The organism is Rhizobacter terrae (genome assembly GCF_003852895.1).
In the GTDB taxonomy this organism is placed as follows: domain Bacteria; phylum Pseudomonadota; class Gammaproteobacteria; order Burkholderiales; family Burkholderiaceae_C; genus Albitalea; species Albitalea terrae.
In genome coordinates this window covers 1-110265 of the sequence record NZ_QUSW01000007.1, presented here as the reverse complement: position 1 = coordinate 110265, position 110265 = coordinate 1, and the positions used below count along the sequence as shown (strand labels likewise).

Sequence of the window (110265 nt, the reverse complement as noted above, 5' to 3'; positions counted from 1 at the left end):
GGCAACGTGCGCTCGATGAGAACGCACTGGTGCTGCTGCTCGGGCAAGGGCTGCCGGCGGACCTGCCCGCCGGCCTGCCGCTGCTGGATCAGCGCATGGTGGCCGACCTGCCCGCCGGCATCCCGTCAGAGGTGCTGGTGCGCCGGCCCGACGTGCGCGCCGCCGAGCAGGCACTCATCGCAGCCAACGCCAACATCGGCGCGGCACGGGCAGCGTTCTTCCCGCGCATCACGCTCACCGGCAGCGTGGGCACGGCAAGCTCCGAACTGAACGGCCTGTTCAAGAGCGGCTCGGCCGCGTGGACCTTCGCGCCCTCGCTCACCCTGCCGATCTTCGACGCCGGCCGCAACAGCGCCAATCTCGCATCGGCGAAGGTGGGCCGCGACATCGCGGTGGCCCAGTACGAACGCACCATCCAGACGGCGTTCCGAGAAGTCTCGGACGCCCTCGCCGGCCGGGCCACGTTCACCGAGCAGTTGCAGGCCCAGCAGGCCCAGACCGCCGCCGAGGAAGCCCGCTACCGCCTGGCCGACCTGCGCTACCGCAACGGCGCGTCGAGCTACCTCGACGTGCTGGATGCGCAGCGCGCACTCTTCACTGCCCAGCAGGCGCTGGTGCAGACGCAGGCGCAGCAGGTGCAGAACCTGGTGACGGTCTACAAGGTGCTGGGCGGTGGGTGGACGCCGCCTGCGGACACGGCCCGCTGACTGACCTGCCGAACGGCCAAGGCCAGAGGGCTACTGCCCTTCGGCCTTGTCGTACACCACCTTGTCGTCCACCGCGTAGAGGAAGCACTTGCCGGCGCCCAGCTTCTCGCACTCGGCCAAGGCGCGGGCGCCCGGGTCAGTGGGCGCGGCCGGGTCTTTCACCTTGGTGCCCCAGGCCTGGTACCACTTCCCGCCTTCGGAAATCACGAAGGCCCTGGGCAGCGGGCGCGTGAGGAACACGCGGTAGCGGTCGCGCATCTGCTCGGAGGCATAGGGCAGCCGGCTCACGTCCTCGATGCCGCCCTTGGCCGGTGCCGTGACAGCGGCAGCCACCACGTTGGGAGGCACGGCAGGAGGTGCTGCGGCGGCCACCGCGGTCGGTGCTGAAGCGGCCGCACTCGCCGCCTTCGCCGCGGCAGCGGCTGCGGCCTTGGCGTGGCGCTGCGGCAATTCCTTCACCCAATCCACCGGCACGGCGAAGTTCAGGTTCTGCGCATCGCCGGTGATGGAACCGATGGTCGTCAGCCCGATGAGCACGCCCTGGTCGTCGAACAGGCCGCCGCCGCTGGAGCCGCCTGAGATGGCGGCCGAGGTCTGCAGCAGGATGATCTGGTCCTTGTCGTTGCGGCGGATGGACGACAGCAGGCCCGCACTCATGGTGAGGTCCAGCCCCTTGGGATTGCCGATGGCGAAGACGTTCTGTCCCACCGACAAGGCCGAGGCATCGCCCAGCTTGACCGCGGGCGCATTCAGGTTGGGCGCCTTGATCTGGCACACGTCGCGCGGCGGGTCCCACAGGTCCAGCTTGGCATCGATGCTGATCTTGTCGTGCTTGACCGCCACGCGCTTGGCCTTGGCGAGCACGTGGCAATTGGTGACCAGCGTGTCCGGCGCGATGACCACACCGCTGCCGATGCCGATGGGCAGGCCGTCCACGTCGTAGGTCTGCACGCGCCACACGCTGGGAGAGACCTTGTCGTAGACCTGCGCGGGCTGCAACGCTGCGGCGTGCACGAGCGGGGCCGCGAGGCCCGCCAGCGCCGCACCCCACAGCGTCGTCCATCGAAGCGATGTCATGTCTTGCTCCTTGCGCTCACTTGCCGATCAGGCCTTGCAGCTCTTCGGAGCCCGCGCCCTGGCGCAGCACGGCATCGCCACTGTCGCCCGAGGTGGCGCTCGAAGCCGCACCCGCCACACCCAGCGCCTTGGACTGGCCGATGGGCACGCAGGCCGAGCCCTTGGGATTGCGCCGCAGCGCGGTGGGTTCAAACTTGATGTTCTCGGGATCGGTCATGTCGAACACGGCCGCCCCGCAGCCCGTGGGCGTGGACTGGCCGCGCACCAGGTAGCTGCGGCCGGCCACCGGCGTGAAGGTCCAGCGCATGACGCAGACCTGCCTGAGCGCCGGCTTGTCGACGCGGTACTCGACGGTGGTCACGGCGTTGGCCACCACGCTGCTGGACTTGGGCGTGACCGTGGAACTGCCCACGCCGACGAGCTTGGTGCCTTCGCACTTCTCCGCGTCCTCGAACACGTTGACCGAGAACAGTTCGCCGGCCGGAACCGTGCCGCGCATGACCAGCCGGGCGGTGGGGCCGCCGGTGGGCGGCACGTACTTGACCAGCGGCCTCGGCGGCGCGGTGGCCACGCAGCTGGCGAGCAAGGCCGCGGCGGCCATGGCCCCGGCGAGGCCGAGGAAGGCCTTCCCGGACGAGATGTGTGATTGCTGCACCGCAGCCCCTCCCCTTGAAGCAATGTCGTTCCCGCCGAGGAAGCGGGCGCTCGCCCCAAGTTTAGGTCCGGCGGCGCGGGGGCCGGCTGTTCACCCGGTGAGGCATTCGTGCAATTTGCAACGTGGCCTGTCCCGCCGCTTCAGGCTTCGTCCGGCGGCACCGGGTTCAGGTCAGGAAACTTCGCGTCCCGCTTGCCCTTCCACGCCCCGATGGCCTCGGCCATCTCGGCGGTGTCGAAGATGGCGCTTTGCAGCAGCGTCATCTGGTGCAGCGCCGCGGCCGTGCCATGGTCGCGCGCCTGGTTCAGCGCCAGCTTGCTGCCGGTGATGGCCAGCGGAGATTTGGCAGCGATGCTGCGGGCCAGCTTCATCGCGTGGGCCAGCAAGGCGGCGGCATCGGGCAGCACGGCGTTCACCAGACCCAGCTCCAGGGCCCGCGCCGACGGCAGCCGGTCGCCGGTATAGGCCAGCTCGCGCACCACGCCCTGAGGGATGAGCTTGGGCAGGCGCTGCAGCACGCCCAGGTCGGCGGCCATGCCGACGTTGATCTCCTGGATGCAGAAGAACGCGTCCTCGCTGCACACGCGGATGTCGCAGGCCGCGGCCAGGTCCAGCGCCCCGCCGATGCAGCCGCCCTGCACTGCGCAAACCACCGGCATGCGGGCGGTGTCCAGCACGTCGAAGCAGCCCATGAGGCGGCGCAGGCCTTCCTGGAAGCTCAGGCGGGCGCGCGGGCTGGACGTGTCCAGCATGCCGCCCTGGCCGCCGAAGGTCTCCAGCGCCATGCCGGCGCTGAAATGCTTGCCGGTGGAGGAGATGACCAGCACCCGGGCCTCGCCGCTGTCGCTGAGGGCCTGCACCGCGTCGCGGAACGCCGGGAAGAAGGCCGGGGCCATGGTGTTCATCCGCTCGGGCCGGTTGAACTGCAGGTGGGCAATGCCGGCTTCGGTGCCGAGCTGGAAGAAGTCGTTCATGGAGTCTCCGTGTGTCGTCATGGCCGGCATCGTGCGTCAATCCGCGGGACCCGGCGGCGCCAAAATGGTGGCCGCGCGTGCCTTTGGACGCAGTCACCCACCGGACAGTCCGGGCCGTGCCTACACTGCGCCACCATGAACACCTCGCTCACCACCTACGACGGCCTGTCCCTCTTCGTGCAGCACTGGCCCGCAGCGGCCGCTCCGGCGCGCGGCACGGTGCTCATCGCGCACGGGCTGGGCGAGCACATCATGCGCTACGCCCACGTGGCGAAGTTCCTCAACGCCCAGGGCTGGAACGTGGTGGGCTACGACCACCGCGGCCACGGCAGGAGCGGCGGTGACAAGGGCGTGCTCAACCAGCCGGACGACTTCGCCACCGACCTCGCCCTGGTGATGGACGCGGTGCGCCAGCAATACCCTGGCCCCCTGGTGCTGGCCGGCCACAGCCTGGGCGGCGTCATCGCGGCGCGCTTCGTGGCGGGTGCGCTGGAAGCCACGCCGCCCAAGTGGAGCCGGCCGGTGGACGCGCTGATCCTCAGCTCGCCGGCCATCGACATCGGCATGAATGCCGCGCAGAAGATGATGCTGTCCATCGCCGAGCCGCTCACGCCCAACCTCGCGGTGAACAACGGCCTCAACCCCTCGTGGGTGTCGCGCGACCCGGCCGTCGTCAAGGCCTACAAGGAAGACCCGCTGGTGCACGACCGCATCACGCCCAAGATCGTTCGCTTCATCCTCGACGGGGGCGCCAAGGTGCTGGAGCTCGCGCCCAAGTGGACGACGCCCACCTTGCTGACCTGGGCGGGCAGCGACAAGTGCGTGGTGCCCAAGGGCAGCGTGGACTTCAGCGCTGCCGCGCCGCGAAGCGTCGTGACCTCGCGCGAATGGCCCAAGCTGTACCACGAGATCTTCAACGAGCCGGAGCAGGCCGAGGTGCTGGCCTACGTGGGTGACTGGCTGGCCACGCGGCTGCGCTGAGACATCCTCCATGCCCTGCGGGGCATTGCCGGGCGCTTGCGGGCAAGCGAAGTCCTACACTCGACGCTTCCCCAAAAAGGAGCCCCCGAGATGAACGCACGCGACCCGCTGCTGCCCTTGCAACCCGATGAATCCGCCGCGCTGGCTGCGTTCGCCGAGCGCACCTGGGACGAGGAGATCGTCCCCGCGCTGACGCAGTACATCGCCATTCCCGCCAAGAGCCCGATGTTCGATGCCGACTGGCAGAAGAACGGCTACATCGAGCGGGTGGTGCGCGATGCCGCCACCTGGGTGGAGGGCAAGAAGGTCGCGGGCCTGAAGCTGGAGGTGATCCGCCTGGAAGGCCGCACGCCGGTCATCTACTTCGAGGTGCCCGCCACCAAGCCCGGCAGCACCGACACCATCTGCCTGTACGGCCACCTGGACAAGCAGCCCGAGTTCAACGGCTGGCGCAGCGACCTCGGGCCCTGGACGCCCAAGTACGAGAACGGGCTGCTGTACGGCCGCGGCGGCGCGGACGACGGCTACGCCATCTATGCCTCGCTCACCGCCATCCTGGCGCTGGACAAGCAGGGCATCCCGCGTCCGCGCTGCGTGGGCATCATCGAGGCCTGCGAGGAAAGCGGCTCATTCGACCTGCCCGCCTACATCGACCTGCTGCGCCCGCGGCTGGGCAACGTGGCGCTGGTGGTGTGCCTGGACAGCGGCGCGGGCAACTACGACCAGCTGTGGCTGACCACCAGCCTGCGCGGCAACGTGACGGGCACGCTGAAGGTGGAGATCCTCACCGAGGGTATCCACTCCGGCGACGCCAGCGGCCTGGTGCCGTCGAGCTTTCGCATCATGCGGCAGGTGCTGGACCGGCTGGAGGATTCCAAGACCGGCGAGCTGCTGCCGCAAAGCTTCCATTGCCAGATTCCCGGCGACCGGGTCGAACAGGCGAAGGCGACGGCAGCCATCCTCGGCGACGAGGTCTGGAAGCGGTTCCCCTGGGCCTGCGGCGCCGATGGCGGACCGTCCCTGCCGACGACCACCGACCCGGTGCAGTCGCTCATCAACCGCACCTGGAAGCCCACGCTGAGCGTGACGGGCGTGGACGGCTTCCCCGAGCTGAAGAACGCCGGCAACGTGCTGCGCCCCTACACCGCCTTCAAGCTGTCGCTGCGCCTGCCGCCGCTGGTCGACGGCAACGAGGCCGCGCAGAAACTCAAGACCCTGCTCGAAGACAACGCGCCCTACAACGCCAAGGTCACCTTCCATGCGGATGGCCGCGTGGGCGCGCAAGGCGCTTCAGGCTGGAACGCGCCCAGCCTGGCGACGTGGATGGAAGACGCGCTGCACGCCGCCTCGCAGGCCCACTACGGCGCGCCCTGCGGCTTCATCGGCCAGGGCGGCACGATCCCGCTGATGGGCATGCTGCAGCAGGGCTTCCCGCAGGCGCAGATGATGGTCTGCGGCGTGCTCGGGCCCAAGAGCAACGCGCACGGCCCGAACGAATTCCTGCACGTGCCCTACGGCAAGCGCCTCACGGCCGCGGTGGCTCAGGTGATGGCCGCCTGCCCCTGAAGCGGTTCGCTGCTCGCACATGAACAAGCGGGCCGCGGGCCCGCTTTTCGTTGGACTCGCGTGGCGTGTTCCACGGTCCAATGGCTCGGACATGGCTCGCCAATCCAGATTTCCCGTCGCCGAGGATCCGCCCACCAGCAACCTGGGGCGCAGCTTCGTCGTGCTGTTGTTCGTGGCGGCATTGGTCGGGGTGCCGCTGCTGGTGGTCTACGGCAGTTCGTGGTTCGGCATCGAGCGCGCCGTGCCTGGCGACGACCGCCCGCTGCCGCAATGGTTCACGCCCGGCGAGCTGCGCAGCACCACGCGTGACGGCGCCATCATGAAAGTGCGGGTGTCGATGGATGCCGGCAGCTGGTCCAACCAGCAGGCCATGCAGCATCGGCTGATGCCCATCACCGAGCTGCTGCAGGTGACGGCCGGCATGCGAAAGGCCGACGACCTCGTCGGTTCGGCCGGCATCGAGAAGCTGGGCGACGATCTCTTTGCCAGTGTCAACCAGTACATGGCCTCCGAAGGGCTCAAGCCCGTCACCAGCCTGGCCGTCCAGGACCTCTGGTACACGAGGCCCTGAACGCTCCCGCCGTCGGCTACTTCTTCGCCGAGGCCATCTTCACCGGCTGTCCACGGATGCCGATCGCGGCGGCTTCCAGCGCATCGCGCGGCGGCTTGGCGCTTTCCTGCATGTCCTTCAGCGCGGTGGTGAGGTTCTGCCAGAACAGCGTCATCTCGGTGTTGCTGGGCATGGCGCGGCCGGCGTAGATCGAGTCCATGGACGTGCGGATGCGCGGGTCGCTGTACAGCGTCCAGAACATCTTCTTGGACGCGGGCACGCCCAGCGGCTTGTCCTGGTTCATCGCCGCCAATCCGCTGGCTTGCAACAGGTGACTCTCCAGGAACTGCGCCGCCAGCTGTTTGTTGGGCGAGCTTTGCGTGACCATCGCGCCCAGCACGCCCACGAAGGGCCGCGCGGGCTTGCCGTTGAGCGTGGGCAGCACGGCCACGCCGTAGTTGATCTTCGCCTTGGCCAGCGTCTCCCAGGCCCAGGGGCCGGTGATCCACATCGCCTGCTTGCCCGAGGTCATGCCTTCCTCGGCTTCCTGGTAGGTCTGGCCGCCATCGGGCAGCAGGCCGTTCTTGATCATCGACATCAGGAACTCGGCGCCCTTGATCGCACCCGGGTGGTTGATGCCGGTGTCGCGGGCGTCGAAGCTGCCGTCGATCTTGCGCTGGAACACGTAGGCGCCGCCAGCCGCGAGCAGCGGCCAGGTGAAGTAGGCGCTTTCGGTTTCCCAGCCGATCGCGCGCACGCCCTTTGTCTTGAGCTTGTAGTGCAGCGGGATGATCTCTTCGAAGGTCTTGGGCGGCTCGGGCACCAGGTCCTTGTTGTAGAGCAATGCGATGGCTTCCACCGACAGCGGATAGCCCCAGGTCTTGCCGCCTTGCGTGAAGCCGTCCCAGGCGACCTGCACGATGTCCTGTCGCAGTGCGGCGTCAGGCGTCACGGGTGCGATGAACCCGCGCTTGATCCAGTCGCCCAACCGGTCGTGCGGCCAGATCCAGATGTCCGGCCCCTTGCCATTGGCCATGGCCTCCTCGAACTTGCCGACCGCGTTGTCGAAGTGCTCGACCTTGACCTTCACGCCGGTCTTCTTCGTGTACTCGTCAGCAACTTTCTGCAGGCCGTTGTAGCCCTTGTCGTTGTTGATCCAGATGGTGAGCTTGCCCTTCTCCGCCGCCTGCACGGCGAAGGCCGCGACCAGCAATGCCGCGCCTGCGATGCGTTTCGCGATGTGCCCCATTGACGTCTCCTTGGTACTGACTTGGTAACGTCATGTTGCGGGAACGGCGCGAGCGAAAGACCAGTGTCGACCCTGAAGAATCAGTCGACTACACGCTCGATTTTTTCTTGCAAGCGCTGCATGTAGTACACGCAGCGGGTCACTGACTACACAGCGTGAATATTCAACAGTGAGCGCGCGACGGCTTCGGCGACCTCGATGCCATCGACACCGGCAGACATGATGCCGCCCGCATAGCCCGCACCTTCACCGGCGGGATAGAGGCCGCGCACGTTGAGGCTCTGGTGGTCCTTGCCGCGCGTGATGCGCAGCGGCGACGAGGTACGCGTCTCCACGCCGGTGAGCACGGCGTCGTTCATCGCGAAGCCCTTGATCTGCCGGTCGAAAGCCGGCAGCGCTTCGCGGATGGCTTCGATGGCGTACATCGGCAGGCTGGGCGCGAGGTCGGTGAGATGCACGCCCGGCTTGTACGAAGGCTGCACGGTGCCCAACTCCGTGGACGCTCGGCCCTTGATGAAGTCGCCCACGAGCTGGCCCGGCGCGTCGTAGGTCGATCCGCCCAGCTCGTACGCGCGCGACTCCAGCACTCGCTGGAAGGCAATGCCGTCGAGCGGATTCACCGGGCCCGTGGCGTTCGGATCGCTGCTGTAGTCCGCAGGCGAGATGCCCACCACGATGCCCGCATTCGCGTTGCGCTCGTTGCGCGAGTACTGGCTCATGCCGTTGGTCACCACGCGGTTGGGCTCTGACGTGGCCGCCACCACCGTGCCGCCCGGGCACATGCAGAAGCTGTAGACCGAGCGCCCGTTCTTCGCATGGTGCACGAGCTTGTAGTCGGCCGCACCCAGCAGCGGGTTGCCTGCGTTCGGGCCGAAGCGTGCACGGTCGATGATGGACTGCGGATGCTCGATGCGGAATCCCACCGAGAAAGGCTTGGCTTCCATGAACACGCCGCGCCCGTGCAGCATGGCGAAGGTGTCGCGCGCACTGTGGCCAAGCGCCAGGATGACGTGGTCCGCGCGGATCTCCTCGCCCGAGGCGAGCGTCACGCCGCGCACCGCGCCGCCTTCGATGTGCAGGTCCGTCACGCGCTGCTGGAAGCGGATCTCGCCGCCCAGCGATTCGATCTCGGCACGCATCTTCTCGATCATGCTCACCAGACGGAAGGTGCCGATGTGCGGCTTGCTCACGAAGAGGATCTCGTCGGGCGCGCCGGCCTTGACGAACTCGGTGAGCACCTTGCGCGTGAGGAAGCGCGGGTCGCTGATCTGGCTGTAGAGCTTGCCGTCGGAGAAGGTGCCCGCGCCGCCTTCGCCGAACTGCACGTTCGATTCCGGCTCCAGCACGCGCTTGCGCCACAGGCCCCAGGTGTCCTTGGTGCGCTCGCGCACGGGCTTGCCGCGTTCGAGCACGATGGGACGCAGGCCCATCTGCGCGAGGATCAGCGCGGCGAAGAGACCGCAGGGGCCAAAGCCCACGACCAGCGGACGCAGTCTTCCTTGCGCGTGGAAATCGGCCGGCACCTGGCCGACGAACTTGTAGCGCGTGTCCGGCGAGGACGTGACGTGCCGGTCGCCCTGGTGTTTCGCCAGCACCTTCGCCTCGTCGCGCAGCGTGCAGTCCACCGTGTAGATGAACAGCATTGCGTGCTTCTTGCGGGCGTCGTAGCTGCGCTTGTAGACCTTGAAGTCGATGAGGTCCGCATCCTGGATGCGAAGGCGCTCGACGATGGCCGGGCGAAGTGCGTCGTCGGCGTGGTCCAGCGGCAGGCGGAGTTCGGTGAGTCGGAGCATGGCAGGCGGAAGGCGAAGCCTGCATTGTCCGATGAGTGCGGCCGGTCAGCGTTTTGGCCTCTGCGGTCAACGCCTGGAACGGTTTGTCAGCGGATGTGACTTCTACACTGGACCGCACTCCTGGACACGGCATGCACGCGCTTCGCCTTCTCTTCGGCTTCCTGCTGGCCATGTGCCTGTCCGCCTGCGGTGGCGGCGGGGATGCTGCGCCGTCGCCCGCCTTCACCATCACGGGCATGGTCGACGGTATCCGCGTGGCGGGATTGAGCGTCACGCCGGGGCAGACGGCGCCGCTGGTGGCGCAATCCGGGCATCAGGTGCGGCTCGACTCCACGGCCACCATGACCTGGTCGGCTGTCTCCAGCAGCGCGAGCGTGGGCGTCATCGTGGACAACGGCGCCACCTGGCTGAGCAGTGTGACGACCAGCAGCGGCGGCACGGTCACGCTCACCGCCACGCTGGTGGCCGACACGAGCAAGACGGCCACGGTGGTCATCGCGGTCCAGCCCTGAATGACGAAGGCCGCCCGAAGGCGGCCTCGTGACGCGAGATCCCAGGAGATGCAAACCGGCTGGATCAGCCGCCGATGTACAGCGGGTTCACCTTGTGCTCGCGGGCGGCCGTGCGGGCCTCGGCGCGGACTTCGGCGCGATCGCGCGTCTGCCGGGCCACGTCGACGAACTGGGTGGCTTCGCCACGGCTCACGACGATGGCGGTCGGCTCTTGCGTCTTGCCGGCCTGGATGGCGTGCACGCCGGCCGGGGTGATGACGGGATCCGTGAATTCGGTGGCTTCGAAAGCCATGGCGGCGGAGCCGGCCAGCGCGAGGGACAGGGCGGCGATGTGCTTGACGTTCATGGTGGCTTCCTTTCAGGAGGGAGTCGGTGTTGCGATGGGATGAACTTTAGGCATTGCCACTCGATCAATAAATGGCCTAAACTGAATCTCGCCATTCCGGTTTTTGAAAGAATAGAGGGGTTGCAATGGACAGACTCCACTCCATGCGTGTCTTCTGCCGGGTCATCGATTCCGGCAGCTTCGCCGCCGCGGCGCGCGAAATGAACCTCTCCCCGGCCGTCGTCACCCGACTCGTGGCCGACCTCGAAGAGCACCTGGGCGCACGGCTCATCAACCGCACCACGCGACGCCTGGCGCTGACGGACATCGGCGAGTCCTACCTCGAACGCGTGAGGCTCATCCTCACCGAGGTGGAGGAGGCCGAGGCGCTGGCCAGCACGGCCAGCTCCGAGCCGCGCGGGCACCTGCGCATCCTGTGCGCACCGGCCTTCGCGACACACCAGCTCGCCAAGCATCTGCCCAAGTTCCACGCGATGTACCCGAAGATCACCATCGAGCTGTCGGCACCAGGGCCGGTGGAGACGATGGACGAGAACTTCGACGTCACCATCATCAGCATGGGCCGCCGCCCGCTGGACGGCGACTTCGTGGCGCGCCGGCTGGCAAAGGCAGAGGTGATCGCCTGCGCCTCGCCCGAATACCTCGACCGCAACGGCCGGCCCGAGCATCCCACCGACCTCGTGCTGCACGAGGCCATGTTGCCCACCTTCCTGCGCGAGATCACCTTCGTGCAGGGCGCCTGGGGCGACGACGAACCCGGCGGCGAGTCGGTGACGCTCACGCCCAACCGTCCGGTGCTGGGCACGGTGCACACCGACACGCTCTACGCCGCGGCACTGCACGGACTGGGCATCGCGGGGCTGCCGTCCTTCGTGGTGGAAGACGCCCTGCTGGAGCACGCCCTGGAGCGCGTGCTGCCCGCCTGGCACCTGTTCACCGTGTCGCTCTACGCGGCCATGCCCACGCGCAAGCACGTGCCCGCGCGCACCCGTGCGTTCGTGGATTTCCTCGTGCAGGTCTTCGGTGGCGAGGACAAGGACCCGTGGCTGAGCGCTGCCGGCTGCGAGACACGCACCGCGAGCAAGCCCTGCCCCGTCGCCGAGGCCACGGCCAAGCCCGCCATCAGCGCCAAGGCCGAGGCCTGAGGCCAGCCCCGAATCCCCGGCGTCAGTAGAACGCGTCGGTCCGCGTCTCGCCCATCAGTGGCTCGATGAGGCGCGCCAGCGGCCCCAGTCCGTTGTAGCGGATCCCCACACGGTGGGCGTAGCGGAAGAAGCGCGGCAGGTCTTCGGCGTACTTGGGCTTGTGGTCGCGGTGCTTGAGGCGGCAGAAGATACCCAGCACCTTGAGGTGGCGCTGCAGGCCCATCCATTCGATCTGGCGCCAGAAGTCGCCGAAATCCTCCGGCACCGGCAGGCCCGCCTTCTTTGCCAGCTCCCAGTAGCGAACGGCCCAGTCGATCTCCTGCTCCTCGTCCCAGCTGATGAAGGCATCGCGCAGCATCGAGGCCACGTCGTAGGTGATGGGTCCGCGCACTGCATCCTGGAAGTCGAGGATGCCCGGGTTCACGTCGCACACCATCAGGTTGCGCGGCATGTAGTCGCGGTGCACGGCCACCGTGGGCTGGGCCAGCGCGCTCTTCACCAGCAGGTCGGTCACGCCTTGCCACTGCGACTTCTGCTCGTCCGTCCAGGTCTGGCCGAACTCGCGCTCCACCAGCCAGTCGGGAAAAAGCTGCATCTCGCGGCGCAGCAGGGCGTCGTCATAGGGAGGCAGGCCGCTGGCATCGCCCTTGAGCTGCCAGGTCACGAGCGCGGTCGTCGCGTCGTGCATGAGCGTGGCGATGGTCTTGCTGTCCCCGGCCTTCACCGCGGCCTGCAGTTCGCCGAGGTACAGGCGGTTGCCCAGATCGCTCAGCAGCAGGAAGCCGTGTTCGTCGTCCTGCTCCAGCACCTGCGGCGCATGCAGCCCGGCATCGAGCAGCAGGCCGGCGATCCGCACGAAGGGCCGCACGTCCTCGTGCGGCGGCGGCGCATCCATGATGATGAAGCTGCCGCCCTGGCCCGCGATGCGCAGGTAGCGCCGGAAGCTCGCATCGGCCGACGCCGGCTGCAGCGTGATGGCCTGCAGGCCATGCCGGGGCGCGATCTTCGCGAGCCAGGCATCGAACAACTGGTGGCGCGATTCGTCCGCCCAGTGGACGGCCGGCTCGGGGGCTTGGGGGGTTTGGGTGTTCATGGCGTGCGTGGGGGATTCGCCGCGCGTCGCGCGGACTTGGGACGTGTGCCTGTGCCGTCAAAGGGTGGGCGCCGCTCTCGGGCGGTGCCTCATGGATAATCGATTCTACAAACCAGCCCCGACAAGCTTGGCAACTTCGCACCGCTCGTCCTCGAGCAGCGTCACCGACCAAGGCGGGCGTCTTCCTCCCCGTTGTCTTTCATCCCGCCTTGCTGCGTCGCTCCGTCCACTCGCCTTGCCTGATGCCGCCTGACCGCCTCGCGCCGGTGGCGGCCGCCTTGGCGCTGATGGGCGCGGGCACGGCCGCCGCGCAGGACGCGGGCATCCAGCTGCAGATCTCGCCCACGCTGGCGGCGCCCTCGCGCGGCGACGCCTCCCGCAAGCTTCCCATCGTGCTGCAGGCCAAGGAGCTGCGCGGGCGGCCCGACCTGGAAACCGTGGCCGAAGGCGATGCCGAGTTCCGCCGCGGCGGCATGGTGATCCGCGCCGACCGCCTGGCCTACGACAACGCCGACGACCTCGCCACCGCCCGCGGCAACGTGCGGGTCAGCCGCGACGGCAACATCTACTCCGGCCCCGAATTGCAACTGCATGTGCAGCGCTTCGAGGGCTTTTTCCTCCAGCCGACCTACTTCTTCAGCCGCACCGGCGCAGGCGGGTCAGCCCAGCGCATCGACTTCCTGGACGACCAGCGGGCCGTGGCCACCGCCGCCACCTACACCAGCTGCCCGACGGACGGCAGCGGCGACCCGGCCTGGCTGCTCAGCACGTCCAAGGTGAAGATGGACTTCGAGGCGAACGAGGGCATCGCCGAGGGCGCGGTGCTGCGCTTCATGGGCGTGCCCATCCTGGGTGCGCCGGTGCTGAGCTTTCCGCTGACGGACGCGCGAAAGTCGGGCTGGCTGCCGCCCAACATCTACCCGCTGGACAGCAAGAGCGGCTTCGTGATGTCGGTGCCCTACTACTGGAACATCGCGCCCAACCGCGACGCCACCATCACGCCCGGCTTCGCCACCAAGCGCGGCGTGTCGCTGGGCACCGAGTTGCGGTACCTCGAGCCGCACTACAACGGCAACCTCAACCTCGACCTGATGCCCAACGACAAGCTCACGGGCAAGTCGCGGTACGCCGTCACGTTCTCGCACGACGCGGCGCTGATCGGCAACACCAACCTGGCGGTGCGGGCACTGCGCGTCTCGGACGACGACTACTGGAAAGACTTCCCGCGCAACCTCAACACCATCACCCCGCGCCTGCTGCTGTCGGATGTACAGGCCAGCAAGCCGTTGGGCGAGTGGACCACCTACGCCCGCGCGATGCAGTGGCAGGTGCTGCAAAACACCGATGCGCCCATCACCGAGGCACCGTACCAGCGGCTGCCACAGATCGGCGCGCGCACCTTGCAACGGCTGGGTGGTGGACTGGAGCTGGGCTTCGAGGGCGAGTTCAACCGTTTCGTCAATCCCGACGGCACGCTGGCGGCCGACCTGTCGCGCCCAACCGGCGTGCGTGCGCACACGCTGGCCAGCATCGCCCGGCCCTGGCTGACGCCCGGCTGGTCGTTCACGCCCAAGCTGTCGCTGAACGCAGCGGCCTATTCGCTGGACCAGCCGATGTCCGATGGCCGCAGGACGGCCTCGCGCATCATTCCCACCCTCAGCGTGGACAGCGCCTGGGTGTTCGAGCGCGACACCCGGTGGTTCGGCCGCGAGGTGCGCCAGACACTGGAACCGCGGCTGCTGTACGTCAACACGCCCTTCCGCGACCAGACGCTGCTGCCGAACTTCGATTCGGCGGGCAAGGACTTCAACTTCGAGACGATCTACACGGAGAACGCCTTCTCCGGCGTGGACCGCGTCTCCGACGCGCACCAGCTCACCGCCGGCGTCACCACCCGGCTGCTGGAACCCGACACTGGCGCCGAGGCGGTTCGCCTGGGCGTGGTGCAGCGCTTCCTGTTCCGCGACCAGCGCATCACGCCCGAGGGCACGCCGTTCACGCAGCGCTTCTCCGACATCCTCCTGCTGGGCTCCAGCAACCTCATCCCCCGCTGGCACCTGGACGGCACGGTCCAGTACAACCCCGACACCCACAGTGCCGTGCGCTCCATCGTCAGCGCCCGCTATTCGCCCGGCCCCTACCGCACCATCAACGCCACCTACCGCCTGGCCCGGGGTTTGAGCGAACAGGTTGAACTCGGCTGGCAATGGCCACTCTATGGACCACTGCCGGCCGGCGTCGACGATTCGCCCGCTCCGGCCAAGGAGCTGCGCGTCACCGGCGGCAGCGGCAGTTGCAAGGGCACGATGTATGCCGTGGGACGGGTGAACTACAGCACGCGCGACAGCCGTGTCACCGACGCGGTGGTGGGGCTGGAGTACGACGCCGGCTGCTGGATCGGTCGGCTGGTGGCCGAGCGCCTGTCCACCGGCCGCAGCGAAGCCACCACGCGGCTGCTGTGGCAGCTCGAACTCGTTGGCTTGTCACGGCTGGGTTCAAACCCCCTGCAGGTCTTGAAGGACAATATCCCGGGCTACCGCCTGCTGCGCGACGGCACTTCCGCCCCAGCGACCAATTCGTTCTATGACTGAAATCCACTTCGATGCAGCCGCCTTCGGGCGCAAGGCCCGCGCCGCCGCAGGCACCCTGGCCGCGGCCTTCGCCCTGTGTGCGCTGCCCGCCATGGCGCAACAGGCCACGGCCCCCAAGGCCCGCACCACGCCGCGCACGGCCGACTACATCCTGGCGATCGTGAACCAGGAGCTGGTGACCAACGGTGAGCTGGAGCAGCGCCTGGCGCGCATCCGCGACACGGCCCAGCGCAACGGCACCAAGCTGCCGCCTGCGGCCGAGCTGCGCCAGCAGGTGCTGGACGCCCTCATCGACGAGCGGGTGCAGGTCACCCATGCCCGCGAGAACGGCCAGCGCGTGGACGATGCCGAGCTGGACCGCGCCGTGGCCAACGTGGCGGCGCAGAACCAGATCACGCTGACCCAGCTGCGACAGCGGCTGACGGCCGAGGGCATGGACTTCACCCGCTTTCGCAACAACATCCGCGACCAGATCATGATCGAGCGCATCCGCGAGCGCGAGGTCCAGGGCCGCATCAAGGTCACCGAAGCCGAGATCGATGCGCTGCTCGACAAGCAGCGCGCACAGGCGGGCAACGCGACCGAGTACAACATCGCCCAGATCCTCGTCACCGTGCCCGAAGGCGCGAGCGATGCGGTCGTGGCTGAACGCAAGGCCAAGCTCGATGCCGCGCTGGCGCGCGTGCGCGGTGGCGAGGCCTTCGAGGCGGTGGCGAAGGAGGTCTCCGAGGATGCCAACCGGGCGAACGGCGGCGTCATCGGCCTGCGGGCGTCCACGCGGCTGCCGGACGTGTTCGTGGAGCAGGTGCGCGGCCTGAAGGCCGGCGAAATCGCCCCGCAGTACCTGCGCACCGCGGCAGGCTTCCACTCGCTCAAGCTGATCGAGCGCCGCGAAGCCGGCGCCTTCTCGATCACGCAGACGCATGCGCGGCACATCCTGCTGCGTCCGTCGGCGCAGCTGACGCAGGAAGCGGCCGTGCGCCGCCTGTCGGAATTCAAGCGCGTCATCGGCACGCGCGCCAACAGCTTCGAGCAACTCGCCAAGGACAATTCCGAGGACGGCAGCGCGCCGCAGGGCGGCGACCTGGGCTGGGCTTCGCCCGGCCAGTTCGTGCCGGAGTTCGAGGAAGCGATGAACGCGCTGCCCATCGGCGGCATCTCGGATCCGCTGGTGTCGCGCTTCGGCGTGCACCTGATCCAGGTCATCGACCGCCGCCAGACCACGCTGGATCCGAAGCAGCAACGCGAGCAGGCCAAGAATGTGCTGCGCGAGCAGAAGTTCGACCCGGCCTACCTCGATTGGCTGCGCGACCTGCGTGCCCGGGCCTACATCGAGATGCGCGAGCCGCCGGTCTGACCCGGGCCGCGAGCCTCGTGAAGCACATCCCGCGCAAACGCTTCGGACAGCACTTCCTGACCGACACGGCGGTCATCCACGGCATCGTGGATGCAATCGACCCGCGGCCGGGCGACCCGCTGGTGGAGATCGGTCCCGGGCTGGGCGCGATGACCAACCCGGTGGTGGAACGCAGCGGCCAACTCACGGTGATCGAGCTGGACCGCGACCTCGCCGCACGGCTTCGCAGGCGCCCTGAGCTCACGGTGGTGGAGTCCGACGTGCTGAACGTCGACTTCGCCGCGCTGGCGGCCGCGGCCGGCGCGAAGCTGCGGGTCATCGGCAACCTGCCCTACAACATCTCCACGCCCATCCTCTTCCATCTGCTGGGGGCGGTGGACCACATCGCCGACCAGCACTTCATGCTGCAAAAGGAAGTGGTGGACCGCATGGCGGCATCGCCCGGCGGCAAGGACTACGGCCGCCTGTCGGTGATGCTGCAGTGGCGCTACGACATCGAGAACGTGCTGGACGTCCCGCCGGAGGCCTTCGATCCGCCGCCCAGGGTGGATTCGGCGGTGGTCCGGATGCAGCCTTTTCCGCAGCCACCGCGGATCGATCCGGCGCTGCTGGGCGAGATGGTGACGGTGGCGTTCTCGCAGCGGCGCAAGATCCTGCGGCACACGCTCGGGCGGTGGCTGGAGGAGCACAACTTCCCTGGCGACTTCGACGTGCAACGCCGGGCGGAGGAAGTCCCGGTGGCGGAGTACGTGGCGTTGGCACAGGCCCTCTGATTTCGGACTCCCAAAACAAAAAGGCGACCCGAAGGTCGCCTTTTTGTTTTGGACATCGCCGAATGCAGATCAGGCTGCGTTCAGCCACATCGCCGTGTCAAAGGCACTGCTCATCATCGGCATGTTCATGCCGAAGCTCGCTGCCTGTGCTGCCTTCGAAGCCGCCTTGGCGGGCTTGTTGTCGGCGATCGTCTGGGCCACTTCCGTCGCCCGCTCCCATGACCCTTGTTCTTGGGAGCGGGCTACTGAAAAGAATAGAAACACCTGAATGGTATTTTTCGCTCCGCCCAGAAGTCGGCGGCATCGCGGAAGACATCGAGAAGCTGCTCGCGCGCTTCACGGTCGAAACGGGGGTTGTCGGGCAGTTGCTCCAGCACGACCACGAAGCCGGGCTGTTGGCCGGACTTGTGCACGAGGTCGGTCATGCAGTCGTACAGCGCATCCAGGTTCTTGCCGAAATGCACCGGGAAGAGGAAGGACTCGGCGATGCTGTCGAGAACGTCCTGCTTGGACTGGGCCGCCGTCAGGTTCGCATAGAGGAAATGCTGGCCCACGTCTTGCGCGGCCTGCTGCAGATCCTCCACGCGGTAAGCGCGGATCGATTGAACAATGTTCGGACGGACGGTCTGCAAAAGCATGTCGCGTTCCTCCTCAAGTCACTAACAAAAACTGCCAGACCTGCGCTCAATACACGATGCGTTGGAAGCTCGCGTAGTGATCGCCGGTATAAAAACATGCGTCGGGTCGGGTCACCTCACGCCCACCACAGACAATGCGGCGGGCGCCTCGGTTCCGTTCGCCCGGCGTCTTGACCGTGTATTCCCGGTAATAACCACGTGGTTGGGCCGGGAGCACACGTTCGCGATTGCCGAACACGATGCCGTCTTTCGGGTAGGGGAAGGGACCTCCGGCGCGGATCAAGCGATCGGTGGTCTGTGCCTCCTTGGGCAGCTCGGCAAACGCCACGCTGGCCATGTCCTGGACTTTGGAGCCCTTGGCCATCGCTACCGAAGGAGCGATGGTTCCGGCACCAACGGCGGCACCGGCCAGAAGGATCGCGAATCCAGCCCTGCGAAGGGCTTGCCACGGCGTTGCCTGGCTGGAGAGAGACACGGGTTTTCCCTGAAACCTGAAACCGTGATGGTACCGAAACGGACCGGAAAGCTCAAGCCTTTGCCTAAAATTGGTGCAACCTGACGGTGTAGTCAGCGTGCGCACACATCCTCAGAGAGTGTGCGTTTATCGAGGACTTGAGGGGAACTTTTAGCCTTGAAACTCATTCGCCGCCGGCGTAACCCGGGTGTCACATTCCCTGGGGGTCGCGGCGGCTTTTGAGCCTGTCTTGCGCCGGACAAGCAGGCGTGCTTGGGCCCCGCGGCGGACGCCGCGGGCCATCACGCAAGGTTTTCAGCGGGCCGCGTTGGCGTCCGCGACCGTCAGCGCCGTCATGTTCACGATGCGCCGGACCGTGGCCGACGGCGTCAGAACGTGCACCGGAAGCGCCGCCCCCAGCAGCACCGGTCCGATGGCGATGCCGCCGCCCGCAGCCGTCTTGAGCAGGTTGTAGGAGATGTTGGCCGCGTCGATGTTGGGCAGCACCAGCAGATTGGCCTCGCCGGTCAGGCTGCTGGTGGGCATCAGCTCATGGCGGTAGGCGGCGTCCAGCGCGGTGTCGCCGTGCATCTCGCCATCCACCTCCAGCCAGGGCGCCTCGCGCTGCAGGATGCCCAGCGCCTCGCGCATCTTGATGGCCGAGGGTTGGTTGCTGGAGCCGAAGTTGCTGTGCGAGAGCAGCGCGGCCTTCGGGCGCAGGCCGAAGCGCATCATCTCCTCGGCCGCCATCACGGTGATCTCGGCCAGCTGCGCAGCCGTCGGGTCGTAGTTGACGTGCGTGTCGACGAGCATCACCTGGCGGCCGGGCAGGATCAGCCCGTTCATGCAGGCGTAGGTCTTCACGCCTTCGCGCGTGCCGATCACCTGGTCGATGTAGTGCAGGTGCATCGAGGTCGTGCCCCAGGTGCCGCACAGCATGCCATCGACCTCGCCGCTCTTGAGCAGCATGGCCCCGATGAGCGTGAGCCGCCGGCGCATCTCGATCTTCGCCAGCTGCAGCGTCACGCCCTTGCGGGCGGTCAGCTCGTGGTAGGTCTGGCAGTACTGGCGGTAGCGGTGGTCGTTCTCGGTGTTGACGAGGTCGTAGTCCTTGCCAGCCTGCAGGCGCAGGCCGAACTTCTCGCAACGCTGGGCAATCACGTCAGGACGGCCGATCAGCGTGGGCCGCGCCAGGCCTTCGTCGACCACCACCTGCACTGCGCGCAGCACGCGCTCTTCCTCGCCTTCGGCATAGGCCACGCGCTTCTTGTCAGCCCGCTTGGCGAGCTGGAAGATGGGCTTCATGGTCGTGCCCGAGGCGTAGACGAAGGTCTGCAGCTTCTCGCGGTAGGCATCGAGGTCGGCGACCGGCCGCACCGCCACGCCGGAGTCCTGCGCCGCCTTGGCCACGGCCGGCGCGATCTTCATCATCAGCCGCGGGTCGAAAGGCTTGGGGATGAGGTACTCCGGACCGAAGCTCAGGTTCGCGCCCGCATAGGCCGCGGCCACCACTTCGCTTTGCTCGGCCTGCGCCAGCTCGGCGATGGCGTGCACCGCGGCGATCTCCATCTCGTCGGTGATCGTCGTCGCGCCGGAATCGAGCGCGCCGCGGAAGATGTAGGGGAAGCACAGGACGTTGTTGACCTGGTTCGGGTAGTCCGTGCGGCCAGTGGCGATGAGCGCGTCCGAGCGCACCTCCAGCACTTCCTCGGGCAGGATTTCCGGCGTCGGGTTGGCCAGCGCGAAGATGGTGGGATGGTCGGCCATCTTGGCCACCATGTCCTTCTTCAGCACCCCGGCTGCCGACAGGCCCAGGAACACGTCCGCACCGGCGATGACCTCTGCGAGCGTGCGGTGCGTCGTCTTCTGCGCGAAGACGGCCTTGTCCTCGTCCATCAACTCGGCGCGGCCTTCATAGACGACGCCGGCCAGGTCGGTCAGCCAGATGTTCTCTCGCGGCACGCCCAGCTTCACCAGCAGGCCCACGCAGGCCAGCGCCGCCGCGCCCGCGCCGGAGGTGACGAGCTTGATTTTCTTGATGTCCTTACCGCTGACCTTCAGCGCATTGAGCAGCGCCGCGCCCACCACGATGGCCGTGCCGTGCTGGTCGTCGTGGAAGACGGGGATCTTCATGCGCTCGCGCAGCCGGCGCTCGACGTAGAAGCAGTCGGGCGCCTTGATGTCTTCCAGGTTCACGCCGCCGAAGGTAGGCTCCAGCGCCGCGATGATGTCCACCAGCTTGTCCAGGTTCTTCTCCTGGATCTCGATGTCGAAGACGTCGATGCCGGCGAACTTCTTGAACAGCACGCCCTTGCCTTCCATCACCGGCTTGGACGCCAGCGGGCCGATGTCACCCAGGCCCAGCACCGCCGTGCCGTTGGTGATGACGGCCACCAGGTTGCCGCGCGAGGTGTAGCGAAAGGCGTTGGCCGGATCGGCCACGATCTCCTCGCAGGCCGCGGCCACGCCGGGCGAATAGGCCAGCGCCAGGTCGCGCTGGTTGAGCATCTGCTTGGTGGCCGCGATGGCCACTTTGCCGGGGGTGGGGAACTCGTGGTACTCGAGGGCGGCGCGTCGCAACTCGGCGCGTTTCTGCTCTTTGTCGGACATGGCCTGGTCTCGCGGGTGGTCTTGGTCGTTGGGTGCGGCCGGCTTGGGCCGCCAAGGCTCGGGGATTGTAGGAGCGGGCATCCCCTCGTGAGGGATGCCAAATGCAGCATGGCGCCATGCCATGCGGGCATCGGAAGGATGCCCGAAGTGTGCGTCTTCACGGCGAACAGCCCCATGCGCGAAACTGCGTACACCGCTGCAAGCTGGCCTCCGCAATACTGGGCGTCCATCGCCACCCAGCCCATGAGCGCACCAACCGCCGCCCCCGCGGTGCCCGACCTCCCGACCACCCCACGGTCGCGCACGCGCCGGGCCTTGCTGTGGGGCGCGCTGATGGCGCTGCTGGTCATCGCGCAGTCGATGCTCGTGTGGCTGACCGTCAACTACGAGAGCTCCCGGGCGCAGGAGCAGGTGGACGCGACCTCCAGCGGCGTGGCCACCGACGTGAAGCAGGCCTTGTCACGCGACCTGCAAAGCCTGCAGGCCCTGCTGTGGAACGACCCCAGCTCCCAGCAATGGCGCAGCGACACCGGTGTGCTGCTGCGCGCCCACCGCGAGATCGTGCGGGTGGAACGGCGCGACACGGTGCACAACATCACCGAGGCGGTGGACTCGCCCTACCAGGGGCCGCTGTTCACCCGCATCCGGCGCGAGGACATGGACCTGGACACCGAGGTTGCCTGCCAGACCGCCGTGCGCCAGGCCGGTCCGGTGTATTCGCGCAGCTACTTCGTGCCGCTGCCCGGTGGCCTGGGCATCGAGGTGATGGACGTGTGCCTGCCAGTGACGCACGAGGGCCGGCTGTCGGGCTTCATGGCGGCCACCTTCGCGTTGAGCGGCGTGCTGTCCGAGGCGGTGGGCCCGGAGGTGCTGCGCCGGCACGAGCTGTCCTTCGTCGAGGGCGACGGCACGCGCCTCGCACGCGTGGGCCTCATGCGTGGCGCCGGGGTGTACATCTCCGAGCGGCTGGTGGACCTGCCGGGCCTCACGCTGCAACTTCGCCTGGACAGCGCAGTGGGACGTCCGCAGTTCATTCCCAACCTCACGGTCGCCCTGGTGCTGGGGCTGTCGCTGGCCCTGGGCGCGGTGGTGGTGCTGCTGGTTCGCGACGTGCGCAAGCGCGCCAGCGCGGAACGGGCCCTGGCCGAATCGCTGGCCTTCCGCAAAGCGATGGAGGACTCGCTGGTCACGGGCCTGCGCGCACGCGACCTGCAAGGCCGCGTGACCTACGTGAACCCGGCCTTCTGCAAGATGGTGGGCTTCAGCGTCGCGGAGATGATCGGCCAGACCACGCCGCCCTACTGGCCGCCCGACCTGGTGGAGGAGTACAGCAAGCGCCAGGCCTTCCGCCTCAATGCCGACCAGCCCGGCGAGGAAGCCCGCCAGAGCGCCGCGCGCGAGGGCTACGAGACCACCTTCATGCGCAAGAACGGCGAGCGCTTCGCCGTTCTGATCTTCGAGGCGCCGCTGGTGGACGGCCAGGGCCGCCAGACCGGCTGGATGAGCGCCGTGCTGGACGTGAGCGACCAGCGCCGCATCGAGGAAATCTCGCGCCAGCAGCAGGAGCGCCTGCAAGCCACCGCGCGCCTGGCCACGGTGGGCGAGATGGCCTCGCTGCTCAGCCACGAGCTGAACCAGCCGCTGGCAGCCATCGCCAGCTACGCCACCGGTTCGCTCAACCTCATGCAGGACCCGCAGTGGGATGCCGACACCCCGGCCATGCTCAAGCAGGCGGCCGAACGCATCGCCGAACAGGCCGAGCGCGCGGGCCGCGTCATCAAGAGCGTGCACGACTTCGTGCGCCGCCGCGAGCAAAGCCACGAGGCGATGCGCAGCGACCTGCTCATCGACGCGGTGCTGCCGCTGGTGCGGCTGCAGGCGCGCAAGAGCGGCACGCGGGTGGAGGTGGACATGCCCATCCCGCCGCCAAGGGTCGTGTGCGACCGAACCATGGTCGAGCAGGTGCTGCTCAACCTCACGCGCAACGGCATCCAGGCGATGGAAGGCGCGACCGTGCCCGTTGCGAAGCGCGAACTCGTCATCCGCGTGCGGCAGAACCATCCGCGCTGGGTCACCTTCAGCGTGTGCGACCACGGCCCGGGCGTGTCCGCCGAGGCGGCCGAGCGGCTGTTCCAGCCCTTCTTCACCACCCGCCGCGAGGGCATGGGCCTGGGCCTGAGCCTGTGCCGCACGGTCATCGAGCAGCACGGCGGCGCGCTCGATTTCACGCGGCTGGGCAGCGATGCCGAAGGCGGGACTGGCGCAAGCACCGAGTTCCGGTTTACGCTACCCGCCGACACCCCCGACCGCCGCGGGCAGGCGGAACGCTCCGCGCATCCGGCCGATGCCGCCTCCACACCCACGCCATGACCATCACCACCGATCCGCGCCTGGGCCTGCCGACCGTCTACCTCGTGGACGACGAGGACGTGGTGCGCGAAGCCCTCGCCTGGCTGCTGCGCTCGCGACGGCTGCTCTCCGAAGGCTTTGCCAGCGCCGAGACCTTCGAGGCCATGCTCGACGGCCGCAGCACCGGCTGGCCCTCGGCGCCCAGCTGCCTGCTGCTGGACGTGCGCATGCCCGGCACCAGCGGGCTGGTGCTGTTCGAGCGGCTCATCGAGCGCAAGCTGCTCGAAGCCCTGCCGGTGATCTTCCTCACCGGGCATGGCGACGTGCCCACGGCGGTGGCCGCCGTCAAGCGCGGAGCCTTCGATTTCGTGGAGAAACCCTTCGCCGACAACGCCCTGGTCGACCGCATCGAGCAGGCGCTGAACAAGAGCGGCGAAGCGATCCTGAAGCGGCGCGACGCCCAGGCCGTGGCCAAGCGCCTGGCCGAGCTCACCGACCGCGAGCGCGACGTGATGCGGCTGGTGGTGGAAGGCCGGCCGAACAAGCTCATCGCCGACGAGCTGGACATCAGTGTGCGCACGGTGGAAGTCCACCGCGCGCGCGTCTTCGAGAAGATGGACGTGCGCTCCGCGGTGGAGCTGGCCAACGCCTTGCGCATGCACAACGAGTAGGCGGCCAATCACCTGCGCCACCCATGACATGAACGCACGCCGATAATCCCGGCGCATGGGTGAATTCGATCTCATTGAACGCTTCTTCACGCGGCCCGCGCGGCGCGCGGCCGTGGGGGTGGGCGACGACTGTGCGGTGTTCGAGGTCGGCGCGGGCATGCAGCTGGCCACCTCCACCGACATGCTGGTGGAAGGCCGGCATTTCCTGTCCACCGTGCTGCCCGAGCGGCTGGGGCACAAGGCGCTGGCGGTCAACCTGAGCGATCTCGCGGCCTGCGGCGCGGCACCGCTGGCCTTCACGCTGGCGCTCGCGCTGCCTCGGGCGGATGCCGCCTTCCTCGAGGGCTTCTCGCGCGGGCTGCTGGCCCTGGCGGATGCGCATGGCTGCGAGCTCATCGGCGGCGACACCACGCAGGGCCCGCTCAACATCTGCATCACCGTCTTCGGCGAAGTGCCGCGCGGCCAGGCGCTCCTGCGCAGAGGCGCGCGCGCGGGCGACGACATCTACGTCAGCGGCACGGTGGGCGATGCGCGCCTGGCGCTGGAGGTGTTCCGCGCCACGCATGCGCTGGACGGAGCGGGCTTCGAGCAGGTTCGCCGTGCGATGGAGCTGCCGCAACCGCGGGTGGCCCTGGGGCAGGCGCTGCGGGGCATTGCCACCAGCGCGATCGACGTGTCCGACGGGCTGCTCGGCGATCTCTCGCACATCCTTCGTCGCTCGGACGTGGGCGCCGTCATCGAGGCCGACCTCCTGCCGCGCAGCGACGTCATGAAGGCCCAGCCCCTGCCCTTGCAACGCCTGTGCACGCTGGCGGGCGGCGACGACTACGAGCTGGTGTTCACGGCGCCCGCTGATCGCGCCGCCGCTGTTCTCGATGCCGCGAAGACCGCCAAGGTGGCTGTCACACGCATCGGCCGGGCCCGCAGCAAGACGGGCCTCGAACTCATCGACCTCCAGGGCCGAACGCTGGAAAACAGCTTCGGATCCTTCGACCATTTCCGCTCATGAACGACGCGCTGCATCCCCCCGTGCGCACCGCGCCGCGCAAGCCCACGGTGCGGTTTCTCCTCTCGAATCCGGCGCACATCATCGCGCTGGGTTTCGGCAGCGGCCTGTCGCCTGTCGCGCCCGGCACGGCGGGCACGCTGTGGGCCTGGCTGGCCTTTGTGCTGCTGCATCCGCGCATGCCCGATTCGCAATGGGCGATCGTGATGGCACTGAGCCTGGTGGTGGGCTGGTGGGCCTGCACCGTCACCGCCCGCAACCTGGCCACGGCCGACCCATCGCCCGTGGTGTGGGACGAAGTCATCGCCTTCTGGCTCGTGCTCTGGCTGGTGATGCCGGTGGGGCTGTGGGGCCAGTTCGCGGCCTTCGCGCTCTTTCGCTTCTTCGATGCGGCCAAGCCCGGCCCGGTGGCCTGGGCGGACCAGCTTTTCAAGAGCCGGCGCGGGCAGCCCATCGGCTGGGCGCAGGGCTTCGGCATCATCTTCGACGACCTCGTGGCCGCCTTGTGCACGCTGCTGGTCATCGCCTTGTGGAGATGGCTGTGAGCGACATCGGCCTGCACGTGCCGTCGCTCGCGGCGGCCTTGAAGCAGCGTGGCTGGATGCTGGCGACCGCCGAGTCGTGCACCGGCGGCATGATCGCCGCGGCCTGCACCGACCTGGCCGGGTCCAGCGAATGGTTCGAGCGCGGCTTCGTGACCTACTCGAACGAGGCCAAGACCGAATTGCTGGGCGTGGATGCCGGCCTGATTGCGCGGCATGGTGCCGTCAGCGAAGAGGTGGCAAGAGCGATGGCCGAAGGCGCGCTGGCGCATTCGCGTGCACGGATCTCGGTGGCAGTGACCGGCATCGCCGGGCCAGGCGGCGGCAGCGCGGCCAAGCCGGTGGGCACGGTGTGGATGGGCATCGCCGTGCGCGAACAGGGCGTGCGCACGAGCCTGCTGCAACTGCAGGGTGATCGCGCCGGCATCCGCTCGCAGACGGTGTCGCAGGCGCTGCGTTCCCTGCTCGACACGCTGGCAGCGCACTGAGATGGCCATCCTCCTGGTGGCCGACCTGCCGGCCGATGAACACGATCTGTGGCTGCGCTGCCTGCGCGAGGCGATGCCGGGCGAAACCATCGTGGCCGATCGCAGCCTGGCCGATGCTGCCGCCATCGACGTCGCGGTGGTCGCCAAGCCGCCGCCCGGTTCGTTGACGGGCCTGCCCAACTTGCGTTTCATCCAGTCGCTGTGGGCCGGCGTCGACCGGCTCCTGCAGGACCACAGCATCGACCCCGCCGTGCCGCTGGCGCGCATGGTGGACCCGGCCATGAACATCGCCATGGCGGAAACCGCGCAATGGGCCGTGCTCGGACTGCACCGGCGCTTCTTCGACTACCAGGCGCAGCAGCGCGAGGCGCGTTGGCTGCAGCACGATCAGCTTCGTGCGGACGAAGTCCAAGTCGCCGTGCTCGGGCAGGGCCAGATGGGATCAACCGTGGCGGACCGGCTGCGCGCGCTCGGCTATGCGGTGGAGGGCTGGAGCCGCCGCTCAGGCATGCCCGCGCTGGCCGGCCTGCTGGCGCGCTCGGACATCGTCATCAACCTCATGCCCCTGACCGGCGAGACCCACCACTTCTTCAACCGCGACCGCTTCGCGCAGATGAAGCGCCGCAGCGCCCTCGTCAACCTCGGCCGCGGCGGGCATGTGGCGGACGGTGACCTGCTGCAGGCGCTGGCCGACGGGCAGCTGTCTCGCGCCGTGCTCGACGTGTTCCATGTGGAGCCCTTGGCAAGCGACCACGCGTTCTGGGCCCACCCGCACATCACCGTGCTGCCGCACATCGCGGCCTGGACCGATGCCCGCAGCGCGAGTGCGGCCGTGGCCTCGAACGTGGCCCGGCTGCGGGCCGGCCTCGCGCCAGAGCATCTGGTCGATCGGTCGCGCGGCTATTGAGCGCGCCGGAAGGGTTCAGGCCCCGAGCGCCAGCCGCGTCGTCGTGCTCTTGCCGCGCGGCGAACCCGCCGTCCATTGCATGGTCATCAGCGCCAGGCGCTTGAGGCCTTCCCAGGCCTCGCTCGGCCAATCGGGATGCCGCAGGCCTTTGACCAGCCCGTCGCACACCTGGGCCGCATGCAGCAGTTCGGACACGGCGTTGTCGGTCAGCAGGGGCACGGCGCGCTCGAACAGCCGCTCCTTCGCCCCCCACACCCGCGCCTCGCGCAGGGCCAGGGGCAAGGGCTTGCCGGTGCTGATCGCATCGCGCACACGCTTGAGGCCGCGGATGTCCTCGGCCAGCGTCCAGTGCACGAGCACCGCCGCCTCGCCCTCGGCGCGCAGGCCGTCGAGCATGCGCAGGGCACGCGCGACCTGGCCGGCCAACACCGCTTCGCCGAGCTTGAAGACGTCGTAGCGCGCGACGTTGAGCACGGCGGCTTCGATCTGCTCGAAGCTCAGTTCGCCCTGCGGGTACAGCAGCGCGAGCTTCTGGATTTCCTGGTGCGCCGCGAGCAGGTTGCCCTCGACCCGGTCGGCGAAGAAGCCCAGTGCCTGCTGCCCCGCATCGCCGCCCTGCACGCGCTGGCCCTGCATGGACAGCCGCTGGGCGATCCACTGCGGCAGCATCTTGCGGTCGATCGGGTCGAGGCGCACGGACACGCCCGCGCCATCGAGTGCCGTGAACCAGGCGCTCGCCTGCTGCTGCCGGTCGAGCTTGGGCAGGAAGACCAGCGTCACGACGTCATCCGACAGCGTCTCGCAGTAGCGCTGCAGGGCCTCGGAGCCTTCCTTGCCCGGCTTGCCCGAAGGGATGCGGATCTCGATGATCTGCTTGTCGGCGAACAGGCTCATGGCCTGCGAGGCGCCAAGCAGGCCGCTCCAGTTGAAGTGCGCGCCCTGCACGGTGTGCACCTGCCGCTCGGTGTAGCCGGCGGCGCGCGCCGCGGCCCGCACGGCGTCGCCCGCTTCCTGGGACAGCAAGGGCTCGTCGCCCCAGAGCGTGTAGATGGGGCGCAAGCCCTTCTTCAGATGAGCGTCGAGCTGTTCGAGGCGAACTTGCATCAGGGATTCTGGATAGCGGTCAGGCGCCGCATCACCTGGGACACGATATCGCTTTGCATGGCGCGGAACAACAGGGCTTCCTCCTGCTCCTTGGCCAGCGCCGCGCTTTCGCTATAGCTCAGGTCCCGGCTGAGCAGCAGCTCGGTGGACGGGATGAGTTCACGGCCGGAGACGGTGTGCAGCTTGAAGACGAAGCGGGTGCGCAAGGTCAGTTCACGCACCTGGCCGGCCGCAGTGCTCGCCACCACGCTGCGCTCGCGCGCGTCGGTGATGGACTCCAGCACCACCTGCGCCTGGGCCAGCGATTCGACGACCAGCGTCGTCTTGCTGGCGTTGATGTTCAGGCGCAACTCCTCGGCCAGCGGCGAGCGCGGCGCGAAGCCGCTGAGCGCGATGGAGCGGAAGTGCAACTCGGGCGCGCGGCGCAGCTCGAAGCCGCAGCCGGAGAGCGCGAGGGCGCCGGCTGCGGCGAGGAAGTGACGCCGGGTGGATGGCATGCGGTGTCAGACCACCACGTTGATCAAGTATCGGCCGGGCGGCATGACGATCTTCTTCACGGGCTTGCCCTCGGAGAACTTGATGAATTCGGGGCTCGCGACCGCAGCCGCCTCGATCGCCGACTTGTCTGCCGCGGCCGGCACCTTCACCGATCCGCGCAGCTTGCCGTTGACCTGCAGCACCCACTCGATCTCGTCCTGCACCAGCGCGGCCACATCCACCTTCGGCCATTCGGCGTCCAGCAGGTCGCCATGCACCTTGGCGTAACCGAGATCCGTCCACAGCGCATGGGCGATGTGGGGCGCGGCCGGGTACAGCCCGCGCAGCAGGACGCTCACGCCTTCGCGCAGCGCGGCATCGTCGGCCGGCGTGTCGGCCAGCTTCGCGCCTTCCAGCGCGTTGAGCAGCTTCATCGCGCCCGACACCACCGTGTTGTATTTCAGGCTGTCGTAATCGTGGCTGACCTGGCCCAGCAGGGTGTGCACCTCGCGGCGCAGGTCCTTCGCGCCGGCAGACAGGCCCTCGATGTGGTGGCCCGCGCGCTGGATGCGGTCGGCGTGCTTCACGCCGAAGTTCCACAGGCGGCGCAGGTAGCGGAAGGAGCCTTCGGCGCCGGAGTCCGACCAGGCAGCGCTCTGGTCCGGGGGGCCCGCGAACATCGTGAACAGCCGCGCGGTGTCGGCGCCGAAGCGCGCGATGATGTCGCGCGGCTCGACCACGTTGTTCTTGGACTTGGACATCTTCTCGATGCCGCCCAGGCTCACCGGCTGGCCGTCTTCCCTCGACACGGCGCCCACCGGGTGGCCCTTGTCGTCGTACTGCACCTCGACTTCGCTCGGGTAGAACCAGCGCTTCTTGCCCGCATCGTCTTCACGGAAGAACGACTCGTTCAGCAGCATGCCCTGCGTGAACAGCTTGGTGAACGGCTCGTCGAACTTCACGAGGCCGATGTCGCGCATGGCCTTGGTCCAGAAGCGCGCGTACAGCAGGTGCAGCACTGCGTGCTCGATGCCGCCGATGTACTGGTCCATCGGCATCCAGTAGTCGTTGCGCTCGTCGACCATGCGGTCGTGGCTGTCCGGGCAGCAGTAGCGCATGTAGTACCAGGCCGAGTCCACGAAGGTGTCCATCGTGTCGGTCTCGCGCCGGGCATCCGCGCCGCATGTCGGGCAGGCCACGTTCAGGAAGTTGGCGCTCTTGTTCAGCGGGTTGCCGCTGCCGTCGGGCACCAGGTCTTCGGGCAGCAGCACCGGCAGGTCCTTCTCGGGCACCGGCACATCGCCGCACTTCGGGCAATGGATGATGGGGATGGGCGTGCCCCAGTAGCGCTGGCGGCTGATGCCCCAGTCGCGCAGGCGCCAGGTCGTCTTCTTGTCGCCCAGCCCCTGCGCATGCAGCGCCTTGGCCACCGCATCCACGGCCACCTTGTAGGGCATGCCGCTGAAGTTGTCGGAATTGACGGTGATGCCGCGCTGCTTGTCGGCATACCACTCCTGCCAGTGGTCGTAGCTGTACTCGGACTCGTCGTCCACCGCGATGACCTGCAGGATGTCGATGCCGTACTTCTTGGCGAAGGCGAAGTCGCGCTCGTCGTGGCCGGGCACGCCCATCACGGCGCCGTCGCCATAGCCCATGAGCACGTAGTTGCCCACCCACACGTCCACCGGCTCGTTGGTCAGCGGATGCGTGACCTTCAGGCCCGTGGGCATGCCCTCTTTTTCCTTGAGGGCCAACTCGGCCTCGGTGGTGCCACCCAGCTTGCACTTCTCGATGAAGGCAGCCAGCGCGGGATTGTTCTTCGCGGCGTGCGTGGCCAGTGGATGCTCGGCCGCCACCGCGCAGAAGGTGACGCCCATGATGGTGTCGGCCCGCGTGGTGAAGACCCACAGCTTGCCGTCCTGGATGAGATGGCCGCTGTCGTCCTTGATCTGGTGCGGGAAGGCAAAGCGCACGCCCTCGCTCTTGCCGATCCAGTGCTCCTGCATCAGGCGCACGCGCTCGGGCCAGCCGCTCAGGTAGTTGGGTGCGGCCGGATCGGCCACGTTGGCCAGCAGCTCATCGGCGTACTGGGTGATGGCCAGGTAGTAGCCCGGGATCTCGCGGCGCTCCACCGGCGCGCCGCTGCGCCAGCCCTTGCCGTCCACCACCTGCTCGTTGGCGAGCACGGTCTGGTCCACCGGGTCCCAGTTGACGACCTGGGTCTTCTTGTAGGCCAGGCCCTTGTCGAGCATCTTCAGGAAGAACCACTGGTTCCACTTGTAGTACTCGGGGTCGCAGGTGGCGACCTCGCGCGACCAGTCGAAGGCCAGGCCCAGCGGCTGCATCTGCGACTTCATGTCGGCGATGTTGTCGCGCGTCCACTTCGCCGGCGCCACCTTCTTGTCGATGGCGGCGTTCTCCGCCGGCAGGCCGAAGGCGTCCCAGCCCATGGGCATGAGGACGTTGTACCCCTTCATGCGCAGGTAGCGGGCCATCATGTCGTTGATGGTGTAGTTGCGCACGTGCCCCATGTGCAGCTTGCCGCTGGGGTAGGGCAGCATCGAGCAGGCGTAGAACTTGGGGCGCGATGCGTCCTCGTTCACGCGGTAGGCGTCGCGGGCGTTCCAGGCGGCCTGCGCGGCACGTTCGATGTCGTCGGGTTTGAAGTCTGGGTTCATGCGGGTGGCGCCGCCCGAGCAATCCCGGGGGCGGAAAGGTCGTGGTGCGGCCTCGAAAAGAAGGGCAGATTATAGGAAGCCGCCCCCTGCGGCCATCCCTCCGGCGGACTGGAATGCAGCCGATTCCCAGGAAAACGCCGTTCGTCGCAAGGTCAGGCGCCCGACATGCCTGCGGGCGCATCATCCTGCTCCCACAAAAACCAGGAGGTTTCCCATGAAATTCGTTCGCCCCGCCGTGCTCGCCACGGCGGCGATCGCCGCAGCCACAAGCTGCGTGACTCCCGCGTTCGCCCAGGCCGAGCAGGCCGCCGCCCCCAAGGCCTACCCGGTCAAGGACTTCTTCCGCAACTCGCCCAAGGCCTATTTCCGGCTCTCGGAAGACGGCAAGACCCTCAGCTTCATGCAGCCCTCGGGCGAGGCCAACCGCCGCAACATCTTCGTGCAGCCGCTCAAGGGCAGCCAGCCGCAGGGCGAGCCCCGCCAGCTGACCCAGGAAACCGCCCGCGACATCAGCAACTACTTCTGGAAGGGCAGCCGCACCATCCTCTACACGAAGGACTTCGGCGGCGACGAGAACTTCCACGTGGTGGCGGTCGACACCGTCACCGGCAAGGTCACCGACCTCACGCCCTACCCCGGCGTGCGCGCGTCGCTGGAAAACGACCTGCCCGACGACCCCAACCACATCCTCGTGAGCCACAACAAGCGCGACCCGAAGGTGTTCGACATCTTCAAGGTCGACCTGCGCACCCACAAGGCGGAGCTGGTGGCGCAGAACCCCGGCAACATCGTCGGCTGGAGCATGGACCACGCCGGGCGCGTGCGCATCGGCACCACCAGCGACGGCGTGAACACCTCGGTGCTGTACCGCGACGGCAGCACGGGCGAGTTCAAGCCCATCATCACCACCGACTACAAGACCAGCGTCGACGTGCAGTTCTTCACCGCGGACAACAAGCGCTTCTATGCGCTGTCCAACCGCGGCCGCGACAAGCAGGCGCTGGTGCTGATCGACCCCGCCAAGCCCGATGCCGAGCAGGTGGTGTACGAGAACCCCGAGGTGGACCTGGACAACGCGGCCTGGTCGCGCCTGCGCAAGGTGCTGACGCTGGCCAACTACCAGACCGCCAAGGCCCAGCGCAAGTTCTTCACCGCGCAGGACGAGGCGCTGTACAAGAAGATCGAATCCAAGCTGGCGGGCTATGAGGTAAACCTGCAGTCGGCCACCCGTGCCGAGGACAAGTTCATCGTCGCTGCCTACAACGACAAGACGCCGGGCACGCGCTACGTGTACGACGCCAAGGCTGACACGCTGGCCAAGCTTGCGGACATCAACCCGTGGATCCCCGAGAAGGACATGGCGGTCATCACGCCCGTGAGCTACACGAGCCGCGACGGGCTGAAGATCAACGGCTACCTCACCCTGCCGGTGGCCCGCGGCGACAAGAACCTGCCGTGCATCGTGAACCCGCACGGCGGCCCCTGGGCGCGTGACGGCTGGGGCTACAACCCCGAGGTGCAGTTCCTGGCCAACCGCGGCTACTGCGTGCTGCAGATGAACTTCCGCGGATCCACCGGCTACGGCCGCCAGTTCTGGGAGGCCAGCTTCGGCCAATGGGGCCTGAAGATGCAGGACGACGTGTCCGACGGCGTGCAGTGGCTCATCAAGCAGGGCATCGCCGACCCGAAGCGCGTGGGCATCTACGGCGGCAGCTACGGCGGCTACACCACGCTCGCAGGCGTCACCTTCACGCCGGACCTGTACGCCGCGGCCGTCGACTACGTGGGCGTGAGCAACCTCTTCACCTTCATGAAGACGATCCCGCCGTACTGGAAGCCGATGCTGGAGAAGATGTACGCGATGGTGGGCGACCCCGAGAAGGACAAGGATCGCCTGGCAGCCACCTCACCGGCGCTGCATGCAGACCAGATCAAGACGCCGCTGTTCATCGCCCAGGGCGCACGTGACCCGCGTGTGAACAAGGCGGAGAGCGATCAGGTGGTGGAAGCGCTGAAGAAGCGCGGGGTGGATGTGCAGTACATGGTCAAGGACAACGAAGGCCATGGCTTCCACAACGAGGAGAACCAGTTCGAGTTCTATGGGGCGATGGAGGAGTTTTTTGCGAAACACCTCAAGGGAATGTGAGTCTCCAGCCGTTCTGAAGGATTGAATCAGCGGGCCTCTCGGGGCCCGTTTTTTTATTTCCGCGTGTGTGAGCGAGGCTCCATATTCCGCTTCACGGACGCCTCATTTCGACGTGCGCAATTCGCGCTAGCGACGCAGAGTCGACCCATCGTTCGACGGGTTCGTGCCTGTCATCGGTCTCCCGTCGTGGGAGCTTCTCTTTGCCCCGCTTTGCACATTCATCGTGAGTGTGTGGAGCGAATGTCCGGTTTTCGCACTGGCGGGCTTACGCGAATTTTTTAATTTTTTTGAAAGGAAGAGGCATGAGAACGCTTCTTGGCAACACTTTTCCCCCGGCATATGTTCGCCGGGAATGCAACATCACCATGATCTCTCTGGAGCAGGCGAGAGAGATCCTGGAAGGCGGGTTTGCCTCCTTTTGGGGGCACGAAAATACGGTCCGTGCAGTATCGGACTACTTGAAAATGGAAGTCCCTTACAACCGGGAGAGTGTTCGTCTAGATGACGAAAACTTCCCTAGTTTTGATGGGAAGAGCCATAAAGAAGTAGTTGTGATTTCTCCAACTTATAAGGATCCTGCATTTAGACCCAAAGTTGGAGTGGAGGTGACTCCAGAAGAGATTTGCAGCTGGCATTGCCAGCTCTGGACGTTCATCTAACTGGAACTTAAAAGGGACCGATCGAGAGATCCGTCCCTTTTATTTTTCGCATATCGCAGATATGGGATAATGCCGAGTGCACATCTGTTGTGCGGACAAGAACGACGGCAGTTGTCGGAGCAATATCGTGGCCAACGCGATGCCGCTGTACCAGTGGAAACTCCCCAATTGCGGCTGTAAAAACAGCCTTCTCTTTGCGTGATTTGCGGTGGCGACTGAAGGGGCAGAGCCTTAACCTGATTCAACCCTGCTCGATGTCCTGCAGGTGAAATCAACGGCCTCCGGCGCCTGCCGCCCAAGCGGTCAGCACCTCTCCGGGACACATACCCTACGACGCTGCGGCGCCCTGCCGCCTCCCAGTTGCACATCTGCGAGTGGAGACAAGTCGACCGACGAGCCTTCACGAGGCGAAACCTCACCCAATTCATCGAGGTCTCGATTGCCCTTTTGCTCCTTGCCCATCGCGGGTGATGAGTGGGCCTCCATCGCGGAGAAGCATCGACTCGGGCCTACGGCCTGGAATGTTGATTGAGGTAATTCAGAAAGATGTTCGCACATTCTTTCTGAGGTACTTTTAATTTTATTAATCTAGGAGACGAAAATGTTGCAATCAATTCTTGAGTTTATTGGAAATTGCAGTAATGTGTTTGGTATGGCAGCTGGAGTTTTTGCTATTTTGACTTGGATGCAGGTCAAAATTGGACAGAAGCGCGAGCTGGCAGAAATTAACCGCCTTGATCAAAAGATCAAGGTTTTTTGAAGAACGGGGACCGAATTATTGCGTTGCCTCTAGTTCTTCGCAGGAAGAACGCAACGCGGGCCGAGTTGCTCGGGATTCTAGGAATGGTTCCAATGAAGGAGAAAGGGAAACGTTTTTCCCTATCCTTTCTGGGAACATTAAAGTTCCTTGAAGCTATTGATCAGCTTCAAATGGGGGTGGAAACGGAATTCACCATTCCATGTTCCTCAGATGAGATTGAGCAGTTTGATCTCAACTGATCACCACATGAAGCCATGCAGCAATGCGCGGCTTCATGTACCTCCTTTTTTACTCAACTGAGACTTGGCCTATGCCGGTCTCTTCCTTTTTTGCATGGGAGAAGAAAATGAAAACTACCTTCAATGATGGAATTGGCAGCCGCGGGCTGCATCACATTAATCTGCTGGCAGCTAGGACCGGGGACGGCAAACAAGTAATTTTTAAGTTTGAGGGTCAGGCCCTTCCAGGTGTTGTCCAGATCATTAAATCCACGTACCAAAAGAATGGGAAGTGGTCCAAAACTGAGTGGGAGATCGAGACGCCTGACGGCGTGTTGCCTTTCACGCGGTCTCAATCCTGGGGGACCGGGAATTGGCTGGATGCCCAAACTTGGGTAGCGGCCATTGAAGAGTTCACTGGATCTCTGGACCTGGAACCAAATGCTGTGGAACGGTTCATTCGCGCAACTTGGCAAAAGACAACCGAACGGTTGGACAAGGCCGAGTTGGAATATGCCCAGCCGGCTGAGCCGATCCTGCAGGAGCTTCTGCGGGCTCAGGAAGAATTGGCAGCAGCTCAGCGCGAGCTTGCTGCCGTTGCAGTGGAAGTGTCAGCGCTTGAAAAAGCTGAAGCTTCCCGGATCGAAGCCCAGGAGGTACGTGATCGCGCCTCCAAAGCTCGAGACGCTCTAAGTGGCAAGAAAAAGATGTCACTTGACGAGTTGAAAGCTCTCGTCGCCTAGTGACTTCGAAGTCCAGTCCGATACAGTTCCCACAAGGGGCTGTGTCGGACTCGGGCGACATCACACTTCCATGCGCATATGCGCGCCATCCACGCATTTGCGACCAGCGCGTCCAATCGCAGGTGCAGCCACAGATGGTATTCACTCCCCGCACGCTAAGCCGGATCGCATCCATCGCAGAGTTTGCCCTTGAGCCAACTCTTGCCAGGCAGCCCGATGTGGTTACGGCATGCGGTAAGCACGCTCTCCAAGTTCCGCGAACACGTGAACTTGGCAAACCAGACCGCAACGCCCACAGACAACGGAAAGAAGCCGAGGCCTGACGGATGGTCCGTCAGGCACTCGACTTAAGACGCCAACCGCACAGCTGCGCGGTAGACGTGCGACGCTTTGAGCGTCGCGTCAGGCCTCGTCGCGAGGTCCAGGAGCCGGCGCAATGCCGGACTCTTGATCGCCAGGAAGGCCAGATCCTGGCGTCTTACCCCGCTCCAAGGGTGAGGCCAAACCCCCTCAGATTGGATCTGCCCGAAGGGATCGTGGAAACATGCCACCCCTACGCCTTCGGCGTGCAGGTAAAACACATTCCCATCCCAGCCGCTTTGGCAGTCCAAAGCGGCTGCAGAGTCCACCGCCGGCCCCTTGAGTTCGTAGAACTCTTCGGAGACCGACTTTGCGGCCCAGTTGCAGGCCTCGCAAAGGAGGACCGCATCTGCTGGGCGGTCTGGCTCAAGCATCGCAGCCTCGGCCAAACCAGCCTCGATAAGCCGGCCGCGAACCTCATACAGTGGCTCGCGACTGACGTCGATGGGTTCAACATTGCCCATCAAATCCAGCACTTCTACGCCCTTCAAAAAACGAGCTGCTTTCATTTTTATCTCCTTCAAGATTTTGATTATTGGACCGCTTCATGCCTGCCGGCGCGAGAACCGGTAAAACGCTTGATGCCCTGCAATGAGGGATCAGGTGAGGCTGGGAAACTCCCGCGATGGGAGATCGATGACGGGCATGATGTCCGTCGATCAATGCCACAGACTCTAGAGCGAACTCCAGCTTCATGCACGGCGAAAAGAGCTCCCGATCAGACGGAATTTGTTCCCCGGAGCCGCAGCGTTTGGACGCCGCTCCGGGCTTCTTGTCAACAAAGCCCGGGGCTTGGGCTACAAACGAAGAAGGCCGCATTGCGCGGCCTTCTCTGCTCATCGTTCCTAGTTTTTCCAGCTCCACTGGCCAGCTGGAATTTCGGCCGATTCGGTTGAATTGTCTTGGAAAATGAGTTCAACCTTCAGGGCCGAACCCGACGCAACCATGATTTGATTCATCATCTTGTTGGTCTTTCCGGCACGCTTGCGAGCCGCACAGATGGAGTCAATCTTGGTTTTTAGCCCTGACAATGCTGAGGTTGCGATTGAAACGCTGTTGCTGATGTCTCTTGACATATTCTGCTCCTAGTCTTGTTTTTGATTTTCCACACATTGTGGCCCTTCTCGGTACGCAGCCGGACGTGGTGGGGGTCCAAGACCCAACAGTCACATCCATCCGCTTCATCAGTTGATGCCACCTCTTCTTCTCATTCCCTGTTTCGCACAAGGCAAGGCCCGGACGCCTTCGCCGGCCACGGAAGGCCGACAGGGGATGCGCACCGCTTCCTGTGCGGAGGTGATTCGAATCACCGCGGTGCGCAACATCCAGGGACCAGCATCAGGTCGGACGCGGGTTTCGCCTTGTCAAGGCTCATCAGCCTGGATGGCTGGCGACTGTCTCTAGTCGCCACGAAGTGAGATGCGGTTGAATCGCCGGTGTCAGGGAAGTACCGGCTCGTGAAGTTGCAGCTTGTTCGATGGGAAGAAAGCCGCGGCGACCGCGAGGAAGACCGGGGGGTCGGTGTTCAGCCGCGAGACGGCTTCTCGCGTGCTGGTGTTAAGACTTTCTCACATGCCGCGGATGGGCGCTCGTCGAAACTCCGGGGATACGGGGCGCATTTCGTTTCACCCACGCGGGCGCAAGAGACTCACGGCAGCGACACCTGGTCGGCGCCGCGCTTCTCAGTCAATTCGTCGGCTGTGCAACGAACCCGATGCGGTTGAGCCCCGCCTTCTGCACCACCCCGATCAGCTCCGCCACCTGCCCGTATGGCACCGTCTTGTCGGCGCGCAGCTGCACCTCGGTCTGCGGGTTCTTGCGCGCCGTCTCGGCCATGCGCTTGGCGAAGGTGGCTGCATCCACCGCCTCATCGGCGATGTAAAGCTTGCCCTGCGGGTCGATGGCCACGGACACGTAGCTCGGCGTGTCGGCCGGCTGCGCCGCGTCGGTCTTAGGCAGGTCCAGCTTGAGGCTGGAGGTCATCAAGGGCGCGGTGATCATGAAGATCACCAGCAGCACCAGCATGACGTCGATCAGCGGCGTCATGTTGATGTCGCTCATCGGCTGCGGGCCGGTGGTGCGTTCCAGGCGTCCGAAGGCCATGGCGGCGTCCTCAGGCGGCCGAGGGCTGCTGCACCTCGGCGATCATCTCGCGCAGGTCGTGCGCGAAGCCTTCGAGGTCGGCTTCGCTGGCCGCCACGCGCTTGCCGAAGATGTTGTAGGCCAGCACGGCGGGAATCGCCACGGCCAGGCCAGCGGCAGTCATCACCAGCGCCTCGCCCACCGGGCCTGACACGCGCTCGATGGTGATGGCGCCTGCCGCAGAGATCGCGCCCAGCGCGTTGTAGATGCCCCAGACGGTGCCGAACAGGCCGATGAAGGGCGCCGTGCTGCCGATGGACGCCAGCAGCACCTGGCCGTACTGCAGCTGGGCCAGCACCGCATGCAGCGCATCGCGCAGGCGGCGGGTGAGCTGCGAGTCGACGTGGCCACGGGCTTCCAGGGTATTGGCGTTGGGCGCGGCCATTGCGGCGCTCAGCAAAGGCTCCAGGACACCCTCGCGGTCCAGCGCCACCAGGCGCTCGCGGCCGGCGTTCAGGTCCGACGCGGCCCAGAAGGCCGGCACGGCGCGCTCGATGTCCACGCGCACGCGGCGCAGCAGCCAGCCCTTCCAGAAGATCATCACCCAGGCGCTGATGGACATCAGCAGCAGGAGCACCGCCACGCTGCGGGTGATGGCATCGCCTTGTTGCCAAAAATGCTGCAAGCCGCTCATCGGTGGCCTTTCTTGTGGGGGCTGTGGGTCAGAAGCCGAGGACCTGGTCCATCCCGTAGATGCCCGCGGGTTGGCCGGCCAGGAAACGCGCGGCCCGCAGGGCGCCCTGCGCAAACACGGCACGGCTGGTGGCCTTGTGGCTGATCTCGATGCGCTCGCCGATGCCGGCGAAGAGCACGGTGTGGTCACCGATGATGTCGCCGCCGCGCACCGTGGCGAAACCGATGGTCGACGGGTCGCGCTCGCCGGTGATGCCTTCGCGGCCGTACACCGCGCATTCCTTGAGGTCGCGTCCCAGCGCGCCGGCCACGGCTTCGCCCATGGCGAGCGCGGTGCCGCTGGGCGCATCGACCTTGTGGCGGTGGTGTGCCTCGACGATTTCGATGTCGAAGCCCTGGTTGAGCGCGCGCGCTGCCGACTGCAGCAGCTTGAGCACCACGTTCACGCCCACACTCATGTTGGCCGCCATCATGATGGCCACGCGCTTGCCGTGCTCGGCAATCTGCGCCTTCTGCGCCTCGTTGAAGCCAGTCGTGCCGATGACCAGCTTCACGCCCAGTTCTTCGCAGGCGGCCAGGTGGGCCATCGTGCCGTCGGGACGGGTGAAGTCGATCAGCACCTGGGCGTTGGCCAGGCCGGCCTTCAGGTCGGAGGTGATGGCCACGCCGCTGGTCTTGCCGAGGAAGGCTTCGGCATCGTGGCCGATGGCGGACGAACCGGCCACATCCAGTGCGCCGGCCAGCACCAGGCCATCGGCAGCGCTCACCGCCTCGATGAGCATGCGGCCCATGCGGCCGGACGCCCCGGCGATGGCAATGCGGACCGGCTCCATCAGCGGGCCTCGAGCGGCGGGTAGCTGCGTGCGGGCGCAGATGCGGCCGCTGCCTGCGCAGGCGCATCCACCTTCTTGGGCACGGGCAAGGCCTTGACCTGCTCGTCGGTCAGCGCCAGCGGCGGGGCGTTGCGCTTGGTCTTGAAGGTGTCGATGGACTGCACGAAGTCGCGCTCGGCCGGCAGTTCGCCGCCCGTGTCGATGCTCTTCATGGTGTCGCCGTCGAACAGCACCACCACGCTGCGGCGCTGGGGTTCCGCGCCCTGGCGGCGGATGGTGAAGACGTAGTCCCACCGGTTCTGGTGGAAGGCGTCGGTGATGAGCGGCGCACCGAGGATGTCGCGGATCTGCGCGCGGTTCATGCCCGGCTTGATCGCCTGGGCCTGCTCCTTGGTGACCACGTTGCCTTGCACGACCTCGACCCGGTAGGGTGTGACCACACCCAGGAAGTTGTCGGAGGATTGCAGCGATTCACAGCCTGCAAGCAGCGCACAGAGCGCAGCGGCGGCCACGCCAAGGGAAAAGGGGAGCGAACGCATGGTCACGGATGGGGAACGCCGGCAGGGGGCGCCAACCTCGATATGATCGAGCGATTCTAGCGGGTGGCCCACGGGCGGCCGCCGCTTCGGAGCCACCTCCATGACACACGCCGACGAACTCAAGAGCAGCGGGCTGAAAGCCACCCTGCCGCGCATCAAGATCCTCGAGGTCTTCCAGAAGTCCACCCAACGGCACATGACCGCGGAAGACGTGTTCAAGGTGCTGCTGGCCGAAGGCTCCGACGTGGGACTGGCGACGGTCTACCGCGTGCTGATGCAGTTCGAACAGGCCGGGCTGCTGTCACGCAACCATTTCGAGACGGGCAAGTCGGTTTTCGAGCTGAACGAAGGCAAGCACCACGATCACCTGGTCTGCATGGACTGCGGCCGGGTGGAAGAGTTCTTCGACGCGGAGATCGAGAAGCGGCAGAAGGCGGTGGCGCAGACCCGTGGGTTCGAGCTGCAGGAGCATTCGCTGTCCCTCTACGCCGCCTGCACCAAGAAAAACTGCCCCCACCGCCCGGCGAACAAATAAACCCTATTCGGGTTTGTTCATGGCCTTCTGATGGCGCTCGATGAACTCGCGGTACGTGTCGATACCGCGCAGCTGCAAGATGGTGTTGCGCACCGCCGCCTCCACCAGCACGGCCAGATTGCGGCCCGCGTCCACGGCGATCACCACCTTGCGGACCGGCACATCGAGGATGTCCTCGTACAGCGGCTCGTAAGGCAGCCGCTCGAACTCGCGCTCCAGCGTCTCCTTGCGCACCAGGTGCACGATGAGCTTGAGCCGCATTTTCCGGCGCACCGCCGTCTCGCCGAAGATGGCCTTGATGTCCAGCAAGCCGATGCCGCGCACTTCAAGCAGATTCAGCAGCAGTTCGGGGCAGCGGCCGTCCAGCGAGGTCTGCGACACGCGGTACAGGTCCACCGCGTCGTCGGCGACGAGGCCGTGACCGCGCGAGATCAGTTCCAGGCCCAGTTCGCTCTTGCCCAACCCTGATTCACCCGTTAGCAGCACCCCCAGGCCGAGAATGTCCATGAACACGCCATGGCGGGTCGTGCGTTCGGCGAAGAGCTGGCCCAGGTAACCGCGCACCACGTCGATCACGTGGCCGGCGGATTCCTCCGTCACGAACAGCGGGATGTCCGCCCGGTCGCACATGGCCACCAGCTTGTCGGGGGGCGTCTGCGCATCGGCCACGATCAGCACCGGCGGCTCCAGCGTGACGATGCGCGAGATGCGCCGCTCGATCACGTCGGGCGTGGACTGGCTGAGGTAGGCCACCTCGCGGCGCCCCACGAGCTGTACACGGTACGGGTGGATGTAGTTGAGGTAGCCCACCAGGTCCGCCGCAGACTGTGCGTTGCGCACGGCCGCCTCGTCGAAGCGGCGCTCAGGGTGGGCATGACCGGCGATCCACTCCCAGCGCAGGGAGGGGCGGTGTTCTTCGAAGAGCGCTTCCGCGCTGATGCTTGTTGGTTTCACGCTGTCTCGGCTCCAGCCGGAACCTTACAGCATGAATGGATCAGGCGACCGACTTGAGCGGTTCCCAATTGGAGATCAGCTCGTGGACCTTGGCCGCATCGCCCTCGGTCTTCAGGCGCTCGCGCAGTTCGCGGTCGCTGAGCATCTCGGCGATTTCGGACAGGATTTCGAGGTGGCGCTGGGTGGCCGCTTCAGGCACCAGCAGGAAGATGAGCAGCGCGACAGACTCATCGTCGGGCGCATCGAAGGGAATGGGCTGCTGCACGCGCAATACGGCGGCCAGCGGGTTCTTCAGGCCCTTGATGCGTCCGTGGGGGATGGCCACGCCATGGCCGAGGCCCGTGGAACCCAGGCGCTCGCGGGCGAAGAGGTTGTCGGTGACGGTGGCACGCGCGATGGCGTGCTGGTTTTCGAACAGCAGCCCGGCATGCTCGAACACGCGTTTCTTGCTCGTGGATTCCACGTCGACGAGGACGTTGCTGACGGGCAGGATGGCGGCAAGACGATTCATGATGGGTCCGGGCGCCTGCTTCAACCTGTGGGGCCTCGCGGGGCGCTCGCGTTCGGCCGGGTCACCAAATTATAAAAATCAGTGGGGTTATTGCGTCGAAAGATTGTGCACCGGGCTGCTGCATCGCAGCAACGCCACCAGCCCCTGCGTTCATGGTGGTGTGCGATATGCAGCAAAAAGCGGCCCTCAGGCCGCTTTGGTTGACCACTGTTGCAATTGGGCATGACCGTCAGCTGGTCGTGGCGTCCATCCGCTTCGGTGCAACGTGGTGGTGATCGTTGATGCGGTCCTTGTGGCGGCACACCTGGCGATCCAGCTTGTCCATCAGCTGGTCGATGGCCGCGTAGAGGTCTTCGTGTGAATTTTCTACAAAGATGTCCTTGCCTTTCACGTGCAGCGTGACCTCGGCCTTCTGCCTGCGTTCCTTTTCCTTCAGCTTTTCGACTGACAACAGCACATTGATGTCCACCACCTGGTCGAAATGCCGCGTGACACGGTCTAGCTTGGTGAGCACGTACTCGCGCAGAGCCGGCGTCACTTCAAGGTGATGGCCGCTGATCGTCAGGTTCATGGGTACTCCTTTCACAGGGGGTGAGGAAACCGGGAGGAAACAGGAAGACGAGGGATGGGAAGAGGTAGCGGAGGTCTGGAATCGGTCTGATCGACGCAAGGTCGTTGAACCCAGTGTGCACGCGAACAGGGGGTGTGACAAGCGAATGACACCAGCGCTAACACCCGGCCACAGGAGGCGAATCGGATGCCATAATTTCGGTCTTTGCTACTCCTTGGAGTGCCCTCTTGGACGTGCCCCCTACTCGGTGACCGTCCACTCCAGCAGGCCCGGCGCGTTCTGACGCGGGCCCGGGCCGGGGTGAGACGGTCGGATGTGTACCCGAACCCGTATCCACCCAGGCCCCGAAGCCGCGAGACACGCGCCTTCGTCTTGCCGGAGTTTCCATGCTGAACGTTTTCACGCTGGCCAACGGCCGGCTCTTCCAGGAAGAAATCGAGAGCCTCGACGAACTGGCGCATGTGCAGCCGGTCTGGGTCGACCTGGAAGAACCCACGCCCGAGGAAAAAGGCTGGATCGCCCAGCATTTCGGCGTGACCATTCCCGAAGATGCGGTGGACGACGACCTGGAAGAGTCGGCCCGCTTCTACGAGGAAGACAGCGGCGAGTTGCACATCCGTTCCGACTTCCTCATCGATGACGGCGAGACGCCGCGCAACGTGCGCGTGGCCTTCATCCTCTTCAAGGGCGTGCTGTTCTCGGTGCACACCGAAGACCTGCCGGTGTTCCGGCTGCTGCGGCTGCGGGCGCGGCGCATCCCCGCCTTGATCGAGGACGCCAAGGACGTGCTGCTCAAGCTGTACGACGCCGACGCCGAGTACAGCGCCGATGCGCTGGAGGGCATCTACGACAGCCTGGAGGCGGTGAGCAACCGCGTGCTCAAGTCCGACGTGAACGACCAGACCGCCGGCGAGGCGCTGGCCGCCATCGCGCGCGAGGAAGACCTGAACGGGCGCATCCGCCGCAACGTGATGGACACGCGCCGCGCGGTGAGCTTCATGATGCGCGCGCGCATGCTCAACGCCGAGCAGTTCGAGGAAGCCCGCCAGATCCTTCGCGACATCGACTCGCTGGACAGCCACACCACGTTCCTCTTCGACAAGATCAACTTCCTGATGAACGCCACCGTCGGCTTCATCAACATCAACCAGAACAAGATCATCAAGATCTTCTCGGTCGCCAGCGTCGCACTGCTGCCGCCCACGTTGATCGCCAGCATCTACGGCATGAACTTCAAGGGCATGCCGGAACTGGACTGGTCGCTGGGCTACCCGTACGCGCTGGGGTTGATGGTGGCCTCGGTGGCGGCGCCCTTCCTTTATTTCAGGAACAAGGGCTGGCTGCGTTGACCAGGGTCAAGCCTCAATCACGCAGCGCGACCATCTGGTCGATCATCGGCCGGCGGTCAGGGTCCTGCTGGTCGGTGGGCAGGCGGTAGACGAAATCCTGCGAGTCGGTGGCCATCGACAGGCGCTCGGCGCTGTCGGGCACATAGGCCTCGTAGATGCTGTCGGAGAACCACTCGTCGGTGGGCGTCATCGCGGCGATCATCTCGCCTATCTTGTCCTCATCCGGCGCAGGCGTGTTCAGCGCCACCAGGCGGTCGTGCTCCTCATGCACGAAGGCTTCGCGCTGGGCCAGCACGCGGTCGCTCGCGCCGCCCTCGCCGGAGTCGTTGAGCAGGCCGTGCGCACGCGCGGTCTTCAGCTCTTCCTTCACCTGATGGCGCGAAGCCACGCTGTCGCGGGTGATGGCGTCATGGAACTGCGTGGCCTCGCCCAGGTCCGTGGCCCAGGCAGTGTGGGTGGCGGTGGTCGCCTCGCTGGATGCCGTCGTCCCCGCGGACTGCGGGTCCCACTGCGTCGCCTCGGTGGCGTGGGCGCTGAAGCCCACCAGCGCGGTCACGGCGGCAATGGCGGTCATGCGAAGGGTGGTGGATCGGGTCATGTCAGCCTCCTGTTTCGGCGCATTTGCGCCATGGACATGCAGGCTTGGACCGGACCGGTTGACTCGCGTTTCGCAACAAAACCGCTCAGCGGTTGGCGCTTCGAAACGCAGCGGCACACCCGCCCACACCGCGGCGCAGGCTTGTCCTACACGTGTTTCACGCGTTGGCGCGGCGCTTGAGCCAGCGCATCAGCCCGCCCAGCAGCGGCAGCTTCTCGTACAGCTCCTCGGCCGCATCCCAGTAGTCGCGGTGCAGGCACACCAGGCCTTCGGCATCGAAGCGCAGGTGCGAGCCGCCGCGCACCGTCTGCACGTCGCTGCGATAGCGCTGGAAGCGGAAGAGAAAGTCCCAGGTGAGGAAGCATTGGTCACCCTGGACGATGGCCTCGTGCACCACGAAACGCGGCTCGTGCAGCGACTCGAACATGTGCGCGAACACACCTTCAATCGCGGGCACGCCCTGCACGTCGTTGAACGGATCCTTGAAACGCGCGTTGGCGGCGTAGAAGTGGCCCAGGCGCTTCACGTCGGCCGGCGTCAGCGTCTCGAACAAGGTGACGATTCGCTGAACACGCGGGTCTTGCGCCTTCATCCTCACAGCCCCGTCGCGCGCTTCATGGCGCGGAAATACATCGCGTCGCTGACATGCCGCAAGGCCTTGAGCCACAGCGTGAAGCGCTTGGGAAAGTGGATCTCGAAGCGACCCGCCTCCCAGCCCGCGACGATCTGCCGCGCGGCCTCCTCGGGCGTGATGAGCGCGGGCATCTTGAACTCGTTGACCGCCGTCATCGGCGTCTCCACGAAACCCGGGTTCACCACCGACACGCCGATGCCCAGCGGCCGCAAGTCCATGTAGAGGATGTCGGCGAGGTTGATGAGCGCCGCCTTGGTCGGCCCGTAGGCCAGCGCCTGCGGCAGGCCGCGGTAGCCCGCCACGCTGGACACGAGGCTCAGGTGGCCGGATCTCTGCGCCATGAGCACCGGCAGCATTGCGTCCAGCAAGTGCAGCGCGCCCTCGTAATTCACGCGCTGGTGGTGCAGCACCTCGTCGAGCTTGAAAGACGTGGCGCGCATGGCCTGGTAGGTGCCGGCGCAGTACATCGCGAGGTCGATGCGCCCGAAACGGTTCCTCACCACCTCGCAGGCGGCATGCACCGCCTCCTTGTCGGTGGCATCCAGCGGCACGCCCAGGCTGCCGGGGCGCTCGGCCTCGAAGGCCGCGAGCGCCTTGGCGTGCCGCGCCGACACCACCACCTGTGCACCACGGGCGTGCAGCAGCGCTGCCGTCGCGCGGCCGATGCCGGTGGATGCTCCCACCAGCCAGACCACCTGGCCGTTCCAGTCCGTGATGCGTGGATTGAGTGCCATGGCAACGCAGTCTATGGCCGCCGCATGACCGTTGCGCAAAGCCCCTTCATGCCTTGCCCTGTCCGAGCAAGGCGTCGCGCAGCTTGGGCTCGGAGGTGTGGGTCGCCAACCAGATGCCGAAGAAGCGCTGCGCGAACTCGGCGTCGCGGTTCTCCGCCTTGAATTTGCCGTTGACGAAGAAGCGCGCGGCCGTGCCCGGCTGGAACACGCCGGTGATGCGATCGCCCTTGGTCACGTCGGGGAAGGTGCCGCGCATGAAGGCCAGCCAGCGTTCAGCCTTCTCATCGTCGATCTCGCCGCCGCGCTTCATCTCCTTGAGCGAGCGGTCGGCGATGAGCTTGCCGCTGAGCGAGCGGCCGTATTCGATCTCCAGCGCGAGCGAGCTCTTCGGGTAGTCGGTGAAGGCATCGTCCACCCACAGGCGGATGTCGTAGATGTGCAGCCCCAGCACGGTGGCCCGGCCGCTGCCGCGCAGCTTCGCGCCAGGCAGCTCGGCACCTACCTCGGGTGGCACGGCGGGTTGCGCCCATGCGGGCAGCGCCACGCCGGCCAGCAGGGCCAGCAAAGTCAGACATCGACGCCGCGTGAGGTGCGGCATCAATCGCGCCTCAGCGTGAACTGCATGACGCTGGTGTTGCCGGTGGCAAATGCCGCCTCGCAGTACGCGAGGTAGAACTCCCAGATGCGCATGAAGCGCGTGTCGAAGCCGATGCGGCGCACGCGTGCATCCTCGGCCAGGAAGCGCTCGCGCCAACGGCGCAGCGTCTCGGCGTAATCGCCGCCGAAGTCCAGTTCGTTCACCACCGCCAGCCCTGCGGCCGACGCAGCCTTGCGGAACTCGCCCGGACTGGGCAGCAAGCCGCCGGGAAAGATGTACTGCTGGATGAAGTCGGTGGACTTCACATAGCGCTCGAACAGGTCGTCGCGGATGACGATGCTCTGCACGCAGGCGCGGCCGCCGGGCTTGAGCTGGTCGTGCAGGGTCTGGAAGTAGCTGCGCCAGTATTCGCGGCCCACCGCCTCGAACATCTCGATGGAGGCGATCGCGTCGTAGGGGCCGTCGTCGATGTCGCGGTAGTCCTGGAAACGCAGTTCACCCGCCAGGCCCGCAGCGGCCAGGCGCTGTTGCCCCCATTCGAGCTGCTCGCGCGACAAGGTCACGCCCGTCACCGTCGCGCCGAAATCTCGCGCCGCGCTCTCGGCCAGCGCCCCCCAGCCGCAGCCGATCTCCAGCACCCGGTCCCCCGCCTTCACGCCGCATTCGCGCAAGGCGCGCCGCACCTTGGCCCATTGCGCGACCTCCATCGGCTGGTCCAGGTCGCCGTCGAACCATGCGCTGCTGTAGTTCATGGTGGGGTCCAGCCACAGCTTGTAGAACGAGTTGCCCAGGTCGTAGTGCGCGTGGATGTTGCGCTTGCTGCCCTGGCGGGAGTTGCGATTGAACAGGTGCTTCACGCGGTACAGCAGCGAGCCCCACCAGGTGCCGTAGATGACCTGCTCGACCTCGTCGCGGTTGGCGATGAACAGCCGCAGCAAGGCGGTAAGGTCAGGCGTGGACCAGTCGCCGGCGATGAAGGTCTCGGCGAATCCGATGTCGCCCGATTTCATCGCCGCCGCGCAGACGTTCCAGTTGCGCAGGCGGATGGCCGCTCGCAGGTCGCCCTCGCCGGGCGTGCCGAAGAGCACCGTGGTGCCGTCGGGAATCTGCACCGACAGCGTGCCGTGGCGCAGGTTCTTCATCAGCCGGAACACGGCGCGTGCGGAGGCAGGCGCCGTCTGCGGGAGAGCAAGGGGGGCGAAAGTGCTGGTGCTCATCTTTTCAGCGGGTCAGGAATGCCTTGGGGGCATCGGGCTTTCCAAAGAACGGGACACGTTTGATCCACAGCTTCAGCGCCTGCCAGTGGATGCGCGCGATGACGCCGAAGCTCATCAGGGGCATGCGCCAGAAGGCCGAACGCATCGTGCGGCGGGTCAGCGGCGTGAGGCGGCCCGACACGCTGGTCTGCAGCAGCGGGCCCTCGGCGTCGTCGTGGTCCACCCGCACGACCGTCCTTGGGGGCTGGATACGCGCATCCGCGCCGGCCGGATGCAGGTCGGTGCGCATGAAGCGGAAGCGGTAGCCGCCCTGGATGTCGCAGAACGGCGAGACATGGAAGACCTTGGCCGCGCGCAGCTCGCGGCCCCAGGCCAGACCCGGCCCTTCGAGCAGGTAGCAGTGGCGCTCGCCGAAGGTGTTGTTCACCTCGACCACGATGGCGGCCAGTGCGCCGTCGTGGCGATGGCAATACCAGAAGCTCACCGGCTTGAAGGCATAGCCCAGCACGCGCGGGTAGCAGTGCAGCCAAACCTCGCCATCGGCGTCGTGGATGCCTTCCAGGCGCAGCAGTTCCTCCAGCCACGCCAGCGCATCCTCGCGGCCGTCGCCGTGATCGCGGTCGAAGAAGCTGAGCAGGCCGAAGCGGTTGCGCGGCAGGTCGGCGCAGGGCTGCCCGCGCAGGGTGCGCATGGGCAGCAGCAGGAAGTAGGTGGGGTAGGTGAAGTGGTGGAAGACCGGTTTCAGGCGGGCGTGGCGCACCTGGCCCGTGCCGATCAGGGCCTGCCCCGCCATCAGGCAGCCTCCCGCGCGGTCGTGGTTTCCGCCAGCGTCCGCTTGATGCCCTCGACCACGGCCTGTCCCGACATCAGGCCATCCTCATGGAAGCCGTAGCGCGTCCAGGCGCCGCAATACCAGGTGCCGGACACGCCTTGCAGCGAGGGCACCCGCTTCTGTGCGTCGATGGCGTCGCGGTCGAACACCGGGTGTGCGTAGTCGAACTCGCCATGGATGTGCGAGTCCGCGATCCGGCGCACCGGGTTCAGCGACACCAGCACCGGCGCCTTGAACGGCAGCGGCTGCAGGCGGTTGAGCAGGTAGTGCAGGCAGACGTGGGCCTCTTCGCGCGAGCCCTCGACGGCGCGCTCGTAGTTCCAGGCCGCCCAGGCCAGCGGGCGTTTGGGCAGCACCGAGGTGTCGGTGTGCAGCACGGCGCGGTTGGCGTGGTAGCGGATGGCGCTCAGCACCTCCACCTCGGCCAGGCTCGGGTCGGCCAGCATGCCCAGGGACTGGTCGCTGTGGCAGGCCATCACCACGTGGTCGTAGCGGTCGGTGCCGGCGTCCGTTGTCACGAGCACGTCGCTGCGCCCGTTCGGACGCATCGCGCGGCGCACCCGACGTACCGGCGAATTCAACCGCGCATCGGGGATGGCGGCCAGCATCTTTTGCACGTACTGCCGTGCACCGCCGGCCACCGTGAACCAGCGCGGCCGGTTGGCCACCTGCAGCAGGCCGTGGTTGTGGCAGAAGCGGATCATGGTCGCGATGGGGAACTGCAGCATCTGGTCGGTGGGGCACGACCAGATGCAGCCGATCATCGGCAGGAAGTACCAGTCGCGGAACTCGCGGCTGAAGCGTCCCGTTTCCAGGAACTCGCCGATGGGCTGGCGCAACTCCTCCTGCGCGTCGCGCTGCGCGATGGCGGTGGTGATGCGGTTGAAGCGCACGATGTCGGCCAGCATGCGCAGGAAGCCCGGCCGCAGCAGGTTGCGCCGCTGCGCGAACACACTGTTCATGTCCGAGCCGCTCCACTCCAGCCCGATGTCGGGCACCTGCACGGAGAACGACATGTCCGAGTGCGTGGTGGGCACCTGGAGCTCGTCGAACAGTCGGATCAGGTTCGGGTAGGTGCGCTCGTTGTAGACGAGGAAGCCCGTGTCCACGCCGTGCGTGCGGCCCTCGAGCGTGATGTCCACCGTGTGTGTGTGGCCGCCGAAATAGTCGCCCGCTTCGAAGAGGGTGACGTCGGCCAGCCCCGCCAGGCCATGGGCGACCGACAGGCCCGAGATGCCCGAGCCGATGACTGCGACGCGCGCCATGGCTTACGCCGCCAGGCGCGCGGCGCCTGCATCAAGTCGGGTGTCCAGGGGATGAAGCCGGCCGCGCGTGGCGGCGGGCTCCGGTGGAAAGATGGCTGCACAGCGCCCCGCAGCGAAGGAGGGAGGGAGGAGGGAGGAGGAGAACCGCTCCGGGATTTCAGTCAGCAGAACCGACCGGCTGTGCAACACCAAAACTGGTTGCCGTCGCGACGCCATCATCGCGACATGCCCTCTTCGACGCGATGAGCAGGGGTGAGTTCCGTCAAAATTCGCAAATCGCACGTCCATGCGTGAAGGCTTTGTAAAGGCAAGGGGCGTGCAGTTCATGGTTCGGACAGCAGCCTTTCAACGGTCTGGACGAAGACCGGGCTGCCGGGCTCCACGTCGCTTGGGAAGCTCTTCACGGCCTGCCCGTCGCGGGCGATCAGGTATTTGTGGAAATTCCACTTCGGGGCCTGCCCGGTCTTGCCGGCCAGTTCCGCGAACAGTGGATTCAGGCCATCGCTGCCGGCGGCCACATGCGACTTCGCGAACATCGGGAACTTCACCCCGAAGGTGTTTTCGCAAAAGTCCGCGATGGACTGGTTGCTGCCCGGCTCCTGCTTGCCGAAATCGTTCGACGGGAAACCCAGCACCACGAGGCCGCGCGGGCTGTATTTGGCGTACAGCGCTTCAAGGCCCTTGTATTGCGGCGTGTAGCCACAAAAACTGGCGGTGTTGACCACCACCACGACCTTGCCGGCGTACTGGCACAGGTTCTGGGGTTTCTCGTCCTGCAGCCGCGGCATTTCGCGGTTCAGCAGCGAAGAGCAGGCCGCCTGCGCCGCCATCGGCAGCGCGAGTGCCGCACAAACTCCCGCCAAGTGCTTGGTCCAACGTCGTCTGTTCATTGGTTTTCTCTCCCAGGACCCGATATTGCGTCGAGATTCCCGAATAGGTAACTAAGGTTATCCGCCATTCGACCGCGCTCCAGCCTGTTCCGACTTGGTACGCGCGCAGAGCGAAACCGGATGCATTCGAAAACCTCGTCCTTGACAAAATTCAGCGAATGCATCCGCTGTCACGGTCCCACGACTAAAATTGCTCTCCCTCTGGAAGGCCACACCATGCTTTACCCCGAACTTTTCAAGCAACTCGAAGCCGTGCGCTGGAGCATGGACAAGGACATTCCCTGGGACCGCTTCGATGCGAGCATGCTCACCGACGAGCAGGCCCAGACCATCAAGATGAACGCGATCACCGAGTGGGCGGCCTTGCCCGCCACGGAGATGTTCCTGCGCGACAACCGCGATGACAGCGACTTCTCGGCGTTCATGAGCGTGTGGTTCTTCGAGGAGCAGAAGCACTCCCTGGTGCTGATGGAATACCTGCGCCGCTTCCGCCCCGACCTCGTGCCCACCGAGGCCGAGCTGCACGAGATCCGCTTCGAGTTCGACCCGGCACCGGCGCTTGAGACGCTGATGCTGCACTTCTGCGGCGAGATCCGCCTGAACCACTGGTACCGCCGCGCGGCAGAGTGGCACAGCGAGCCGGTCATCAAGGCCATCTACGAGACGCTGGCCCGCGACGAAGCCCGCCACGGCGGCGCCTACCTGCGCTACATGAAGCGTGCCATGCAGAAGTTCGGCGACGAGGCGAAGGCCGCCTTCGCCAAGGTGGGCGTTCTGATGGCCAGCGCCCGCCGCACCGCGCAGGCCCTGCACCCGACCAACCTGCACGTGAACGAGAAACTCTTCCCGCGCGACACCATCCAGAGCCGCCTGCCGGACCCGAGCTGGCTGGAAGCCTGGCTGGACAAGCAGATCCAGTTCGATGCCGTCTGGGAGAACAAGGTCGTCGAGCGCATCCTGCACAACATGAGCCTGCTGATGGAGCGCAGCTTCGCCAGCGTCCAGGAGCTGAACCGCTTCCGCAAGGAAATGGCCGCCGCCATCGCGGCCAAGGTCGGCCCGGCGCCCGGAGCGCAACCGGCCTGATCCGGCCTTTCTCCTGTCCAACCCCCTGTCGAACGGCCCGCCTCGCGCGGGCCGTTTGCTTTTGGACTTGCGCTGGTGGCGCGACCGGGTTAGCATGAAAAGAGACCGATCGGTATCTTTTATATGGCTGAGCACCCACCCACCAGTCCCCCAACGAAAGGCGAGCGCACCCGCGCCGAAATCGTCCGCAAGAGCGCCGAGCTGATGAACCGGCAGGGCTTCCTCGCCGCGCCGCTGTCGGCGGTGATCGAGGCGACGGGCATCCAAAAGGGCGGCCTGTACCGGCATTTCGACAGCCGGGAGGCACTGGCGCACGCCGCCTTCGACCATGCGGTGGGCCAGATCCGCGACCGCTTCCTTGCCGCCATCGACGGCAAGGCCGACGCCTGCGAGCGGCTGCTGGCGCTGCTGGCGAGCTACGACGGCGACACGGCGGAGCTGCCGCTGCCCGGCGGCTGCCCGATCATGAACAGCGCCATCGAGTCCGACCATGCGGACGAGGCGATGCGCCAGAAAGCACGCGAGGCGATGTCGGCCTGGCACGAGATGCTGCGGCGCATCGTGTCGGCCGGGCTGCGCGACAGGCAGATCCGCCCGGGCGTGTCCGCGCAGGAGGTCGCGACGGTCTTCATCGCGAGCATCGAAGGCGCGGTGATGCTCACCCACCTGCATGGCGACGCCTGGCCCTGGCGCGCCGTGCGCCGGCACCTCGCGTCCTACGTCGAGCACGAACTGCGTCCCCAGTGAAGGAGAACTCCGCATGATCTACCGCTACGTCGTCGAGAGAAAGCTTCGCAACGCCTTCGCCGCGCTCAACCGCGGCGACCACGGCCCCGTGCTCGCGTCCTTCGGGCCGCAGGTGGAGCATGTGTTCTTCGGTGACCACGCCCTGGCGGGCGCGCGCCATCACATGGACAGCATCGAGCCCTGGTATGCGCGGCTCAGGCGCGTGCTGCCGGACCTGCGCTTCGACATCGAATCCATCGTCGTGCGCGGCATGCCGTGGAACACGGTGGCCCTGGTGGAATGGCGCGACCAGTTCAGCCTGAAGAACGGCGCGCGGCGCGGCAACCAGGGCGTGCATGCACTGCGGCTGAAATGGGGCAAGGTGGTGTCGCTGCGCGTGTACTGCGACACGCAGGTGCTGGCCGGCGTGCTGCGCGAACAGCACGCACTGGGCGTGGCGGATGCGGGGCTGGCGCCGATCGTCGACGCCGCCTGAGCCTACTTGGCGGTCGCCGCCTTGCGGTCCGCCAGCACCCGCTGCGCGCTCGCCCGCTGGCCGATGAGCTGGCTGTACGGCTTCCAGTCGATGCCGGCCGCGGCGATGAGGTCTTCGCCATACACCGTCTTGCAGGCCAGCGACACCAGCGGAATGCTCGCGAAGGCGGCCACGTCGGCCATGGTGAAGGTGTCGCCCGCGATGTAGGGCGAGAACTTCAAGAGCCGCTTGAGCGCAGGAATGTTCTTGTCCAGCTTGCGGCGCACACGCGCTGCGGTGGGCTCGTCCTTCTCGCCGCCGAAGAAGGCCTGCGGGTACAGCTCGCGGGCCACGAGTTCGACGTGCAGGTCGATGTAGGTGACGAGCTCGCGCACCTTGCCCGCCTGCCACGGGTCGGCCGGGTACAGCGCCGGCGTCGGGTACACCGCTTCGAGGTAGTCGCAGATGGCTTGGCTCTCGCACATCGTGCCGTGCTCGGTGCGGATGAACGGGATCTTGCCCAGCGGCGAGCACGACAGCACGGCCTCGTCCTTGAGCCCGGTCTTCACGTACTCCTCGTTGAAGGGCACGCCCTTCTCGAGCAGCACCATCTTGACCTTGTTGTAGTAGTTGGAGATCGAAAAGCCGCACAGGGTGATCATGTCTGTCTCCGGGGTCGTCGGTATGCCCGGCAGTCTATGCGCCCCGTTGCCCCGGCGGTGTTGCCCACGCGACAATCCGCCAATGCCTCATCTCCTCGACAAGCTCTGCCCGCGTGCCGAACTGGCGCAGCGCATCGCGCAACTGCCCAAGCCCCTGGTGTTCACCAACGGCGTGTTCGACATCCTCCACCGCGGCCACGTGAGCTACCTGGAACAGGCGCGCAACCTGGGTGCCAGCCTCGTCATCGGCCTGAACAGCGATGCCTCGGCACGCACGCTGGGCAAGGGCCCGGACCGGCCGCTCAACCAGGAGGCCGACCGCGCCTGCGTGCTGGCCGCGCTGGAAAGCGTGAGCCTGGTGACGCTGTTCGAGGAGTCGACGCCGGTCGAACTGCTCAAGCTGGTGCGGCCGCAGGTCTACGTCAAGGGCGGCGACTACGACATCGAGACGCTGGAAGAGACGAAGTGGGTGCGCAGCTGGGGCGGGCAGGCACAGGCGCTGGCCTTCGTGGATGGCTACTCCACGACCTCGCTGGTCAGGAAGATCCGGGGCTGACTTCGGCCAGCCGCTCGCGCAGGCGGCGCGCCGGGAAGGCGATGTCTTTTTCCACCCAGTTCCTGAAGCGGATCGCCTCGGGCGACGACTGCTTCGCCAGGAACAGCAGCAAAGTCTCGTCGCTGAACCAGGTCACGTTCTCGAAGCGGCGGTAGCCCTGCGGATGGTTCTGTTCGAGGCTCGCATGGTTGAGCGTCACGCCGATGATGCGGGCCACGTCCAGCGCCTTGATCCAGCGGATGCACTGCTCGTCCTCGATGACCGTCAGGCGCCGGCCCTTGTACGACCAGAACTTGCCTTCGACGGGCCGGAACGCCTCCTCGCGCAGCTTGCCGCGCAATTCGCCAACCAGCTCCACCAGCGGATGCGCCAGCAGCACACCGTACAGGGCCAGGCTGCTGCCCAGGCCGTAGGGGCCGCCAAGGCGCCAGCCGATCCACGACACCACCAGGCAGATGCCGATGCGGATGGCGAAGCTGAGCGCGAGGTTCATGACGCCCTCATCGGCTGGTTGTCGGCCGGTTGACGATGACGATGCCAACGGCCACCGCGACGAGCGCGACCATCAGCCGCGTGGTGATGGGCTCGTGCAGCATCATCGAGCCCAGAAGCAGCCCGAACACCGGCGTGAGCAGCGTGAACGACGCCAGCCGGGTGGCCGGGTAGTGGCGCACCAGCCAGAACCACAGCAGGTAGCTCGCGAAGCTCACGATGACGATCTGGAAGGCGAGCGAGGACCACGCCACCAGCGACAGCGAACGCGGCAGCGCCGGGCCGGAGAGCAAGGCGGCGAGCGCGAGCATCACGCCGGAAATCGCCAGTTGATAGAGCAGGGTCTTCTCGGCGCCCGCGGCCGTGAGCCGGCTGCCGCGGATGGCCAGCGTGGTCGCGCCCCAGAGCACGCCGGCGGCCACGCCCAGGGCATCGCCGATCCATTGCCGGTCGCCCGCGGCCGGCTGGCTGAAACCTTCAGCGAAGGCCCAGGCCACCCCGGCAAAGGCACCGACGAGCCCGGCCATCTGCAGGCGCGACAGGCGCTCTGCATGGGCGATGAAGGGCATGCCCATCGCCACCACGAAAGGCGAGAGGTAGATGAACACCACCATGCGCGACGCGGTGGTGAACTGCAGGCCGAGGAAGATGCAGGCGAACTCGGTGGCGAACAGCAGGCCTGCCAGCAATCCGCCGGGCAGGGTGCCGTCGCGCTCGAACAGCGGCAGCCCGCGCCATGCCGCCCACAGCCACACCAGCAAGGCGCCACCCAGCGAGCGCACCGCGGCCTGCTGCAGCGCAGGCACTTCGGGCAGCGCGGCCTTGGCCGCCACCTGGTTCAAGCCCCACAGGAAGCAGCAGCCCACGAGGCTCACCACCGCCACGGCATCGAGATGCGCCTTGCGTTGAGTCATCGGCGGATGTTAGGAGCGCGCACGATGGCCCCACTCCGCGAGCGCTGCGCAGATCGCCCCGCCGAAGGCTCCCGTCGCATGGGCCAGCGGAGCGACGGCGATGTCCCAGCCTTCGCGCTGCTGCAAGGCGCCCTGCCAGGGCGCTTCATGCAGCACCTTGGCGGCCAGCACCGCGAGCATCACCGCCGCGATGCGCCGCTGGTTCACGGGGCCTGACACGAGCAGATGCACCGCCACCACCGCGACGCCCGCATGCAGCACGCCGGAGAGCCCGCCGTAGTGGATCAACTCGGGTTGAATCAACAGACCCAGCTGCGTGAGCGGCCACGCCACCAGCCACGCGACCACGCTGCGCACGGGAACCCGCGCCGCATGGCCCAGCGCGCTCACGAGCACGCCACCGGCCAGGTTGGCCGCGAGGTGCAGGGCGCTGTAGTGGACGAAGACCGCCGTGACCATGCGCCACGGTTGCCGCAGCCACAGTCCGGGTTGCCAGTCGATGAGTTCATGCGGCACCGGCCACAGCAGCACGGCGCCGAAGACCAGGGTCAGCGCCAGCGCAGTCCAGGCCCAGCCGCTCGCGATGGGCCGTTCAGCCAAACACCGCTTTCCACAGCGCCTTCACGGCCGCGCACTGGACGGCCATGGACGCCGGCTCCACCTGCGTGGGCTGCTCGTCCAGCCGTGCCCGGTGCTGCGAGCGGCGCAGCTCGCGGTAGGCATCTGCTGCCGCAATGCCCACGCCCTGCGGCAGCAGCCCGGCAGCTTCCGCACGTTGCAGCAGCGCGATGTTGCCCACGTTGTCCAACAGCTGCGGATGCGCGCCGCTGTGCGCCAGCACGAGCACCTGCACCGCGAACTCCACGTCCATCATGCCGCCGGCGCTGTGCTTCACGTCGAAAAGTTCGCCCTTCACTGGATGAGCCGCGCGCACCTTCTCGCGCATGGCCTGCACCTCGGCGCGCAAGGCCGCCGCATCGCGTCCGGCCGACAGCACAGCCCGGCGCACGGATTCGAAGCGCGGTCCGATCTCCGCGAAACCCGCGCACCAGCGCGCGCGGCTGAGCGCCTGGTGCTCCCAGGTCCACGCGGTGTTGCTGCCGCGGCCGGTCTGGTATTTCTCGTAGCTGTCCACGGTGGACACGAGCAGTCCGGAGTTGCCGTTGGGCCGCAACGCGGTGTCGATGTCGAACAGCTCGCCCGCCGCGGTGCGCAGCGTGAGCCAGTTGATGAGCTTGCGCACGAAGGCACCGTAGACCTCGGGGGCGCGCTCATCCTCGTCGTCGTAGAGGAAGACGACGTCCAGGTCGCTGCCGTAGCCCAGTTCCTTGCCGCCCAGCTTGCCGTAGGCCACGATGGCCAGGTGCGGCTCGTCGCGGTGCCGCTGCTTCAGGTGCGACCAGGCCCAGCGGATGCTGCACTGGAGCGTCGCATCGGCCAGCGCCGACAGGTCGTCGGCCACCTGCTCGACGGTGATGTGGCCCTCGACGTCGCGCACCAGGGTGCGGAAGACCTCCGCATGGTGGGCGCGGCGGATGGTGTCCAGCAGCGATTCCTCGTCCGCCTGGCCGGAGCGTTCCCAGGCCTTGTGCCGGGCATCGAGGTCGCCGATGTATTCGGCCGGGTCGAAGCGGCCGTGCAGCAGGCGCTCATCGGCCAGCTCGTCGATGACGCCCGGATGCAGCATCAGGTAGCGGATCGGCCAGCGCGCCAGGCCCAGCAGCCGCAGCAGGCGGTTGTGCACCTCGGGCCGCTCCACCAGCAAGGCGAGGTAGCTCTCGCGCCGCAGCAGCGGCTCCAGCCAGTCGACGAAGCGCACCGCCGCGTCCATGGTGCAGCGGCCGTCCTGCACCGCCATGGCCGCGCGGCCAATGAGCTTGGCCAGGCGCAGCTTGCTGTCATCGCGCAGGTTCTGGATGCGCGGCTGCTCGGCCCAGCGCTTGACCCGCTGGCCCAGCGTGGGCGGCAGGCGCTCGACGAAGCCTTCGCTGTCCACCGGCTGGGGCGCCGGGCCGCAGCTCTTGCAGCCGCCGTTGCCCGCCGGCTTGGGCGACTGGCCGTCGTGCAGCAGCGCATCGAATTCGGTGGCGACGTATTCGCGCGTCTCGCACAGGCCGTCCAGCAGCTCGCAGGCGTCGGCATTGCACGACAGGCCCATGCTGGCGGCGATCCAGGTCAGGTCGCCGTCCACCGTGGGCAGCAGGTGCGTCTGCTGGTCGTCCAGGAACTGGATGCGGTGCTCCACCCGGCGCAAGAAGGTGTAGGCGTCGGCCAGGCGCTTCGCGCTTTCGGGCTTCATCAGGCCGCCGGCGGCGAGCTTGTCCAGTGCCTTGAGCGTGGAGCGGGTGCGGATCTCGGGGAACTGCCCGCCGCGCACCACCAGCAGCAGCTGCACGATGAACTCGATCTCGCGGATGCCGCCGCGCGAGAGCTTCACGTCGTTGGCCCGCTCGGGGCGTCCCGCCGCACGGCGCTGGGCCTCGTCGCGCACCTTGCGGTGCAGCTGGCGCAGGCCCTCGAACACGCCGTAGTCGAGGTAGCGGCGGTACACGAAGGCGGTGACCATGGAGCGCAGCGCCAGCGCCCGGCCGTTGCGCACGCTGGCCAGCGGCGCGACCACCCGGCTCTTGAGCCAGGCAAAGCGTTCCCATTCGCGGCCCTGCACCTGGAAATACTCTTCCAGCATCGCCAGGCTCACCACCGGCGGGCCGGAGTTGCCGTTGGGGCGGAGCGCCAGGTCCACGCGGAAGACGAAGCCGTCTTCCGTCGTGTCGCCGATCAGGCTGTACAGGCCGCGCGCCAGCTGAGAGAAGTACTCGTGCGCCGACACCTGCTGCGGCCCGGTGGTCTGGCCGGCTTCCTCGTAGACGTAGATGAGGTCGATGTCGGAGGACACGTTGAGCTCGCGCGCGCCCAGCTTGCCCATGCCCACGACCCAGAAATCGATGCGCTGGCCCGCCTCGTTCAGCGGCTCGCCGTACTTCGCATCCAGCTCGATGCGGGCATGCGCCAGGGCCAGGTCCAGCGTGGCCTCGGCCAGCTCGGTCATGGCCAGGGTGATGTCTTCCATGCGCGCGCCCTGCTCGATGTCGAGCACGGCCAGGCGTTCGAGCACCAGCTGCCGGGCCACGCGCAGCGCGGTCTTCAGCGGGCGGCCGGTGGACAGCAGCAGCTCGACCAGCGCGGTGATGGTGCCGCGCCGCGGCAGGCCTTCGGGCAGCAGCGGCAGCTCCTGCGCATAGCGGCGGCGGATTCGCTGCACGAAGCGGCTGTGGTCGGCGCGGGCAGCCGCAGGGGCAGCGTCGGGTGGCGTGGAATCCACCGACAGCGGGGTGTCTTGTAGCGGAATGTCAGGCAGGGAACCCATGGAACATCCGGGGGTCTTTGCTAGGCCGGTCGCGGTTCAGGCGACGCGCCGGACGGGCGACAATGCCCATCGATTCCGGCGTTTCGCCGTCCACTGATCTGGCCGTTGCCGGCTTCCCAACTCGTTCATGTCCATCGTTGCGCCTGTCACTTCCGCCAGTTCAGCGCCGCTCAGCCGACGCGCCCTGGTGACGCGGCGTTTGCGCTGGCTGGCGCGGGTGCTGACGGGACTGGTCATTGCGGCGTGGAGCTTATTGCTAGTCGCCTGGCTGACACTTCACTGGGGGATTTTGCCGCACATCCAGCAGTGGCGACCCGAGATCGAGCAGAGGGCGAGCACCGCACTCGGGGTTCCGGTGCGAATTGGCAACATCAGCGTGCGATCGAGTGGGTGGATACCCTCACTCGAACTGCGCGGCGTGGTGCTGCAGGACAGGCAGGGCCGCGCCGCCCTGGAGTTGCCGCGGGTGGTCGCGTCGGTGTCGGCACGGTCCATGTTCGCGCTGGAGCTGCGCTTCGACCAGCTCTTCATCGACAGCCCGCACCTGGAGGTGCGGCGCGACGCGCAGGGCCACATCTTCGTGGCGGGCCTGGACATGAACGGCCCGGGCACCGGCGACAACGCCGCGGCCAACTGGTTCTTCAGCCAGCGCGAATTCGTCATCCGCAGCGGCTCGCTCACCTGGACGGACGAGCAGAGGAACGCACCGGCGCTCTCGCTGCGCGAGGTGGAGGTGGTCATCCGCAACGGCCTGCGCAGCCACGAGATGCGCATGGACGCCACGCCGCCGGCCGAATGGGGCGACCGCTTCTCGCTGCGCGGGCGCTTCACCCAGCCGCTGCTGACCGACAGCGGCGACTGGAACCGCTGGAGCGGCCTCCTCTTTGCCCAACTGCCACGCGCCGACGTGAGCCAGCTGCGTCAGCACGTGAAGCTGCCCTTCGAGCTGAGCGAGGGCGACGGTGCCCTGCGCGGCTGGATGGAGGTGCGCGACGGCAAGGTCGAAGGGGCCACCGTGGACGTGGCCCTGCGCGAGGTGACGCTGCGGCTGGCCTCGAACGTGGAGCCGCTGTCGGTGGAGCAGATCGAAGGCCGCCTGGCCGGCCACCGCGGCACGGACGGCTTCACGGTGACGGCACAACAGTTCGGCTTCGTCACCGGCGACGGCATCCGCTGGCCGCGCAGCGACCTGGCCCTGCGCTGGAACCAGCCCGAGGGCAAGCCTGCCAGCGGCGGCGAGTTCACCGCGCAGCGGCTGGACCTGGCCCTGATGGCGCAGATCGCCACGCGGGTGCCGCTGGGCGACGCCGTGCGCAAGCTGCTGGCCGAGCTGGACCCGAAAGGCGTGGCAAGCGACCTCTCCGCCCGCTGGACCGGCGCGCTCGATGCGCCGGCCACCTACCAGGTCAAGGGCCAGCTGGCGGGCCTCGCGCTCGCGGCCAAGGCGGCGTCCGAGCCCACCGCCGTCGGCCGGCCCGGCTTGCGCAACGCCACCATCTCGCTCAATGCCTCGGAAAAGGGCGGCGACGCCAGGCTCAGCATGAGCAGCGGCGAGATCGACCTTCCCGGCGTGTTCGAGCAGCCGACGGTGCCGCTCACGCAGATGAACGCCATGCTCAACTGGCACTTCGAGCCGCCCAAGGCGGCCGGCCAGCCCTCGCACGTCGCGCTCAGCGTGAAGGACCTGAAGTTCGTCAACGCCGACATGCAAGGCGACCTGAACGGCAGCTGGGCCACCGGCACGGGTGAGGGCTTCGGCCGCGGCGGACGCTACCCGGGTCTGCTCGAGATCAACGGCAAGGTCTCGCACGCCCAGGCCACCAGCGTGGCGCGCTACCTGCCGCTGGGCATCCCGGAAGACACGCGTCTGTACGTGACCCATGCCGTGAAGAGCGGCACCGTGAGCAACATGACGGTGCGGGTCAAGGGCGACCTCTGGGACTTCCCCTTCCACAGCGCACGCAACCTCAAGGACGGCGAGTTCCGCATTGCCGGCCACGTGGAGGACGTCAACTTCGCCTACGTGCCCAGCCTGCCGGCCAGCGGCACGCGGGCGGCCTACGAGTCGCCCTGGCCGCCCTTCAGCAAGATGAAGGGCGAGCTGATCTTCGACCGCGCGAGCATGGAGATCCGCAACGCGCAGGCCAGGGTCTTCGGCGTGGACCTGAACAAGGTGCAGGGCGGCATCCGCAGCCTGTCGGACAAATCCGTGCTCACGCTGGACGGCACGGCCCGCGGCCCCATGCAGGACATGCTGCGCTACGTGAACGCATCGCCCATCGGCGGCTGGACGAACAAGGCGCTGGCGCAGAGCACGGGCACAGGCCTGGCCGACCTGAAGCTGGCCTTGTCGATCCCGCTGTACGACGCCGACAAGACCACGGTCAAGGGCAGCATGACCCTGGCCGGCAACGACGTGCGCATCGCGCCGGACACGCCGCTGATGCAGAACGCCAAGGCCCGCGTGGACTTCACGCAAAAGGGCTTCGGCATCGCGGGTGGATCGGCTCGCGTGCTCGGCGGCGACGCGACCTTCGAAGGCGGGATGCAGCCCGACGGCTCGGTGCGCATCACCGGCCAGGGCGTGGCCACGGCCGACGGGCTGCGGCGTGCGGGCGAGCTGGGCGCGCTGTCACGCCTGGCCTCGTCGCTCAGCGGGCAGGCCGGCTACCGCATGACGCTCGCGGTGACGCGCGGCCACCCTGAGCTGAACATCAGCAGCAGCCTCGTGGGTCTGGCGTCAGACCTGCCTGCACCGCTGCGCAAGAGTGCCGAGTCAGCCATGGCGCTGCGCTACGTGAACGCGCTGGTGCCTGAGTCCCTGGCGCCCGGACAGGCCCTGCGCGACACCCTGCGCTTCGACCTGGGCAGCGTGGTCAATGCGAGCTACCTGCGCGATGTGTCGGGCGACCAGGTGCACGTGATCCGCGGCGGCATCGGCGTGATGGAAGCGGCGCCCGTGCCGGCCGCCGGCGTGGCCGCCAACATCAGCGTGAACGCGCTGAACCTCGATGCCTGGGAAGCGGTGGGCAACAAGATCGCGGGCGCCGCGCAGGCGGCCGCCGAGACGGCTGGCAGCAGCTACGCGCCCAGCAGCATCGCCGTGCGGGCGCAGGAGCTGACGACCGGCTCGCGCAAGCTCAACAAGGTCACGGCCGGCGCATCGCAGGAAGACGCCTTGTGGCGCGCCAACATCGACGCCGAGCAGCTCAACGGATACATGGAATACCGGCCTGCCCGACGCGGGCCGAACAGCGGCGGCGCCGGCCGCGTGTACGCCCGGCTGTCGCGGCTGTCACTGCCCAAGGGCGAGGCCGACAGCGTGGAGTCGCTGCTGGACCAGCAGGCCTCCAGCGTGCCGGCGCTGGACGTCGTCATCGACGACCTGGACCTGCGCGGCAAGCGCCTGGGCAAGGTCGAGATCGAGGCGCAGAACCGCATCAACGGCGAGGGCAAGGACGCCTTCCGCGAATGGCGGCTCACGCGTCTGGCGATGACCACGCCCGAGGCGAAGTTCGTGGCCAACGGGCAGTGGATTCCGTCCAGCAATGCCGCGCGACGCCGCGCCATCCTCAACTTCAAGCTGGACCTGTCCGACAGCGGCGCCTTCCTCGACCGCCTGGGCACGGCCAAGGCGGTGCGCGGCGGCAAGGGCAGCCTCGCAGGTCAGGTGTCGTGGCTCGGGTCGCCGCTGTCGCTGGACTACCCGAGCATGACCGGCCAGGTGAACGTGGCCATCGATGCCGGGCAGTTCCTCAAGGTGCAGCCGGGTGCGGCGCGCTTGTTGAGCGTGCTGAGCCTGCAGTCGCTGCCCCGGCGGCTGGCGCTGGACTTCCGCGACCTCTTCCAGGAAGGCTTCGCCTTCGACAACATCACCGGCGACGTGACCATCAAGGAAGGCGTGGCCCACACCAACAACCTGCGCATGCGCGGCGTGCAGGCCGCGGTGCTGATGGAAGGCAGTGCCGACGTGGAGCGCGAGACGCAGGACCTGCGGGTGGTGGTGGTGCCGGAGATCAACGCGGGCACGGCCTCGCTGGCCTATGCGGCCATCAACCCGGCCATCGGCCTGGGCACCTTCCTGGCCCAGGTCTTCCTGCGCAAGCCGCTCACACAGGCCGGTACGCGCGAGTTCCACGTGACCGGCCCCTGGTCGGATCCGAAGGTGGACCGCGTGGACCGCAAAACCGGCGCCGTGGTCCCGGACATCGAGGCTGCCGCCGGCAACGAGCAGGTGAAACGGTGATGATGGGCGGCATGAAGATCGCCGCCTTGCAGATGGTGTCCACCCCGCGCGTGGACGACAACCTCGCCACCGCGCGCCGCCTCATCGACCAGGCCGCTGCCGATGGCGCGAAGCTCGTCGGCCTGCCCGAGTACTTCTGCTTCATGGGCGCAACCGACCGCGACAAGCTCGCCATCGCCGAAGCGCCGGGCGACGGGCCCATCCAGCAGATGCTGTCGGACGCCGCGAAGCAGCACGGCGTGTGGGTGATGGGCGGCACGCTGCCCATCCGCAGCGGCGACCCCGACTACGTGATGAACGCCAACTGCGTCTACGCGCCCGACGGCAGCCTGGCCGCGCGCTACGACAAGATGCACCTGTTCCGCTACGACAACGGCCGCGAGTCCTACGATGAAGGCCGGGTGCTGCGCGCGGGCGATGCGCCGATGTCCTTCGAGGCCGGCTCCGTGCGCGTGGGGCTGAGCATCTGCTACGACCTGCGGTTTCCCGAGCTGTACCGGCGCATCACCTTCGGCGCAGAGAAACCCTGCGACCTCATCGCCGTGCCCGCCGCCTTCACCTACACCACCGGCCGCGCGCACTGGGAGCTGCTGCTGCGCGCGCGGGCCATCGAGAACCAGTGCTACGTGATCGCGCCGGCCCAAGGCGGCACGCACGAGAACGGCCGCCGCACCTGGGGCCACAGCATGGTGATCGACCCGTGGGGCGAGGTGCTGAACGTGCTGCCCGAAGGCGCGGGCGTGGTGATGGCGGAACTCGATCCGGCGCGAATCGCTTCGGTTCGCTCGCAGCTGCCCGCGCTCGCGCACCGGCGCTGCATCTGAGCCGCCGCGCCCCCTGGTTCAGGGCACTGGCGCACCGATCACGACAGGCATAGAGTCGCAGATGCAGGGGGTCCGATCCCGATGGGAGAAAGGACATCGCCATGTTCAAGCATCTGCTCCTGCCCACCGACGGCTCGGCCTTGTCGGAGAAGGCCGTGCTGCAAGGCCTGCGCCTGGCGCGCGGATTCCGCGGACGCGTCACGGGCATCCACGTGGTTCCCGAATTCCACGTGCTGACCTATCGCACCGACATGCTGGAGGACACGCGCGAGGAATTCCTGGCCGACTGCCGCAAGCAGGCCGAGAAGTTCCTGGCCTTCGTCGACAAGGCCGCACGCGAGGAAGGCGTGCTGTGCGACACCTTCGTGCGGGTCAGCGACCATCCGTACGAGGCCATCGTCGACACCGCGCAGGAACACGGCTGCGACCTCATCGTGATGGCATCGCACGGGCAGCGCGGGGCGCGGTCGAGGATGGTGGGCAGCGAGACCACGAAGGTGCTCACGCACACCACCCTTCCGGTCCTGGTGATCCGCTGACGGCTACGCCGTCTTCTTCGCCACGGCCTTCTTGGCGGGCGCCTTTGCCGCCCGCGGCTCGAACTCGAAGATCACCTTGCCTTCTTTCTTGTCGTAGGCCAGGCGCGCCTTGAACTTGCGGCGCGTCTTGTTGGACACGAAGTTCTCCAGGAGGTCGGTCTTGCCTTCGCTGAGCAGCTTGGTCATCTGCTCGCGCGCCACGGGCTGCTGCAGGATGATCTTGCCGCTCTTGAAGTCACAGGTGACGTGCGCGCCCACGCTGTGCTCGCACACGTACGAGGTGCCGTATTCGTAGACGTGCCCCTTGCACTTCGGGCAGGCGCCCAGGCTTTGCTGGTCGGAGAAGTCCACCGGCTCGCCGGATTCGCCGTCCTTCGTGTCCTCGCCAAAATCGAATTCCAGCTTCCAGTTGTTGATCTCTTCGTCAAAGCTCAGCTTGAGCTCGGCCGTGAACGGCCAGCCGGCCTTCGAGCGGAAGCCTTCCAGCGGTCCGATCTTCTTGTCGGCGAGGAAGCGTTCCACTTCGTCCAGCTCGAAGCTGCGGCCGCCGGGGATCTTGCTGATGGAAAAGCCGCAGCCTTCAGCATCGCCCGATTTGCCGGTGCAGGTGAAGCGGCGGTAGTTCTCCTTCACCACGCCGCCGCAGTTGGGGCACGGCGTCTTCAGCGTCGCGTAGTCGCCGGGGATGGTGTCGCGGTCGTACTCCTTGGCCTTGGCGACGATGCGCTCGGTCATGGCGGCGATCTCGCCCATGAACGTGTCGCGGCTCAACTTGCCCTTCTCCATCTCGGCGAGCTGGTACTCCCAGTTGCCGGTGAGTTCGGGCTTGGTGAGTTCCTCCACCTGCAGGCCGCGCAGCAGCGTCATCAGCTGGAAGGCCTTGGCGGTGGGAATCAGCTCGCGGCCGTCGCGGTGCATGTACTTCTCGAGCAGCAGGCCTTCGATGATGGCCGCGCGCGTGGCCGGCGTGCCCAGGCCCTTCTCCTGCATCGCCTCGCGCAGCTCGTCGTCGTCGATGAGCTTGCCCGCGCCTTCCATGGCCGACAGCAGCGTCGCCTCGGTGTAGCGCGCGGGCGGCTTGGTGCGCAGCGCGTTCACGTCCACCGCCTCGGTGCGCACCATCTCGCCGGCCTTGACCGCCACGAGATTGGCATCGTCTTCCTGCGCCTCGCGGCCGTACACGGCGAGCCAGCCGGGCTTGACCATCACCTTGCCGTTGGTCTGGAAGCTGTGGCTCACCGCACCGGCCTTCACCGTGCTGATGCGGGTGGTGACCATGAACTCCGCCGGCGGAAAGAACACCGCCAGGAAGCGCTTGACCACCATGTCGTAGAGCTTGGCCTCGATCTCGGTCAGGCTCTTGGGCGCCTGCAGCGTGGGAATGATGGCGAAGTGGTCCGACACCTTGGCGTTGTCGAAGATGCGCTTGTTGGGTTTGACGTAACCCTCGTCGGTCGCCTTCTTCGCGTGCACCGAGAGTGATGCCAGCGGGCCGGGCAGGTCCTCCTCCGACAGCATCTTCATCGTCTGCTTCACCACGCTGACATAGTCTTCAGGCAGGTGCTTGCTGTCGGTCCGCGGGTAGGTGAGCACCTTGTGCTTCTCGTACAGCGCCTGCGCGATGCTCAGCGTGGTCTTGGCCGAGAAGCCGAAGCGCGAGTTGGCCTCGCGCTGCAAGGTGGTGAGGTCGTACAGGCCCGGCGAACTTTGCGTGCTGGGCTTGGCCTCTTCGGTGACCGATGCGGGCTGGCCGCGGCAGGCCTGGGCGACGGCCTGCGCATCCTGCTCGTTCCAGACACGGTCGGCACGCTGCTCGGGGTCGTCAGGGTTCTTCTTCCACTTGGGGTCGAACCACTTGCCCTCGTACTCGCCGGCCTCGGCGGCGAAGTGGCCCTTGATTTCCCAGTAGTCGCGCGGCACGTGCTTGCGGATCTTCTCTTCTCGCTCGACCACGATGGACAGCGTGGGCGTCTGCACCCGGCCGACCGTGGTGAGGAAGAAGCCGCCATCGCGCGAATTGAAGGCGGTCATCGCACGCGTGCCGTTGATGCCCACCAGCCAGTCGGCCTCGCTGCGGCTGCGCGCGGCGTCCGACAGGCCCAGCATGTCCTTGTCGCTGCGCAGATGCTCGAAGCCGTCGCGGATGGCCTGCGGCGTCATGCTCTGCAGCCACAGCCGCTTGATGGGCTTGTTGACCGGCGTCTTCGCCGTGCCCGCGTACTGCACGATGAGGCGGAAGATCAGTTCCCCTTCGCGTCCCGCGTCACAGGCGTTGATGAGCGCGGTCACGTCCTTGCGCTTGACCAGCTTGACCACCGCATTCAGCCGGGTCTTGGCCTTGTCGATGGGCGAGAGGTCGAAATGCGGCGGGATGACGGGCAGGTTGGCAAAGCTCCACTTGCCGCGCTTGACGTCGTATTCCTCCGGCGCCTTGATCTCCACCAGGTGGCCCACCGCCGAAGTGACGATGTGCGTGTCGTTCTCGAAGTACTCGGTGGACTTGTCGAACTTGCCCACGACAGGCGTGAGCGCACGGACGATGTCCTGCGCCACCGAAGGCTTTTCCGCAATGATCAGTGTCTTGCTCATACGTTTTTTCTGGTGCTCCGCCGTGGCGGCTCACCAAGCATCAATACAATCCGGGCGTCTCGCGCGTGCACGCACGCGCGCGCGCCCACCAATTCAATGTACCCAAAGAAGTCGATGACGCAAGCGAAGGCCGCCAAGACCCCGAGTTCCAAGACTGCCCCCAAGCCCGCATCGGCGGCGGGCCGTCGCATCCAGGTGAGGCGCTCCGGCGTGCACGGCAAGGGGGTGTTCGCAGTGGCGGCCATCCCCAAGGGCGACGTGATCATCGAATACAAGGGCGAGGTCATCTCCTGGCCCGAGGCGCTGCGGCGGCATCCGCACGACCCGAAGGACCCGAACCACACCTTCTATTTCCACGTCGACGACAAGAACGTCATCGACGCGAAGTACGGCGGCAATGCGGCACGCTGGATCAACCACGCCTGCGAGCCGAACTGCGAGGCCGACGAGATCGACGGGCGCATCTTCATCAAGTCGCTGCGCACGCTCAAGCCGGGCGAAGAGCTGTTCTACGACTACGGGCTCATCATCGACGAGCGCTATACGCCCAAGCTGAAGAAGCAGTACGAATGTCGTTGCGGCAGCAAGAAGTGCCGTGGCACCATGTTGTCTCCCAAACGCTGATACCGATTCCACCGCTCATGCCAGACCACCCCCTTCGCTGGGGCGCCGAAGCCCTGTGGGAGCAGCTGACACCCCAGCTGCCGGGGCTGAGTGTCGAGGTGGTGGCGCGAATCTCGTCCACCAACACGGCGCTGCTGGAGCGCGCACGCATCGTCACGCCGCCATCCGAAGAAGGCGACGTGCAGGTGCGCCGCAGCGTGGAGAGCACCGCTTTCGGACGCCGCGCCGCCGACTTGCAGCCCTGCCTGCTGGTGGCCGAGCACCAGACCCACGGCCGCGGCCGCCAGGGCCGGGTGTGGCAGGCGGCGCCGGGTGCATCGCTCACCTTCTCGCTCGCCCTGCCGCTGTCGCCCAAGGACTGGTCGGGCCTGTCGCTGGCTGTGGGCGTGGCCCTCGCGCAGGCGCTGGATCCGGCCGGCGACGCCGCCGACCGGGCCGGCAAGCGCATCGGCGTGAAGTGGCCCAATGACCTGTGGCTGCTCGACGGCCAGGGCGGCGGGCGCAAGCTGGGCGGCATCCTCATCGAGACGGTGGCGGCCGGGTCGCGGCGGCTGGCGGTCATCGGCGTGGGGCTGAACATCATGCCCATGTCCACCACCGCCAGCGAGGTCACCACCGGCTACGCCTGCCTGCAGGAGATCGACCCTGCGGCCACGGCACCGGCCACGCTGGCACGCGTGGCCAAGCCACTGGTGGATGCCCTGCGCCGCTTCGAGCGCGAAGGGTTTGCCGGCTTCGCCGAAGCCTTCGCCGCGCGCGACATGCTGTTCGGCCGCGCGGTGATCACCACGCATCCCGAGGTGCCCGAAGGCATCGCCGCCGGACTGGGCCCGGACGGCTCGCTGCTCGTGCGCACCGAGCACGGCGTGCGCGAGGTCGGCAGCGGCGAAGTCAGCGTCCGCCTGGACCCGCAGCGGGGCGCGCAGTGCTGAGGCTGCTGGTCGGCTTGCTGCTGGTGGCGAACATCGGCTTCTACGTCTGGTCGCAAGGCTGGGTGGACGGGCTCGTGGGCATCAAGGCCCGCGGCGACCGCGAACCCGAGCGGCTGCTCAAGCAGGTCAAGGCCGAGACGGTGCACATCCTCACGCCGCAGGCGGTGGCGGCTGCGGCCAGCGCGGCCGAGTCCAGCCTGCTGTGCCTGGAGGCCGGCCCCTTCGACGACAACACCATCGCCGCGGCCGAATCGGTGCTCAAGCCGGCGCTGCCCGCTGGCAGCTGGGTGCGCACCACAAAGCAGACGCAGGGGCGCTGGATCATCTACATGGGCCGCTACGCCAACCGCGAGGCGCAGCAGAAGAAGGAACAGGAACTGACCCGGATGAAGGTGCCCTTCGAGGAAGTGACCAGCCCCGCCGTGCTGGAGCCCGGCTTGTCGCTGGGCAGCTTCCCCACGCGCGAGGCGGCCGATGCCGCCCTGCAGCGCCTGAGCGACCACGGCGTGCGCACCGGCCACCTTCAGGAGATGGTCAAGGCCAGCGTGCAGCACATGCTGCGCGTGACGCGCGCCGATGCAGACTTGTCGGCCAAGGTGTCGGCGCTGCATGGTGACGCGCTGGGCCGCGGGTTCGCAGCCTGCTCGCCGGGCAGCGAACGCTGAAAAAGAAAACCCCGGCGCGAAGCCGGGGTCTTGGGTCAGGTCATCTCACGTCACTGGGCAGACTGCCGGCGCGTGCGTGCCACGCCCACCACCGCGGCGGCCAGGGCCACCAGCCAGCCCAGGCCCAAGGCGCCGCCACCACCGCCGCCGCCACCACCCGATGATCCACCGCTCACGGTGATCGACGAAGTGGTGCTGGCCGTCGCGCCGCCGCTGTCGGTCACCGTCAGCTGCACGGTGACGGTTCCGCTGGCCGTGGGCGTGACCGTCACCGACGATCCGGTGGTCGGCGACAGCGTCGCCGCGGCCGAGCCCGCCACGAGGCTCCACTGGTAGCTCGTGATGGTGCGACCGCCGGCTGCCGTCGATGCCGTGGCATCCAGGGACACCGCCGTGCCTGCCGTGGTGCTGCTGGCCGACGCGGAGAACAGGGCCGTCGGCCCTGCCGCGATGGTGATGTTCTTGCTCGCCGTGCTGCTGGCGCCGATGCTGTCGGTCACCGTCAGCGTGACCGTCACCGTGCCGGCCGCGGTGGGCACCAGCGTCACTGACGAGCCAGTCAGAGGACCAGAGAGCGTGGCACCCGTGCCGCTGATCGCCCAGGCGTAGGCCGCCACGGTCCGCCCGGTGGGCGCCTGCGTGCCGCTGCCGTCCAGCGTCACGTTGGTCCCGGCCATCGTTTCATCGGCCGTGGACTGGAGAGTGACCGTCGGTGCCGCAGTGCCACGTGCCGCCACCGCCGCTGCCACCGCGGCAGACGCATCCAGCAGGCCCGCGCCGCAGGTGCTGGTCGTGCAGATGCACTCGCTGTTCTGCGGCGTGGCGCTGGGCGCCTGGCACTGCGTCACGCCGGGCGTGGTCGAGGTGGTCGGGAAGGCGCGCGCGGAGCTGCGCAACTCGCTGCGCACCTGTGCCGGTGTGAGCGCCGGGTTGACCGAGAGCATCAGCGCCGCCGTGCCCGCCACCAGCGGCGAGGAGAAGCTGGTGCCCAGCGACGTGTTGAAGCTGTCGCTGTAGGTGCTGAAGCGCGGCGTCGTCGTGCCGGTGTTGACGGTGGTCGCGAGGGGGTACAGGCAGGCGCCGGTGTCGTTCACGCAGTTGCCCGCAGGCGCGCTGAGGGCAACCTCCGGCCCGAGGCTGGAGTAGCCCACCTTGGTGCCCAGCTGGCGCACACCGGCGACGGCCACCACGCCGGAGCAGCCCGCCGGCGCCGCGACGGCCAGGCCCTCGTTGCCGGCAGAGGCCACGATGGTGACGCCGCGCGCGAGGACCTGGTCCACCACCGACTGGTAGGCGCCGGTGCAACCGGTGCCACCGCCCAGGCTCATATTGATGACCTTGGCCGGCGTGGTGTTGTCCGGCACCCCCGGCACTGAAATCCCCGCTGCCCACTGCATGCCGGCCTGGATGTCGGAGTCGTAGCCCTCGCACTTGCCCAGCACGCGCACGGGCAGGACCATCACGTTGCGGCCCACCGAGGCCATGCCGATCGAGTTGTTGGTGGCCGCGCCGATGATGCCGGCCACCTGCGTGCCGTGCCAGCTGCTGTTCTCGGCCGGGTAGTGGCCGGAGCTGTCGGGCGTCGTGCATTGGTAGAACGTGCCGGACGGATCGTTCGCCTCCGTCTCGGTGACCCAGTCGCCCGGGTCGGACGGGTCGGCGTCGCGGCCGTTGCCGTCGTTTGCATGCGCCAGGTTGTCGCCGTGGTCGGCGATCATGTCGTAGCCCGGCAGCAGCTTGCCGCGCAGGTCGGGATGCTCGAAGCGCACGCCGGTGTCCAGCACCGCCACCACCACGGTGGATGTGCCCATGGTGGTGTTCCAGGCACCGATGGCATTGATGCCTGCCGGGATCGTCGCATCCGGCGCACGCAGGTACCACTGGCCCACCGTCGGCGTGGTCACCGGCTGAGCGCCGGGGTACAACGGGTCATTCGGCGCCGACACGGCCTGGATGCGGCGCTTGTGGTCAGGCTCGGCGAACTCGACGTCCGGATCCTTGGACAGCAAAGCCGCGAGCTTCTCCGAACTCATGCCCTTGGCGAAGACGACCTGCGAGCGGGCCGACACCGGCGCGCCGTCGGTCATCGCCAGGCCGTGGCGGGCGGACAGCGCCGCCGCATGGCGCGGAATGCGCTGGTTGGCAGGCACGTCCGTCCTGGCCGACAAGGCGCGCATCACGCTGCTGCCTGTCTTGTATTGCACGATGACACGGGCGGTTTCCTGGGTGGCCGCGGTGGCTCCCACGGCGGAGGCCGCCTGGGCCTGCGGCATCTGCAGGGCCACCGGGGCCAGAGCCAGGCCGATAACCGCCAGGGCGGCGGACAAGTGATGGCGCATGAGCAGCGTTCTCCTTCGATTCGTCGTGATCGGGTCCACCGTCGCAACGAGGCACGGCGCCTCGCGGACGACCGCGTTTTCCACAGTGTAGAAGCGGCTTTGTCACCACACATTGCTGGGGCGACACACCGGGGGTAACTCAATGTTGCCTATCGCCCGGTTGTGACGGAAATCACAGCGGCCCGCCAATGAAAACGGCCCTCGCGAGAGGGCCGTTTGCGGGCATCGCGGAGCCGGTCAGGCCCCGGTCAGCGAAGTCACTTGGCCGAGGCCAGGGCGACGGTGGTGTCCAGCATGCGGTTGCTGAAGCCCCACTCGTTGTCGTACCAGCTCAGCACCTTGACCAGCTTGCCGTCCGGCGACACGCGGGTCTGGGTGCTGTCGAAGATGCTGGACAGCGGGTTGTGGTTGAAGTCCACCGACACCAGCGGGTCGGTGTTGTAGCCGAGGATGCCCTTGAGCTCGCCGTCGCTGGCGGCCTTGAGGATGGCGTTGACCTCGTCGGCGGTCGTGGCCTTCTTGGACACGAAGCTCAGGTCCACCACCGACACGTTGATGGTCGGCACGCGGATGGCGAAGCCGTCGAGCTTGCCGTTGAGTTCGGGCAGCACCAGGCCCACCGCGGCGGCAGCGCCGGTCTTGGTCGGGATCATCGAGTGCGTGGCCGAGCGGGCGCGGCGCAGGTCCTCGTGATAGACGTCGGTCAGCACCTGGTCATTGGTGTAGGCGTGGATGGTGGTCATCAGGCCGGATTCGACGCCCAGCTTGTCGTGCAGCGGCTTGACCAGCGGCGCGAGGCAGTTGGTGGTGCACGATGCATTGGAGATGACGGTGTCGCTCGCCTTGAGCACGCCGTGGTTCACGCCGAAGACGATGGTGGCGTCCACGTCCTTGCCGCCGGGCGCGGAAATGATGACCTTCTTGGCGCCACCCTTCAGGTGGGCGGACGCCTTTTCCTTCGTCGTGAAGAAGCCGGTGCACTCCATCACCACGTCCACGCCCAGCTCGCCCCAGGGCAGCTCGGCCGGGTTGCGGTTGGCCAGCACGCGGATCTTGTCGCCATTGACCACCATGTAGTCGCCGTCCACCGTCACGGTACCGGGGAAGGGACCATGCGCCGTGTCGTACTTGGTCAGGTGCGCGTTGGTCTTGGGGTCGCCCAGGTCGTTGATGGCAACGATCTGGATGTCATGCTTCTTGCCGCCTTCGTAGTGAGCGCGAAGGACGTTGCGGCCGATGCGGCCGTAGCCGTTGATGGCGACTTTGATGGTCATCGAGTATCTCCGTGGGTTGCGTTGAAATCTGTGGAGGCTGCGCTCGCGTTCACAGGCGAAGGCACCATTGTGGACCGAGGCGGATACGAAGCGGTTTCATCGTCCATTGTGCTCACTGGCGATTGCAGACCGCGAAAAGCGTCGTGTAGGGCACGGGTTCTGTCGGCTTGGGGCTGACGGCATCCATGTCGAACTGCACCGACAGTGCGCCCACTTCCATCGCCTGACTGACCTGTGCCTCGCCCACGCTCTTGAGCGTTCGCGGCGAGCCCGGCTGGATGCTGCCGTCGGGCTGGATCATCATCTGGACGACGGCGCCGCTGGATTGGTGCGGTGCAGAAGTACCCGGCGGGAAACTGAGCGGCGTCTTGACGCGAAAGCCTCGCGCCTGCAGGTCGGCCAGCGACTGGCCCGGCTCGACGGCCGTCTTGAGATCGTCCAGCAACGCCCGGCAGACGTCGTTGGGCGAGGGCGCCGGTGGCTGGGGCGCCGGCCGCGTGGCACACCCACCCAGCACGGCCACAAGCACAACACCCAGCCCCAGCTTCCTTCGCATCTCAGCAGCCCTCATTGCAAGAACAACCGCCCATCTTTTTCCAGGCACCTGAACTCGACCCAGTTGCCGGCGGGATTGGGAATCATGTAGTCGGTGCGAGGCACCAGGGTACCCAGCCATTCGAGCACGCGTGGATCCGTGATGCGGCCCGCATCGAGCACCGCGTTGGGTTCGCCGCGATGGCGCTTGAGCAGCAGCTTGGCCCGCACCGGGCATCCGCCGAAGGCCATCTGCTCAATGAATCCCAGTCGCGCTCCCGCACCAGACTCGAATGCATGCAGGCCGAAACCTTCTTGCAATGCCGGCGGCGGACTGTCCTCGATCCTGAAGACGAACTCCTGCCGGAAACGAATCTGCGGCTTCGCCTCCGTCGCGGCGCATTGGTAGCCGCGAACCGCCGCAATGGCAGCCGCCCCGAAGCCACGCCCTCCACGCTCGCGAAGCACGCGCACCTGCGTGATCCCGGTGCGATCCATCATGCCCTCGACCAGGACCCAGCCGCTGCGGCCTTCCCGCAAGGCGGCAGCGGGCATTTCGGGCGGCGGCATGCTTTGGCAGACGGTGTTCGGTTGCACCAGCGGGACGGTCATGACGGGGGACGGCGGCTCTTCGCCGTCCGTGCGGCTCGATGCCGGCGCGGCGGGCTGGGCCTGCGCCACAGAAAGCGCCCAACCCAGCAGACCCGCGGTGATGGCGCGGCCAGCGATGGGCAGGGCCCGCGCATGCATCAGGCTCATCAGCCCTGCAACACCGTCTGCACCGTGGCGGCCACGTTCTCCGCCGTGAAGTGGAAGTGCTTGAACAGCACGCCCGCCGGAGCGGATTCGCCGTAGGTGTCGATGCCGATTACTGCCGCGCAGCCGTACTTCCACCAGCCGGCAGTGACGCCCGCTTCCACTGCGACGCGCGGCAGGCCGGCGGGCAGCACGGCCTTCTTCCAGGCGGCGTCCTGGCGGTCGAACACCGTCGTCGACGGCATGGACACCACGCGCACCGCGATGCCCTGCACCGCGAGCTGCTGCTGGGCATGCAGCGCGAGCTGCACCTCCGAGCCGGTGGCGATGATGACCGCCTGGGCCTTCTTCTTCAGGCCGACCTCGGCCGGCTCGGCCAGCACGTAGCCGCCTCGGGAGACGTCGTCCAGGCTGGCCTTGGGCGCATACGGCAGGTTCTGGCGCGACAGCAGCAGCGCCGTCGGGCGGTCCTTGCTCTCGATGGCGCGCGCCCAGGCCACGGCCGTCTCGGCGGTGTCGGCCGGACGCCAGACATCCAGGCCCGGAATCAGGCGCAACGCCGCGGCATGTTCCACCGACTGGTGCGTCGGGCCATCTTCACCCAGGCCAATGCTGTCGTGCGTGAAGACGTGGATGACGCGCTGCTTCATCAGCGCGGCCATGCGGATGGCGTTGCGGCTGTAGTCGCTGAAGGTGAGGAAGGTGCCGCCGTAGGGGATGAAGCCGCCATGCAGCGCCAGGCCGTTCATGATGGCCGCCATGCCGAACTCGCGCACGCCGTAGTTGATGTGGCGCCCGCCGTTGGACGACCCGTCGGCTTCCAGGCGGAAGGCCGGCGTGGAGCTGGTGTTGGTGAGGTTCGAGCCGGTCAGGTCCGCGCTGCCGCCCAGCAGCTCGGGCAGGGCCTTGGTGAAGGCTTCCAGCGCGATCTGGCTGGCCTTGCGCGTGGCCACGGTCTCGGCCTTGGCGTTGGCCGCGGCAATGGCTTCAGCCGCCGTCTGCGCCCAGCTCGCGGGCAGCTCGCCCTTCGTGCGGCGGCTGAACTCGCCGGCCAGATCGGGGAAGGCCGCCTGGTAGGCGTCGAAGGCCGAATTCCACGAGGCTTCCAGCGCCGCGCCGCTGGCCTTGGCATCCCACTGCGAATACGCCTCCGCGGGAATCACGAAGGCCTCGTGCGTCCAGCCCAGGGCTGCACGCGTCAGCTTGATTTCCTCGGCGCCCAGCGCCTCGCCGTGCGCCTTGGCCGTGCCCGCGCGGTTGGGCGAGCCCTGGCCGATGTTGGTCTTGCAGCAAATGATGGTCGGCTTGTCGGACTTCTTCGCCTGCGCGATGGCGGCGTCCACCGCGTCCACGTCATGGCCGTCCACGCCGGGGATGACGTTCCAGCCGTAGGCCTCGAAGCGGCGGGGCGTGTCGTCGATGAACCAGGGCGCGACCTTGCCGTCGATGGAGATGCCGTTGTCGTCGTACAGCGCGATCAGCTTGTTCAGCTTCCAGGCGCCGGCCAGGGCGCAGGCTTCGTGGCTGATGCCTTCCATCAGGCAACCATCGCCCAGGAAGACATAGGTGAAGTGGTCGACGATGGCGTGGCCGTCGCGGTTGAATTCGCGGGCAAGCAGCTTCTCGGCCAGCGCCATGCCCACGGCATTGGTGACGCCCTGGCCCAGCGGTCCGGTGGTGGTCTCCACGCCCGGGGTGATGCCCACCTCCGGATGCCCTGGCGTCTTGCTGTGCAGCTGGCGGAAGTTGCGCAGCTCGCTCATCGGCAGGTCGTAGCCCGTGAGGTGCAGCAGCGCGTAGATCAGCATGGAGCCGTGCCCGTTGGACAGCACGAACCGGTCGCGGCCCGGCCAGTGCGGGTTGGCGGGGTTGTGGCGCAGGTGGCGGCCCCACAGCGCGACGGCGATCTCGGCCATGCCCATGGGCGCGCCGGGGTGGCCGGAATTGGCTTGCTGGACGGCATCCATCGCGAGGGCGCGGATGGCGTTGGCCATGAGGGTGGTGGAGGGCTGGGTTGCCATGTCGGCGAGTGCGGCGGCCATGCGGGTTCCCGGTGGGAGGGCGGGTGGAGGGGTAAACCCGGCATTTTAACGGCCGGGCTGCCGGCCTCCGGCGCGGGCGGGCAGGGCCCCCGCAGGACCCGGCGATGTGTCACGGCCGGGCCACATAATCCCCGGCCATGGATGGACTGCACCTCACTGCCGACCTGCGCGGCTGCGACCCCGGCCTCGCGGCCATGACCGATGCCGCCGCCTTGCGCGCGATGTGCGTGGGCGCCGTGGAAGCGGCCGGGCTCGGCGCGGTGGGCGAGTTGTTCCACGTGTTCCCGCCGCCCGGCGGCGTCACCGGCGTGGTGCTGCTGGCCGAATCGCACCTGGCGGTGCACACCTGGCCGGAGCTCGGCGCCGTCACGCTGGACGTCTACGTGTGCAACTACGGCGGCAACAACTCTGCACGTGCACAGGCCTTGCTGGAGGCGCTGGTCGTGGCCTTCGGTGCGCGGGAGGCCCACCGCCAATCGCTTCGGCGCGGCGCGTTGGCTGCACCGGTGGTGCGCGCCGCATGAAGGCCATCATCCTCGCGGCCGGCCGCGGCGAGCGCATGCGGCCGCTGACCGACCAAACGCCCAAGCCGCTGCTGGAAGTGCGCGGCAAGCGGCTCATCGAATGGCACATCGAGGCGCTGGCCCGCTCGGGTGTGCGCGAGCTGGTCATCAATACCGCCTGGCTGGAGGAGCAGTTCCCCGCCATGCTGGGCGACGGCTCGCGCTACGGCGTGTCCATCCACTACTCCTTCGAAGGCCGCGACCACGGCCGCGCGCTGGAGACGGCCGGCGGCATCGCCAAGGCCCTGCCCTGGCTGGGCGAGTGCTTCTGGGTGGTGTCCGGCGATGTGTTCCTGCCGGGCTTCAGCTTTACAGCCGAGGCCGCCCGCCGCTTCGAGACCGGCAGTGCCCTGGCACACCTGTGGCTGGTGCCGAATGCGCCGCATCACCCGCGCGGCGATTTCGCGATCGACCCCAACGGGCTGGCGGCGTCCGAGGGCGAGCCGCGCATGACCTGGGCCAGCGTCGGCCTGTTCCGCGCCGCCCTCGTGGCCGCGGTACCGCCTGGTACCCGTGCGCCGCTGCGGCCCAGCCTGGACGCCGCCATCGCAGCGCACCGCATCACCGCCGAACGCTGGGACGGCGGCTGGACGGACGTGGGCACGGTCGAGCGCTTGAATGCGCTCAACGAGACGACCTAGCACTCACCAGCTCGCCGCGAACGAATTCGGGCTGAAGCGCGAGTCGCGCGTGATGCTGCCCGTGTCCACGAACTCGAACTGGTTCATGCGCAGCGACTGGATCTGCGAGATCGTGGCCGAATCCCACTGCGTGCTCGGGTCGCCCTGCACGTACAGGTCGGACCCGATGTCGGCCACGTACAGGCCATAGCGCTGCATGGCCGCGGCGATGGCCTTGGCCTGAGTGGTCCAGTTCGACGGGATGGGCACGTCGCCGCGCAGGCGCAGCAAGGCGCCGAAAGGAATGCCGCCCGATGTCGCACCGCCGGCATCGTGGCGCGCCGGCCAGACGTGGCTGCGCGCAAGCACGCTGTCGCGGAAGGTGACGCGCAGGGCATGCGGGATCACGCCGCTGGAGGCCTCGCTGGCGCGCACGAGCAGCGGCGCGATCGGCAGGCCGGCCGCGTCGCCGGAGGTCCAGGTGTCCGTGCGCATGGCATTGGAATTGAGGTCCCACGCGGCGGTGGAATAGGCACTCCACTGGCCGCCCACTTTCACGCTGGTGACGCTGTAGTCCTCCCACAGCCTGCAGGCGCCCTGCTCCACGACGAGCACATGGCGGTCGCAGGTGTCGGGCGAGCAGTCATGGCCCTCGACCTTCACCACGGCATCGCGGGGGAACGGGAACCGCCGGTTTGACGACGGCGTCACGGCGAGGCAGTTGGGCGTGAGCGTGTAGCCGCCGGAGCCGTTGGGCACCGCACAGTCGCTCTCGTCCGGGGCGCTGTCGCTGGCGAAGGTGAGCAGCGGCCAATCGGTTTCCGGCGAGGTCGCGCTCAGCAGGTTCAGCGGGATGCCGTAGTACTCGCTCGATGCCTGGTCGACCGTCGTGCCCCAGTCGGCGTGGAAGGCGCGCGTGCCGCCGATGTTGCCGATCCAGGTGCCGCTCTGCGCATGCGCAGGGAACTTCGTGGTGTCGTCGATGCGGGTGTTGAAGACGGCGGTGGCCGGGAAGGAAGGGCAACTGCCCAGCATGGCGGCGGATGAAGGGGCGGGTGCAGGTGCAGGTGCAGGTGCAGGTGCAGGTGCAGGTGCAGGTGCAGGGGTCGGGGTCGGGGTCGGGGTCGGTGCGGGCGCAGGAGCGCTGGAGCCACCGCCGCAAGCCGTCAGCACAGCGACCGAAATCGTCAGTCCTGCAAGCAATCTGTAGCGGTCGTGGAAGGATTCGGACATGTGGGGGACTCGTTCACCGGAGTTCCCCCACCACCGCAATCGGCGTTCCCGCCCGCGCTCAGGGCGTCGGGCGATTGGCCTTCTTGTCCGGCGACGCGATCCAGGCCTGCAGTTGCGCCACCCGCGGATGCTTGGGCGACAGGCCCACGAAAGTGGCATAGGCCTGTTGTGCCTTCGCATCCTCGCTGGCCTGCAGGTAGGCATCGCCCAGGTTGAGGTACGCGAGCGCCCGGCTGCCATCCATCTCGATGGCCTTCTCGAACCAGCGCGCCGCCTCCACCGGCTTGCCGCGCTTGAAGTACACGAAGCCGAGGTTGTTCGCCGCGAGCGCGAACTTCGGGTTCCACTTCAGCGCCTCGGTGAAGGCCTGCTCCGCCTCGTCGTAGCGCTGTTCCTTGTAGAGCAGCAGTCCGCGGTCGTTGGCGCGTTGCGCCGCCACGCGCGGGGGCAGGTCGGCCGAGGCCGGCGTGGAGATCTTCGTCTCGCCGCCGTCGAGGTTCTTCACCGTGACCTGCACGGCGCTGGCGGACTTCGCCGCGGGAGCAGCCTGCAGCGCCGCGGTCTTGGCGTCGTCGATCTTCTTCGCCAGCTTGCTCGCGTCGGCATCGAGCTGGCGCGTCTCGCCGCTCAGGCCTTCGCGCTCGGCGGGCAGCTCGAACACGAACTCGCCACCCTGCGAGCCGGGCAGGCTGCCGAAGGCCGGCGTCTGGCGCGCAATCGCCGACACCGAAGGCGCCACATAAGCCGCCAGCTCGGTGCTGGTGATCACACCGTCTCCGTTGAGGTCTGCCTTGCCGCTGAGCGCCTGCAGCACGGTCCAGGTGAACACCGAGTTGCCGCCGGGGCCGTCGTCAGCCACCTGCTGGTCGGCACCGCCGGCGGTGATCATCTGGCGGCCCAGGCGCTTGGCGTTGTCGGCCAGGAAGTTGGCCGACTTCACCGCGCCGCCGCGGGTGAGGCCGAGCCCGGAATAACAGGCATCGACCATGAACAGCACGTGCTTGGCCGACATCGCCTCGGCCACCTCCTGCAGCTGCGGCATGGAGATCGCGTCGGACGAGAAGTCGTTGATCGAGGCATCCACCGGGATGATGTAGCCCACGTCGCGCCCGCTGGTGAGCTTGCGCGTGCCGCCGTGGCCCGCGAAGAACACCATCACGCGGTCGTCGCGCTTCACACGCTTGGCATCGGTGAGCTTGTCGTTGAGCGCGCGCAGGATGTTGGCGCGCGTCGCATCGCCATCGAACAGCGCGGTGACGTTCTCGGGCTTGAAGCCGAAGCGCGTGACCAGCGCGTCCTGGATGGACTTCGCATCCTTGACCGCATGGTGCAGGCCGGGCCACTTGGCGTACTGGTCGATGCCGATGATGAGCGCGTGGCTGTCGCGGTACAGGCTGTCGCCCGAGGCCGCGGCCAGCGCCGCATCGTTGCCGCCCTGGCGCGGTGTGCTCACCACGAAATGGCCGTCGCGCCAGGTGGCGAAGCGGTAGCCGTCGGCCACCAGCTGGTCGAGCACCACGGGCAGCGCCTGCACGGTGCGGCCCTGGATGTCGTGGAAGAGGATGATGCCGCGCTGCGCCTTGTCCACCTCGGCCAGCACCCGTTCGGCGATGGACTTGGGCACCGGGTCGGCCCAGTCGAGCGAGTCGACTGTCCACATCATCGAATGCAGCTTCAGCGCTTCGACGGTGGCCAGCGCCGACTCATTGCGCGCGCCGTACGGAAATCGGAACAAGGGCGTGGGGCCACGGCCTTCGGCATCGAGCAGCGCCTCGGTGTTGGTGGCCTCGGCGCGCACCTCCTCTTCGCCGAGCTTGGCCAGCACGCTGTGGGTGTAGCTGTGGTTGGCAATGAGGTGGCCCGCTGCCAGCACGCGCTTGGCGACCGCCGCATTCGCGCCGAGCTTCGCCTTGCCGTCGGCGCCCACCGTGCCGAGGTTGCGTCCGAGGTGGAAGAAGATGGCCGGCGCGTCGTAGCGCTTGAGGATGTCCAGGATGTCGTCGGTGTACTTCGCGTGCGGGCCGTCGTCGAAGGTGAGCACCACCGTCTTGGGCGGCAGCGAGGTGCCGAAGATCTCGCGCGCATCGGCCTCTTCGCCAGACTTGGCGCCAGGCGGCGGTGTGTACGGAACGATGGTCCCGTAGTCCTTCATGATCTGCTCGCGCGAGTAGATGGCCGAGAGCTTGGCGACGTAGTCGGCCCACTTCTCGCGCTTCAACTCGATGCCGCGCTGCGCGAAGCGGCCGAAGATGTCCTTGAGCTCCCGGTCGTAGGCCTGCTCCACTTCGGCGAGCACCGCCAGGTCTTCATTCGCGCGCTTGGCGATCTTCAGGCCCGCGATGGACTGGGCCTGCGCGTACTGCGCCGCGATGCGGTTGAGGAATTCCTTGAACGCGAGGCGGTCGGCATCGAACCAGCTCGGCTCGGACTCGATGCGGTCGAGCAGCGTGTCCAGCGCCTGCACGGTCTTTGCATCGGCGGTGTTCGCAGCCAGCGCCGCCAGCGCGTCGATGCGCTCTTGCATGTCATGGAACAGCATCTGCCCCACGGCACCCACCGCGCGGCGCTCGGCAGGCTTGAGGCTGCGCTCGTTGCTCATCAGCACGATCATCTGGCGGTGCGAAGCGAGCACCGCATCGGCACGCTCGCGCATCTGCGTGGCAAGCGAGGGTGCTGCCACCGGCGCGGAAGCCACCGCCGATGCAGCCGAGGCCGCAGCCTGCGGCGTGTTCGCCTTGTCCGCCTTTTGCTGGCATCCGGTCAGGGTCAGGACGAGCGCGGCTGCCAGTGAAGCGGCCAATGAATGGCGGGGAACGTGTAGATGTTTCATGTCGGGCGCGATTGTGCTTGCTTCCATGCACCGGCGTTACCAAAAGCGCGCCATGTCACGGACTTCTTACCGGCTTTCAGCGCACTCTTCGCGTCGGAGTCCGTTCAGTGTCGTGTGGACTCGAATCGTCGATTCACGACATCACTTCCCTGAAGGAGTTACGCATCATGAAGAAGACAACGATCCTCGGCCTGTCGCTGCTTGCAGCCGCCGGTGCCGCATTCGCTCAGACCAGCAGCGACACCATCAAGCGCGACAACGCGCAGGTGCAGCAGGACGCCGCGCAGCAGCGCGAGGCCGAGCACGACGTCAACGTGGACAAGACCAACGTCAGCAAGATCCAGCGCGGCATCGTGCACCAGAAGAACGACATCATCCATGCCGACGCGGAATCGCGGAAGCTGCATGAGCAGGCGCAGGCCGCTGCTGCGCGTGGCGACACCGCCGAGGCGCAGCGGCTGCAAGGCCTGGCCGATGCGCAGCACCAGCATTCGAAGGTGGAAGCGTGGAAGCTCGACAAGGACCGCCGCAACCTCGACAAGGCCAAGGTGCAGCGCCACGAAGACATCCAGGAACGCGACGAGGCGCATGCCAAGCGCAGGGCCGATGAGATCAAGCGCGACCAGGACGAGAAGAAGGTGAACTGACCCGCGCCAGCGCGTCCCACCACAGCGCCGGCCTTTGCCCGCGTCGCTTCAAGCGGCGTGAGCAAAGGCCGGTTTTCATTCTTTGACTGTCTCCTGGTACGTAATATCACGAACCGCGTCATCAGCCTCCAGTCAGGTTCGCCACGGGATCATGAATGCACCTTGCAACACCCTCGTTGCAAGGCCCGCACAAGGTGATTTCATGAACGACCGCAACCTGGTCCGAGGCCTGTTCCTCATGGCGATATCGCTGGCCTTCGGCCTGACGGCGCTGCGCTACCCCATTGGACAATTCAGCCGCGCCGGCGCCGGGCTGTTCCCGCTCATCGTGAGTTCCATGCTGCTGCTCGTGGGCATCGCCACGGTGGTGCGCTCGCGCTTCACGAAGCCCGAGCGCATGGAAATCCAGTTCAAGAACATCGCGATCATCCTCGCCAGCCTGTGCGGCTTCGCGCTGATCACGCATTACGTGAACATGATCCTGGGCATCATCTTCCTGGTCTTCTGCTCGACGCTGGCAGGCCGGAACTACTCCGTCGTGCGCAACCTCAAGGTGTGCGCCGGACTCATCCTCGTGGCCCTGGCCTTCCAGAAGCTGCTCGGCCTCAACCTGCCCCTGTACTGAAAGACCCCGATGGACGTCCTGCACAACCTTGCCTTCGGGTTCGAACACGCCCTGACCTGGCAGAACCTGATGTTCTGCGCCCTCGGCTGCACGGTGGGCACGCTGGTGGGCCTGCTGCCCGGCCTGGGCCCCCTGGCCACCATCAGCCTGCTGCTGCCGCTGACCTACTCCATTCCCACCACCGGCGCGCTCATCATGCTCGCGGGCATCTACTACGGGGCGCAGTACGGCGACAGCGTGAGCGCGATCACGATGAAGATTCCGCATGCGAGCAGCATCGTGGCCTGCATAGACGGCTACCAGATGACGCTCAAGGGCAAGACGGGGCTGGCGCTGTTCACCGCGGGCGTGTCGAGCTTCATCGGCGGCACGGTGGCCATCATCGTGCTGTCGTGGCTGGCGCCCGTGCTCGGTGAAGTGGCCTTCCTCTTCGGCCCGGCCGACTACTGCGCGCTGATGCTCGTGGGCTTCGTGTGCGTGAGCTTCGTGACCACCGGCAGCCTGCTCAACGGCCTGGCGATGTGCCTCATCGGCGTGCTGCTCGGGCAGATCGGCACGGACGTGACCAGCGGCCAGCAGCGCTTCACGATGGACCTGCCGTTCCTCGCCGACGGCGTGGGGCTGGTGAGCATCGCGCTGGGCTGCTTCGGCATCGCCGAGATCACCAAGAACCTGGACAACCGCGACGAGCGCACGCCCTTCAACGGGAAGATCAAGCTCATCCCGACCTGGCCGGAGTTCAAGCGCATCATCCCGAGCGCCTTGCGCGGCAGCGTGGTGGGTTCGTTCCTGGGCATCCTGCCCGGCGGCGGCCCGGTCATCGCGCAGTTCGCGGCCTATGCCGTGGACAAGAAACTGAGCAAGTACAAGGACGAGATCGGACACGGCGCCATCGAAGGCGTGGCTGGCCAGGCCGCAGCCGACGAAGCCGCGTCGCGCACCAGCTTCATCCCGCTCATGAGCATCGGCATTCCCGAGAACCCGGTGATGGCGCTGATGCTCGCGGCCTTCATCATCAAGGGCATCCAGCCCGGGCCGAACATGATCGGCAGTCACCCTGACCTCTTCTGGGGCCTGGTGGCCAGCATGTGGGTGGGCAACTGCTTCCTCATCGTCCTGAACGTGCCGCTGGTGCGCTACTGGCTGTCGGTCTTCAAGATCCCGTACAACGTGCTGTTCCCGTCCATCCTGTTCTTCTGCTGCGTGGGCACCTACAGCGTGAACAACAACGTGGACGAGATCTTCATCACCGCCGCCTTCGGCCTCATGGGCTACCTGGCGCTGCGGCTGGAACTGGATGCGGCACCGCTGATGCTCGGCTTCATCCTCGGGCCGATGCTGGAGGAATACTTCCGGCGCGCGCTGCTCATCAGCCGCGGCAGCTTCGTGCCCTTCTTCACGCGGGGCATCAGCGGCAGTCTGATGGCGCTGATCGGCATCTTCCTCGTGTGGCAGATGGTGGCGTTCTGGCGGGCGTCGAAGAAGCAGGCGCTGGAGGCTGCGGTGCCGCAGGCGGCGTAGCAGGCTCGCGCATGTACCTCGGATAGAAGCCAGGTGGCCTTGCGGCCCCTGGCTTCTTGTCCATTCCGGGACCTGAGAGAGCAGTTTTGACAATGCCGTGAACGGCGTCACGTCCGCCGGCGCATGGCCATGTCTGGGGCGAACCGCAGCGCAAGAAGCTGCAACAAGGGCTCAAGCCCGGGCACAGCGTGCCGACATCCAGGCCCAACCCGGCTGTCTCGAAGAACAACCGACCGGTGCACGAGCACCACGGCTCCTCCTGGCGCGGGGCGTCGAAGTCGCGCAGCACTGCCAACGCTGCGCCGAGCCGGCCACCCAAAACCTCTTCGCCAGAAACCACCATGACGTCCACCCGTGCAGTCCTGCGGGCCCTTGCCGTTGCCACCCTCGGCAACGTGATATTCCTGTCCGCCTGTGGCGGCGGTTCGGGCGGCACACAGTCCGCCGTTGCCGCCGTGACCGCCGGCGTGGAGCCCGCCGCACCCGCACCTGCCACACCCGTGGCACCGACCGCTCCTGCCACGCCGGCGTCCGCCGCACCGCAGGCTCCGTCACCGGCGCCTGCCCCGCCAGCGCCGTCCCCGCCGGAACCCGCGCCCACCGCGGAACTGCTTCTCAACGGCCAGTTCACCAACGCGCTGGCCGACTGGAGCTACAACTACGTCACGCTCATCCCCAGCGAACTTCGCGCCGGCGGGCAAGCCGTGAGCACGAGCTGGCAGGTCTCGCAGACGCTGGCCGCCAGCGTCCTGGTTCCCGGCCAGGCCTACACGCTGGTGGTGAAGGCGCGAAAGGACTCGACGGACTCGAAGGCGACGGTCACCATGCGCTTTCGCAAGCCGCGCTATTCGGAGAGCTTCCGGACCTATGCGGTGAACGTGACCGGCACGGACTGGCAGGACGTCCGCATCGACTTCACCGCGCCCGCGTACACCGGCATGGCCGACGTGATCCTCACGGCGCAAAGCGGCCGCCTCTTCATCGACGGCGCCTCGCTCAAGGCGCGCGAGCCCATCGACCAGACCGAACCCATCACCTCCTTCGTCGGCAGCCACGTTCCCTCGGGCTACACCCTCGCCTTCAACGACGAGTTCAACGGCACCACGCTCAACCGCAAGAAGTGGTTCACCCGCTACATCTACGGCGGCGAGACCTCGGACCATCTCAACGACGAGAAGCAGCACTACCGCGACAACGACAACCACCGCGTGGCCGACGGCGTACTGAGCCTGGTGGCGCGCAAGGTGAGCAGCACGGCCGAGTACGGCATGAACTACGAGTCGGGGATGATCCGCTCTGACTGGACCACCCGCTACGGCTACTTCGAAGCCCGCGTGAAGATGCCCGCCGGCGTGGGCCTGTGGCCTGCCTTCTGGCTCAATGCCGACGTGGACGAAGCCGGCCGCCTGGGTTGGCCGCCGGAAATCGACATCTTCGAGTTCGTGAACAACGGCGTGGAAGACCGCGCGAACATGATCCACCAAAGCGTCATCCGCCAGAACTCCACGACCGAGGCGGCCCTGACCTTCAACGACGCCGGCTTCAGCACGAGCAACAACGACTACTACGCGTCCTTCGACTTCACTGGCGGCTGGCACACCATTGGCTGCGAATGGACGCCGGAGCAAGTGACCTTCTACGTCGACGGCGTGAAGACCGCCACGCGCCGCTACACCTGGACCTATGACGACGGCGGCCTGGCCGGACCGGCGCACATCCTGTTGAATCTGGCCGTGGGCGGGTCGTGGGCCGGACGGCATGGCATTGACGACGCGGCATTCCCCCAGGCGCTGCAGGTGGATTGGGTGAGGGCGTACAAGAAGGGGTGACCGGGCCCACATGTCAAGCCAACGCAGGATCGAGCATGGCTCATCCACGAGGTTCGCAACCGATCACCCTGTGGCACAAGGGCAGCCCCACTCCACCATGAAGCGCTACGCCAACCTGAGCGGCGATTCGGGCGTGGTGGCCTATGAAGACCGCCCTGGAGCCATCGTGATCCAGTTCCAAGGCGGTGACACCTACGAGTACAGCACCCAGAGCGCAGGGGCTTCGGTCGTCGCCGAGATGCAGCGCCTGGCGCGCTCCGGCAGGGGCTTGAGCACGTTCATCGCCAAGCACAAGCCGGGGTTCGTTCGCCGGCGCTGATCCACACTCACGACTTCCGACAGATTCCTTCCTCGCCCCACTTCACATCCACCGCCCAGGACCCACGCCATGACAACCCTGCTGATCTGGTGCATCCTCTTCGTGCTGTGCTGGCCGCTGGCGCTGCTGGCCCTGGTTCTGTGGCCGGTCCTGTGGCTGCTGTCGCTTCCATTGCGCCTGCTCGGGATGACCTTCGACGCCGTGTTCGCACTGCTGCGGGCCGTGCTCTTCCTGCCTGCGCGCGTGCTGGGCCATCGTCAGCGCGACCACTGATCGGCCATCAAGGCGCGCGACACCCGTCACACCGGCCGGATGCAGCCAAGGGGCCTGCGCGGCCGCATCGCGCCCAAGCACCTAAAATCGCGGGTTGCCCCTGATCGACCCACAGACGGCCTCAGCGCCGCCCCCGCCATGAATCTCTCCGCCCTCACCGCCTTGTCCCCCCTGGACGGCCGCTACGCCGGCAAAGTCGCGCCCCTGCGCCCGCTGCTCAGCGAATACGGCCTCATGCACCGCCGCGTGCAGGTGGAGGTGGAATGGTTCATCGCGCTGTCGGATGCCGGCTTCGCGGAATTCAAGCCCCTGTCGCAGACCGCGCGCGGCCTGCTGCGCGGTCTGGTGGCGCGGTTCTCGGAAGCCGATGCCCAGGCCATCAAGGACATCGAGCGCACCACCAACCATGACGTGAAGGCCGTCGAGTACTGGCTCAAGGGCCGCTTCGACAGCAACGCCGAGCTCAAGGCGGCTGGCGAGTTCGTGCACTTCGCCTGCACCAGCGAGGACATCAACAACACCAGCCACGGCCTGATGCTCAAGGCCGCGCGGCAGGACGTGATCCTCCCGCAGCTGGACAAGATCATCGCCACGCTGACCACCATGGCCAAGTCGCTGGCCGACGTGCCCATGCTCAGCCGCACGCACGGCCAGACGGCCAGCCCCACCACCGTGGGCAAGGAAGTCGCGAACGTGGTGGCCCGCCTGGCCCATGCGCGCGAACGCATTGCCGGCGTGAAGCTGCTGGCCAAGATGAACGGCGCCGTGGGCAACTACAACGCGCACCTCGCGGCCTACCCGTCGTTCGACTGGGAAGGCTTCAGCAAGAAGGTGGTGGAAGAGCAGCTGGGCCTGAGCTTCAACCCCTACACCATCCAGATCGAGCCGCACGACTACATGGCCGAGCTGTTCGATGCGGTCACCCGCGCCAACACCATCCTCATCGACTGGGCGCGCGACGTGTGGGGCTACATCAGCCTGGGCTACTTCAAGCAGCGCACGGTGGAAGGCGAGATCGGCTCGTCGACCATGCCGCACAAGGTCAACCCCATCGACTTCGAGAATGCCGAAGGCAACTTCGGCCTGGCCAGCGCACTGCTCACGCACCTGAGCCAGAAGCTGCCCATCAGCCGCTGGCAACGCGACCTCACCGACAGCACGGTGCTGCGCAACGTGGGCGTGGCGCTGGGCTACTCGGTGCTGGGCTACGACAGCCTGCTGCGCGGACTGGGCAAGATGGAAGTCAACCGCGCCGCACTGGCCGAAGACCTGGACCGTGCCTGGGAAGTGATGGCCGAGCCCATCCAGACCGTGATGCGCCGCTACGCGCTGCCCAACCCGTACGAGCGCCTGAAGGAGCTCACCCGCGGCAAGGGCATCACGCGCGAGGCGATGCAGCAATTCATCGCGACGCTGGAGATTCCCGACAGCGAGAAGCAGCGACTGATGGCGATGTCGCCGGCCACGTACATCGGCCAGGCGACTGAGCTGGCCAAGCGGCTGCCTTGAGATCACACACCTCGTGGGTCCGCTTCGCTTGACCCACCCTACGAAGACGCAAGGCCCTCCATGAACTTCATCGACAAGCTGCTGCACGCCGAACGCCTGAACCAATCGATGCTGTGCGTGGGCCTGGATCCGGAACCGTCGAAGTTCCCAGGCGCATGGAAGGGCGATGCGAGCCGCATCCTCGAGTTCTGCCAGGCCATCGTCGATGCGACGCGCGACCAGGTCATCGCCTACAAGCCGCAGATCGCCTACTTTGCGGCGCACCGGGCAGAGGCAGCGCTGGAGCAGCTCATCGGGCACATCCGCCGCGTCGCGCCCGAGGTGCCGGTCATCCTCGACGCCAAGCGCGGGGACATCGGCAGCACGGCCGAGCAGTACGCCCGCGAGGCCTTCGTGCGCTACGGGGCCGACGCCGTCACGCTGTCGCCCTTCATGGGCTTCGATTCCATCGAGCCCTACCTGCGCTACGAGGACAAGGGCCTGATCCTGCTGTGCCGCACGTCCAACCCCGGCGGGTCCGATTTGCAGGCGCAGAAGCTGGCCTCGGGCGACATGCTGTACGAACACATCGCCCGCATGGCGCAGGGCCCGTGGAACAAGACCGGCCAGCTCGCGCTGGTGGTGGGCGCCACCTTCCCTGGCGAGATCGAGCGCGTGCGCGAACTGGCCCCCACCGTGCCGCTGCTCATCCCCGGCATCGGCGCGCAAGGCGGCGATGCGGCCGCCACCGTGCGTGCCGGCTGGCGCGCCGAGGGCGGCAAGACGGTCGCGCCCATCATCGTCAGCTCCTCTCGCGCCGTGCTCTACGCCGGCAGCGGCGACGACTTTGCCGCCCGGGCCCGCGAGGCCGCCATGGCCGCCCGCGACGAGCTGAACCGCGCCCGCCCGTGACTTTTGGCCGGCAGCGCCCCGCCCTGGGGCCGCTGCCGGGGCGCAATTGCGGATTAACACCGTGACCGGGAATTCCCCCTGGCCGTAGGATGGGCTCACCATCCCCGCGACGGGAGTCCGCCCCATGCCACGGGATTCGGCGCAACCGGCACGAGCCGCTGCGCGCTACGCCTCCATCGAGATCCCGCGCCTGGTCGTGCGGCTCATCGGCCGCTACTACTTCGGCGCGGCCGGGATGGTGGCCGCCGTCACCGCAATGGCTGTCGCCGTCCTGCCGGCCGGGCCGGCCGCACCCTGGCGCGCCCAGCTGACCATCGCCTTGCTGGCCTACGCCGCCGCCTGCGGCTGGGGGTTCGTCGCCAGCCGCCACCGCCTGCGCCGCATGCACCTGGCCACCTTCCTCGCAGGCCTGGGCGTGCTCGTGCTCACGCTGGCCGTGGCGCTGGCCTATGGCGACGGGTTGCGCAACCCGTCGCTCGGTTTCCTGGGGCTCGTGGTGTGCCTGGTCACCGGCGTGTCCACGCTGCGCTGGGGCGCGGCGCTCGCGGCGTGCAGCCTCGGGTTGATCGGCACGCTGGCCTGGGTGGGAAGCCGCACCCCCTCACCCGAGCACGCCATGCCCCTGGCCACGCTCGCCACCTTCCAGGGCCTGATCGTGCTCGGCGGGCTGGCCGGCGGCGTGCTGCTGTCGCGCGTGCTGGACCGCTACCTGGGCGAGGCGCTCACCCGCGAGCGGCGCTTTCGCGACCTGCTGAACCTGGCGGTGGACTGGTACTGGGAGCAGGACTCGCAGTTCCGCTTCACGCACGTTTCGTCCAAGCCCGGCACGGGCTCGCTCATCAACGACGATGAACGCATCGGGCAGACACCCTGGGACCTCGGCGACATGGGCCTGTCGCCCGAGGCGCTGGCCGCGCACCGTGCCGACCTGGAGGCGCACCGCCCGTTCTCCGGCCTCATCGCGCGCCGCGTGGACCGGCAGGGCCGCGAACACTTCCTGAGCGTGAGCGGCGAGCCGCGCTTCGATGGGCACGGCCGCTTCCTCGGCTACTGGGGCGTGGGCCTGGACATCACCGACGACGTGCAGGCGCAGCGCGCCATCGCGGTGAGCGAGGCGCGCTACCGGCAGCTCTTCCAGCGCTCGCCCACCGCCTTGCTGCTGCACCGCAACGGCATCGTGTGCGATGCGAACGATGCCGCCGCGCGCCTGTTCGGCTTCGAGCACATCGCCGACATGATGGGCTACGACCTGCGCGGCGCCTACCGCGACACCGATTCGCTGCGGCGTCTCGAAGAGCGCATCCGCCGCCTGGAGCACATGGCCGTGGGTGGCGGCCTGCCCATGGACGAGTTCCGGATGGTCTCGCGCCTGGGGCGCAAGCTGGTGGTGCAGGCCACGGCCGCGCGGGTGGACACCATCGAAGGGCCGGTGTCGCTGTCGCTGTACTTCGACGTGACCGAACGCGTGGCTGCCGAAGCGGCGCTGCGCCGCTCGCAGGACCTGATGAAGGCGCTCATCGACACCAGCCCCGACTGCATCACGCTGACCGAGCTGTCCACCGGCCGCTACGAGCTGGTCAACAAGAGCTTCGAGCGCATCACCGGCTACACGCTGGCGGAGATCAAGGGCCGCACCGCGCACGACATCGACATCTGGCACAACCCCGCCGAACGTGCGGCGCTGGTGGCGGCCATCCGCGCGCAGGGCCGTGCGGACGACCTGCCCGCGGTCATCCGCTGCAAGAACGGCCAGCTCGTGACGATGCGTGTCTCGTCGGCGCGCTTCGAGCATGGCGGCGACGAATACCTCGTGCTCAACGGCCACGACGTCACGGCCGCAGAACAGGCGCGGCTGGAGCACGACGCCATCTTGCAGAACGCATCCATCGGCATCGCCTTCACGCGCAATGGGCACTTCCAGCACACCAACGCCAGCTTCGACCGCATGTTCGGCTGGATGCCGGGGCAGCTGGCCGGCCGCAACACCTCGGAGATCTGGCCGCACCCGGACGACTACGACGCCATGCGCGCCGATGCCACGCCGGTGCTCTCGCGCGGCCAGCCCTACGAGATGGAACGGCAGATGCTGCGTGCCGACGGCAGCCTGTTCTGGTGCCGCATGCGCGGCCAGGCGCTGGATGGCGCGTCACCGCGCGAAGGCACGATCTGGATCGCCGAGGACGTGACCGAGCGCCGCCAGGTGGACCAGGCGCTGGCCGCCGCACGCGATGCGGCCGAAGCGGCCAGCCGCGCCAAGAGCGCCTTCCTGGCCAACACCAGCCACGAGATCCGCACGCCGCTGAACGGCCTGCTGGGCCTGGCGCGCCTGGCGATGCAGGAAGACCTGGACGAGACGCGCCGCCGACAGTACCTGGAGCAGATCTTCGACAGCGCGCACAGCCTGTCGGAAATCATCTCGGACATCCTGGACCTGTCCAAGATCGAGGCCGGCAAGATCACGCTGGAAAGCCTGCCCTTCGGGCTGCGCGACACGCTGGGCGCGGTGCACGACGCCTACCGCTCGCTCGCGGAGGCCAAGGGCCTGGAGCTGCTGCTGGTGATCGACCCGGCGGTGCCCGCGGTGGTGCTGGGCGACCCGGTGCGGGTGCGGCAGATCCTCACCAACTTCATCACCAACGCCATCAAGTTCACCGACCATGGCCGCGTGCGCGTGCATGCCGGCAAGGGCCCGGACGACCGCATCCGACTGTCGGTGTCCGACACCGGGCCCGGCGTGGACGCGCAGACGCAGGCGCGGCTGTTCCTGCCCTTCTCGCAGGCCGACGACTCCACCACGCGGCGCTACGGCGGCACGGGCCTGGGCCTGTCCATCTGCCGAGAGCTGGCACGGATGATGGATGGCGAAGTGGGCGTGGTCAGCATGGCGGGCACGGGCAGCACCTTCTGGGCCGAGCTGCCGCTGCCGGCCGCGGACGCGCCCGACTCCGAACACGGCGCGCTGAATGCGCCGTGGGAGCGGCTGCAAGGCGCCCGCGTGCTGATGGTGGAAGACAACCCAGTGAACATGCTGGTGGCGGTGGCGATGCTTGAGCAATGGGGCGTGCAGGTCACGCAGGCCAACGACGGCCGCCAGGCGATCGAGGCGGTGGATGACGCAGTGCGCCGCGGCCAGCCCTTCGACTGCGTGCTGATGGACGTGCAGATGCCCCACATGAGCGGACATGAAGCGGCCCGCGAGCTGCGCAAGCGCTTCGATGCGTCGCGTCTGCCCATCATCGCGCTGACGGCCGCGGCGCTGGTGTCGGAGCGCGAGCAGGCCATGGCCAGCGGGATGAACGAGTTCCTCACCAAGCCGATCGATGCGACGCGCTTGAAAGACACCTTGGCGCGTTGCATTGCCGGGTAGGGTGGGCCAAGCGCAGCGGACCCGCCTACGAACCCAGCAGCACAACGGCCTTCTGCTGGAAGCCACGCTGCAGCGCATCCATCACCACGCGGATGCGCGCCATGTCGCGCAAGTCCGCATGCGTGAGCAGCCAAGCCTCGGTGTCCAGCTCCGCCAGGCGCGGGCCGACGCGCCGCAGCGATGGGAGCGCATCGCCCACCATGCACGGCAGCACCGCCAGGCCCAGCCCGCCGGCGCAGGCATGCGCGATGGACATGAAGCTGCTGCAGCGCATCGACAGGTCCGCCACGTTCACGTGCTTCGACAACCAGCGCAGCGAGCGGTGCTGGCCGAGGCTGTCGTCCACCGCGATCCATGGCGCGGTGGACCAGGCCGGCCAGTCGCTGCGCTGCCCGCGCCAGGCGCCCAGCGCGTTGGCCTGGCCGTACACGCCATAGCCGATGGTGCCGATGCGCCGGCCCAGCAGATGCTCCGGCGGCTGCGATGAGGGACGGATGGCGATGTCAGCGTCGCGCTTGCTCAAGCTCTGCAGTTCGTTGGTAGCAATGACCTGCAGGCTGATGTCTGGGCACTGCGAGCGCAGCGGCATGAGCAGGCCGGGCAGCACCGTCTGCGCGATGGTGTCGGTGGTGGTGATGCGCACGAGGCCGCTGGGGCGCAGGTCCTTGCCAGCGACCTTTCGCAGCGCTTCGGCAGCCGTCTCTTCCACCAGCGAGCCTGCCTTCGCCAGCGCCTCGCCCTCGGGCGTCGGCGTGTAGCGCCCGCCGCCTCGCTCGAAAAGGCGCACGCCCAGGCGCGACTCCATCGCTTCCAGCCGCCGGAAGGCCGTGGCGTGGTTGACGCGCAGCTGCCGGGCCGCGCCGGCCAGCGTGCCCGAGCGGGCAATGGCGCTGATGAAGCGCAGGTCGTTGAGGTCGCCGAGGGTGTCCATCGCTGCCTTGCATGATTGCAAACAGGGTTTGCCAATTCTGTTGATTGTCTTGCATGGGTGCAATGCCTAGATTCACGGCATCCATTCACGCAAGGACTGTTCATGGCCACCCTCCTCCACATCGAAGCCTCGCCCCGCGCTGCCCGGTCGCATTCGTCCCAGGCCGCTTCGGCTTTCCTCGACGCCTACGCGCAGTCGCATCCGCACGACCACATCGTCAGGCTGGACCTCTGGGCGCTGGACCTGCCCACCTACGACGGTGCCGTGCTGGACGCCAAGTACAGCGCCCTGGCCGGCGCTGCCATGCCGCCCGAGCAGGCAGCCGCCTGGGCCGCGACCCGCGTGCTGGTGGACCAGTTCAAGCAGGCCGACAAGCTGGTGATCTCCTCGCCGATGTGGAACTTCAGCCTGCCCTACCGGCTGAAGCACTACATCGACGTGATCACGCAGCCCGGCATGCTGTGGAGCTTCGACCCGGCCACCGGCTACAGCGGGCTGGCGGGCGACCGGCCGACGCTGCTCATCCAGTCCGCGGCGGGCAGCTACGACGCGGCCAGCGGCGCGCAGTCGCTGGACCACCTCAGCAGCTACCTCGCCACCTGGCTGGACTTCATCGGCATCAAGAACCGGCGCACGCTGTGGGTCGCACCGACCTTCGCGGACGAGGCGGCGCTGGCGCAGACCAAGGCGCATGCGCTGGAGACCGCCATCGGCCTGGCGCGGCAGTTCTGAGGGCTCCCGCCATGCAACCACACCTCACCCTCGTCAGCCATGCGCTGTGCCCCTACGTGCAGCGCGCTGCCATCGCGCTCATCGAGAAGGACGTGGACTTCGAGCGCATCACCATCGATCTCGCCGACAAGCCCGCCTGGTTCAAGACCATCTCGCCGCTGGGCCGCGTGCCGCTGCTCAAGGTGGACGGCGAGGCCGTGCTGTTCGAGTCCGCCGCCATCTGCGAATACCTGGAGGACACGACCGACCGGCCGCTGCATCCGCCGCATCCCGCGGTGCGCGCACGGCACCGGGCGTGGATGGAGTTCGGCTCCAACGTGCTCACCCTCATCGCCGGCTTCTACAACGCGGCGGATGCCGACGCGCTGCAGCGCAAGCGCCACGAGATCCGCGAGCGCTTCGCCACGCTGGAGGCGGAGTTGTCGACCCGTGCGGGCCCGTACTTCGGCGGCGAGCGCTTCAGCCTTGTCGACGCTGTGTTCGCGCCGGTGTTCCGCTACTTCGAGCGATTCGAGGCCATCGAGGACTTCGGCTTCTTCGACGGGCTGCCGCGCGTGCTGGCGTGGCGGCAGTCACTTGCGCAACGGCCCTCGGTGCAGGCCGCCGCGCATCCAGACTACGCCCGGCTGCTCGACGCCTTCCTCAGGGCGCGGCGCTCCGAGCTCTCGCGCCGCATGGCCGCCTGATTCAAGCCAGGGTGAGCGGCAGGTCCCGCAGCCGCTTGCCCGTCAGCGCGAACAGGGCGTTGGCCAGCGCAGGTGCCACCGGCGGCACGCCCGGCTCGCCCACGCCACCGGGCGCCCGCGTGCTGCGCACGAGGTGCGTCTCGATGACCGGCGTCTGCGCGAGCTTGAGCATCGGGTAGTTCGGGAAGTTGGTCTGCTGCACCGCGCCGTTGACGATGTCGATGCGGCCGTAAAGCGCGGCGGTGAGACCGAAGACGATGCAGCTTTCCATCTGCTGCGCGACGATGCCGGGGTTCACCACCGTGCCGATGTCCGCCGCGCACACCACCCGGTGCACGCGCGGCGCACCGTTGGCGAGCGACACCTCCATCACCTCGGCCACGATGCTGCCGAAGGCTTCGTGCAGTGCCACGCCGCGCGCATGGCCCGCGGGCAAGGGTGTGCCCCAGCTGGCCTTCTCGGCCGCGAGCTTGAGCACGGCCGCATGGCGCGGCATGTCCTTGAGCAGCGCGAGGCGGAAGGCCACCGGGTCCTGCTTGCTCTCGTGCGCGATCTCGTCGATGAAGCTCTCGGAGAAGAACGCGTTGTGCGAATGACCCACCGAGCGCCAGAAGCCGATCGGCACGTTGCTCTTCGTGGCAATGTGCGCGATGCGCTCATTGGCAATGCCGTATGGCAGGTCGAAGAGCCCGTCGCTGGTGCTGCGGTCCGGCAGGTCCACCGGGCCGGTGAGCTGGGGCAGGGTGCGCTCCATCCAGCGCGGCGTGATGGCATCGCCCGCGCTCGTGATCTGCAGCGAGTTCACCGCGCCTTGCGCATCGAAGCCGGCCTTCATCACCGCCACGCCGGCCGGGCGGTAGAAATCGTGGGTGATGTCTTCTTCGCGCGGCCACAGCAGCTGCACCGGGCGGCCGTTGGCTTCGACGGCCACGCGCACGGCCTGGCCGACGAAGTCCACGTCCAGCCGCCGGCCGAAGCCGCCGCCGAGGTAGGTGACGTGCACGGTGACGGCATCGGCGGGCACCTGCGCCACCTCGGCCGCAAGGGCGCGCGCCATGCCCGGCGCCTGCGTGGAGGCCCAGACGGTGACACGACCATCCTTCACCTGCGCGGTGCAGTTGATGGGCTCCATCGGCGCGTGCGCAAGGTAGGGCGCGCGATACACCGCCTCGATGCTGCGCGCCGCGCCCTGCTGCGCGGCCTTCAGGTCGCCGCGGCTGTAGAAGCCGAAGCCGCCGTGCGTCTTCGCGGCCTCGCGGGCCGAGGCCTCCAGCGTCGCCATGATGGCCTTGGTGTCCGGCACCATCGCGGTGGGCAGGCGCCATTCGATGTCCAGCGCCTGTGCTCCCTTCTTTGCATGCCAGCTCGACCGCCCGATGACCGCCACGCCCTCGGTGGAGCCGGCATAGCTGGGCAAGCGCACCACGCGTTCGACGCCGGGGATGCGCATGGCCGCATCCACGTTCATGCGGCCGATGCCGCCGCCCAGCACCGGGCAGTGCCGCACCACCGCGTAGACCTGGCCCGGCTCGCGCACGTCGATGCCGAAGCGTGCGCTGCCGTTCACCTTCGCCGGCAGGTCGGTGCGCGGCGCGGGCGTGCCGATGAGCTTCCACTGGCCGGGATCCTTGGTCTTCACGTCGCCCGGCGGCGTGGCCGCGGCCATCTTCGCGAGCTGGCCGTAGTGCCCGTTCGGGCCGGAGGGGTGGCTGACCACGCCGTCATTGACCGCCAGTTCCGCCGCGGGCAGCTTCCATTGCAACGAGGCCGCGTTCACCAGCTGCGCGCGCGCGGTGGCGGCGGCCAGGCGCACCACCTCCCACGCATCGCTCACGCTGGACGAGCCGCCGGTGATGTTGACGCCCAGCTCGCGCACGGCCTTGCTCACCACCCACTGCGCCGCCCGCACCGTGCGCGTCTCGGCACCCGGTTCGCGTTCGGTGGGGTGGAACGGCAGCATTGAATCAGTCAGGGTCGCCACGTTGCCATACAGCGATTCATGGCCTGCCTGCACCAGCGTCACCTTGGACATCGGCACGTCCAGCTCTTCGGCCGCCAGCATGGCCAGCGCCGTGTGCACGCCCTGGCCCATTTCGCTGCGCGGCATGGCGAGCATGACGGTGCCGTCGGGTGCGATCTTGATCCAGCCGTTGAGACCCACCTGGCCGTCGTTCACCGGCATCGTGTCCACGCCGCCCATGCGGCTGCGCATGGGCATCACGCCCCAGCCCACCAGCAGCGCGCCCGTGGCGCCCAGTCCGCTCAGGACGAAACTGCGGCGCTTCACAGGGCCTTCCCTTCGGCGCCGGTGGCGGCCTTCTTCGCGGGCTGGCCATGCAGCTCGCGCGCCGCCGTCTTGATGGCTTCGCGGATGCGCGGGTAGGTGCCGCATCGGCAGATGTTGGTGATGGCCGCGTCGATGTCCTCGTCGCTCGGGTTCGCGTTCTTGGCCAGCAGTGCGGCGGCGGCCATCAGCATGCCGCTCTGGCAGTAGCCGCACTGCGGCACCTGGTGAGCGATCCAGGCCTTCTGCAGCGCGTGCGGCTGTTCGGGCGTGCCCAGCGCCTCGATGGTGCGCACCGGCTTGCCCTCTGCGGCCGACAGCGGCGTGACGCACGAACGCACCGCCTGGCCGTCCACATGCACCGTGCAGGCGCCACAGGCCGACACGCCGCACCCGAACTTGGTGCCTGTCAGGTTCAGCACATCGCGCAGCACCCACAGCAAGGGCATGTCGGGCTCGGTCGCGCCCTCAGGCAGGGAGCGGGTCTGGCCGTTGATGGAAAGGTCCATGGCGCGCAGCGGGAAGCTCTTCGTGGGAGAGCGCCCATTCTGCGAGAAACCGTAGGGAGCACACCTTCGACAAATGTGGCGCGCGCGGAACACCCCGGGCGATCCCGCACGGTTTTCCGCGGGTTTGTACGGAGAGGCGAGAAGTCTTGTCACAGAATCGCTGCATCGCTCCGGAGCAACCCTCATGACCCGACCCTTCTTCCGCCTCGCCGCGGGCGCGTTGGCCGTTGCCGCGACGGCCGGCGCCCACGCCCAGAACGTCACCCTCACCGGCTTGCTGGACATGTCCGCCGGCCAGTTCCAGAACGCCGGCGCCGCCAAGGTGTCGCGTGCCGAGAGCGGTGGGATGTCCACCAGCTTCATCGGCTTTCGCGGCACGGAAGACCTGGGCGGCGGCCTGAAGGCCAAGTTCGCACTGGACCACTTCCTGCGCCTGGACACCGGCAGCCCCGGCCGCTTCAACGGCGATGCCTTCTGGGCGCGCGATGCCTACGTCGGCCTGTCAGGCGCCTTCGGCACCACGGTCCTGGGCCGCACCACCACGCCGCTGTTCGTCTCCACGCTGCTGTTCAATGCCTTCGGCGATTCCTTCGGCTTCTCGCCCAGCATCCGCCAGCTCTTCACGCCGGCGGCCGGCATGCCGGCGTTCCTGGGCGACACCGGCTGGAACAACTCGGTGGCCTATGCCAGCACCGACTACGACGGACTGAGCTGGAACCTCGCTGCCAACCTGAGCGAAGGCGCGGTCGGCTCGAAAGGCAAGAACTACGGCGCCAACGCGCTGTACTTCAACGGCCCCTTCGCAGCGACGGCCGCCTGGCAGCACGTGCGCAATGGCGCCTTCGGTGCACCGGCAGGCTTCAGCGGGCAGGCGGCGTGGCAGCTGGGCATGTCCTACCAGTTGCCGGTGGCCAAGCTGTACGGGCAGTACAGCGACGTGCGCACCGCAGCCACGGTGAACGATAAGACCCGCATCTGGAACTTCGGCGCTTCGGTGCCGATGGGACCGGGACGCGTGCTGGCGCAATACGGCTTCGCGCGGGCGCGAGTGTCGGGGGTGGACACGGAGAACAAGACCCTCACGCTGGGCTACGACTACACGCTGTCGAAGCTGAGCGATGTGTATGCGGTGTACATGAACGACAAGGTCACCGGGCTGAGCGCGGGCAACACGTTTGCGGGCGGGTTGCGCGTGCGGTTCTGAACCCTCAGAACCGCAATTCGAGCCGCGTGCGCCAACCCAGCCTGTCGTCGGCATCCCCCAACGGCAAGCCGCCGTTCAATGCCGGGTCGATGGGGCGCCCCTGAAACCGCCGCGGCACGACCAGGGACAGCCTGGCCCTGTCACGCACCATCGAGCCGGACAGCTTGAGCCGCATGAGCTTGCCCTGGCTGGTGATGAGCGAATCGCCACCCAGCAGCCATCGGTCATCGAGCGGTGCGCTCAGCGCGAGCGACGCGGCGTGCAGCCATTGGGGCTGCACGGCCTCGTTCACGAGTTGCGAAGCCAGCCGCACCTGCACCCGCAGGATGCTGGCCTCCTGTTCCGTCTGCAGGTCCATGCCCAGGAATCGTTGGCCTCGCAGGCCATCGGCTGCGGGCGACGCCGGCCGGAGCACGGCGTCGGTGAGCCGCAATGTCCAGTCGCTGGCCGGCTGCCATGCCAACGAAAGCCGGCGGTGCAATGCCGCGCCGCCCGGCATGCCGACCAGCCGCGCGCCGCCGGTCACGCGGACTTGCGGCGACCAGCGCCAGCTGTCTTCGAGGAAGACCGTTGGCCTGTCGTCATCGAAAGGCTGCCACGCCTGAACGGCCTCGGACGGCGCAGGCGAGAAAGCCATGGCCGCACCGGCCTGCAGCTCGTGTGCATCCAGCCGCTCGGTGAGGACGCGGACATCGATGCCGGCTCGGGCTCCGGCATCCGTCCCGAGCGCCGGGTCGGCCTGGAGCTTCAGTGTCCAGCGGCTCCAGGGGTCGATCCGATGTTCGAAGCTGGCCTCGGGCTTGATGCCTTCGCCTTCCAGCCGCGAACGCTCGACCAGGCCGGTCTGGGCGTGCGCGGCGGCGCCGCTTGCAATGAGCAACGCGGCAGCCAGGCAACGCCATGCGCAGGACAAACGGTGGAAGCGGTTCACGACAAGACAATCATGCGGAGACGGAAATGCGCCGGGTGGTGCTCTTCACATCAAGCTTAGTCATCGCCGTGTGATCCGTGTGCGAAGCCCATGAGAAGGACATGCGCGCTAGCATCGCGAGCGGGTCGCCGAGTTCGCTCGCGACACAAGAACAGCGCCGGGAGGATCCATGCCATCGCTTTGCCGACTTGCCGCTCCACGACCAGGCCCGGTCCTCCTCGGCCTGCTGATCGCCCTCGGTACGTGCACATCCAGCTTCGGCGCGCCGGACTGCCGGCTCAAGGCCGTGGAGCTGCCGGTGACCATGACCGGCTTGCGAGCCGTCGCCACCGTGGGCATCAATGGCAAGGACGTACCGCTGACCGTGGACAGCGGCGCGTTCTTCAGCTTCCTGACCGACGCCGCCGTGGAGCAGTTGGGCTTGCCGGTGACTCGACCGAATCGCGAGATACAGGTTGAAGGACTGACAGGCCGTGTCGACACGCGCCTGACCACCGTCAAGCGCCTGCGGCTTCAGAAGGGCGAGATTCCGGACGTGGAGTTCGTCGTGGGTGGCAATGAGCCCGGCAGCGGGACCATGGGCCTGCTCGGCCGCAACTTCCTGGCGTTCACCGACACGGAGTACGACCTGGCCCACGGGATGATCCGCCTGATGTTCCCCGAAGGCGACTGCCAGGAGGTCAACCTCGCGTACTGGGCCGGCGACAAGGCGGTGTCGGAGCTGGCACTGCCGCGCGATCCGAGGTACCGGACACCGGCCATCATCGCCGCGGTGCAGGTGAACGGCGAGGAAGTGCGCGCCCTGTTCGACACAGGCGCCCGGTCGGCACTCTCCCTGGCGGCGGCCCGCCGGGCGGGGTTGAAGGACGCTGACATGAAGCCCCATGGACTCATCTACGGCGCAGGACGGGGCGAAGCGAAGGCATGGACCGCCCCGGTGCGCGAGGTGACCATCGGCGACGAGACGATCAAGAACAGCATCCTGAAGATCGGGGACTTCCACATGGATGACGCCGACATGCTGATCGGCATCGACTTCTTCCTGTCGCACCGCGTCTACGTGTCCAAGAGCCGACGGCGCATGTTCTTCACCTATGCAGGCGGTCCCGTGTTTTCGCTCGACACGGCGACGCCCGGGCAGGCCGCCGCACCCGCCGCAGAGGAAGGCGCAGCCGTCGAACAGCCGAAAGACGCGGCCGGCTATGCACGCCGTGGTGCCGCTTTCGCCGCTCGCAAGGCATTGGCCCCTGCCCTCGCGGACCTTGATCGCGCCTGCGAACTGGCGCCTGACGTGGCCGACTACTTCCTGCGCCGGGCCGAGGTGCACATTGCATTGAAGCAGTCGTCCGAAGCCCTGCGGGATGTGAACACCGCCTTGCGGCTCGATCCCACGCATGCGCAGGCGCGCCTCCTGCGTGCTGGCTACCGTGCCAACACGGATGACCGGGACGGCGCCCTCGACGATCTGCAGGCCCTGGACAAGGCCGTCGCGCCGCAGGACCACGTGCGGCGCGACATGGGACGCCTGTACCGCATCCTCGACCGGCAGGACCTCGCCGTGCTGCAGTGGAACCACTGGATCGCCGCCCACCGCAACCAGGTGGATCTGCACGAAGTCCTGAACGAGCGATGCTGGGCCAAGGCGTTGCTCGGCATCGAGCTGGACCAGGCGCTCAAGGATTGCGACGAGGCGCTGGAGCGAAAGCCGCAGACCGCCGCATACCTCGACAGCCGAGCGTGGGTGCACTTGCGCCGGGGCGAGCTGCGCGATGCGCTGTCGGACTTCGATCGCTCGCTGCGCATTCGTCCGAAGCAAGCGTGGACGCTGTATGGCCGGGGCATCGTCCGGATCCGGCTGGGTCAGGCCGAGGAAGGTCGAATCGACCTCGATTCCGCTCGTGCGCTGCTGCCGTCCATCGATGCCGCCACCGCTCGCCACGGGGTATCGCAAGCCGACTGGGCCGAGCGCCCGGCCGTCACGAAGTGAACCGCGCCGCGTGATGCGCTACCGGTTCGGCGCGGCGTTGTCGGCACGAAGCGTCTGCGCGAAGAGAGTGGCCGCCTCGCGCCACTGGCTTTCAGTGGCATCCTTGCCCGAAGCGATGACCATCACCGGACGTCCGCGGAGCACGAAGACTTCCTGGTAGGCCTTGAACCCGTCAGCGCTTTGCCGGATCGCACACAAGCGCTGCGGCTCGTCGCAGCGGATCGTGAGCTCGCGATCCTTCTTCGCGTCGCTTCGCAAGGTGCCGAAGTCCGCCGGCTGCAAGGGACCCGAGTCCGAGAGGAGCAGGTCAGCCACCGTCACGACGACGGGGTGCTGGCTGTCATTGGTGAACAGTCCCACGAGCATCCCTGGTGCAGCGGGGATTTGTGCCTCCGGCCGTGCGGTCCAGCCCTTGGGCGCGTGGAGTGCCAGCGAACTCGTTGGCCCCTTTCCGGAGCGAAGGTGCTGGTCGCCGCGCGGCATGCACGCCGGACCTTCTCGCACCGCAATGCGCTCCGCGCGCACCGGCCGGGGCTGGCTTCCCGCGGGCGCCGCAGGGGTGTCCTGCGAGCTCACGAGCCAATCGCCCTCGATGCGGTAGTGCACGTCTGGCATCGACACGTCCGTCAGGTGGATCACACCCGGCTTGGCCAGCGTCCAGGTGTGCTCCGTCGTGGTGTCTTGTCCGGCGCCGAAATGACATCGTCCGGTGATGCGACCGGGAGAGTATTCGACGACGCAGTCGTTGTTGCCCCGTCCCGCATGCCCATCAGCGAACACGTACCGCTGCTCCTGCAGCCGCCAACAGCCCAGCAGCTGCGGGTCATCGTCGGCCGCGATGGCCGGCTGCAAGCAGACCAGCAATGCGGCGCCAACGCCGGCCATGAAGGTGCTCTTGAGGGATGTGGTGTTCTGCATGCGCCGGATGGTAGGCGTGGCGATCAGGCCGGGCCGGTCACGTCCGCCGGGCGCCTGCGTCAGAGTTCACGGGGAAGGCCGCCTTGAAGCGATCCGCGACACCGGCACCCTGACCTCGCGCGCCCGCAACTGTCCACAGCCCGCATCCACATCCTGCCCGGCTGATTGCCGCAGCTTCGTGAGGATGCCGCGCCGATGCAGCGTGCGCGCGATCTCGGCCGCACGCTCCCAGCTCGGGCGCCTGAATTCGAGATCGGCCACGGTGTTGTAGGGGATCATGTTCATCAGCGCGTACTTGCCCTTGAGCAGGCGCACGATGCCTTCGATCTCTTCCTCGTTGTCGTTCACGCCTTCGATGAGCGTCCACTGGTACTGGATCGGGTAGCCCGTCGCGCGGGCATAGCGCTCACCGGCTTCCACCAGGTCCTGCGGATCGATGCGCGGCGCGCGCGGCAGCAGCTTCACCCGCAGGTCGGGCCGCGTGGTGTGCAGTGACAAGGCCAGCGCCGGCTTCACCGGGCCCAGCGGCAAGCGCTCGAACACGCGCTCGTCGCCCACGGTGGAGAACACGATGTTCTTGTGCCCCAGGGCCCCCGCCGTGCCCAGCAGCTCGATGGCCTCCATCGCGTTGTCCAGGTTGTGGGCCGGCTCGCCCATGCCCATGAACACCACCTTCTTCACCACGCGCTTGGTGCGTGCCAGTGCCACCTGCGCGACGATCTCGGCGCTGCCCAGCTGGCGCAGCAGGCCGTCGCGGCCGGTCATGCAGAACACGCAGCCGACCGCGCAGCCCACCTGCGTGGACACGCACAGGCCGTCGCGCGGCAGCAGCACGCTTTCCACGGTCTGGCCATCGTTGAGTTCCACGAGCAATCGTGCAGAGCCGTCTTCGCCGGGATGCTCCGAGCGCAAACGCGCCAGCCCTTTGAGCTCCTCGGTCAACGCCGGCAAGGCCTCGCGCACGGGCAAGGGCAGAAAGTCTTCGGGCTTGCGCCGCCCGCTGTCTTGCGGCAGGGCCTGCGACCACAGGCGCAGCACGCGCTGCTCGTGCACGGGCTTGGCACCCAGGGCACGCAGCCTTTCGCGGATGTGTTCGATGCGCATGGCCATCATTCGGCAGCGAGGTTGATCTTCACGCGTTGCAGCAGCGAGCGCAACTGGTCGCGCTCTTCGCCGCTCAAACCCGCCACCGCCTTGGCGCTCACCTTCTTGGCCTGCTGCGACAGCGCGCGCTGCACCGCCACCCCGTCGTCGGTGAGGAAGAGATTCGTGTTGCGCCGGTCCGCCTCATCGGCCCGCGCCTCCAGCAGCCCGCGCTCGCGCAGGCCCTTGATGAGCCGCGCCATCTGCGCCTTGTCGCGCCCGCTGTGCGCCACGATGTCGCTTTGCGTCGAGCCCGGGTGCCGGCCAAAGAACCACAGCACCTTGCTTTCCATGTGGGTGATGTCGTGTGGGCCGTCGCGCAGCACCTGGTACTGCTGCGAGCGGTACAGGTGCATGACGGTGTGCACGAGATCGAGCACGTCGTCTTCGCCATGCTTGCCCGCATGGTTGACTTTATCAACTGATTTGAACATGATAGGGGATATTGTCAACCATTTGCCCAGGGACCCATTTGCATGAGCACCGACACCCTTGCCCCAGCCGTCTCCCGCGTGCAGCGCATCCGCCACGAGATCAAGCGCCGCGAACTCACCGTGCTGCGCGTGGAATCGCCCACGCCGCACACCCGCCGCATCACGCTGGGCGGGGAGAGCCTGTCCGATTTCATCAGCGCCTCCTTCGACGACCACATCAAGCTGATTCTCGGCGACGCCGCGGGCGAGCCGGTGCGGCGCGACTACACGCCCCGGCATTTCGACACGCAGCGCCGCGAGCTGAGCATCGAATTCGCCCTGCACGGCGACGGGCCGGCAGCGCAATGGTCGGCGAACGCCCAGCCGGGCGACACCGCAGTGGTGGCCGGGCCGCGCGGCTCGCTGGTCATTCCCACCGACTTCGACTGGCACCTGCTGATCGGCGACGAGACGGCACTGCCGGCCATTGCCCGCAGGCTGGAAGAGCTGCCGCGCGGCACCCGGGCGATCGTGATCGGGCTGACGGACGACGTGGCCGATCGGCGCGAGTTCCGCACTGCGGCCGCGTTGACCCTGCACTGGGTGGACAGCGCCGATGCGCTCGTCAATGCGGTGCACGCGCTCGTGCTGCCCGAAGGCGAGGGCTACGCCTGGTGCGCCGGCGAGGCGTCGACCATGGCCACCCTGCGCCGCATCCTGGTGGAAGACAAGGGCGTGCCGCGCCAGGCCATCCGCGCGGCGGCGTACTGGAAACGCGGTGCGAGTGCGCATCACGAACACATCGAAGACTGAGGATTTGGCCGCGGGCCTATGATGTTTTGGCCGCCGGCTTCGGCTTGCGGCAGCGTTCTCAGGGCGGGGTGAAATTCCCCACCGGCGGTGATGGCGACTTGATCGCACAAGCCCGCGAGCGCCTGGCTTCCCCGTGAAGCCAGGGTCAGCAGACCTCGGTGAGACTCCGGGGCCGACGGTCACAGTCCGGATGAAAGAGAGCGCGATTGTCCTCACGTCCTCTCTTGCGGGCCACCGCCGGGGAGGCCGCGGCCTTCGTGCGCCCTGATTCTGGCCAACCCTTCCATCAAGGAAACACCATGAATCAGTTCGAGTTCCAGCAGCATCTGTCCCGCGACTCCAGCGGCAACCTCCGCATCCCCGAGCCCACGCGCTTCGCCTTCGTGCATTCGCGATGGCACGAGGACATCGTCCACCAGGGGCGCGACGCCTTCCTCGATGAACTGGCGCGGCATCGAATACAGCGCGATGAAGTCGACGTGATCGAGGTGCCCGGCGCCTTCGAGATCCCGCTGCATGCGCGGCGCCTCGCGCAAACCGGCCGCTACGCCGCGGTGGTGGCCTGCGGCTTCGTGGTCGATGGCGGCATCTACCGGCATGAGTTCGTGGCCGATGCGGTCATCTCCGGCCTCATGCGCGTGCAGCTGGACACCGACGTGCCGGTGCTCTCGGCCGTGCTCACGCCCAAGAACTTCCATGAGCACGACGTGCACAAGACCTTCTTCGCCGAGCACTTCGTGGTCAAAGGCCGCGAAGCGGCCAGGGCTTGTGTGGAGACGGTGGCGAGCTTGAGGAAACTGGCGGCGTAACCCCAGGCTTCCCTCTTCCCCCGGCGGGAGAGGGAAGCCCTTCATCCAGAGGACCCGCCCACCATGCACCTCGAAGGTTCCTGCCATTGCGGCCGCATCCGCTTCAGCGTTCACAGCGCGCAGCCCGTGCCGTTCATGCGCTGCTACTGCTCCATCTGCCGCAAGACGGCGGGATCGGGCGGCTATGCCATCAACCTGGGCGCCGACTACGACACGCTCAAGGTCACCGGCAAGCGCTACCTGCGCGTCTACCAGGCCGAGATCACGAAGAAGGACGGCAGCACCGAGACCAGCACCGCACAGCGCCACTTCTGCGGGCAATGCGGCAGTCCGCTGTGGCTGTACGACCCGACCTGGCCGGAGCTGGTGCATCCGCATGCCGGCGCCATCGACACGCCGCTGCCGGCCGCGCCGGAGCATGTGCATCTGATGCTCGGTTCGCGCGCCCCTTGGGCCGTGCCGGAAGGGCTGTCCACCGATCCGCACTTCGATGAGTATCCCGACATGTCACTCGCGCAATGGCACGAGCAGCATGGGCTCACGTCGAAGGACTAGTTCAAACGAAGGGTCAGGTGGCGCGACTACCGAGGCCATGTGCAGACGCAAGAAGCCGCAACTGAGCCACCTGCCAGGCGAACTCCGGCTCGAACGATGCAGGATCGTTGACCGCATAGCCACCATACGCGTAGACACAAGCGTATGCCGCATAGCTGGCTGCCTCGAGCGGGCGGCCGTTGATGGCATTGGCGACAGCGTAGGTGGCAGAGACAGCAGCGTGTGCTGCGCCGTCAATGGAGTTGGACCCTCGGTGTTGATTGGCGACCTGCTGAAGCTCGACGGCAAGCCCTCGCACAGTCGCAGCGTCAACGTTGCCGGCGACAAACGATCGAAGCATTTGCACCGCAGCCAATGCCCGTGCATCTTCGAGCAGGTGCTCGACACGCGATGCACACGCCAGACAGAAGGCCCAACGCAGCGGCTCTTGCGCCGCTGCGTTGAGCTGGATTTCCTCGGCAAGTGAAGCAAGCATGTGATTCATGGGCAGCCTGACGTTCGACATGAGGGGTTCAGTCTCGCTCTCACACCAGCAGCCTCTTGGCCAGCGGTGAATGAATTGCTAGGAACCCGGCGACGTTAACGATGACCGTCGCCCAGAAGCGGGCAACGAACGACGTCTTGGATGATTTGTGGCGAAGAAGTTGCTGAGCCAGAAGCGCACCCGGCCAACCGCAGGCGAGACTGAGGAAGTGAAGGCTTGATTCAGAAGTGCGCCGTCGGCCATGGCGCGCTGCGGACTTGTCGAGCGCGTAGGCAAAGAAGGCCAGGAGGCTTGCCGCCGCATACGCAGCGGCGACCCATGGACTGACTGACCAGCGGGAAGCTACGGCCGCATACAGAAGGAAGAAGCACGGCAGCGCAAGCCGGCGAGGAACTGTCCAGCGGGCAGGTGATTCGTGGCGAGGTGTGGACACCAGCCGGCTCGAACGAACAAACTGTACGGACTTCGCTCGCTTCTTGCCTTGAGGCCCCAGTTCGACCTCGAACGTTAGAGCCAATCCAACCGTCGGGCGGCCCGTCCCGGGTGGGAGCGACTTGATGTGGACGAAGATCTCCTGCCCGCCCTGCAATGGCTCGATGAAGCCGAAGCCGCGCACATCGTTCCAGGATTTGAGCTTGCCGTCGAATCGCATGAGGGTGTTTGCGGGGCCTAGCGGTTGACATGAGAGGCGACCGTAGGCGGGCCCAGCCTGCCCGAAGGAGCCCTCTCGATGGAAGCCCCAGGCTTCAACGCGCACGCCTCTTTGAAAACAGGAGGCGAACGACGAGCATCCCGATTCCCAGGAAAAGCATGATCCGACCTATTCCACTCTGGGCCTCAGACGGATCATCCTTGTTGACGTCCTCAATGGTGCTTGGCGACTCGGGCAGGTAGCGCACATTCATTGTTGCGGCAGTGGCGTTGCCCCGCAAAGAGCGTCCAAGCTCCGCCGGCACGCCAACTTCAGCTTGGACCTCCCGGCCGTCCTCCGTATGGAAGCGGACATGCGCTGTGTAGAGGCTGTCGGAATGAGTCATCTTCTTCTCCTTCCACTCCAGCTTCACCACCTCGGCCCTGGCCATCTTGCCGTGATCACGAAGTGCGGCGAACTTCACCGCACTCCTGTGGCCCGTATAGATCATGAAGATCCCAATGACTGCCAGACAGATGGCGAACAGTCGGCTACCAAGAAGGCGAAACATGGAGGTCCTTTGAGGCCTAAAGTTTGAGACGAGCGGCGGTTGGAGGCGGGCGTAGCCTGATTGTGCTCGGATTCGATACGGCCTCAATCACAACAAGAAGGCCGTCTATGTTGTCGTGGTCCTGTACCTCGACGTAAAGACCGGCGCCCGCAACCAGTTCGGAAGTGCCCAGCCGAACCGCTTCCTCCAGGGGCATCCGAGCCAGATGGCGTTTGCGCTGACGACTCATTGGTGCGAGGCCTAACGTTTGAGGTGAGGTGCGCGTGACGCGCAGCAATCAATCCATGTGGTCAATGCCAGCAGGCATGCTTACCCATGAGTGCATTCGTTCCTCATACACCGACGTGGAAGGCTTGGGGAATGATGGGTCTGCGAACGCGCCGACCGGGATGGAGATTGAGTTCTCATGGCCTGAGGCGGTGTGAAAGACGGCAGCGCCACAGCGAGGACAGAATCGAAATGTGATTTTCGTTCCCTCGTCACCGATGCGAACGAACTCCGTGCTTTCGCCCTCCACCTGACCCGCGCTTGCAGCAAACACCGCTTGTGTTGTCGGCTGCAGACTCTGCCACTGCGGCAATTCGCTCGCGAACAGATGCTGCGTTGATCATGGGGGCGAGGCGCCTAACGCCTCTCGATTGAAGAGTTAAGGCGCATTGCGCTCAGCACCCAACCGACCAGAAGCTGACTGCTTACCGCCAGTTGCCGGCTGCAAGACGCCAGCTTTGCCCAAGCCAAATGGCGGCATGTTGACGTAGACGCTCTCGTAGCTGCCAGGCGAAGCCTTGTAGGTTTCGTGCCAGATGCCCACTGAGCCGTCGGTTCCAACTGCTTTGTTGAACGAGCGCCAAGCCGGCAGATGCTCGGCCTCCTTGTTCTTTGCGTAAGCCAGAAGCTGCTCCATTGAGCGCCAGTACTGCACCAAAATGATGGTGCGAGAGAACCACATTTCGGCGTGAATGAAGCCTAGATCTGGTTGGCGGCTCAACTCTTTGAGCATGCGAGGCATGGCCTGAACGACAGGAAACCACTTGTGGATCAACAAAGGCTTGTTGATTCGCACCCCGATGAGAAAGACAACGAAGTCTCCCTCCAATGTTGCTGTCACTCGTTCTCTTTGGATCATAAGGTGGGCCCTAACGTTTGACATGAGGGGCGGCTGGAAGCAAGCGAAGCTTGCTGGAATATGTCTGCTCGATGGAAGGGTTAGACCCCGGATTGTCCGGCGGCGCGCAGGTTTTCATTGACGCGCCTCGACGCCGATTGAGCGCTCCGTGCTACACATGGCGCAGTATTTGGCTTGAGGTGTACGTAGCGGCTTGCCACATACATGGCAAGGAGGCCCATAGATACTCAGGCGATGATGGAACAGCGCGTTCGCGTTCGTTTCCTTGAACCCTGTGATGCCCGCATATAGCGCAAGCGCCTCTTGCCCGAACCCATTTGTTTGGGCCTCGGCCAGTGAGCATTGATGCTCTTCGCGATAGCGCTTGATTTGCTCGACTCCATTCGCCAAGTGTGGAGCAACGATCGACCATTCTTCCTCTGTAAGCATCGGAAGGTTCATTCGACAGCGCCAGCAATAGATTGTGCGTGGCATAGGGGTCTAACGTTTGACATGAGCGGCAGGCGAAAGACGGCGAAGCCGGCTGTTGACTGGGAACTTGCACCGCTTTAGTTGACACATGCTTGCAGGCCCTGCCGCTGTTCAAAGGCAGCCGGAGGGAGGTATCGCAGCGACGAGTGAAGTCGCTGCTGGTTGTAGAACGTGATGTAGCTGC

The 110265-nt window shown here is 67.0% G+C and carries 106 protein-coding genes and 1 riboswitch (1 of these 107 only partly in view); of the genes, 49 read left to right on the top strand and 57 right to left on the bottom strand.

Translation table 11 applies throughout. The features are described from left to right. Window positions 1–707 carry the 3' portion of an efflux transporter outer membrane subunit gene (locus DZC73_RS22340; RefSeq protein WP_161974700.1) on the top strand. Its footprint begins 703 nt before the window's first position, so 707 of the gene's 1410 nt are visible here — the last part of the coding sequence; its start codon lies beyond the left edge, outside the window; the stop codon is at window positions 705–707. A gap of 30 nt (window positions 708–737) precedes the next feature. On the opposite strand, the gene DZC73_RS22335 is transcribed toward DZC73_RS22340, so the two are convergent. The 3 genes from DZC73_RS22335 to DZC73_RS22325 all read right to left on the bottom strand — a co-directional run bounded on the left by DZC73_RS22335 (window position 738) and on the right by DZC73_RS22325 (window position 3413). Continuing rightward, window positions 738–1784: a S1C family serine protease gene (locus DZC73_RS22335; protein ID WP_124542601.1), complete on the bottom strand. Its 1047-nt coding sequence runs from the start codon at window positions 1782–1784 to the stop codon at window positions 738–740. 16 nt (window positions 1785–1800) lie between these two features. Beyond that, window positions 1801–2439 carry a hypothetical protein gene (locus tag DZC73_RS22330; protein ID WP_124542600.1) on the bottom strand — a complete coding sequence of 213 codons (639 nt, stop codon included), beginning with the start codon at window positions 2437–2439 and terminating at the stop codon, window positions 1801–1803. 140 nt (window positions 2440–2579) lie between these two features. Continuing rightward, the gene (locus DZC73_RS22325; protein WP_124542599.1) at window positions 2580–3413 is read right to left on the bottom strand and encodes an enoyl-CoA hydratase-related protein; all 834 of its coding nucleotides are present in this window, start codon (window positions 3411–3413) and stop codon (window positions 2580–2582) included. 135 nt (window positions 3414–3548) lie between these two features. Here DZC73_RS22325 and DZC73_RS22320 point away from each other — a divergent pair, with 135 nt between their 5' ends. The 3 genes from DZC73_RS22320 to DZC73_RS22310 all read left to right on the top strand — a co-directional run bounded on the left by DZC73_RS22320 (window position 3549) and on the right by DZC73_RS22310 (window position 6531). After that, window positions 3549–4394: an alpha/beta hydrolase gene (locus DZC73_RS22320; RefSeq protein WP_124542598.1), complete on the top strand. Its 846-nt coding sequence runs from the start codon at window positions 3549–3551 to the stop codon at window positions 4392–4394. Between the two features lie 90 nt (window positions 4395–4484). Next, window positions 4485–5960 carry a M20 family metallopeptidase gene (locus tag DZC73_RS22315; RefSeq protein WP_124542597.1) on the top strand — a complete coding sequence of 492 codons (1476 nt, stop codon included), beginning with the start codon at window positions 4485–4487 and terminating at the stop codon, window positions 5958–5960. Window positions 5961–6051: 91 nt separating this feature from the next. After that, a complete protein-coding gene (locus tag DZC73_RS22310) occupies window positions 6052–6531 on the top strand; it encodes a flagellar basal body-associated FliL family protein (RefSeq protein WP_124542596.1) in 480 nt (159 codons plus the stop codon). A gap of 16 nt (window positions 6532–6547) precedes the next feature. Here the strand turns inward: DZC73_RS22310 and malE are convergent, their stop codons facing one another. Further along, complete coding sequence (gene malE / locus DZC73_RS22305; RefSeq protein ID WP_124542595.1) at window positions 6548–7759, bottom strand: maltose/maltodextrin ABC transporter substrate-binding protein MalE; 1212 nt, start codon at window positions 7757–7759, stop codon at window positions 6548–6550. A 146-nt stretch (window positions 7760–7905) separates the two neighbouring features. Then, the gene (locus DZC73_RS22300) at window positions 7906–9552 is read right to left on the bottom strand and encodes an NAD(P)/FAD-dependent oxidoreductase (RefSeq protein ID WP_124542594.1); all 1647 of its coding nucleotides are present in this window, start codon (window positions 9550–9552) and stop codon (window positions 7906–7908) included. Window positions 9553–9683: 131 nt separating this feature from the next. Between DZC73_RS22300 and DZC73_RS22295 the strand changes: the two genes are divergently transcribed. Further along, complete coding sequence (locus DZC73_RS22295) at window positions 9684–10064, top strand: hypothetical protein (protein ID WP_124542593.1); 381 nt, start codon at window positions 9684–9686, stop codon at window positions 10062–10064. A gap of 64 nt (window positions 10065–10128) precedes the next feature. Here DZC73_RS22295 and DZC73_RS22290 read toward each other — a convergent pair whose 3' ends face one another. Beyond that, window positions 10129–10410, bottom strand: coding sequence for a hypothetical protein (locus DZC73_RS22290; protein WP_124542592.1), 282 nt, complete (start codon window positions 10408–10410; stop codon window positions 10129–10131). A 125-nt stretch (window positions 10411–10535) separates the two neighbouring features. Between DZC73_RS22290 and DZC73_RS22285 the strand changes: the two genes are divergently transcribed. Further along, window positions 10536–11555: a LysR family transcriptional regulator gene (locus tag DZC73_RS22285; RefSeq protein ID WP_124542591.1), complete on the top strand. Its 1020-nt coding sequence runs from the start codon at window positions 10536–10538 to the stop codon at window positions 11553–11555. Window positions 11556–11577: 22 nt separating this feature from the next. Here the strand turns inward: DZC73_RS22285 and DZC73_RS22280 are convergent, their stop codons facing one another. After that, complete coding sequence (locus DZC73_RS22280; protein ID WP_124542590.1) at window positions 11578–12648, bottom strand: aminoglycoside phosphotransferase family protein; 1071 nt, start codon at window positions 12646–12648, stop codon at window positions 11578–11580. A gap of 242 nt (window positions 12649–12890) precedes the next feature. Here DZC73_RS22280 and DZC73_RS22275 point away from each other — a divergent pair, with 242 nt between their 5' ends. From DZC73_RS22275 to rsmA, 3 genes are read left to right on the top strand one after another with little or no spacing between them, the layout of a single operon-like run. Beyond that, window positions 12891–15239 (top strand): LPS-assembly protein LptD, encoded by a 2349-nt coding sequence (locus DZC73_RS22275; protein ID WP_124542589.1) that lies wholly within the window; start codon window positions 12891–12893, stop codon window positions 15237–15239. Continuing rightward, entirely contained in the window at window positions 15232–16596 is a 1365-nt protein-coding gene (locus tag DZC73_RS22270) for a peptidylprolyl isomerase (protein WP_124542588.1), read from the top strand. The genes DZC73_RS22275 and DZC73_RS22270 overlap by 8 nt, the downstream gene beginning before the upstream one ends. A 17-nt stretch (window positions 16597–16613) precedes the next feature. Further along, window positions 16614–17369, top strand: a complete 756-nt coding sequence (gene rsmA, locus DZC73_RS22265; RefSeq protein ID WP_124542587.1) for a 16S rRNA (adenine(1518)-N(6)/adenine(1519)-N(6))-dimethyltransferase RsmA — start codon at window positions 16614–16616, stop codon at window positions 17367–17369. A 69-nt stretch (window positions 17370–17438) separates the two neighbouring features. Here rsmA and DZC73_RS30520 read toward each other — a convergent pair whose 3' ends face one another. The 4 genes from DZC73_RS30520 to DZC73_RS22250 form a co-directional block, all read right to left on the bottom strand. After that, a complete protein-coding gene (locus DZC73_RS30520) occupies window positions 17439–17570 on the bottom strand; it encodes a hypothetical protein (protein ID WP_268879060.1) in 132 nt (43 codons plus the stop codon). A gap of 41 nt (window positions 17571–17611) precedes the next feature. After that, entirely contained in the window at window positions 17612–18007 is a 396-nt protein-coding gene (locus DZC73_RS22260) for a barstar family protein (RefSeq protein WP_124542586.1), read from the bottom strand. A gap of 46 nt (window positions 18008–18053) precedes the next feature. Next, on the bottom strand, window positions 18054–18371 hold the full coding sequence (locus DZC73_RS22255) for a ribonuclease (protein ID WP_235835253.1): 318 nt from the start codon (window positions 18369–18371) through the stop codon (window positions 18054–18056). A gap of 405 nt (window positions 18372–18776) precedes the next feature. Beyond that, window positions 18777–21071, bottom strand: coding sequence for an NADP-dependent malic enzyme (locus DZC73_RS22250; RefSeq protein WP_124542585.1), 2295 nt, complete (start codon window positions 21069–21071; stop codon window positions 18777–18779). Window positions 21072–21314: 243 nt separating this feature from the next. Here DZC73_RS22250 and DZC73_RS22245 point away from each other — a divergent pair, with 243 nt between their 5' ends. From DZC73_RS22245 to DZC73_RS22220, 6 genes are read left to right on the top strand one after another with little or no spacing between them, the layout of a single operon-like run. Further along, window positions 21315–23441 (top strand): ATP-binding protein, encoded by a 2127-nt coding sequence (locus DZC73_RS22245; protein ID WP_124542817.1) that lies wholly within the window; start codon window positions 21315–21317, stop codon window positions 23439–23441. Then, complete coding sequence (locus DZC73_RS22240; protein WP_124542584.1) at window positions 23438–24091, top strand: response regulator transcription factor; 654 nt, start codon at window positions 23438–23440, stop codon at window positions 24089–24091. Before DZC73_RS22245 ends, DZC73_RS22240 begins: the two co-directional genes overlap by 4 nt. Before the next feature lie 55 nt (window positions 24092–24146). After that, complete coding sequence (thiL, locus tag DZC73_RS22235) at window positions 24147–25100, top strand: thiamine-phosphate kinase (RefSeq protein ID WP_124542583.1); 954 nt, start codon at window positions 24147–24149, stop codon at window positions 25098–25100. Continuing rightward, window positions 25097–25642 (top strand): phosphatidylglycerophosphatase A family protein, encoded by a 546-nt coding sequence (locus tag DZC73_RS22230; protein ID WP_124542582.1) that lies wholly within the window; start codon window positions 25097–25099, stop codon window positions 25640–25642. The genes thiL and DZC73_RS22230 overlap by 4 nt, the downstream gene beginning before the upstream one ends. Beyond that, window positions 25633–26127 carry a CinA family protein gene (locus tag DZC73_RS22225; protein WP_124542581.1) on the top strand — a complete coding sequence of 165 codons (495 nt, stop codon included), beginning with the start codon at window positions 25633–25635 and terminating at the stop codon, window positions 26125–26127. The genes DZC73_RS22230 and DZC73_RS22225 overlap by 10 nt, the downstream gene beginning before the upstream one ends. A 1-nt stretch (window position 26128) precedes the next feature. Beyond that, window positions 26129–27034 (top strand): 2-hydroxyacid dehydrogenase, encoded by a 906-nt coding sequence (locus DZC73_RS22220; protein ID WP_124542580.1) that lies wholly within the window; start codon window positions 26129–26131, stop codon window positions 27032–27034. A 15-nt stretch (window positions 27035–27049) separates the two neighbouring features. On the opposite strand, the gene holA is transcribed toward DZC73_RS22220, so the two are convergent. The 3 genes from holA to leuS are packed head-to-tail and all read right to left on the bottom strand — an operon-like array spanning window position 27050 to window position 31293. Further along, on the bottom strand, window positions 27050–28138 hold the full coding sequence (holA, locus tag DZC73_RS22215) for a DNA polymerase III subunit delta (protein WP_124542579.1): 1089 nt from the start codon (window positions 28136–28138) through the stop codon (window positions 27050–27052). Then, the gene (locus DZC73_RS22210) at window positions 28138–28635 is read right to left on the bottom strand and encodes an LPS-assembly lipoprotein LptE (RefSeq protein WP_124542578.1); all 498 of its coding nucleotides are present in this window, start codon (window positions 28633–28635) and stop codon (window positions 28138–28140) included. The genes holA and DZC73_RS22210 overlap by 1 nt, the downstream gene beginning before the upstream one ends. A 6-nt stretch (window positions 28636–28641) precedes the next feature. Further along, on the bottom strand, window positions 28642–31293 hold the full coding sequence (gene leuS, locus DZC73_RS22205; RefSeq protein WP_124542577.1) for a leucine--tRNA ligase: 2652 nt from the start codon (window positions 31291–31293) through the stop codon (window positions 28642–28644). A 214-nt stretch (window positions 31294–31507) separates the two neighbouring features. On the opposite strand from leuS, the gene DZC73_RS22200 reads away from it, so the two are divergent. From DZC73_RS22200 to DZC73_RS22190, 4 genes are all read left to right on the top strand, one after another. Beyond that, window positions 31508–33439, top strand: a complete 1932-nt coding sequence (locus tag DZC73_RS22200) for a S9 family peptidase (RefSeq protein ID WP_124542576.1) — start codon at window positions 31508–31510, stop codon at window positions 33437–33439. 302 nt (window positions 33440–33741) lie between these two features. Then, window positions 33742–34098 (top strand): STIV orfB116 family protein, encoded by a 357-nt coding sequence (locus DZC73_RS22195; protein WP_124542575.1) that lies wholly within the window; start codon window positions 33742–33744, stop codon window positions 34096–34098. Between the two features lie 601 nt (window positions 34099–34699). Beyond that, entirely contained in the window at window positions 34700–34858 is a 159-nt protein-coding gene (locus DZC73_RS29795; RefSeq protein WP_161974699.1) for a hypothetical protein, read from the top strand. 346 nt (window positions 34859–35204) lie between these two features. After that, the gene (locus tag DZC73_RS22190) at window positions 35205–35819 is read left to right on the top strand and encodes a hypothetical protein (RefSeq protein WP_124542574.1); all 615 of its coding nucleotides are present in this window, start codon (window positions 35205–35207) and stop codon (window positions 35817–35819) included. Window positions 35820–36166: 347 nt separating this feature from the next. On the opposite strand, the gene DZC73_RS22185 is transcribed toward DZC73_RS22190, so the two are convergent. From DZC73_RS22185 to DZC73_RS22160, 6 genes are all read right to left on the bottom strand, one after another. Continuing rightward, window positions 36167–36688, bottom strand: coding sequence for a hypothetical protein (locus tag DZC73_RS22185; protein ID WP_124542573.1), 522 nt, complete (start codon window positions 36686–36688; stop codon window positions 36167–36169). Window positions 36689–37024: 336 nt separating this feature from the next. Continuing rightward, window positions 37025–37255, bottom strand: a complete 231-nt coding sequence (locus DZC73_RS22180) for a hypothetical protein (protein ID WP_124542572.1) — start codon at window positions 37253–37255, stop codon at window positions 37025–37027. Window positions 37256–37865: 610 nt separating this feature from the next. Then, window positions 37866–38282 carry an ExbD/TolR family protein gene (locus DZC73_RS22175; protein WP_124542571.1) on the bottom strand — a complete coding sequence of 139 codons (417 nt, stop codon included), beginning with the start codon at window positions 38280–38282 and terminating at the stop codon, window positions 37866–37868. A 10-nt stretch (window positions 38283–38292) separates the two neighbouring features. Continuing rightward, window positions 38293–38955: a MotA/TolQ/ExbB proton channel family protein gene (locus DZC73_RS22170; RefSeq protein WP_124542570.1), complete on the bottom strand. Its 663-nt coding sequence runs from the start codon at window positions 38953–38955 to the stop codon at window positions 38293–38295. A gap of 28 nt (window positions 38956–38983) precedes the next feature. Continuing rightward, window positions 38984–39787: a 4-hydroxy-tetrahydrodipicolinate reductase gene (gene dapB / locus DZC73_RS22165; protein WP_124542569.1), complete on the bottom strand. Its 804-nt coding sequence runs from the start codon at window positions 39785–39787 to the stop codon at window positions 38984–38986. Next, window positions 39787–40326, bottom strand: coding sequence for an outer membrane protein assembly factor BamE (locus DZC73_RS22160; protein ID WP_124542568.1), 540 nt, complete (start codon window positions 40324–40326; stop codon window positions 39787–39789). The genes dapB and DZC73_RS22160 overlap by 1 nt, the downstream gene beginning before the upstream one ends. Window positions 40327–40426: 100 nt before the next feature. Here DZC73_RS22160 and fur point away from each other — a divergent pair, with 100 nt between their 5' ends. Beyond that, entirely contained in the window at window positions 40427–40861 is a 435-nt protein-coding gene (fur, locus tag DZC73_RS22155; RefSeq protein ID WP_124542567.1) for a ferric iron uptake transcriptional regulator, read from the top strand. A gap of 3 nt (window positions 40862–40864) precedes the next feature. On the opposite strand, the gene hprK is transcribed toward fur, so the two are convergent. The 3 genes from hprK to hpf form a co-directional block, all read right to left on the bottom strand. Further along, complete coding sequence (hprK, locus tag DZC73_RS22150) at window positions 40865–41815, bottom strand: HPr(Ser) kinase/phosphatase (protein WP_124542566.1); 951 nt, start codon at window positions 41813–41815, stop codon at window positions 40865–40867. A gap of 40 nt (window positions 41816–41855) precedes the next feature. Then, window positions 41856–42326 carry a PTS sugar transporter subunit IIA gene (locus tag DZC73_RS22145; RefSeq protein ID WP_124542565.1) on the bottom strand — a complete coding sequence of 157 codons (471 nt, stop codon included), beginning with the start codon at window positions 42324–42326 and terminating at the stop codon, window positions 41856–41858. 229 nt (window positions 42327–42555) lie between these two features. After that, entirely contained in the window at window positions 42556–42897 is a 342-nt protein-coding gene (gene hpf / locus DZC73_RS22140; RefSeq protein WP_124542564.1) for a ribosome hibernation-promoting factor, HPF/YfiA family, read from the bottom strand. A 386-nt stretch (window positions 42898–43283) separates the two neighbouring features. Here hpf and corA point away from each other — a divergent pair, with 386 nt between their 5' ends. Further along, window positions 43284–44246 (top strand): magnesium/cobalt transporter CorA, encoded by a 963-nt coding sequence (gene corA / locus DZC73_RS22135; RefSeq protein WP_124542563.1) that lies wholly within the window; start codon window positions 43284–43286, stop codon window positions 44244–44246. Between the two features lie 13 nt (window positions 44247–44259). Here the strand turns inward: corA and DZC73_RS22130 are convergent, their stop codons facing one another. The 8 genes from DZC73_RS22130 to DZC73_RS22095 form a co-directional block, all read right to left on the bottom strand. After that, complete coding sequence (locus DZC73_RS22130) at window positions 44260–44844, bottom strand: hypothetical protein (RefSeq protein WP_124542562.1); 585 nt, start codon at window positions 44842–44844, stop codon at window positions 44260–44262. 157 nt (window positions 44845–45001) lie between these two features. Then, window positions 45002–45436 carry a nuclear transport factor 2 family protein gene (locus DZC73_RS22125; RefSeq protein WP_124542561.1) on the bottom strand — a complete coding sequence of 145 codons (435 nt, stop codon included), beginning with the start codon at window positions 45434–45436 and terminating at the stop codon, window positions 45002–45004. A gap of 2 nt (window positions 45437–45438) precedes the next feature. Further along, entirely contained in the window at window positions 45439–46212 is a 774-nt protein-coding gene (locus tag DZC73_RS22120; protein ID WP_124542560.1) for an SDR family NAD(P)-dependent oxidoreductase, read from the bottom strand. A 46-nt stretch (window positions 46213–46258) separates the two neighbouring features. After that, window positions 46259–46810 (bottom strand): chalcone isomerase family protein, encoded by a 552-nt coding sequence (locus DZC73_RS22115; protein ID WP_124542559.1) that lies wholly within the window; start codon window positions 46808–46810, stop codon window positions 46259–46261. Beyond that, window positions 46810–48027 carry an SAM-dependent methyltransferase gene (locus DZC73_RS22110; RefSeq protein ID WP_124542558.1) on the bottom strand — a complete coding sequence of 406 codons (1218 nt, stop codon included), beginning with the start codon at window positions 48025–48027 and terminating at the stop codon, window positions 46810–46812. Before DZC73_RS22110 ends, DZC73_RS22115 begins: the two co-directional genes overlap by 1 nt. 4 nt (window positions 48028–48031) lie before the next feature. After that, entirely contained in the window at window positions 48032–48820 is a 789-nt protein-coding gene (locus DZC73_RS22105) for a DUF1365 domain-containing protein (protein WP_124542557.1), read from the bottom strand. Continuing rightward, window positions 48820–50124 carry an NAD(P)/FAD-dependent oxidoreductase gene (locus DZC73_RS22100; RefSeq protein ID WP_124542556.1) on the bottom strand — a complete coding sequence of 435 codons (1305 nt, stop codon included), beginning with the start codon at window positions 50122–50124 and terminating at the stop codon, window positions 48820–48822. Before DZC73_RS22100 ends, DZC73_RS22105 begins: the two co-directional genes overlap by 1 nt. Window positions 50125–50447: 323 nt before the next feature. Continuing rightward, window positions 50448–51014, bottom strand: a complete 567-nt coding sequence (locus DZC73_RS22095) for a glutathione peroxidase (RefSeq protein WP_124542555.1) — start codon at window positions 51012–51014, stop codon at window positions 50448–50450. A 216-nt stretch (window positions 51015–51230) separates the two neighbouring features. Between DZC73_RS22095 and DZC73_RS22090 the strand changes: the two genes are divergently transcribed. The 3 genes from DZC73_RS22090 (at window position 51231) to DZC73_RS22080 (ending at window position 53322) form a co-directional block, all read left to right on the top strand. Next, window positions 51231–52100, top strand: a complete 870-nt coding sequence (locus DZC73_RS22090; RefSeq protein WP_124542554.1) for a ferritin family protein — start codon at window positions 51231–51233, stop codon at window positions 52098–52100. Window positions 52101–52223: 123 nt separating this feature from the next. Further along, window positions 52224–52847 (top strand): TetR/AcrR family transcriptional regulator, encoded by a 624-nt coding sequence (locus DZC73_RS22085; protein WP_124542553.1) that lies wholly within the window; start codon window positions 52224–52226, stop codon window positions 52845–52847. A gap of 13 nt (window positions 52848–52860) precedes the next feature. Continuing rightward, complete coding sequence (locus DZC73_RS22080) at window positions 52861–53322, top strand: nuclear transport factor 2 family protein (RefSeq protein ID WP_161974698.1); 462 nt, start codon at window positions 52861–52863, stop codon at window positions 53320–53322. A 2-nt stretch (window positions 53323–53324) separates the two neighbouring features. On the opposite strand, the gene DZC73_RS22075 is transcribed toward DZC73_RS22080, so the two are convergent. Further along, window positions 53325–53963: a glutathione S-transferase family protein gene (locus DZC73_RS22075; RefSeq protein WP_124542551.1), complete on the bottom strand. Its 639-nt coding sequence runs from the start codon at window positions 53961–53963 to the stop codon at window positions 53325–53327. 82 nt (window positions 53964–54045) lie between these two features. Between DZC73_RS22075 and rfaE2 the strand changes: the two genes are divergently transcribed. After that, a complete protein-coding gene (gene rfaE2 / locus DZC73_RS22070; RefSeq protein ID WP_124542550.1) occupies window positions 54046–54519 on the top strand; it encodes a D-glycero-beta-D-manno-heptose 1-phosphate adenylyltransferase in 474 nt (157 codons plus the stop codon). Here rfaE2 and DZC73_RS22065 read toward each other — a convergent pair. The 4 genes from DZC73_RS22065 to glnE are packed head-to-tail and all read right to left on the bottom strand — an operon-like array spanning window position 54500 to window position 59292. Then, complete coding sequence (locus DZC73_RS22065; protein ID WP_124542549.1) at window positions 54500–55012, bottom strand: BRO-N domain-containing protein; 513 nt, start codon at window positions 55010–55012, stop codon at window positions 54500–54502. The genes rfaE2 and DZC73_RS22065 overlap by 20 nt on opposite strands. Window positions 55013–55019: 7 nt before the next feature. After that, window positions 55020–55925: a DMT family transporter gene (locus DZC73_RS22060; protein ID WP_124542548.1), complete on the bottom strand. Its 906-nt coding sequence runs from the start codon at window positions 55923–55925 to the stop codon at window positions 55020–55022. Window positions 55926–55934: 9 nt separating this feature from the next. Beyond that, the gene (gene rrtA, locus DZC73_RS22055) at window positions 55935–56525 is read right to left on the bottom strand and encodes a rhombosortase (protein ID WP_124542547.1); all 591 of its coding nucleotides are present in this window, start codon (window positions 56523–56525) and stop codon (window positions 55935–55937) included. After that, a complete protein-coding gene (gene glnE / locus DZC73_RS22050) occupies window positions 56518–59292 on the bottom strand; it encodes a bifunctional [glutamate--ammonia ligase]-adenylyl-L-tyrosine phosphorylase/[glutamate--ammonia-ligase] adenylyltransferase (RefSeq protein WP_124542546.1) in 2775 nt (924 codons plus the stop codon). Before glnE ends, rrtA begins: the two co-directional genes overlap by 8 nt. A 127-nt stretch (window positions 59293–59419) precedes the next feature. Here glnE and DZC73_RS22045 point away from each other — a divergent pair, with 127 nt between their 5' ends. From DZC73_RS22045 to DZC73_RS22035, 3 genes are all read left to right on the top strand, one after another. Next, window positions 59420–63538 carry a YhdP family protein gene (locus tag DZC73_RS22045; RefSeq protein ID WP_124542545.1) on the top strand — a complete coding sequence of 1373 codons (4119 nt, stop codon included), beginning with the start codon at window positions 59420–59422 and terminating at the stop codon, window positions 63536–63538. 2 nt (window positions 63539–63540) lie between these two features. Then, the gene (locus DZC73_RS22040; RefSeq protein ID WP_407924122.1) at window positions 63541–64362 is read left to right on the top strand and encodes a carbon-nitrogen hydrolase family protein; all 822 of its coding nucleotides are present in this window, start codon (window positions 63541–63543) and stop codon (window positions 64360–64362) included. 101 nt (window positions 64363–64463) lie between these two features. Further along, the gene (locus tag DZC73_RS22035; RefSeq protein ID WP_124542543.1) at window positions 64464–64901 is read left to right on the top strand and encodes a universal stress protein; all 438 of its coding nucleotides are present in this window, start codon (window positions 64464–64466) and stop codon (window positions 64899–64901) included. 3 nt (window positions 64902–64904) lie between these two features. Here DZC73_RS22035 and DZC73_RS22030 read toward each other — a convergent pair whose 3' ends face one another. Beyond that, the gene (locus tag DZC73_RS22030) at window positions 64905–67490 is read right to left on the bottom strand and encodes a DNA topoisomerase III (protein WP_124542542.1); all 2586 of its coding nucleotides are present in this window, start codon (window positions 67488–67490) and stop codon (window positions 64905–64907) included. A 114-nt stretch (window positions 67491–67604) separates the two neighbouring features. Between DZC73_RS22030 and DZC73_RS22025 the strand changes: the two genes are divergently transcribed. The 3 genes from DZC73_RS22025 to DZC73_RS22015 are packed head-to-tail and all read left to right on the top strand — an operon-like array spanning window position 67605 to window position 69711. After that, the gene (locus tag DZC73_RS22025; protein ID WP_124542541.1) at window positions 67605–68114 is read left to right on the top strand and encodes an SET domain-containing protein; all 510 of its coding nucleotides are present in this window, start codon (window positions 67605–67607) and stop codon (window positions 68112–68114) included. Window positions 68115–68131: 17 nt separating this feature from the next. Continuing rightward, a complete protein-coding gene (locus DZC73_RS22020; protein WP_124542540.1) occupies window positions 68132–69046 on the top strand; it encodes a biotin--[acetyl-CoA-carboxylase] ligase in 915 nt (304 codons plus the stop codon). Next, complete coding sequence (locus DZC73_RS22015) at window positions 69040–69711, top strand: SPOR domain-containing protein (RefSeq protein WP_124542539.1); 672 nt, start codon at window positions 69040–69042, stop codon at window positions 69709–69711. Before DZC73_RS22020 ends, DZC73_RS22015 begins: the two co-directional genes overlap by 7 nt. 50 nt (window positions 69712–69761) lie before the next feature. On the opposite strand, the gene DZC73_RS22010 is transcribed toward DZC73_RS22015, so the two are convergent. The 5 genes from DZC73_RS22010 to tkt all read right to left on the bottom strand — a co-directional run bounded on the left by DZC73_RS22010 (window position 69762) and on the right by tkt (window position 76656). Then, complete coding sequence (locus DZC73_RS22010; RefSeq protein ID WP_124542538.1) at window positions 69762–72050, bottom strand: S8 family peptidase; 2289 nt, start codon at window positions 72048–72050, stop codon at window positions 69762–69764. Between the two features lie 257 nt (window positions 72051–72307). Continuing rightward, window positions 72308–73324, bottom strand: coding sequence for a type I glyceraldehyde-3-phosphate dehydrogenase (gap, locus tag DZC73_RS22005; protein WP_124542537.1), 1017 nt, complete (start codon window positions 73322–73324; stop codon window positions 72308–72310). A 112-nt stretch (window positions 73325–73436) separates the two neighbouring features. After that, a complete protein-coding gene (locus DZC73_RS22000; protein WP_124542536.1) occupies window positions 73437–73880 on the bottom strand; it encodes a hypothetical protein in 444 nt (147 codons plus the stop codon). A gap of 11 nt (window positions 73881–73891) precedes the next feature. Then, complete coding sequence (locus tag DZC73_RS21995) at window positions 73892–74617, bottom strand: TonB family protein (protein WP_124542535.1); 726 nt, start codon at window positions 74615–74617, stop codon at window positions 73892–73894. Further along, complete coding sequence (gene tkt, locus DZC73_RS21990) at window positions 74617–76656, bottom strand: transketolase (protein WP_235835238.1); 2040 nt, start codon at window positions 76654–76656, stop codon at window positions 74617–74619. Before tkt ends, DZC73_RS21995 begins: the two co-directional genes overlap by 1 nt. Before the next feature lie 137 nt (window positions 76657–76793). Here tkt and speD point away from each other — a divergent pair, with 137 nt between their 5' ends. Together speD and murU are read left to right on the top strand one after the other, a co-directional pair. After that, window positions 76794–77180, top strand: a complete 387-nt coding sequence (speD, locus tag DZC73_RS21985; RefSeq protein ID WP_124542534.1) for an adenosylmethionine decarboxylase — start codon at window positions 76794–76796, stop codon at window positions 77178–77180. Then, the gene (murU, locus tag DZC73_RS21980; protein WP_124542533.1) at window positions 77177–77860 is read left to right on the top strand and encodes an N-acetylmuramate alpha-1-phosphate uridylyltransferase MurU; all 684 of its coding nucleotides are present in this window, start codon (window positions 77177–77179) and stop codon (window positions 77858–77860) included. The genes speD and murU overlap by 4 nt, the downstream gene beginning before the upstream one ends. 3 nt (window positions 77861–77863) lie before the next feature. Here murU and DZC73_RS30060 read toward each other — a convergent pair whose 3' ends face one another. Both DZC73_RS30060 and DZC73_RS21970 read right to left on the bottom strand, forming a co-directional pair. Continuing rightward, complete coding sequence (locus tag DZC73_RS30060; RefSeq protein ID WP_198414922.1) at window positions 77864–79072, bottom strand: hypothetical protein; 1209 nt, start codon at window positions 79070–79072, stop codon at window positions 77864–77866. A gap of 58 nt (window positions 79073–79130) precedes the next feature. Then, window positions 79131–81902, bottom strand: a complete 2772-nt coding sequence (locus DZC73_RS21970) for a polysaccharide deacetylase family protein (RefSeq protein WP_124542531.1) — start codon at window positions 81900–81902, stop codon at window positions 79131–79133. Between the two features lie 167 nt (window positions 81903–82069). Between DZC73_RS21970 and DZC73_RS21965 the strand changes: the two genes are divergently transcribed. From DZC73_RS21965 to DZC73_RS21925, 9 genes are all read left to right on the top strand, one after another. After that, complete coding sequence (locus tag DZC73_RS21965; RefSeq protein WP_124542530.1) at window positions 82070–82549, top strand: hypothetical protein; 480 nt, start codon at window positions 82070–82072, stop codon at window positions 82547–82549. A gap of 202 nt (window positions 82550–82751) precedes the next feature. Beyond that, window positions 82752–83174, top strand: a complete 423-nt coding sequence (locus tag DZC73_RS21960; protein ID WP_198414921.1) for a tripartite tricarboxylate transporter TctB family protein — start codon at window positions 82752–82754, stop codon at window positions 83172–83174. A 9-nt stretch (window positions 83175–83183) separates the two neighbouring features. Further along, window positions 83184–84695, top strand: coding sequence for a tripartite tricarboxylate transporter permease (locus DZC73_RS21955; protein WP_124542529.1), 1512 nt, complete (start codon window positions 83184–83186; stop codon window positions 84693–84695). Between the two features lie 341 nt (window positions 84696–85036). Beyond that, window positions 85037–86524, top strand: coding sequence for a glycoside hydrolase family 16 protein (locus DZC73_RS21950; RefSeq protein WP_124542528.1), 1488 nt, complete (start codon window positions 85037–85039; stop codon window positions 86522–86524). 97 nt (window positions 86525–86621) lie between these two features. Then, window positions 86622–86843, top strand: a complete 222-nt coding sequence (locus tag DZC73_RS21945) for a hypothetical protein (protein WP_124542527.1) — start codon at window positions 86622–86624, stop codon at window positions 86841–86843. A 69-nt stretch (window positions 86844–86912) separates the two neighbouring features. After that, window positions 86913–87116, top strand: coding sequence for a hypothetical protein (locus DZC73_RS21940; RefSeq protein ID WP_124542526.1), 204 nt, complete (start codon window positions 86913–86915; stop codon window positions 87114–87116). A 138-nt stretch (window positions 87117–87254) separates the two neighbouring features. Continuing rightward, the gene (gene purB / locus DZC73_RS21935) at window positions 87255–88625 is read left to right on the top strand and encodes an adenylosuccinate lyase (RefSeq protein ID WP_124542525.1); all 1371 of its coding nucleotides are present in this window, start codon (window positions 87255–87257) and stop codon (window positions 88623–88625) included. Window positions 88626–88685: 60 nt separating this feature from the next. Then, window positions 88686–89516, top strand: coding sequence for an orotidine-5'-phosphate decarboxylase (gene pyrF / locus DZC73_RS21930; RefSeq protein ID WP_124542524.1), 831 nt, complete (start codon window positions 88686–88688; stop codon window positions 89514–89516). Window positions 89517–89640: 124 nt separating this feature from the next. Further along, window positions 89641–92883: a PAS domain-containing hybrid sensor histidine kinase/response regulator gene (locus DZC73_RS21925; protein WP_124542523.1), complete on the top strand. Its 3243-nt coding sequence runs from the start codon at window positions 89641–89643 to the stop codon at window positions 92881–92883. Window positions 92884–92908: 25 nt separating this feature from the next. Here DZC73_RS21925 and DZC73_RS21920 read toward each other — a convergent pair whose 3' ends face one another. Further along, the gene (locus DZC73_RS21920) at window positions 92909–93814 is read right to left on the bottom strand and encodes a LysR family transcriptional regulator (protein ID WP_124542522.1); all 906 of its coding nucleotides are present in this window, start codon (window positions 93812–93814) and stop codon (window positions 92909–92911) included. A gap of 102 nt (window positions 93815–93916) precedes the next feature. Here DZC73_RS21920 and DZC73_RS21915 point away from each other — a divergent pair, with 102 nt between their 5' ends. Beyond that, a complete protein-coding gene (locus tag DZC73_RS21915) occupies window positions 93917–94546 on the top strand; it encodes an FMN-dependent NADH-azoreductase (RefSeq protein WP_124542521.1) in 630 nt (209 codons plus the stop codon). A gap of 11 nt (window positions 94547–94557) precedes the next feature. After that, window positions 94558–95232, top strand: coding sequence for a glutathione S-transferase family protein (locus tag DZC73_RS21910; protein WP_124542520.1), 675 nt, complete (start codon window positions 94558–94560; stop codon window positions 95230–95232). 1 nt (window position 95233) lies between these two features. On the opposite strand, the gene DZC73_RS21905 is transcribed toward DZC73_RS21910, so the two are convergent. Both DZC73_RS21905 and DZC73_RS21900 read right to left on the bottom strand, forming a co-directional pair. Beyond that, complete coding sequence (locus tag DZC73_RS21905; RefSeq protein WP_235835237.1) at window positions 95234–97519, bottom strand: xanthine dehydrogenase family protein molybdopterin-binding subunit; 2286 nt, start codon at window positions 97517–97519, stop codon at window positions 95234–95236. After that, window positions 97516–98025: a (2Fe-2S)-binding protein gene (locus DZC73_RS21900; protein ID WP_124542518.1), complete on the bottom strand. Its 510-nt coding sequence runs from the start codon at window positions 98023–98025 to the stop codon at window positions 97516–97518. Before DZC73_RS21900 ends, DZC73_RS21905 begins: the two co-directional genes overlap by 4 nt. A 184-nt stretch (window positions 98026–98209) precedes the next feature. Here DZC73_RS21900 and DZC73_RS21895 point away from each other — a divergent pair, with 184 nt between their 5' ends. After that, window positions 98210–99229: a porin gene (locus tag DZC73_RS21895; protein ID WP_124542517.1), complete on the top strand. Its 1020-nt coding sequence runs from the start codon at window positions 98210–98212 to the stop codon at window positions 99227–99229. A 4-nt stretch (window positions 99230–99233) separates the two neighbouring features. Here DZC73_RS21895 and DZC73_RS21890 read toward each other — a convergent pair whose 3' ends face one another. Beyond that, a complete protein-coding gene (locus DZC73_RS21890) occupies window positions 99234–100160 on the bottom strand; it encodes a TonB-dependent receptor (RefSeq protein ID WP_124542516.1) in 927 nt (308 codons plus the stop codon). Window positions 100161–100464: 304 nt separating this feature from the next. Here DZC73_RS21890 and DZC73_RS21885 point away from each other — a divergent pair, with 304 nt between their 5' ends. Further along, on the top strand, window positions 100465–102147 hold the full coding sequence (locus DZC73_RS21885; RefSeq protein ID WP_161974697.1) for a pepsin/retropepsin-like aspartic protease family protein: 1683 nt from the start codon (window positions 100465–100467) through the stop codon (window positions 102145–102147). An 18-nt stretch (window positions 102148–102165) separates the two neighbouring features. Here DZC73_RS21885 and DZC73_RS21880 read toward each other — a convergent pair whose 3' ends face one another. From DZC73_RS21880 to DZC73_RS21870, 3 genes are all read right to left on the bottom strand, one after another. Next, complete coding sequence (locus DZC73_RS21880; protein ID WP_124542514.1) at window positions 102166–103065, bottom strand: hypothetical protein; 900 nt, start codon at window positions 103063–103065, stop codon at window positions 102166–102168. A gap of 66 nt (window positions 103066–103131) precedes the next feature. Beyond that, the gene (locus DZC73_RS21875; RefSeq protein WP_124542513.1) at window positions 103132–104169 is read right to left on the bottom strand and encodes an RNA methyltransferase; all 1038 of its coding nucleotides are present in this window, start codon (window positions 104167–104169) and stop codon (window positions 103132–103134) included. Between the two features lie 5 nt (window positions 104170–104174). After that, window positions 104175–104642 (bottom strand): MarR family winged helix-turn-helix transcriptional regulator, encoded by a 468-nt coding sequence (locus tag DZC73_RS21870; RefSeq protein WP_124542512.1) that lies wholly within the window; start codon window positions 104640–104642, stop codon window positions 104175–104177. Between the two features lie 42 nt (window positions 104643–104684). Between DZC73_RS21870 and DZC73_RS21865 the strand changes: the two genes are divergently transcribed. The 3 genes from DZC73_RS21865 to DZC73_RS21855 all read left to right on the top strand — a co-directional run bounded on the left by DZC73_RS21865 (window position 104685) and on the right by DZC73_RS21855 (window position 106798). After that, window positions 104685–105434 carry a siderophore-interacting protein gene (locus tag DZC73_RS21865; RefSeq protein ID WP_124542511.1) on the top strand — a complete coding sequence of 250 codons (750 nt, stop codon included), beginning with the start codon at window positions 104685–104687 and terminating at the stop codon, window positions 105432–105434. A 50-nt stretch (window positions 105435–105484) separates the two neighbouring features. Continuing rightward, a riboswitch (FMN riboswitch) is annotated at window positions 105485–105640 on the top strand. Window positions 105641–105733: 93 nt separating this feature from the next. Next, the gene (locus DZC73_RS21860) at window positions 105734–106243 is read left to right on the top strand and encodes a 6,7-dimethyl-8-ribityllumazine synthase (protein ID WP_124542510.1); all 510 of its coding nucleotides are present in this window, start codon (window positions 105734–105736) and stop codon (window positions 106241–106243) included. Between the two features lie 63 nt (window positions 106244–106306). After that, the gene (locus tag DZC73_RS21855) at window positions 106307–106798 is read left to right on the top strand and encodes a GFA family protein (protein ID WP_124542509.1); all 492 of its coding nucleotides are present in this window, start codon (window positions 106307–106309) and stop codon (window positions 106796–106798) included. 13 nt (window positions 106799–106811) lie between these two features. Here DZC73_RS21855 and DZC73_RS21850 read toward each other — a convergent pair whose 3' ends face one another. The 6 genes from DZC73_RS21850 to DZC73_RS21825 all read right to left on the bottom strand — a co-directional run bounded on the left by DZC73_RS21850 (window position 106812) and on the right by DZC73_RS21825 (window position 110051). Then, complete coding sequence (locus DZC73_RS21850; protein ID WP_124542508.1) at window positions 106812–107282, bottom strand: putative immunity protein; 471 nt, start codon at window positions 107280–107282, stop codon at window positions 106812–106814. A 40-nt stretch (window positions 107283–107322) separates the two neighbouring features. Beyond that, window positions 107323–107934, bottom strand: a complete 612-nt coding sequence (locus DZC73_RS21845) for a DUF1294 domain-containing protein (protein ID WP_124542507.1) — start codon at window positions 107932–107934, stop codon at window positions 107323–107325. 94 nt (window positions 107935–108028) lie between these two features. Beyond that, on the bottom strand, window positions 108029–108484 hold the full coding sequence (locus tag DZC73_RS21840) for a DUF3592 domain-containing protein (RefSeq protein ID WP_124542506.1): 456 nt from the start codon (window positions 108482–108484) through the stop codon (window positions 108029–108031). 277 nt (window positions 108485–108761) lie between these two features. After that, window positions 108762–109064, bottom strand: coding sequence for a GFA family protein (locus tag DZC73_RS30710; protein ID WP_456238446.1), 303 nt, complete (start codon window positions 109062–109064; stop codon window positions 108762–108764). Window positions 109065–109130: 66 nt separating this feature from the next. Continuing rightward, a complete protein-coding gene (locus tag DZC73_RS21830; RefSeq protein ID WP_328589530.1) occupies window positions 109131–109592 on the bottom strand; it encodes a DUF4188 domain-containing protein in 462 nt (153 codons plus the stop codon). Window positions 109593–109724: 132 nt separating this feature from the next. Further along, window positions 109725–110051: a hypothetical protein gene (locus DZC73_RS21825; protein WP_124542504.1), complete on the bottom strand. Its 327-nt coding sequence runs from the start codon at window positions 110049–110051 to the stop codon at window positions 109725–109727. Window positions 110052–110265: the final 214 nt, after the last annotated feature.

What these genes read in the sequence shown, in the direction of transcription:
- DZC73_RS21965 (WP_124542530.1), top strand. Translation starts at nt 82,070, where the DNA reads ATGAAGAAGACAACGATCCTCGGCCTGTCGCTGCTTGCAGCCGCCGGT.
- DZC73_RS22045 (WP_124542545.1), top strand. Translation starts at nt 59,420, where the DNA reads ATGTCCATCGTTGCGCCTGTCACTTCCGCCAGTTCAGCGCCGCTCAGC.
- DZC73_RS21855 (WP_124542509.1), top strand. Translation starts at nt 106,307, where the DNA reads ATGCACCTCGAAGGTTCCTGCCATTGCGGCCGCATCCGCTTCAGCGTT.
- DZC73_RS30060 (WP_198414922.1), bottom strand. Translation starts at nt 79,072, where the DNA reads ATGTCCGAATCCTTCCACGACCGCTACAGATTGCTTGCAGGACTGACG.
- DZC73_RS22320 (WP_124542598.1), top strand. Translation starts at nt 3,549, where the DNA reads ATGAACACCTCGCTCACCACCTACGACGGCCTGTCCCTCTTCGTGCAG.
- DZC73_RS21910 (WP_124542520.1), top strand. Translation starts at nt 94,558, where the DNA reads ATGCAACCACACCTCACCCTCGTCAGCCATGCGCTGTGCCCCTACGTG.
- DZC73_RS22255 (WP_235835253.1), bottom strand. Translation starts at nt 18,371, where the DNA reads ATGGCCAAGGGCTCCAAAGTCCAGGACATGGCCAGCGTGGCGTTTGCC.
- DZC73_RS22275 (WP_124542589.1), top strand. Translation starts at nt 12,891, where the DNA reads ATGCCGCCTGACCGCCTCGCGCCGGTGGCGGCCGCCTTGGCGCTGATG.
- DZC73_RS22240 (WP_124542584.1), top strand. Translation starts at nt 23,438, where the DNA reads ATGACCATCACCACCGATCCGCGCCTGGGCCTGCCGACCGTCTACCTC.
- DZC73_RS21865 (WP_124542511.1), top strand. Translation starts at nt 104,685, where the DNA reads ATGAGCACCGACACCCTTGCCCCAGCCGTCTCCCGCGTGCAGCGCATC.
- DZC73_RS22270 (WP_124542588.1), top strand. Translation starts at nt 15,232, where the DNA reads ATGACTGAAATCCACTTCGATGCAGCCGCCTTCGGGCGCAAGGCCCGC.
- DZC73_RS21955 (WP_124542529.1), top strand. Translation starts at nt 83,184, where the DNA reads ATGGACGTCCTGCACAACCTTGCCTTCGGGTTCGAACACGCCCTGACC.
- DZC73_RS21850 (WP_124542508.1), bottom strand. Translation starts at nt 107,282, where the DNA reads ATGAATCACATGCTTGCTTCACTTGCCGAGGAAATCCAGCTCAACGCA.
- DZC73_RS22130 (WP_124542562.1), bottom strand. Translation starts at nt 44,844, where the DNA reads ATGACCCGATCCACCACCCTTCGCATGACCGCCATTGCCGCCGTGACC.
- DZC73_RS21825 (WP_124542504.1), bottom strand. Translation starts at nt 110,051, where the DNA reads ATGAACCTTCCGATGCTTACAGAGGAAGAATGGTCGATCGTTGCTCCA.
- DZC73_RS21995 (WP_124542535.1), bottom strand. Translation starts at nt 74,617, where the DNA reads ATGAGCCTGATGCATGCGCGGGCCCTGCCCATCGCTGGCCGCGCCATC.
- DZC73_RS22225 (WP_124542581.1), top strand. Translation starts at nt 25,633, where the DNA reads ATGGCTGTGAGCGACATCGGCCTGCACGTGCCGTCGCTCGCGGCGGCC.
- DZC73_RS22160 (WP_124542568.1), bottom strand. Translation starts at nt 40,326, where the DNA reads ATGCGTTCGCTCCCCTTTTCCCTTGGCGTGGCCGCCGCTGCGCTCTGT.
- purB (WP_124542525.1), top strand. Translation starts at nt 87,255, where the DNA reads ATGAATCTCTCCGCCCTCACCGCCTTGTCCCCCCTGGACGGCCGCTAC.
- DZC73_RS22170 (WP_124542570.1), bottom strand. Translation starts at nt 38,955, where the DNA reads ATGAGCGGCTTGCAGCATTTTTGGCAACAAGGCGATGCCATCACCCGC.
- corA (WP_124542563.1), top strand. Translation starts at nt 43,284, where the DNA reads ATGCTGAACGTTTTCACGCTGGCCAACGGCCGGCTCTTCCAGGAAGAA.
- DZC73_RS22180 (WP_124542572.1), bottom strand. Translation starts at nt 37,255, where the DNA reads ATGTCAAGAGACATCAGCAACAGCGTTTCAATCGCAACCTCAGCATTG.
- DZC73_RS22280 (WP_124542590.1), bottom strand. Translation starts at nt 12,648, where the DNA reads ATGAACACCCAAACCCCCCAAGCCCCCGAGCCGGCCGTCCACTGGGCG.
- DZC73_RS22200 (WP_124542576.1), top strand. Translation starts at nt 31,508, where the DNA reads ATGAAATTCGTTCGCCCCGCCGTGCTCGCCACGGCGGCGATCGCCGCA.
- DZC73_RS21945 (WP_124542527.1), top strand. Translation starts at nt 86,622, where the DNA reads ATGAAGCGCTACGCCAACCTGAGCGGCGATTCGGGCGTGGTGGCCTAT.
- leuS (WP_124542577.1), bottom strand. Translation starts at nt 31,293, where the DNA reads ATGAACCCAGACTTCAAACCCGACGACATCGAACGTGCCGCGCAGGCC.
- fur (WP_124542567.1), top strand. Translation starts at nt 40,427, where the DNA reads ATGACACACGCCGACGAACTCAAGAGCAGCGGGCTGAAAGCCACCCTG.
- DZC73_RS21885 (WP_161974697.1), top strand. Translation starts at nt 100,465, where the DNA reads ATGACCGGCTTGCGAGCCGTCGCCACCGTGGGCATCAATGGCAAGGAC.
- DZC73_RS22190 (WP_124542574.1), top strand. Translation starts at nt 35,205, where the DNA reads ATGAAAACTACCTTCAATGATGGAATTGGCAGCCGCGGGCTGCATCAC.
- thiL (WP_124542583.1), top strand. Translation starts at nt 24,147, where the DNA reads ATGGGTGAATTCGATCTCATTGAACGCTTCTTCACGCGGCCCGCGCGG.
- DZC73_RS22030 (WP_124542542.1), bottom strand. Translation starts at nt 67,490, where the DNA reads ATGAGCAAGACACTGATCATTGCGGAAAAGCCTTCGGTGGCGCAGGAC.
- holA (WP_124542579.1), bottom strand. Translation starts at nt 28,138, where the DNA reads ATGCAAGTTCGCCTCGAACAGCTCGACGCTCATCTGAAGAAGGGCTTG.
- DZC73_RS22040 (WP_407924122.1), top strand. Translation starts at nt 63,541, where the DNA reads ATGGGCGGCATGAAGATCGCCGCCTTGCAGATGGTGTCCACCCCGCGC.
- DZC73_RS22210 (WP_124542578.1), bottom strand. Translation starts at nt 28,635, where the DNA reads ATGCCATCCACCCGGCGTCACTTCCTCGCCGCAGCCGGCGCCCTCGCG.
- DZC73_RS22290 (WP_124542592.1), bottom strand. Translation starts at nt 10,410, where the DNA reads ATGAACGTCAAGCACATCGCCGCCCTGTCCCTCGCGCTGGCCGGCTCC.
- DZC73_RS21960 (WP_198414921.1), top strand. Translation starts at nt 82,752, where the DNA reads ATGAACGACCGCAACCTGGTCCGAGGCCTGTTCCTCATGGCGATATCG.
- DZC73_RS22220 (WP_124542580.1), top strand. Translation starts at nt 26,129, where the DNA reads ATGGCCATCCTCCTGGTGGCCGACCTGCCGGCCGATGAACACGATCTG.
- glnE (WP_124542546.1), bottom strand. Translation starts at nt 59,292, where the DNA reads ATGGGTTCCCTGCCTGACATTCCGCTACAAGACACCCCGCTGTCGGTG.
- DZC73_RS21895 (WP_124542517.1), top strand. Translation starts at nt 98,210, where the DNA reads ATGACCCGACCCTTCTTCCGCCTCGCCGCGGGCGCGTTGGCCGTTGCC.
- DZC73_RS22230 (WP_124542582.1), top strand. Translation starts at nt 25,097, where the DNA reads ATGAACGACGCGCTGCATCCCCCCGTGCGCACCGCGCCGCGCAAGCCC.
- DZC73_RS22295 (WP_124542593.1), top strand. Translation starts at nt 9,684, where the DNA reads ATGCACGCGCTTCGCCTTCTCTTCGGCTTCCTGCTGGCCATGTGCCTG.
- DZC73_RS22065 (WP_124542549.1), bottom strand. Translation starts at nt 55,012, where the DNA reads ATGAACCTCGCGCTCAGCTTCGCCATCCGCATCGGCATCTGCCTGGTG.
- DZC73_RS21860 (WP_124542510.1), top strand. Translation starts at nt 105,734, where the DNA reads ATGAATCAGTTCGAGTTCCAGCAGCATCTGTCCCGCGACTCCAGCGGC.
- DZC73_RS22175 (WP_124542571.1), bottom strand. Translation starts at nt 38,282, where the DNA reads ATGGCCTTCGGACGCCTGGAACGCACCACCGGCCCGCAGCCGATGAGC.
- DZC73_RS22060 (WP_124542548.1), bottom strand. Translation starts at nt 55,925, where the DNA reads ATGACTCAACGCAAGGCGCATCTCGATGCCGTGGCGGTGGTGAGCCTC.
- DZC73_RS22025 (WP_124542541.1), top strand. Translation starts at nt 67,605, where the DNA reads ATGACGCAAGCGAAGGCCGCCAAGACCCCGAGTTCCAAGACTGCCCCC.
- DZC73_RS22195 (WP_124542575.1), top strand. Translation starts at nt 33,742, where the DNA reads ATGAGAACGCTTCTTGGCAACACTTTTCCCCCGGCATATGTTCGCCGG.
- DZC73_RS22100 (WP_124542556.1), bottom strand. Translation starts at nt 50,124, where the DNA reads ATGGCGCGCGTCGCAGTCATCGGCTCGGGCATCTCGGGCCTGTCGGTC.
- gap (WP_124542537.1), bottom strand. Translation starts at nt 73,324, where the DNA reads ATGACCATCAAAGTCGCCATCAACGGCTACGGCCGCATCGGCCGCAAC.
- DZC73_RS22035 (WP_124542543.1), top strand. Translation starts at nt 64,464, where the DNA reads ATGTTCAAGCATCTGCTCCTGCCCACCGACGGCTCGGCCTTGTCGGAG.
- DZC73_RS22105 (WP_124542557.1), bottom strand. Translation starts at nt 48,820, where the DNA reads ATGGCGGGGCAGGCCCTGATCGGCACGGGCCAGGTGCGCCACGCCCGC.
- DZC73_RS22090 (WP_124542554.1), top strand. Translation starts at nt 51,231, where the DNA reads ATGCTTTACCCCGAACTTTTCAAGCAACTCGAAGCCGTGCGCTGGAGC.
- DZC73_RS21845 (WP_124542507.1), bottom strand. Translation starts at nt 107,934, where the DNA reads ATGCGATTCGACGGCAAGCTCAAATCCTGGAACGATGTGCGCGGCTTC.
- DZC73_RS21880 (WP_124542514.1), bottom strand. Translation starts at nt 103,065, where the DNA reads ATGCAGAACACCACATCCCTCAAGAGCACCTTCATGGCCGGCGTTGGC.
- DZC73_RS22310 (WP_124542596.1), top strand. Translation starts at nt 6,052, where the DNA reads ATGGCTCGCCAATCCAGATTTCCCGTCGCCGAGGATCCGCCCACCAGC.
- DZC73_RS21920 (WP_124542522.1), bottom strand. Translation starts at nt 93,814, where the DNA reads ATGGACACCCTCGGCGACCTCAACGACCTGCGCTTCATCAGCGCCATT.
- DZC73_RS22245 (WP_124542817.1), top strand. Translation starts at nt 21,315, where the DNA reads ATGAGCGCACCAACCGCCGCCCCCGCGGTGCCCGACCTCCCGACCACC.
- DZC73_RS22080 (WP_161974698.1), top strand. Translation starts at nt 52,861, where the DNA reads ATGATCTACCGCTACGTCGTCGAGAGAAAGCTTCGCAACGCCTTCGCC.
- DZC73_RS21875 (WP_124542513.1), bottom strand. Translation starts at nt 104,169, where the DNA reads ATGCGCATCGAACACATCCGCGAAAGGCTGCGTGCCCTGGGTGCCAAG.
- DZC73_RS22185 (WP_124542573.1), bottom strand. Translation starts at nt 36,688, where the DNA reads ATGAAAGCAGCTCGTTTTTTGAAGGGCGTAGAAGTGCTGGATTTGATG.
- murU (WP_124542533.1), top strand. Translation starts at nt 77,177, where the DNA reads ATGAAGGCCATCATCCTCGCGGCCGGCCGCGGCGAGCGCATGCGGCCG.
- DZC73_RS22315 (WP_124542597.1), top strand. Translation starts at nt 4,485, where the DNA reads ATGAACGCACGCGACCCGCTGCTGCCCTTGCAACCCGATGAATCCGCC.
- DZC73_RS21900 (WP_124542518.1), bottom strand. Translation starts at nt 98,025, where the DNA reads ATGGACCTTTCCATCAACGGCCAGACCCGCTCCCTGCCTGAGGGCGCG.
- DZC73_RS22260 (WP_124542586.1), bottom strand. Translation starts at nt 18,007, where the DNA reads ATGCTTTTGCAGACCGTCCGTCCGAACATTGTTCAATCGATCCGCGCT.
- DZC73_RS22085 (WP_124542553.1), top strand. Translation starts at nt 52,224, where the DNA reads ATGGCTGAGCACCCACCCACCAGTCCCCCAACGAAAGGCGAGCGCACC.
- rfaE2 (WP_124542550.1), top strand. Translation starts at nt 54,046, where the DNA reads ATGCCTCATCTCCTCGACAAGCTCTGCCCGCGTGCCGAACTGGCGCAG.
- DZC73_RS21970 (WP_124542531.1), bottom strand. Translation starts at nt 81,902, where the DNA reads ATGAAACATCTACACGTTCCCCGCCATTCATTGGCCGCTTCACTGGCA.
- DZC73_RS22250 (WP_124542585.1), bottom strand. Translation starts at nt 21,071, where the DNA reads ATGTCCGACAAAGAGCAGAAACGCGCCGAGTTGCGACGCGCCGCCCTC.
- speD (WP_124542534.1), top strand. Translation starts at nt 76,794, where the DNA reads ATGGATGGACTGCACCTCACTGCCGACCTGCGCGGCTGCGACCCCGGC.
- DZC73_RS22095 (WP_124542555.1), bottom strand. Translation starts at nt 51,014, where the DNA reads ATGAACAGACGACGTTGGACCAAGCACTTGGCGGGAGTTTGTGCGGCA.
- DZC73_RS22325 (WP_124542599.1), bottom strand. Translation starts at nt 3,413, where the DNA reads ATGAACGACTTCTTCCAGCTCGGCACCGAAGCCGGCATTGCCCACCTG.
- pyrF (WP_124542524.1), top strand. Translation starts at nt 88,686, where the DNA reads ATGAACTTCATCGACAAGCTGCTGCACGCCGAACGCCTGAACCAATCG.
- DZC73_RS21925 (WP_124542523.1), top strand. Translation starts at nt 89,641, where the DNA reads ATGCCACGGGATTCGGCGCAACCGGCACGAGCCGCTGCGCGCTACGCC.
- DZC73_RS21915 (WP_124542521.1), top strand. Translation starts at nt 93,917, where the DNA reads ATGGCCACCCTCCTCCACATCGAAGCCTCGCCCCGCGCTGCCCGGTCG.
- DZC73_RS22010 (WP_124542538.1), bottom strand. Translation starts at nt 72,050, where the DNA reads ATGCGCCATCACTTGTCCGCCGCCCTGGCGGTTATCGGCCTGGCTCTG.
- DZC73_RS22285 (WP_124542591.1), top strand. Translation starts at nt 10,536, where the DNA reads ATGGACAGACTCCACTCCATGCGTGTCTTCTGCCGGGTCATCGATTCC.
- DZC73_RS22300 (WP_124542594.1), bottom strand. Translation starts at nt 9,552, where the DNA reads ATGCTCCGACTCACCGAACTCCGCCTGCCGCTGGACCACGCCGACGAC.
- DZC73_RS22000 (WP_124542536.1), bottom strand. Translation starts at nt 73,880, where the DNA reads ATGCGAAGGAAGCTGGGGCTGGGTGTTGTGCTTGTGGCCGTGCTGGGT.
- DZC73_RS22110 (WP_124542558.1), bottom strand. Translation starts at nt 48,027, where the DNA reads ATGAGCACCAGCACTTTCGCCCCCCTTGCTCTCCCGCAGACGGCGCCT.
- dapB (WP_124542569.1), bottom strand. Translation starts at nt 39,787, where the DNA reads ATGGAGCCGGTCCGCATTGCCATCGCCGGGGCGTCCGGCCGCATGGGC.
- DZC73_RS21950 (WP_124542528.1), top strand. Translation starts at nt 85,037, where the DNA reads ATGACGTCCACCCGTGCAGTCCTGCGGGCCCTTGCCGTTGCCACCCTC.
- DZC73_RS22020 (WP_124542540.1), top strand. Translation starts at nt 68,132, where the DNA reads ATGCCAGACCACCCCCTTCGCTGGGGCGCCGAAGCCCTGTGGGAGCAG.
- DZC73_RS22115 (WP_124542559.1), bottom strand. Translation starts at nt 46,810, where the DNA reads ATGCCGCACCTCACGCGGCGTCGATGTCTGACTTTGCTGGCCCTGCTG.
- hpf (WP_124542564.1), bottom strand. Translation starts at nt 42,897, where the DNA reads ATGAACCTGACGATCAGCGGCCATCACCTTGAAGTGACGCCGGCTCTG.
- tkt (WP_235835238.1), bottom strand. Translation starts at nt 76,656, where the DNA reads ATGGCCGCCGCACTCGCCGACATGGCAACCCAGCCCTCCACCACCCTC.
- malE (WP_124542595.1), bottom strand. Translation starts at nt 7,759, where the DNA reads ATGGGGCACATCGCGAAACGCATCGCAGGCGCGGCATTGCTGGTCGCG.
- DZC73_RS21940 (WP_124542526.1), top strand. Translation starts at nt 86,913, where the DNA reads ATGACAACCCTGCTGATCTGGTGCATCCTCTTCGTGCTGTGCTGGCCG.
- DZC73_RS21840 (WP_124542506.1), bottom strand. Translation starts at nt 108,484, where the DNA reads ATGTTTCGCCTTCTTGGTAGCCGACTGTTCGCCATCTGTCTGGCAGTC.
- DZC73_RS22120 (WP_124542560.1), bottom strand. Translation starts at nt 46,212, where the DNA reads ATGGCACTCAATCCACGCATCACGGACTGGAACGGCCAGGTGGTCTGG.
- DZC73_RS22125 (WP_124542561.1), bottom strand. Translation starts at nt 45,436, where the DNA reads ATGAAGGCGCAAGACCCGCGTGTTCAGCGAATCGTCACCTTGTTCGAG.
- DZC73_RS29795 (WP_161974699.1), top strand. Translation starts at nt 34,700, where the DNA reads ATGTTGCAATCAATTCTTGAGTTTATTGGAAATTGCAGTAATGTGTTT.
- DZC73_RS22075 (WP_124542551.1), bottom strand. Translation starts at nt 53,963, where the DNA reads ATGATCACCCTGTGCGGCTTTTCGATCTCCAACTACTACAACAAGGTC.
- DZC73_RS22145 (WP_124542565.1), bottom strand. Translation starts at nt 42,326, where the DNA reads ATGAATCGTCTTGCCGCCATCCTGCCCGTCAGCAACGTCCTCGTCGAC.
- DZC73_RS22335 (WP_124542601.1), bottom strand. Translation starts at nt 1,784, where the DNA reads ATGACATCGCTTCGATGGACGACGCTGTGGGGTGCGGCGCTGGCGGGC.
- DZC73_RS21870 (WP_124542512.1), bottom strand. Translation starts at nt 104,642, where the DNA reads ATGTTCAAATCAGTTGATAAAGTCAACCATGCGGGCAAGCATGGCGAA.